Below are 115,343 nucleotides of genomic sequence, written 5' to 3' on the forward strand. Positions count from 1 at the left end.
ATAAAAGCTATCAATTAAGGATTGATAGCATAGTTTTTAATTAAAATAATTATAATTTAGTACCTGTTATTATCATAGCACATTATTAAATATAATCAAGTGAGAATTGATGGATATTTTAACCTTTTTTCAGACCGGAAACACAGATAGTTGCAAAGGGAAAGCCGCGTTGCTATATTGAGGAAGTGTGAATTTTAAATAGGAGGAAAATACTCATGAAAAATAAAGGACTCTTTTTTATACTTATGGTTGTTACCACTCTTGTGTTAGCTGCCTGTGGTACTGATAACACCGGACAGTCCGGTTCAACAGAATCCTCTGAAAAATCGGATCAGAAATGGACAGAGATAGAAAAGAAAGGAGAGCTTATAGTCGGAACTTCCGGAACACTTTATCCTGCCTCTTTTTACCCTGAAGATTCTAATAAACTGACTGGATATGATGTGGAAATCATGCGCGAAGTCGCCGATCGACTCGGAATGAAAGTCAAATTTGAAGAATATGGGGTTGATGGCCTTCTGTCTGCTATTAAGAGTGGCCGAATCGACATGGCAATCAACGATATGGAAGTGACGGAAGAACGTAAGAAACAATTTGCTTTCAGTGATCCTTATAAATATTCGTATTCTACAATGATTGTGCGGGAAGATGATTTATCAGGAATAGAAAAGCTGGAAGATTTAGAAGGAAAAGTAGCCGGAGGGGGAGCAACGACAGTTTTCGCTGAAATTTCCCGTCATTTTGGAGCAGAAGTGAAAACATACGGAAACGTCACTAATGACGTTTATTTACGTGATGTTGAAAATGGCCGGACTGATTTGATCATCAATGACTACTACTTGCAATCATTAGCATTGAAAGCCCTGCCTGAGATTGATGTAACCCTGCATCCGGATTTAAAGTTCCATCCAACGGAATCTGCAATCGTCATGCCGAAAGGGGCAGATACGTTGAAACAAAAAGTGAACGGAACTTTAAAAGAAATGCGCGAAGATGGCACATTGACCGAAATCTCTAAAGAATTCTTTGGTGGCAAAGACGCATCTAAGAAGCCGGATGAAGAAATTCGAGAAATTAAAGGCCTGGATTTGTAGGTGATTCGCCATGTTCGGCATTGAAATCAAAAGAGTGGATGTCGATGAATTGTTCAATGCCCAGCGTGCCTGGGATAACCTGCCGTTTGTTTTGCAGGGTGTCCCCTTAACACTATTAGTAGCGATTCTGGGTATGCTGCTAGGTATGTTTCTAGGTTTATTCATTGCATTGGCAAGAAGGTCGGATAAGCGGTTGTTACGCTGGCCGGCGAGGGTCTATATTTCGTTCATGCGAGGTACCCCCATCCTGGTTTTTTTATTCATCCTTTATTTTGGTCTGCCGGTTGTTGGTATCGAGTTGACTGCTACTATGGCTGCTGTGCTGGGTTTCGGGTTGAATTCAGCTGCCTATATCGCTGAAATCAACCGTTCCTCTTTAAGCAGTGTCGATAAGGGCCAATGGGAATCAGCACAGGCGCTAGGCTTTAGTTATTGGCAGACAATGCGCCGAATCATTTTGCCTCAGGCTACCAGAGTTGCTATTCCACCGCTGACGAACGTCTTTCTTGATTTACTTAAGGCTACGTCGCTTGCTGCAATGATATCTGTACCGGAATTATTCAATAAGGCCCAGATTGTAGCAGGAAGAAACTACGATACGATGACGATGTATATCCTGGCTGCCTTGATTTATTGGCCGCTGACTATGATATTCGCTACCCTGCAGGATTATCTGGAACAACGATATAATAAGTATCTGTAAAAAAAGAAGGAGCTCTGATGGATTTTTCCGGAGAGCTTCTTCTTTGTTGGTTTTAAAGTTAAGCTCCCAATTGCTGAAGGCTCAGTTTCGAGATAGTTGGGGCCGTAACCATGAGAAGAATGGGATGGTCCGGGAAACAACTCGCTTTCCAGCTTCATCGCCTAGACACTCGCGACATAAGCAGCCCATCAACGGGAAGAAAGACCACTTCCCTTTTTGCTGTTCTGCTTATGCGTGTCGTGTCTCCCAAGGCGATTACGCATTCATTTCTTTCCTGCGGGGGATCTGGCAAGCTTCCTCGGGCTAAAGCCCTGCGGGATCTCGCCTAGTCCCTTCTCCCGCGGGAGTCTCGCCGTTTCCCTTTCCATCCAGCCATTTTTATACTTAACGGCCCCTTCAAAAGAAGAAAGAATGTAGCTGAAATCTCTTTGTAAGGTATAGTGGTGCCAAAGTCTTGTTTCTTATTATCATTGCAGATTTTACATAAGGGTGATTTCGAAATCTTTCTATGACAAGGGGCGTAGGGAAACGGTGAGACTCCTCGAAAATGCTACGCATTTCCTTCGTGCGTGGGTTAAGTCAAGATGAAAATTCAAAGTCCTGTGGGAGCTGAGTGATAGATGAGGCCCCGCAAGGCGAAGCCTGAGGAGACTCAGCACACGCCCACGGAAAGCGAATCGTTTCCTGGAGCCCCTAAGCTCCACCAATATCTCGAAATCCAAATACAACAAAGTTTATAAATGCTTAGTCAAAAAATAATAGTAATGATTACGTATTAAATGCTTGTATGAGGAGAGGTTACCCGATATAATGTAATTCGTAATGATTATGATTTGAGGGATTAATATGGCTGAGAATAATATTTTAGAATTGAATAATGTTTCCTTTAAATATGAAAAAGAAACGGTAGTGAAAGACGTTTCGATGACAATTCAAGAGGGGCAGTTCTTCGGTCTTGTCGGACCAAATGGTTCAGGTAAATCGACCTTGATCAAGTTGATGCTTGGATTATTAAAGCCCACGAAAGGGAGTATCAGGCTGTTTGGCGTACCGGTCCGACATTTCAAGCATTGGGAAGATATAGGTTTTGTCTCACAAAAAGCTAACAGCTTCAATTCAGGGTTTCCGGCAACCGTCTTAGAAGTAGTTAAAACAGGGCTCGTTTCCAAAACAGGATTGTTTCGCTTTTATAATAAAAAGGACCGTGAAAAAGCAATGAAAGCACTGAAGACCGTCGAAATGGAAGCATACTCCGATTACAATATCGGCGAACTTTCCGGTGGTCAGCAGCAACGCGTATTCATTGCCCGGGCACTCGTGAGTGAGCCTGAATTTTTAATCCTTGATGAACCGACGGTCGGTGTTGATGCCAAACACGTCGCTGACTTTTATAAGCTTCTGCGAAGGTTGAATCGGGAAGAAGGCATCACCTTGCTGATGGTGTCGCATGATATTGGCACCATTACAGAACATGCTAGTCATGTCGTATGTATGAACAAAACGATCCATTTTCATGGCGCGTCTCATGAGTATAATGCTTTTTCCAATGATGACCTCAGTCAACTTTATGGTCATCCCGTTCAGCAGCTGACCCATAATCACGGGGAGGCAGAGTACAATGATTGAAAGTTTCCTGACCTACGAATTTCTTCAGAATGCTGCACTTGCGGGAATCATGATTGGATTTGTAGCCCCGCTGCTTGGTGTATTCATTGTGGTCCGAAGGTTATCGCTGATTGCAGATGCCCTGTCTCATATTACGTTGACTGGAATCGCAGCAAGCTTGCTATTAGAAAAACGGATCAATGCTATCAACGAATGGAATCCAGTATATATGGGGATGGCTTTTTCAGTTGCCGGGGCAGTGCTGATTGAAAAGCTGAGAAAAGTTTATAAACATTATGAAGAGCTGGCTATCCCTATTATTTTATCCGGAGGAATCGGGCTTGGGGTTATTCTTATATCTTTGGCAGATGGTTTCAATACGGATTTATTCAGTTATTTATTCGGAAGTGTTACAGCAGTCAGCCGCTCGAACATGCTGACAGTTTTTATAATCACAATCCTTGTAGCAGCTATTGTTCTTTTATTTTATAAAGAGCTGTTTGTGCTTTCCTTTGATGAAGAGCATGCATCCGTGTCCGGGGTGAATGGAAAATTGATCCATTTGATGTTTATCGTGATGGTCGCCCTGGTGATTGCTTCGGCGATGCAAATTGTAGGTATTCTGCTTGTATCAGCACTGATGACGCTACCAGTAGCAGCCGCATTACGTATCGCAAAAAGTTTCAAGCAGACGATCGGTTTATCGATCTTTTTTGGTGAGCTTTCGGTCATCATAGGGTTGATCACTTCTTATCAATTAAGTGTACCGCCGGGTGGTACGATTGTGGTGACCGCCATTCTTATTTTAATAATGGCGATTACGTATCGGAAGGTTTCGACTCAATTTTCATTAAAGGGTGAAGCGTTATGAATATCGAAAAAGCGATCAACAAACTGAAGGAAAAAGGGTATAAGCGCACAAAGCAGCGGGAACGTATTTTAGAAATTTTCGCCGAACAGGATCAAGGTTATATTCCAGCTAAGGTGATTCTAAAAGAAATACAGAAAGACTTTCCCGGTGTAAGCTATGATACGATTTATCGGAATTTATACCTGCTAGCGGATGAACATGTCCTTGAATCGACAGAGCTGGAAGGGGAGAAGCATTTTCGGTTTCATTGTGATACTCACGGGCATCATCATCATTTTATCTGCACAGCATGCGGGAAAACAAAAGCATTAGAATTCTGTCCGATGGATAAAATATCACAAAGCCTGGATGGATATGCAGTAGATGACCATAAATTTGAAATTTATGGTAAGTGTCCAGGGTGTTTATAAGATAAGCGTATCGGGTTAAGGTACGCTTATTTTTCTCTGTAATTAAGATGTGGGGAGAAGAGGGAGGATAAGAGGATGAAGAAGTATTTACTATTTATATTACTATTAACCGCTGTCTCGTTGACTGCTTGTGGAGATGACGATAGCAGCTCTGGAAAAAAAGAAAACCAAACACTAATGTTATATACGACGGTTTATCCTTTGATGGACTTTGCTGAAAAAATTGGAGGCGAATATGTAAAAGCAGAAACGATTCTTCCTCCTGGTGCAGATTCCCATACATTTGAGCCGGATACGAAACAGATGATTGAAGTAGCAGAGGCTGATGGATTCATCTACAGCAGCGAGGAATTTGAGTCTTATGCGAAGAAAATTTCTGAAGCAGTAGAAGCAGAAGATGTGAAGATTCTAGAAGCAGCTGAAGGAATCCATTTGGATTCCCATGTACATCAACAGGATGAAGGAGAGCATGACGACAAAGAGGAAGGGCAAGACAGTACTGACGGTCATGAGCATGGAGACCATGATCCACACGTCTGGCTCGATCCTGTCCTTTCAATTGAGCTTGCTGAAAACATCAAAGACTTTCTGATAGACCTTAAACCACAAGAGAAAAAAACTTTCGAAGCGAACTTTGAAAACCTCAAGAAGGAATTACAAGCCTTAGATACTGCATTCCATGACGAACTCGAAGTACAGCCCCATAACAAAATCGTCGTTTCACATGCAGGTTATGGCTACTGGGAACAAGCGTATGGACTTGAACAAATTGCGGTCAGTGGTGTAAGTCCTACTGAAGAGCCATCACAAAAACAGTTAGAACAAATTATTGAAACTGCAAAAGCGAATGACCTGAACTATGTGCTGTTTGAACAAAATGTTACACCAAAGATAGCAGAAGTGGTCCAAAAAGAAATCAACGGAGAAGCCCTCCGGCTTCATAACCTATCTGTTTTAACGGAAGAAGATATCGAAGAGGGAGAAGACTATTTTAGCTTAATGTACCAGAACCTTGAAGTATTGAAACAAGCTTTGCAATAATAAACAGACTCCCATCGCAATGATTATGCTTACTTGAAAAAAACACCGCATAAAGGAAATGCGTCGGCATCTCCTTTGTGCGGTGTTTTTTGTTCACCAGCAATTTATAAAATTAATGGTGTGGACTAGCAAGGCGCTTGCGCTTTTATTCTTTAGGTGTTTGATTTGATGCTTTTGAGGTTGGGTTCTGTCTTGAATATATTTGCTATAAGCACTATCGCAAGCAGGGCAACAATAACATAAAAGAATGAGATGTTCGGAAATAAATCAATGAATGCCCCACTTAAGAAAGGTCCACTGATACTGCCGACACTGAATGCAATACCACACATGATATTTCCCGCTGGAAGTAGTGATGGTGGAAGGATATCTGTCATATAAGACAGTCCCAGTGAATAAAGGGACCCGACGCACAATCCGGCAAAAGCGAATAGTACGAACAGCCATACAGCGGAAGATTCAAATAAAGCAGCAAGAATGAAAGCAGTTATTCCTCCGGAAACCACGATAGAAATTACTTTCTTACGGCCAATTTTGTCACTCCATACGCCTAAGGGGATTTGAGACAAAAGACTTGCTGCTGCAAAAAAAGGTATGATCAATGACAGAATATTGACATCATGACCGATCCGCATGCCATATACAGGAAAGATCCCATGCAAAGTTGCCTCAAGAAAGCCATAAGTAAGGGGTGGCAGAAAAGCGATCCATGCTAATCTGATCGCCTGTCCGAATCTGCTGATTGAACTGGACATATCTATGGTTTGATGATCTTTAGCAGGAAGCTCGTTTCTTACCCAGAACATCGCAGACCATACGATAACACTCAAAAGTGATGATAACAGGAATGGTAAATACATATGGACGGATAATAAGTTCGTCATCAATGGACCCAGGGTAAAGCCTGCGCTAAAGAAGAGACCATAGTAAGCGATGCTTTTTCCTCTCGTTTCTCGTGATGAGGTGGAGGTGATCCATGTCTGTGTGCCGAAGTGGAGCATATGATCTCCGATTCCGATTGTCATTCGCAGGATGAACCAAAACCATAACGCCTGCCAGAAAGGAAATAATGCCATAGAAACGAATACTAAGGAACCTCCAATCAGTATGATTGGCTTATAGCCGGCCTTTTGCATTGGTTTTTCCATGAAAGGAGAAGCGAGCAGGACGCCAATATATAATCCTGTGGCATGAAGGCCATTGATAGCAGAAGAGATTCCATTTTGTTCTAAAATGACCGCCAGTAAGGGAAGGAGCATTCCCTGGGAAAATCCTGAGATGGCTACAAGTGCTACAAGTATTTTAAAGCGTGTTTTTGCTGTGACCAACTTACCCCTCCTTTGCTTTAAGCTGGAAAAAATCTCTTCTATCCTATCGGACAACAAAAGGAAAGGCAAGAAAAACGTTAGGAATCGAGACAAAACATGTTAATACCTATTCCTGTTCTGTTAAAATAGGTAAAAGAGAAAATTCGAAGGAGTGGTTTGATGGAATTTTATATGAGAGAGAATGGAATCCGTACCCAGCTGGAATATGGGGAGTTGAACATCTCAAGCAATGAAGATTTCGGTTTTCGTCCATATCAATTGATGGTTTCTTCAATTGTGGGGTGCAGTGTCGGGGTTTATCGAAAAATTTTAGATAAACAGCGGGTACAATATGAAGATATCAAAGTTATGGTAGATGTCACCCGTAATCCGGATAAAGCAAATCGAATTGAAAAAGTATCCATTCACTACATGGTCAAAGGCTATCATTTGAATCAGGATAAGCTTCTAAAGAACCTGGAAGTTGCCCGTAATAATTGTTCCATGGTGCAGTCAGTCAAAGACAGTATTGAAGTGGAAGAGTCTGTGGAATATTTAGAACTCAGTATGTAAATTATTCCTGAAAAGCGTGTTCCTTGTTGATAGGACGCGCTTTTTTCATTTTCAGAAAATTCCCCTGATGCATAAAATCCCCTTCCCATCAAAAGCTAACAAAAAAAGAAAGGGGCTCCATCACATGCGAAAATGGATGCTGTCCATCATGGCATTATTATTGATGCTGACTGCAGTCGAGCCGATGATTCTTTCTGCAGAAGAAAAGAAAGAAGAGGGAAGACTGCCCAGCCATGTTTTGAATATATCAAAGGACAATACCTATCCAAATTCAACCGAGGATCAAGTTGTACTTGAACCGAGTGAATTGAGTAAGGAATTAATTGAAGAGTCTGAGGTGAAAATCACCAACCCCCGATTGATCGAATTATTGAATGAAACAAGTTTGAAACCCTCGCCTTTAGCCATCGGGTACCGCGGGGAAGTTTATTTAGGGAAATGGCCACTGAATTATACTTCTAAAGAAACAAGCATCAATTGGGAATATCAGCATATCAACACAAATGAATTGAACAATCAAGCGAGTCAAACGACAGAAAAACTAAAATATCTGCAAAAAGAAGAAAAGCATGTCAAGGGCGGTTTGACAGCAAAAATCGACGTACCTGACCAGGTGAAGCGGATGCTTCTTCTGGAAGCGCAAAACAATACCAACTTGCCGTTATCTTTTCATACTGTCGTAGGAAGCGGTACCAAGCAGCAAAACTCCTATGCCGTCCCGGTTAATAAAATAGGTGTCCTGCAAGCTTATGCACCAGCAGTCAATGAAAAAGGAACTGTTGCCTTCGGCGAAGTATATATCCAGCTGAAGGGATCGAAAAAAGAACTGGTAGTCAAAAATATTAAAAAACAGGGTATTGGAGCATGGATACCAATCCAGGACCATGTGTCTTATTCCTTCCAGCTTAAGTAATATTCATTCACGCCTGCTCCAGTTTATTGGGATAGGCGTATTTTAATATTTATTAACCATAACATAGACAAACAGAAGGATTTCTACTATGATAATGCATGGTACATCAGAATAACGTCACTTAATGAACACAACTGAAAAAGGAGTTTATTCATGGCTCAAGAGGAAAAACTGCAAGACCTTAAACTGCGATTGGCAGCATTCATGTCCCGGCTGGAAGAAATGGAGCCGGAGGAAACATCCGTACAAGATATCGACCAGCTTATACAGATGCTGGAAGAATTAGAAAAAAAGATGTAGCTTCAGAAGACAAACCGCACTGTTCTTAAATACGTGCGGTTTTTTATATAGGGAAATTACAAAATTTAAAGAATGTTGATAACCTTTTGCAGTGGGCTAAATCCAGCTCCAGCACCTATCCCCCCTTTAAGCCATCCCTCTCTGTGACCAAAAAGTCACGACGATTATTGACTTAAGCATTTCGGGGGTGAGCCAGGCGCATGCGCTTTTGTTATAGGAGATATTTTTAACACAACGATAGGAGGTGGAGTTACTACCCTGGAATCGAAGAGACGGTAATGGTGACAGCCTTAATTTTCCAATGTTGTATAGTTGGAAGTCATACAGGTTTTGAAAAAAATGGGGGTTGATTTTTCCCAGCCATTTCTTTATCATGGTAAATCGTTAACGAACTAAAATTAAGTTGAACGAGAGGAGAATATATATGGCATGGGCTGTTATTATTTCTGTGCTGATAATGACTGTGCTTAGTCTGTTGCGTGTCAACGTAATCATAGCCATCATCGCTGCAGCTTTATCAGCAGGGCTCATAGCTGGAGAATCGCTTCAATCTTCCCTTGATCTGATGATCGGCGGGATGGGGAATCAGGCAAGCGTTGCTTTAAGCTATATCTTATTAGGAGCTTTTGCAGTAGCAATTAGTTATTCAGGTATTACAAATCTTTTAGTGAATTATTTATTGAAGATGTTAAAAAATAAACGTGTCATCATGTTATTAGTAATTGCTGGAGTAGCTTCACTTTCCCAAAATGTCATACCTGTGCATATTGCATTCATACCGATTTTAATTCCACCTTTATTGAAATTGTTCGATCAAATGAAAATAGATCGACGGGGCGTTGCCACCGCTTTGACGTTCGGTTTGAAAGCTCCCTATATTATGATTCCAGCAGGATTTGGTTTGATTTTCCACCAGACCATCCAGGATGCAATGAAAAGTAGTGGTGTAGAAGTAGGTATAGGAAACATAGCATTGTCCCTTTTACTTCCGGGGTCTGGAATGATACTCGGTTTGCTTGTAGCCGTCTTTTTCACCTACCGGAAACCGAGAGATAAGTACCAGGTAAATGAACTGGAAGATGAAAACAAGGTGATTGCAGTACCGGAGGCTAAGTTCGAAGCAAAGCATGCCTGGACTCTGGTTGCTGTTGCTGGTGCGCTGGGTGTCCAGATTTGGACAGGTAACCTTGTATTAGGAGCATTGACGGGAATTGTTCTTATGTTTGTTTTACTTGTGGTACCGTTTAGCAGGGGTGACGAGGTCGTCACGAATGGAATCGGTATGATGGGCATGATCGCATTCGTCATGTTGATTGCCGCCGGTTACGCCAATGTACTACAAAAAACAGGTTCCATCGATGCGTTAGTGGAGTCGAGCTCCGGTATGATTGGTGACAACAAAGGTCTGATTGCCTTTATTTTATTGCTGGTGGGGCTATTGGTCACGATGGGGATCGGTTCTTCGTTTGGTACGGTTCCCATTTTAGCAGCATTATTCGTACCGATCGGGGTAGCTGCCGGATTTTCCCCAATGGCATTAGCAGCCCTGATTGGTACGGCAGGAGCACTTGGAGACGCAGGCTCACCTGCTTCAGACAGCACCCTGGGACCGACTTCAGGACTTGCGGCTGATGGTAAGCATCATCATATTTGGGATACTTGTGTACCAACATTTTTGCATTATAATATTCCGTTATTCATCTTTGGATGGATTGCGGCCATGATTTTATAAAACATCGGAAAAGCACCTGTGAGGCAGGTGCTTTTTCTATTCGAAGGATTGGAAAAGTAAGTCAGGTATATATGTTTTTTGCAGTTGTAAACTAAGGGAAAAGCAGGTGAAGACACTCATGAAAAAATTCCTGGTTTTCCTGATTTCCTTAACGGTTATATGTGGTTTCCCCATATCGGCTTTAGGCTATGGCTGGGGTTACCAGAAAAATAATGATGGTACTCCTCCGGACGTAGGCTTTTATGGGCAGTTATTAAGTGATTATGACGGTTTTTATATTGATGAGTCTGGCGATAAAGAAATTTACCTCACTTTTGATAATGGTTATGAAGAGGGGTATACAGGTAAAATCCTTGATGTATTAAAAGAAAAGAACGTTCCAGCAGCTTTTTTCATAACTGGGCATTATATCAATAGTGCCCCCGATCTGGTGAAGCGTATGAACAAGGAAGGCCATATCATCGGCAATCATTCCTGGCATCATCCAGATTTCACTACTTCCTCAAGATCCCGTATCGATGAAGAATTAGATAAAGTCGAGAGTGCAGTGGCTGAGCTTACAGATCAAGAAGAAATGCTCTATTTACGTCCCCCACGCGGTACTTTTAACGAAAAAACATTAGCATGGACAAGAGATATGGGATATATCAATGCATTTTGGTCGATTGCTTTTGTGGATTGGAACACTGGTCAGCAAAAGGGTTGGAAGTATGCTTATGACAGTTTGATGAAGCAAATACATCCGGGAGCTGTGTTGTTACTTCATAGTGTATCAGAAGACAATGCACTGGCATTAGAAAAATTGATCGATGATTTACGGAAACAGGGCTACACATTTCATAGCCTCGATCATTTAATGATGAAAAAATTGCTACCTGAGAACAGCTATTGGTATTGATTTCAGAGACACTGAAAAAAAGTGTCTCTATTTTATGTTTTTCGACAAAATATTCATTGTTCGTCTGCTATGATTACGGTAATGGGACTTGTTCAGGTGGACGTAATAGCGTGTTAGAATCCGCAGTTCAGAGGGAAGGCGCGTATGATCGATAAAGCAAGTCTGCCGGTTAAAAAAGGAAATGGACTTACCGGCATGGAGCCAACAGTATTGCTGTAAAAAAGGTTAGGCATAAATACCTTTGTGATAAGGGGTTGTACCTAATTTCCACAAAATTGTAAGAATATATTTAAAATTTAAATAGTTTTGTTATAATAGTATCTGCGGAGCATATCAACGTTACCTTAAGTATCAAAAGGAAAGAGGTAGTCCATTGATGTTAATTGAGAGGATGCATTGTGGTTTGGAGGAAAGTGACGTTTTAGCGCTTTTTGATTTAATCGATCAGAATGTTTGTCTAATTAATATGGAAACGAAGACGGTAACATGCAGTCATTCTTTGCAGAAAGAAAGTTATGCAAAGGAACAAATCCACCTGGACGACTGGTTAGATTTGTTTTACGTGTATGACCAATTCGGTATTCAGCATTCATTGAAGCATGTAACCAAACAAAAAACTCTTTACAGCAAAGCGCGCCTTCTCTTCAAAGACCATCATCAATGGGTGCGATGTGCATTTAAACAGTTATCACATCGACGAATTGTTGTAGCTATCGATCCTTTATATCAAGATGAAGTCAGTGTACCCCACCATTTGCCTTTCAACCAGGACATTCAACAAACCTCAGCGGTAAAGGAAAACTCCGAAGAAACTACATTAAAAACTAAGAATCAAACAAGCACATTGGACAATCCTCTAGATATGAATTTTGGTGAATTACACAAACAAATGAAAGCAATAACTGAAAACTTCCCTCATGGGTTAGCATTAATCAACAAGAAGTGGGAATTAACGTATGCAAATCCGCAAATGGAAAGAATGCTCGGTAAAGATTTGCAGTCTCATTACAAACATAAATTATGGCAATTATACCCGATTAGTGAGTACTACCTGTTTTATCGTCATTATTATATGGCACTAGAAATGGAACAACCGGTAACATTTGATGCTTATATGCAGGAACGAAAAATGTACGCCAGAATCACCATCTACCCTACGGATGATGGTTTCACCATTTTTATACAGGATGTTACGGTCAGAAAAAAATATTTGCACGCCCTGCAAGAAGCGGAAAAACGTTTTTCCCTGCTTGCTGATAATATTAAAGATGTGTTTTGGATATGTGATGAGTCTTTTACAAAGCTGATTTATGTCAGTCCGCGCTTCAGGGATTTGTTTGGCCTTCCGTTAGAGGAAAGGGAAAGCGACCCTTTAACATGGTGGGAGCAGATAGCAGATGCTGAGTGCTATTCATACATCAGAGAGGGTTACCGTAAAATGAGCAAAGAAAATTCTCAGATTGAATACCGGATTACCACCCCTCAAAATGAAGTCAAATGGATTCGTACAAGAGGTTTCCCGGTGCAGGATGGGAAAGAAAAATATATCGTCGGTATCAGTGAAGATATCACGGAGATGAAAGAAAAGGAATCTTTCATGCGGCAATCCGAACAGTTGTCTGCAATTACACAAATGTCTGCAGGAATAGCACATGAAATCAAAAATCCACTGACGGCATTAAAAGGGTTTATGCAGCTAGGAACGGCAAATCCTGATCTGCGGGAATCCTATAACGAACTGTTGTTAAGTGAAGTGAATCGAATTGAGTCAATCGTGAACGATTTTATGATGCTCGCTAAGCCTTCCTCATCTATCCAAATTGAAGAGGTGAATATTAAACAGACAATTGATTACGTTATTGAACTTTATCAATCATTGATCTCAGAGAAAAAAATCACTATTGATACCTCGATCGCCTGTGATGATTCGGCTATTCAATCCGATCCGAACCGGTTTAAACAAATCCTGATAAATATTATTAAGAATGCTATTGAAGCTGTAGAATGCCACGGAGTAATTCGGGTTGATGTTGTCTGTGAGAATGGAGAAGCATTAATCAAAATCTCAGACGATGGAAAAGGCTTATCGCAAGAAAAACTAAAACGACTAGGAGAACCTTTTTTCACAACTAAGAAAGACGGCACAGGATTAGGGATCATGGTTACAAGAAAAATGGTCGACGATTTAGGTGGTACAATCCAATACTCCAGTGAAGAAGGTGTAGGAACATCGGTGGCTATTTTATTTCCAATTAAATAATGGAAAAACAGATCCTTCAGGGTCTGTTTTTTTTTCGACATATTACCCGGGAAATGAGCTGGTTCAAATTGAAAGATTGGCACAATTATGAATGATGAAATTGCTTAAATCGCTTACATGAAACTTTTTAATAAGTTTATTGCATAGCTGTTTACAAACGTCGAAAGCCTCGTTATAATCCCGATTGTACTGAAAAAAGAAAAGTAAGGTGTAGAGAAAAATTTCAACAAGGGGGCTTTCTGATGCTTAAAAAATTATTATCTTTTTTACTAATAAATATCGGTGCATTTGCAGTTGCGGTTAACGTACATTTTTTCTTATCTCCCAATGATCTCGCAACTGGTGGGGTCAGTGGGCTCTCGATTGTATTGAATAAAGTATTTCCTGAAGTGTCACTCGGTATCATCATGGTGATATTAAATATTATTTTATTCATCGTTGGAATTATCTTTCTCGGCTTTCAATTTGGTGCCAAGACGATCTATGCCAGCTTTGCGCTATCTTTCATGGTATGGGGACTGGAAGTAGTTTATCCGATGGAAACAGCGTTAAGCAATGATATATTGATTCAATTGATCATAGGACAAATTATCGCTGCCTCAGGTATGGCGATTGTTTTTCATCAGGGAGCATCAACCGGAGGCACGGATATTCTCGCAATGATTATGAATAAGTACTTCTCTTTTGAAGTGGGTAAAGGCGTATTAATGTCTGATATCGCAATCGCTGCATCATCTGTTTTCTTATTTGGACCGACTGTTGGAATGTACGCTTTCTTCGGTGTCATTTTAAATGGTCTGGTCATCGATTACGCTCTACAGCAATTTGACCATAAAAATGAAGTTGTTATTATCAGCAGGGAAAGTGAACAAGTGCGTGAATTTATCGTCAGAACTCTTGGGAAAGGAGCGACGATTCATACAGCCCGAGGCGCTTTCAATTATGATGACAAAGAGGTAATAACGACGATTTTGGGAAGAAAAGATTTTACCCGACTTAAAAAATATATTTCAGCGATTGATGACCGTGCGTTTATTACGGTTCATTCAATGAACGAAATTCTCGGGGAAAACTTCAAACGTCTGGCTTAGTGGATTAACCCGGCTGAAACGAAATGATTTCAGCCGGGTTTTACTATTCCAATAGGAATGCCTCACTGGCTGGAAGATCATCTTTATGAGTAACTCACATAATGATGATCTTCCAGATAAGCTCCCTTTTATGGAATACTCAGTTTCGAGAGAAACTGTTTTCCGTTATGGTGATGGGCGTTTGGAGGTCCGGGAAATCACTCGCTTTCCATGGGTGGACGGTGAGCTTCCTCAGGCTCCGCCTTGCGGGATCTCACCATGTCCTATCCTCCCATTGGACTTTGACTAAGCTTCTTGAATAGACACCGCACGAAGAAAATGCGTAGCATTTTCGAGGACTCGCAATTTCCCGGCCCTCCTTACGTTTATGAGAAAAACGGAAACACCTGCAAGCAGAATCAACATTATAACAGTTACAAAGAGGGCTTATTTCCTGAATCACTAGGCCTTTTCATGCAGAAAATGTGGAAGATATTTTCTTACAACGTAGGCAAAATATGAATAAGGTGGCGGGGAAACGGTGAGACTCCCGTGGGAGAAGGGGCTAGGCGAGACCCCACAGGTCGTGAAACGACCGAGGAGGCTTGCCAGCCTCCCCCACAGGAAAGCGAATCGTTTCCCAGCCCCCTTTCCCCTGTCTCGGTAACGAACCCGAATTACTTTGAAACTGAGTCTTCCATAATCCGGTCCTATTGCTGAATAAGCTTTTTATGAAAAACAACCACGTTTAACGAATAAATGAATTAATCTTCTCAAAATTTCTTTGTGTAACACCAGTCCAACTTTCTTGAAAACCCCTTTTAGATTTAAATTTCAACAATTGTGAATTGTTTGATATAATACTGGTGAATGAGTTACTTTATTTTGGGGAAGGGGATGTACTATGGATAGAGAATCGTTGATAGCTCCAGAGTCTTATAATGTAGTAAGTGAAATTGAAAAGTATGCAAAAGAACCTGATCGCAAAGCGTTGCAGTGGGAAGACGAGCAGGGAAATCAAAAAGAGATTACATATTCAGAATTGATTCACAATGCCAACAAAATTGGTAACGCTTTCAAACGGGAAGGCTTGGAAAAAGGGGATAAAGTTCTAATTATGATTCCTCGCCTGATAGAAGCTTACCAGGTATATGTCGGAGCTTTAAAAGCAGGGCTGGTTGTCATACCAAGCTCGGAAATGCTCCGTACCAAAGATTTGCAATATCGGATTACTCATGGTGAGGTAAGCGGGGTTGTCAGCTTCCATCCATATACAGGACAATTTGATAATATTAAAGGAATAGATACCATTAAAAAGTTTACGATCGGTGCAGCTGTTGAAGGATGGACATACCTTGATGATTTGCTTAAAGAAGAAAAAGTCTCGTCTGAACTGGAGATGGCTGATACTAAAAGGAATGATATGGCCTTCTTATCCTATACCTCTGGAACTACGGGAAATCCTAAAGGTGTTGTCCATACGCATGGCTGGGGTTACGCTCATTTAAAAATAGCTGCTGAGAACTGGCTCAGTATCCAGGATGGAGATACGGTATGGGCTACTGCTGGTCCTGGCTGGCAAAAGTGGATTTGGAGTCCGTTTTTATCTGTCCTTGGGTCTGGAGCCACCGGACTGGTTTATCAAGGTAAATTTGACCCTAAAACCTATTTAGGTATACTAGAACGCTATACAGTCAATGTGCTCTGTTGTACGCCAACTGAATACCGTTTGATGGCTAAAGTGGATAACCTGGATGAATATCATCTACCTGCATTGCACAGTGCGGTTTCTGCCGGAGAACCATTGAACAGGGAAGTCATCGATACTTTCCAAAAACACTTCAATGTCACCGTACGAGATGGATATGGTCAAACAGAAAATACCTTACTTGTCGGTGTGATGAAGGATATGGATGTCAAGCCAGGCTCGATGGGGAAACCGACACCTGGAAATCGAGTGGAAATCATCGATGAGATGGGAGAGCCGGTAGGACCAGGAGAGGTAGGAGATATTGCGGTTCATTTAGAAACGCCCGCCTTATTCAAAGCATATTACAAGGATCCTGAACGTACAAAAATGTCTTATCGCGGCGACTATTATGTAACAGGTGATCAGGCTTCTAAAGATGATGAAGGATATTTCTGGTTTGAAGGCAGAAGTGATGATATTATTATCAGCTCTGGCTACACGATTGGTCCTTTCGAAGTAGAAGATGCACTAGTGAAGCATCCTGCTGTCCAGGAATGCGCTGTAGTAGCAAGTCCGGACGAAGTTCGTGGTAATATTGTAAAGGCTTATATCGTACTGAAGGAAGGAAAAAATGGGAATGAGTCCCTTATTAAGGAGCTCCAGGAGCATGTCAAGGAATTGACTGCCCCATATAAGTATCCTAGAAGTATCGAGTTTATTGCGGAATTGCCTAAAACTACATCAGGGAAAATCAGAAGGGTAGAATTAAGACAAAAAGAAAAGCAGCAATCATAATCAACCAGAGAAAGCAGGTGTCCGTCTAATGTCACCTGCTTTTTAAAAAATTCCATCTTCATCCTTATTTCCAGGGATTGGGTATGATAAGATTAGAGTAATATGCTGTATAGGGGGCAGAACGTGGACTGGATAAAGAAAATTGCATTTATAATGGTCATAGGTATTGCGCTGGCGGTCATTCCTTTTCAAGTCCAAAGCCCACAAATAGACAAACAAGAGAAGTGGGAGAGTTTGGAGGAAACATAATACTAATGATAGTCAAGTATAGCCTTTCTCTACCCAGGGAAAGGTTTTTATTTTAGAGGAGGAGATAAATGATTCGTGTGGCGGAATTAGAAGATGCAGAAGAATTAGCAAGGCTGGTAACTGTGTTAGGCTATCCCTCTACTAAACGGGAAATGGCCGTTAGATTTGCTAAAATAAAGATGAAGACTGATTATCAGACGTACGTATATGAAGAAGATGGGAACCTGTTGGGAATGATAGGGATGGTTCATGGCTTCCGATATGAGGGGAATGAAAGTTACATAAGAGTAGTAGCGGTGGTCGTGGATGAGCAGCATCGCGGAAGAGGAATTGGCAAACGGCTCTTTGAGCTAGCAGAACAGTGGGGAAAAGCGAAAGGTGCTGTCTCCATGATTCTGAATAGCGGCAATCGATCAGAAAGAGCTGAAACTCACAGTGTTTATGAACAATGGGGATTCATAAAAAAGTCAACCGGCTTCGTAAAACCGTTCAACTAAAACATATTTTTCTGCGCTAACGCCTATTCTGACTATTGTCAGAATAGGCGTTGTTATTTAAAGTTAAAATAAAAAGGGCATGTAGTGATGAAAATAGTTGAATATTAAGCCTTAAAATATGGTTCGTGAAAAAATCAGGTTCACAAGCGGTTATAACACTTTCCTCACTTAAACCTCTCCTTCTGTATAACGGCTAACTGATAGAATTTTCTGTCATATCCAATTTTAATCTTTCTTTCTTGTAAAAGAAAAGGTATTCCTATAATGTTTTAAGCGAATGATATAATAAAAATGATTTTAAGTTTACAAGGAGTGGACAAGCGTGAGTAGACGTTTCACCCATATATTCAATTCATTGGTCGGTATTTTGCTGATTATTGAAGGGGGTCTATATATATTTATGATGAACAAAGACGATACCCTCCACTTACAGAGCATCATTGTAACTTTTCTTCTGCTATTGGCATGGGGCATGTCTTACCGTAAACAATTAAAAGAAGAAAATTCGATACCATGGTTGACGGTCACTCTTATCCTCATGATTCCTATGATTTTGCCATGGTTGTTTTTCATCTGAACTCTGGAGGAGCGCTGTATTAATATAATATATATCCTAACGAACCAAATATCACAGCACTCCCCAGATAAAGGTGACCGAATATACGATGTTTTGTTTCCTCTGCACTCATCTCTACGATTCCCGAAAAGATGAGAAACAGGGCCGCTATGATAAAAGTAGTCAGTTCCACTGTAGTCCATCGGTTTCTCTCAATCAGAATTAACAGCCATATTTCAATGGGAATAGCTGTAATTAGCGGGAAATACAATGGATTGAACCACTCCTCCCACTTTCTCCACTTACGCAAAACTTTCACTTCCTTTCTTTAGAGCCGCAGTACTGCAGGCAAAGTGCCGACTGTACCAAACCCTAAGTTCTGTGTGGTAATCCGATAAGGATTTTACAACTCAATTTTCTCACGGTCTTTAATTCAATCTCATACATCCCTACCTTAATCAAATGATTAATAAAAGGACGGAAATAGAGCAAACTTAATAGCAGGGCTGTCGAGGTCGTATAACCCCCGGCACTTTGGTGAACGGTTTTTCCGAGTGGAAGAATCTCACTGCCCCGGTCCCGTAATATCAGGTAGGGACACCTCTGCTTTCGACAAAAACAATGTAAATTCGACATAATTTGACTTATTGCGAGCTATTTGTTCCATATTGTTTTATAAGTAACTTAAAGAGGTTTGTCGATAATTTTTATTTCTGGTAAAGTAACTCCTTGGCTGCGTAACCAGATAAACGATATCTAATTACCACGTCTTCCTCTCTAATTACTAATTTCAAAAAGATTTCCTGGAGTTGTTGTAATGATAACAAATTATGAAAGGAAAGGTTTAAAATGAATACAAAATTAATTGATTGGCCCACGTTCATAGGGGCATTTATCTTATTGCTTGGGGTAGTTGTGCCACTTATCATCTTTCCTGAGGCTGGCGTCGAAGTCGTCAATCAGGCTAATACATTCATGACCTCTAACTTTGGGGTATTATACTTAATCATGGGGTTATTGGTATTTGCCTTTTTGATATTTGTAGCCTTCAGTGAAAATGGTCACATCCTGTTGGGTGACGAAGGAGAAAAGCCCGAATTCAATTCTTTCTCCTGGGCAGCGATGTTATTTGCTGCAGGGATTGGTTCGAGTATTCTATATTGGGCTGTAATCGAGTGGGCTTACTACTATCAGGGTCCTCCTTTCGGCATTGAACCGGAATCGAAAGAAGCCATCCAATGGTCGACAGCTTATGGCATTTTCCACTGGGGACCGATTGCATGGGCGATTTATACACTGCCGGCATTGCCTATCGCCTACTTCTATTATGTCCGTAAGAAACCAGTATTGAAAATCAGTGAGGCATGCCGTCCCTTATTAGGACGGGTTGTAGACGGACCGGTCGGTCATATCATTGATATTCTCTTCATGTTCGGATTAATGGGTGGTGCAGGTACTACGCTTGCACTTGGTACTCCTATGATTGCTGAAGGTATCAGTGAATTGACTGGTCTGGAAGCAGATATGACGATGCAAACATTTATTTTGTTGTTATGTACGGCCATATTTGCCTTCAGTGCCTACTCCGGGTTGAAAAAAGGGATTAAGCTGCTTAGTGACATCAACTTATGGCTGGCGCTATTCTTGCTAGGATTCATTTTCTTGTTCGGTCCGACCCGCTTTCTAACAGAGACAACAACGAACAGTGTCGGAATACTTATGGATAATTTCTTTAAAATGGCAACATGGACCGAACCATTCGGTGATATGGGAGCCTTTGAAAAAACAGGTTTCCCTGAAGGCTGGACGATTTTCTACTGGGCCTGGTGGCTCGTTTATGCTCCGTTTGTGGGGCTGTTTGTCGCTCGTATTTCCAGAGGCCGCACTGTCCGTCAAATGGTGCTTGGCACGATGGTGTATGGGACGCTTGGCTGTGTTCTATTCTTTGGTATCATGGGGAACTTCGGGCTGTACTTACAGATGACAGGAAGTTTTGATGCTATTGGTTATATGAACGAGCACGGCGCTCCTGCTGCGATAATAGCGATTATCGGACAACTGCCGCTAGCCAAGTTCATGGTATTGATATTTACTGTACTGGCAATAATTTTTCTTGCTACGACATTTGACTCCAGTTCTTATATATTATCAGCAGTCGTTCAAAAAGAAGTAGAGAATGAACCATTACGTTGGAATCGATTGTTCTGGGCATTCGCTTTGTGTCTGCTCCCATTAGCGCTGATGTTCCTGGGAGGGCTGGGTACCCTGCAAACAGCGAGTATTGTTGGTGGCTTCCCACTTATTTTTATCATGTTCATGCTGGCGTTATCGTTTATGAAAGCTTCTAATGAAGATATCAGAGCCAGTGAAGGATATGAACCGAAAACCATCCACATTAATCGCAAGAGAATTCTCGAACGGTTAAGAAGAAAACGAAAACAGCAAAGGCCACCGGAACAGTAATTTCTGCAAAACCTCCACTTCGTCAATAAGTGGAGGTTTTGTTATTTTTCCTGCGCAAATAATCCAGTGCAGGAACGATGTCAAATGCTCCACTGGCTGCGAAAAAGTGGGAGAGAAGTGGAAGTTTAGGTCTAGTATCCACTTTGTTATCCTCCTCTAATTGTTACCATGAAAATGGGGAAGTACATACTTCCCAAGTTCTTCAACTACTTCTTTGGCTGGGCGCCTGCTTTGAGCCAGGTTGAAGAAAATGTGATTGACTCCTGCGTCCTGATATTCCGTTAAAATATTTATTAGATCGTTCCGCCCGGTTCGGTAGCCTGCTGGAATCTTTTCATAGGAATAATCGGGGTCTTCCGTTAAATCGAGCGGAAGCGGCATAAGAAATGCACGGAAACTATCCGGGGAATAGCTCTTCGCAAGCTTACGATACTTCGTGATGGTCTCACGTTGTTGTTCAGGCCGTTGCGGGTAGAACATCCATCCATCTCCATGCCGGGCGACCCAATCGAGAGTCTGCTGAGCGTACCCCGTAAGGAAAAGAGGAATTTCTTTCGTTGGTTTTGGGACAAGGTTAGCTTTATCTATTTTGCCAAATGGTGAATCGATTGTTGGAAATTCCTCGTAAAGTACCTGCTGGAAATAGTGGAAGGCATCCCGAAACCATTGTCCGCGCTCCATGATTGGGATATTCAACCCTGAAAAGTCTTTTCTTCTGTCTCCTGATGAGATACCGAGCATCAATCGCTCCGGGAATAACCGCTCGATGCTTGCTGCCTCTTTGGCGGTACGAAGCGGATGGCGTAATGAAAATACAGTTGCAGCAGTACCTACATTGATAGAGTGAGTATGACTGGCCAAGTAAGTGAGGTAAATAAAGCTATCGAATATTTGACCGGTCGCAGGGTCTTCAAAGGTAGGGTCCTCTAAAAGGACATCCTGCAGCCATAAGCTGGTAAAGCCTTGTTGTTCTGCAAGCTGTGCCATTTCAATTTGATCCTCCATATGCGGTGACTGATTGCCATAATTTTCAATTGGAATGGACAAACCAAAAGTAAGTTGGCCAGGTTCTACCATTTTTTTAAATCCTGTATGTTTTTTCATTTTTATCAGACTCCCGGGAATTAGTCATTTTAGTATGAATCATACTTTTTTTCGCTACAAAAAATTTGCCTCAAACATTATACTCTGAATCTATGTACCTATATTAGTAATAATATTCTGAAAACTGTGTAACATTATATAAGCCTTATCACCTGTTCTTTATTAAAAAGTATAAAAAGGAAGTCGGATAATGTTAAAATATACATAATGAATAAAAATTTAGAAATATAATTAAACATTCGTATTCACTACAGCGTTCAGACCTCCCGTTAAGAAACAAGTTCAGGAACAGTTTCACTATTTTAGATTGTGGAGGGGGAATACAAAAGTGAGCTATAAGGTAGTTGCATGGTTCAATAAAAAAACAGAGATCAACTTTTTATGTAGTGAAAACAAGGCGGAGTTAAGTTTCCAAACAAAAACAGAAGCAGAGCGATTTATTGCTTTTTTAAAAGGCTCCGGCTATATGCAAGGGAAATATCATTTTACAATCGAAGAGTCTAAAAAAGAGCTTCTTGTCGAAAATAATATAGCATCCATGTAAACCTATGTTTATGCAATTATAAAACATGGGTTTTTTATTTTGTTCAACAATTTCATAGTAGTAAATTTTCAGAAATTTCTATATAATGGAAGTTGTATCAGGTATAAAAGGAGGGTGCTTGCGATGAATACATATAACCAGAGCTGGGATCTTGACAGCATTTTTCCAAATGGAAGCGAGTCAAAAGAACTTAAATATTATGTGCAAAAAACAGAGCGTTTAATGGCACGGCTGGAAGAAATAGTAGTTGATTTGCAATTTCCCGGCTACCAATCAGGTAAAGGAAATTTGATGGAGGCAGTGGATGTTTTACAAAGTGTTACTAAACGTATCAGAGAAATTGGTGCATTTGTCAGTTGCTTGGCTGCGCAAGATGTAAAGGACGCTAAAGCAAAGGAGTGGATGGCGAAACGAAGTCAGCTTGGAGCTCAATATGGCAACATTCTCACCAAATTGGACCAGAAGCTGATCCAGGTGGAAGAAGACACGTGGCACAGTATATTACAGCAGGAGATGGTCGCTCCAATTGCATTTGTACTGAATGAGCGCCGCAGTCGGGCAAAAGAAAAGCTTCCTCTGGAGCAAGAATCATTGATTAATGATTTAAGTGTGGATGGCTATCATGCCTGGGGACAAATGTATAATAATATAGTAGGAAAAATGATGATTGACTTTCAAGGAAGGGAATTATCAGTAGGGCAGGCTTCCAACAAATTAGGTTCTTCCAGAAGGGAAGTGAGGAAGGAAGTGGCAGGAAAGCTGAAGGAAGCGTGGGCGGGGCAAAGTGATTTGTTTACCGAAACGCTCAATCATTTAGCTGGTTTCCGACTGCAGACATACAAATATCGTGGCTGGGATAATGTGCTGAAAGAACCACTCGACTTCAATCGAATGAGTGGAAAAACGCTTGATGCCATGTGGACAGCTATTACAAAACATAAAGTTTTTTATAAAACATACCTTCAGCGAAAAGCAGATTTATTGGGACTGGATAAGTTAAATATGTATGATACAGGAGCTCCAATTGGGGGAACTGAGCAAACGATGTCTTATGATGAAGGAGCGGAATTTATTATAGAACAGTTCCAAAAGTTCAGCCCTAAAATGGCTGATTTTGCTAAGATGGCTTTTGAAAACAGGTGGATTGAAGCGGAAGACCGTTCTGGTAAACGGCCAGGAGGTTTCTGTACCAGTTTTCCGGACAGCAAACAGACTAGAATTTTTATGACTTATTCTGGGACAGCTTCTAATGTAGCCACGCTGGCTCATGAACTTGGCCATGCCTATCACCAGCATGTCATGAATGATCTCCCGATATTGAATCAGGGCTATGCCATGAATGTAGCAGAAACCGCTTCTACGTTTGCTGAAATGATCGTTGCTGATGCTGCTGTGAGGAATGCTCAAACAGAAGCGGAAAAACTGTCATTACTCGAGGACAAGGTGCAGCGCAGTGTCGCATTCTTTATGAACATTCATGCAAGGTTTTTATTTGAGACCCGTTTTTATGAAGAAAGGAAGCAGGGAATGGTTCCGACGGACCGGTTGAATGAATTGATGACTGATGCTCAAAAAGAGGCTTACCAAGAAGCGCTCGGTGAGTATGACCCTTATTTTTGGGCCTCCAAGCTTCATTTTCATATTACTGGCGTTCCATTCTATAATTTTCCTTATACGTTCGGGTATTTATTCAGCCTTGGTATCTATGCAAAAGCGGTGAAAGAGGGCAAGAATTTTGAAGATAAGTATACTTCATTGCTTCAGGATACTGGTAAAATGCGGGTGGAAGAGCTCGCTTTGAAGCACTTAGGAGTGGATCTGGAGAAAGAAGAATTTTGGGAAGATGCTTTGAAGTTGTGCATTGCTGATGTAGAGGAGTTTCTCAACTTAACAGGAGCTGCTGCATCAAATTAAACCATTTGTAAAAGGAGGATGCATAGTGGAAAGACTTTCGGATCAGCAGAAGGATCTAGAAGTAAGTAAGCTTGATGACTGGAAGCTGGAAGACGATAAATGGATTGTGAAACGTTACCGTTTCAGACGTTACTTGTCAGGCATTCATTTCGTCGAACAAGTAGCAGAGTATGCCGAGGAAATACAACATCACCCTTTGATTCATATTGACTATAAAGTGGTTACCATGAAACTGACTTCCTGGAATGCGAAGGGGCTCACAGATCTGGATATCAGAAGTGCAGAAGAATATGATCGGATATTTGGGAAAATAAGAGAATGAATGCATAAAAGCAGACCAGAATCCGGTCTGCTTTTTGATCTTTTATATTGTCGTCATTTTCTATCTCTTTTGGTTAAGTCAGCGGGTAATGGTTTAATGGCTATCGTCATTGCCTTCCATATCATCATCTTCTTTCTTGTCTTCAGTAATTTGCACATCCCCGACAGGAAACTTCTTCTTAGGCATGACATGCATGTCACGTGCTTGTGTGTGGGCGAAAAGGTAGTACGCCCCTTCTTCTTCAAAGGTATAGGAGACTTCATAGACGCCCTTGCCTTTATGTTCTGCTTCTACTTTTTCGTGTTCTTCATCGGACGCCCCTTCGGCCCAGAATTCAAATTTTACATAGTCTGCATCTTCTACTGCTTCTTCACCTTGAGTAACTTTAGCCTGGAAAGTGACTTCTTCATTTGGCTGGATATCTTCAGGTATGGTAACTTTGGTATCAAGCATCGGCTCCATGCCCTTTTCTTCTTCCGCATTTCCCGATTGATCTCCACCACAGGCACTAAGCACAATAGCAGTGATGAACAGACCTAAATAAATAAGCGTTTTTTTCATGGTGATGGCTCCCTTATTTGAAAATAATTACATTCTCATATAGCTTAACACGTCATTTTCAGAAAAACTATGACCCTGTCGGGCTATCCTTGTGGCAACTTTGTGACAAACTGTTCACTTTATCCATCCATTCGCATAAGCCATCCGGGTCAGTTACACCCGGTTTTTGATGCCGAGCTTCTTCAACATGCTTTTTAAATGGTTTTTTACAGTGTTTTCTGATATATGCAATTGCTGGGACCTATAAAATCAGCCATTTGATTTGTGTGTAAGATAACATATGAAACACCTGCTTTGTGTTAGTTGTTTTAATTGTACTGCGAATGGAGATAATAGCAAAATATAAGATAGGTGTATTATCATAGTGGTTAGTGTGTTATAATAGAAAAGTTGAATAATTTTTGTACTTTAAGTAGATTCAAATAAAAGGATTCATGTACAGAAAGACTATGGCTTTTCGCTATAAGGACTTTGTGACAAGCTAAGTTTTTCTAACTGTTAAAGAGGAGTGTGTGCACCATGCAACACAGAAATGATATTCGTAACGTCGCGATCATTGCCCACGTCGATCACGGTAAAACTACTTTAGTGGATCAGCTGCTACGCTATTCCGGTACGTTCCGTGACAATGAGCAAGTGGACGAACGTGCGATGGATTCCAACGATTTAGAGAGAGAACGCGGCATTACTATTTTAGCTAAAAATACCGCGATTAATTATAACGATACACGTATTAATATTATGGATACACCAGGTCACGCTGACTTTGGCGGTGAAGTAGAACGGATCATGAAAATGGTCGATGGTGTTTTACTTGTCGTGGATGCTTATGAAGGCTGTATGCCTCAGACTCGCTTTGTATTGAAAAAAGCATTGGAACAAAAATTGACTCCTGTAGTCGTATTGAATAAAATCGACCGCCCTAGTGCCCGACCTGATGAAGTCGTAGATGAAGTCCTCGACCTTTTCATTGAGCTAGGCGCCGATGAGGATCAATTGGAATTCCCGGTTGTTTACGCATCGGCATTGAACGGTACTTCCAGTGAAGAGCCTGAGCTGGAGACCCAGAAAGAAACAATGGACCCTGTTTTCACAACCATCATGGATAATATCCCGGCACCGGTCGAGAATTCAGACGAGCCTTTGCAATTCCAGGTGACTTTGCTTGATTATAATGACTACGTCGGGCGTATTGGAATCGGTCGTATTTTCCGCGGCAGCATCAAAGTCGGCCAGTCAGTCGTATTGATGAAAAAAGACGGCTCTGTCAAAAACTTCCGTGTGACGAAATTGTTCGGCTTCATCGGCTTGAAGCGAATTGAAATCCAGGAAGCACAAGCTGGAGACATCGTCGCGATATCTGGTATGGAAGACATCAACGTAGGGGAAACCATCTGTCCTCCTGATCATCAAGAGGCAATGGAAATTCCTCGAATTGATGAGCCGACACTTGAAATGACATTTCTTGTCAACAACAGCCCATTTGCCGGCCGGGAAGGTAAATATGTAACTTCCCGTCAAATCGAAGAGCGTTTGATGACGCAGTTAGAAACAGATGTCAGTTTACGTGTAACACCTACCGAATCTCCTGATGTCTGGACAGTCTCCGGCCGTGGCGAGCTTCACCTTTCTATTTTAGTGGAAAATATGCGCCGTGAAGGGTTTGAATTGCAGCTCTCCAAACCAAAAGTCATCCTGAAGGAAGTCGATGGTGTTACCTGTGAGCCGGTTGAACGTGTTCAAATTGACGTGCCAGAAGACTACCAGGGTGCTGTCATGGAATCCATTGGTTATCGTAAAGGCGAAATGCAGGACATGGTGAATGATGGAAACGGGCAAGTACGCTTGGAGTTCCTGGTGCCTTCCCGCGGATTGATCGGTTACACGACTGAGTTCTTATCCCAGACTCGTGGCTATGGAATTCTGAACCATACATTTGATGGCTATGCTCCACTTGTCCAGGGGCAAGTTGGCGGCCGTCGTCAAGGTGTACTTGTTTCCCTCGATAAAGGGAAAGCATCTACGTATGGTATCATGAACCTCGAAGATCGTGGTACGATTTTTGTCGAGCCTGGTACAGAGGTCTATGAAGGAATGGTAGTCGGAGAGCATAATCGTGATAATGACTTGACGGTCAACATTACGAAAGAAAAGCATTTGACCAATATTCGTTCCGCCAACAAAGATACGACGAATACCATCAAAAAGACACGTAAGCTAACGCTTGAAGAAGCGATCGAATACCTGGATGATGACGAGTACTGTGAAGTAACTCCAGAATCTATCCGTATCCGTAAAAAGATCTTGAACAAAAACGAGCGTGAAAAAGAAGCGAAGAAGAAAAAACTTCAAAATGTTGAGAAGTAATCAAAAGCCTCCCCACCGGTTTAAGACCGTCGGGGAGGCTTTTTCAGTGTGTGGGAAATTGTCCGTGAAGGGTACAACATATCTGGTGTACACCTACCATGAGCTACTGGAGTGGTGAATAAATACTCAGGTTTATTTATTGATTGAATTTACCTTTCATCTTGCCGGTCTTTTTCTGGAATTCTCCTTTGTCTTTCTCATTTTTACCTTCAGCCTGCATTTTTGGATCATTTTTTGCATTACCTACTTGATCTTTAAATTCACCTTTCGTTTTTGAAACGCCTGCTTTCATTTTTTCACTTAGGCCTTTTTTATCTGCCATTCGACACACACGCTCCTTTCGAATAATTGTATTAGACGTTTACCCTGCTGATTCTGAGATGAAACAAAAAAAGAAAATGCTGCCCTTGTGGACAGCATTCATTTTACCTGATCGATTTCCCATTTGTAGCTATAGAAGCTTTCCTTTGTTACCCACTTCAATGCTTCTGGATCATTTACTTTCATACCTTCTTCGATCATTTCAAGAATACGTGCGGTTTGAGAAATGTGGGCGCGCATGGCGTCCAGTTTCTGTTCTTTGACCGATTCAATATTATTGATCACATCCGGTGCGCCTAATTCCTCAAAGGTATTATTGGCAAAAGCAAGACAATGGAGTTTCGGTCGTTCAGCAGGGCCGATTTCGCGGACCGCCCGGATGACCGCCCTTGCGGTAGCTTCGTGATCTGGATGAACGGCGTAGCCTGGATAAAATGTAATGATCAAAGAAGGGTGAAGTTCATCGATCAAATCCCGAACCAGCTGGGTCATTTTTTCATCATCTTCAAATTCTAAAGTTTTATCACGGAATCCCATCATTCGCAAGTCTTCAATCCCCATTGCTTTCGCGGCCAGCTTCAATTCTTCTTTCCTGATGAGCGGCAGGGTTTCCCGGTTGGCGAATTGGGGTTTCCCGAGATTCCTTCCCATTTCCCCTAATGTCAAGCAAGCATAAGTCAATGGGGTCCCCTGGTTGATATAAGAAGCGATGGTACCGGATACACCGAAAGCTTCATCATCCGGATGGGGAAATATGACAAGCACTTGCTTTTCTTTTTCTATCATAATCAGCACTCCTTTAAAAAACGACTGCAAATAATAAAGCATCTGTCTGCTATTATCCCGCAGGATGAAGAGTTTTTAAAGTCATTTGTTCTATAGGAGTTGAATCTTACGTAATCACTTTCTCCTTGAAAGATGTTATATTATCCGAATCTCCAAATAATATGAGAATATCATCAGTTTGTATCGAAGCATCTTTATCCGCTAATCCGATGAATTTCTGATCACGTTGAAGGCCGAGTATGGATATACCGTGTTCCTCATGCAAAGGGAGTTCGGTGATCTTTTGATTTTCAAGGGAGGAATCCTGACTTATCTTAATTTCTTCCACTTGATAATGGTCCGATTCTGCGTGAATGATAGAATCAATGTAATGCATGCTGGCAGGCTTGATCATGGAGAGCGCCATTCTTCTGCCACCTAAATCACTGGTATTTACAACGTGGTCTGCTCCTGCGCGTTTTATTTTATCTTCTGTTTCAAATACTTCTGCTCTTACAATTGCTTCGATATCTTTGTTCAAGCCTTTGGCTGTCAACGTTATAAATACATTAGTGGCGTCATCCGATGTAGTAATGATGATCCCTTTCGCTTTATTTATCTCTGCATGCTCCAATACTTCATTCTTTTTAGCATCTGCTACGATATAGGGAATGTCTTCTGGTATTCGTTTTACAGATTCCTCGTCATAATCGACGATGACTGCCTGGTAATTGTGCTGGGAGAATTCTTTCAGCACTTGCTCCCCGACCCTTCCAAAACCACAAATGATATAGTGATCGTTCATTCGACTGATTTGCTTATCCATCTTTTTTCTCTCCCACTTTTTCGATAGTCTGCCTTCAATCATGGATGCTGCGATAAAAGTTAATAAGTAAGTTGAAACCCCCATTGTAACCGGGATTAGAAACATAGCAAAGATTTTTCCGGCATTACTGACTGGAACCATATCGCCATATCCGATTGCCAGCACAGATACGATTGTCATCCAGAAACTTTCGAAAAAAGTATAATTCTCCACCTGCATGAACACAATGGTCATGATTAATATCAAAGTAGCTAATGTAATGCTGAATTGAATAGCGCGTTTATACCGATTCGGCATACTCTCTCCCCTAACATGACAAATCCTTTATACGATACGAATATTGCCCTTATAGCTAATAGGTAAACATAGATGTTTAAAATACTGGCCTTTAAGGAATTTGTGGTTATAGAAATAACTGAAGCTATAAACCCGAATAAGGAGAGATTCTATTATGGAAATGGAAAAACGAGTAGACCACTTAGTGTCATGGATAAGACAACAAGTGAACGATGCCGGGTTGAATGGTGCGTTAGTAGGTGTGAGCGGGGGTATCGATTCTGCGGTTGTTGCTTACTTGATCAAACGGGCTTTTCCAGATGATTCCATCGGAGTAATTCTTCCGATCAACCAGCGTGTGGAGGATCAAAAAGACGCAATCGCAGTAGTGGAAGGAGCGAACCTCAAAAAGGTCGGTATCGAATTGACGGAAAGTTATCAAACAACTTACAACGAAATACAGGAGCAGCTACAAGCAAACCAGGATTGGAATGAAGAAAATGCCCAATTGAATGGTGCTAACCTGCAAGCGAGACTGCGGATGAGTACGCTCTATTCTGTTGCAGCTAATTACGGTTATCTGGTAGTAGGTACGGATAACGCTCCTGAGCATTACACCGGATATTTCACTAAATATGGGGATGGCGGTGTCGATCTTGTGCCCCTCATTCATATGACAAAAGGGGAAGTACGTGAGATGGCACGCTATCTGGGAGTTCCTTCTCAAGTTGTGGAGAAAAAGCCAAGTGCTGAGCTCTGGGAAGGTCAGACGGATGAGGAAGAAATGGGTGTTTCCTATGACACCATTGACGCTTATATGAAAGGGGAACAGGTGGCCGAAAAAGATAAGGAAATCATTGAAGCGCTCCATAAGAAATCAGCACATAAGCGGATCATGCCGGCGGAACCGCCAAAATTCGAGTAGTAGAGGGTGTAATAGATGCAACAATCAAATACAGCATTACTTATTATCGATGTGATCAACAAAATGGATTTCGATGGCGGAGAAGACCTGCTTGAACATTCATTGGAAATAGCGGACAATCTGTACACTTTCAAACAGGAGGCAAAAGAAAAAGGGATACCGGTCATTTATGTTAATGACAATTTTGGTCTTTGGCAGGACAATGCCCGCGAAATCGTGGAAGAGTGCAAAAAGGGAAGAGGGAAGCCGCTTGTAGAGAAAATGGAGCCGGATGAGGACGACTTTTTTGTCATCAAACCGAAGCATTCGGGTTTCTATGGAACTCAGTTAGATATTCTTCTTGCGCAAATAGGAGTAGATCGTCTAATTTTAACAGGTACTACTGGAGATATGTGTGTATTGTTTACAGCAAACGGAGCATATATGCGCGAATATGACCTTTATATTCCGAAGGACCTGGTTGTATCAGAGGATAAAACCGATAATGAAAATGCATTGAAAATTATGGAGCGATCCTTATTCGCCGATATTTCTCCCACAGTGCAGTTCGATTTTGAAAAAGTCCTTAACAATTAAGCAGAAAAAAACCGTCTGTCATTTGGGACAGACGGTTTTTCACTTTAGTAGCCTACTTGATATGGTTTGGATCACTAAGTGTTCGGTACGATTATCTTCCTGTAATTTAATTTCGCCTTCTTCTCCTGTATCGGTATAACCAATGACACCGAAGCTGATCATGAAAATAATCAATAAGGCTAATAATAACGTGCGCAACTGTTGTTCCTCCTTCATAATGTCTAAGTTCATTTTATAATAAAATAGGAAATAAGACGAGGGTTTTATTACGATTTCTTTACAAAAGAAGACACGAATATACAAAAGTTTCGACAAATTTCCATTAAAAACCTGTTTTTAATTTTCTGACAGGGGTAGTGAGTAATAAGAGACATAATTATTCTGGCTGATATCTCCAATTAATAGCGAAGAGAGGGAGTTCATCTTAATGATTAATCAATACACCTTGGATCGTTTTGAGGGATACTACGCGGTACTAGTGGAAAAAGGAAACGAGCAAAATGAATTGATGGTGCTGAAAGAGAGACTGATTGCTTTTGCTAAAGCAGGAGATACATTGGCCATAGACTTTGACAGCATCGGAAATTTACGCCATGTGGAAATCATTGCAAAAGAAAAAATAAGCCCGGAAGAACCGGAAAAAGAATTAGAAGGTTTGTAAAATAATACTGCCATTATATTTCATTGGATAATCACAAGCACACCGATTTAGGGGTGCTTGTTTTTTGTACGTTCACAAAAACTTGACAACAAGCCAAGTTTTTCTAATGGCAAATGTCACTAAGGATAACAAGTAAATATTCATCAATAATAATAATGAAAGGAGTGAGGTTCATTTGGAAGTTACTGTTAATAAAGTGGTTGATGCCAAAGGACTTGCATGTCCGATGCCGATTGTAAAGACAAAAAAAGAAATAGATAATCTGGAGCCAGGGATGGTTATGGAAATCCAGGCTACTGATAAAGGTTCCACTACAGATATTAAAGCATGGGCTGAAAATACCGGTCACCAGTATTTAGGTTCGACTGCCGAAGGCGATGTTTTTAAGCATTACCTCAGAAAAGCAAGGGATGAGGAAGAAAAGGCGGAAACGAAACATCAGGATATCACATCCTTGGATGACCTTTTGAAGAAAGTGGAAGGCGAAGAGAAGGTTACGGTCATTGATGTTCGGGAGCCCGCAGAATATGCTTTCGGGCATATTCCTGGATCCGTCAATATTCCTCTGGATCAATTAGAGAACCGATTTGATGAACTCGATAAAAATGATGAGATCCATGTCGTTTGCCGAACAGGAAACCGTAGTGATTTAGCGGCCCAGAAAATGGCCGGAAAGGGATTCAATAACGTGAAAAATGTGGTGCCTGGCATGAAAGAATGGTCAGGACCGACAGAACAAACCAATTAGGAGGATACAATAAATGAAAGTAGCTATCATAGCAGCAAATGGAGGCATGTTTGATGCTTATAAAGTATTCAACATTGCCACAGCAGCGGCAGCAACAGATGCCGAAGTAGGGATATTCTTTACATTCGAGGGTTTAAACTTAATTCATAAGGAAGGTCACAAGCAACTGCCGATGCCTGAAGGGACCGAGCATTTCCAGGAAGGTTTCCAGCGTGCAAATGTCCCCCCGGTAGAGGATTTAGTCAGCATGGCGAGTGAAATGAATGTCAAAATGATCGCTTGTCAGATGACGATGGATGTCATGAGTCTGGAAAAGGAACATTTTGTAGAAGGCATAGATGTTGGTGGCGCTGCCAGTTTTCTGAATTTCGCCAGTGATGCCAATATCACACTGACTTTTTAAAAGAAAGGAGATACGTAATGAGTACCGAACAACAAGTCAAGGAAGTTACCGTAAAGGAACTTACCAAAGACATCTTATCCGGAGAAGATGTCTTCATATTAGATGTCAGAAATACAGATGAGTTTGATGATTGGAAAATTGAAGGTGAAAATGTAGAGGTTATCAATAAACCTTATTTTGAGTTATTAGAAGGTATTGACCCGATCATTGATCATTTGCCGAAGGATAAACCGATCTATACGATTTGTGCAAAAGGCGGTTCATCGCAGTTTGTAGCTGAACAAATTGCCGAAGCTGGTTACGGTAACGTATACTCGATTTCTGGAGGGATGAAAGCTTATAGCGAGCATTTGGAACCAGTGGAGGTTGGAACTGTCACCGGGGGGAGCCTGATCCAGTTTGTCCGCATCGGAAAAGGGTGTTTGTCCTATTTAGTAGTGTCGGATGGCAAGGGGGCAATGATTGATACAAATCGTATGCAGGAACCATATGAAGAGATGATAAAGGAAAAAGGTGTTCAACTTACTCATGTATTTGATACGCATCTGCATGCCGATCATATTTCTGGTGGAAAGAAGCTCGCCGATCAACACCAGGCAGTTTATTATTTACCTCCGAAGGATGCGGATGAAGTTACTTATGATTACAATCCATTGCATGACGGAGATGAATTCCAGATTGGACAAACGTCCATCAAAGCCATTTATTCCCCGGGACACACCATCGGGAGCACCTCGTTCATTGTTGATGATCAGTATTTGCTGACAGGAGATATCCTGTTCATCGATTCAATCGGACGACCTGACCTTGCTGGTAAAGCAGAAGACTGGGTAGCGGATTTACGAAACACGCTGTATAAAAGGTATAAGTCGTTGCCGGAAAGTCTGACAGTGCTGCCTGCCCATTATATGAGCATTAAAGAAATGAACGAGGATGGAAGCGTGTCGGAGAATCTTGGGAAATTATATAGTGAGAACCATGGTTTGAACATCCACGATGAGAATGAATTCCGAAGCGCGGTGACAGACAATTTGCCTCCGCAGCCGAACAGCTATCAGGATATCCGGGAAACGAATATGGGAAAACAAAAGCCCGAGGTAGAAGCTCAGCGGGAAATGGAAATCGGTCCGAACCGTTGTGCCATCAGGGAATAGCATGGAAAATCAGCCTTCCTGAAAAGCAGGCTGGTTTTTCTATTTAAACGGTTTTTAGGAGACAAAAGTACAGGAAGAAAGTTCTTTTTGTGATAACCAGAAGAAGAAAGAGATGTGATAATGAATAATAGAGACATTAGCGATCTGACAATTGTCTGTCCTGCAATTATGATATAATACAAACAAACGTTCTAGACAAAGGCGGGGAGATGATGGAAGAATTATTGACAGGGTTGAACGAAGCGCAGCAACAGGCGGTCACTTCCACAGAAGGTTACATACGAATCATTGCTGGTGCAGGGTCAGGAAAAACAAAAGCACTGACACATCGTTATGCATTCATCGCGAATGCATTAGGGATTGAACCTTCTAATATGTTGTGTGTCACCTTCACAAATAAAGCAGCCCATGAAATGAGAAGACGGGTTAAACAGTTGATCGGCGGGGAACAGGACACCGGCTTCATCACCACGTACCACGGTTTTTGCGTCCGTGTCCTTCGCGAAGATATCCACCGCTTATTCTATCCGAAGAATTTCGTCATCATGGATGTCGAGGATCAAAAAGCAGTGTTAAGAGAAATTTTCGAAGACCTTGGGTTGAAGTTGAATGATAAAACGTTCAAACGACTGCTCGATAAAATTGGCATTCTGAAAGGAAACACTCATTATGTCCAGCAAATGGTCCAACGCGGAGAAATGATTACAGAAGAAGCGTTTGACGATCTCGACGGGCGCATCATTCAATTATATTTAAAAAAGCAAAAGCGGGTGTTCGGCCTGGATTTTGACGACCTTATCAATTTCACCTTTGTTTTATTCAGTCAGTATCCAGAGGTTCTGGAAAAGTGGCAGGATCGGCTGTTTTATATCCAGGTCGATGAATTCCAGGACAGCAATGCCAAGCAGTTCGAGTTGATACGTATGCTGGCGGAAAAGCACGGAAACTTGTTTGTTGTCGGCGACCCCGATCAGACGATCTATGAGTGGCGTGGCGCCGATCCCAAATATATTGTGGATTTTAAGGAATACTTCCCTTCTGCAGAAACGATCTTTTTGAATCGGAACTACCGGTCTACACCGGAAATTTTGGCTGTGGGAAATAAGCTCATCAAACACAACTATTTCCGTGTAGATAAAGACATGGTAACTGATAATGAGACAGGCTTGAAGGTTATCCATTATCATGGAAAAGATGAGCGGGAAGAAGCTGGATGGATAGTGGAAAAAATTAAGGATCTAGTTGAAAAAAAGGGTGCCAGTTATAACGATATTGCAATTTTATATCGGGCGAATTATCTTTCACGTTTCATTGAACAAATGCTCATCAAAGAGAATGTCGAATATACCATCTTTGGGGGCTTCAAGTTTTTCGACAGGATGGAAATAAAAGACGCTCTGGCTCATTTAAGGTTGATTGCGTTTGGAGATGATTTATCATTTTCCAGAATTGTTAATGTGCCCAAACGGCAAATCGGTAAGAAACGGATGCAATTTATAAGAGAAAGAGCAGAAGCAGAAGGGGCGCCCCTGTATGATACTATGAAAAAATACGCAGATCACCCACACCTGCATCGAACGGGTGCCAGGTCATTCATGGATACCATCGAGTCTTTAAAGGTTAAACGAAAAGATCTGACTATCTCTGAACTGCTCCAGGAATCTTTGCAGCAGACAGGGTATGAGGCTTATATCAGGGAAGATGGGGACCAGGACCGACTCGATAATCTTACTGAACTACTGCATTCCATTGTCCAATATGAACAGACATTGGGGGAGGATATCGACCTGGAAGAATATCTTCAGATGCTTACCTTGTATACGGAGCATGACAGAGAAGTTCAGGCGGAAACGGTGAAAATGATGACGATTCATACTGCAAAAGGACTTGAGTTTCCTTACGTCTTTTTTGCAGGAATGACAGAAGGCATCATACCTAACGTGCGGACACTCAGGGAAAGGAAGGAACGGGGACTTGAAGAAGAACGGCGGCTTGCTTATGTTGCAGTAACCAGGGCCGAAAAAGAGTTATACTTGACGGAATCGGAAGGGTTTCAAAGCGGGGGGCTGCAGAAATATCCTTCCCGGTTCATTTTTGAAATCGATGAAACGGATTACAATCGAATCGGACTGCTTGACGAAGAATTGATCAAGGAAGCGAAACAGTATATCCAGGCATACGCCCATCCGGAAAATGAGACTGGAAGCGGTTATAAGAAGGGCACACGTGTCAGGCATCCCGTGTTTGGAGAAGGGAATATTAAAAGTGTGGATGAGAAGAAAAACACCTATTTGATTTATTTTGATACTTTGAAGGCTCCCCGGCCAATCAGCAGGAATTTTAAAAATCTGGAGAAGATGGATGAACCTCAAAGCAGGCAGCAGTAATAAGGAAGGTTGATTCAAGGTGTGACGGGTATATACCCGCATATGAAAAGATACTGTTACCAATGTATGTAGCAGACACCTGCCAATGAACAGATAATACTCAACAAAAGCTTGTATGGAACAGATAAGTTTTTTCATGTTTTATAATGGGTAAGAATGTAATAAGACTCTGTAATAGCTATGTTTATCCTTTAAAAGTTTAACCTGATTAAAGGGTTAAAGTATAAAAAACACGAAGGCGACTAGCCAAATTTATTCTAATTAAAAGATGGAGGGTGTTAAATATGGCAGAATGTAATATTGATCACGGACAAGAAGATGTGAAAAAGAAATTAATCAGTCAGGAAGAGTTCCTGCCTGACGATTTGGTTGTGAAGATGCATATTTATCTGAAGGATATCCGTCCACAAGAAGAATTGAATGAAGTATTTCATCTCTTGAAAAAATATGACTTGGCATCTGAACAAGAACAAGAAGAAAGAAATGAAAAACTTCGCAATTATGTAGCAGAAATTGAATAATAAGTATTAAGCAGCATTACAAATCTCCTGTAATGCTGCTTTTAATTGGCAGTATTGTTAATAAAAACGAAAACTGTTGCAAAAATGTTTCAACGTCCTTAATATTGTAATAGAATCTTTAAATACAGACATAAGTTTGAAAAAATCTTGAGGATGGTTTGAATGACTTTTGAAGAGCGCTTTGACTGGCGCCTATTTTTTATTATGATAGCTTTGTTTACCATCAGTTGTGTTGCCATATATAGCGCCATACAGACCAATCAATATTCCGATAATTTTGTGGTGCGCCAAATCATGTGGTATATACTTGGAAGCATCATCATTGCAGGAATGATGATGTTCGAACCGATACAATATAAAGGATTGAGCTGGTATCTATATGGAGCAGGAATCCTTGTTCTTGCAGTCCTGGTAGTAGCTCCGGCAAGCATTGCTCCAGTGATAAATGGTCAGAAGAGTTGGTTTTTGCTTCCAGGTATCGGTTCTATCCAACCCTCAGAATTCATGAAAATATTTACGATACTTGTGCTAAGCAGGGTGATCGTCAATCATAACAAAAGCAACCAGTTCAAAACTACGAAAACGGATCTTTATCTGCTGTTGAAAATTATGGGAATTACAGGGCTTCCGATTTTACTGATCATGCAGCAGCCGGATTTCGGTACAGCACTAGTGTTTTTAGGTATCATGTCCGGAATGATTATCGTTGCAGGAATCACCTGGAAATTGATTTTGCCCATTTATGGTGTAATTGGAGCTGTAGGGGGCTCAGTCCTTTATTTAGTAATTCAGGCACCACAAATATTGCAGGAGTACCTGGGAATCAAGGAATATCAACTGGGCAGGATTTACGCCTGGCTCGAACCTTACAAATATCAATCAGGAGATGGCTATCATCTGATCAAATCCCTACAGGCCATCGGCTCTGGAATGTTAACCGGAAAAGGCTTTGGCGATGGGGAAGTGTACATTCCTGAAAGCCATACCGACTTTATTTTCGCTGTTATCGGCGAGGAATTCGGTTTTGTCGGCAGCTGTCTTGTCATTTTGGTGTTCTTTTTATTGATTTATCATCTGATTCAGCTGGCCATCCGGGCAAACTATTCATTTAGTGCGTATGTGTGCGTCGGTGTCGTCAGCATGATCACTTTTCACGTATTCCAAAATATTGGCATGACCGTCCAGCTTTTGCCGATCACAGGAATTCCTTTGCCATTCATCAGTTATGGGGGAAGTTCGCTGCTTGCGAATCTGATAGCGATCGGACTTGCGTTTGCCGTTCATTTCCATCAGCGCGAGTTTATGTTCGGAGATAACAATTTACAGGATTAATTAAACAAAAAGGAAGGATTCCGATACAGGCATCCTTCCTTTTTATGTATGGCTGAGTTTTACATTTAAGCGAAGACTCAGTTTCGAGAGAAATTGTTTCCGTTACGGGTTATGAGCTTATGGAGGTCCGGGAAATCACTCGCTTTCCATGGGCGGACAGTGAGCTTCCTCAGGCACCGCCTTGCGGGATCTCACCGTCATGTTCATCCCACAGAAACTCGAAAAAAAATCATGCCATTTCTTTGGTGCGGAAAGTATAAATAGCAGCTATTAGCAAGAGGGCACTGATTCCTATCGTGACCAGTGCAGTTCCCCACAGGTCACCTGGAATGCTTCCGTCACTGAGCATCGTCCGTATATAGCCACTTATCTTAGCGGGACTCCATTCGAGGACATGGCTGAAAATGTTCGTAATGATGCTGGTGAGGATTACGAACAGGATCGTTAAGAATCCAACCAGTCCTGGCACTTTGAACAACGTGTTCATAAACACCGATATACTAATGACATACAACAGCCATAGCCCATAGAAGAACCAGGTCCATATCAGATCTAATAACGAAATATCACCAAACAGGATATTGACGTAATACCAGCTGGCTATCAATCCAGCAAAAAAAGATACTAACACTAAAACACTGACAGCGCTCCATTTTGCTGATACATAGGTGCTGTACTTAACAGGCTTTACCAGCACAAGTTCGGCTACGCCGCTTTTTCTTTCCCCTGAAATCAGCCCCATTGACATTAAGGCGATGACAAGCACACCAAGCTGGCTGTATTGTGCGAGACTCATCATCAACACCTCGTGAGCAGGAGGTGTCGGTATTTCAAATGATGCCCCTTCCGGAAGTCCGCCGACAGATTCGATAATTTGCGGCAGGTAATAAGTAGATAGCGGGTCAGATATGCCGAGCAGGATGAATACAAGTGGAACCCAGATCCATTTAAAGTTACGTCCTGCTTCCAGCATTTCACGTTTGAAAACTGTCATGAATTGCATCATTGATTCACCACCTTCATGAAGAGATCCTCTAATGATGCACGACCGACTTCAAAGCGTTCCAGCGGCCAGCCTTCTGTATAAATCAATTGTAAAATTTCATCTCTCGCCTGGTTGGTGTCGTTGACAAAAATATGATAATTCCCTTTATTATGTTCCGCTCGTATGACGGCAGGCAAGGCAGTTATTTTTTCTTCCTCAGGGGTAAAGCCTTCCTGGAATGACACGTCGATCTTATCGACACGATGCTTCTGCCGAACCCCTTCAAGCGATCCAGCCTCCACTATTTTACCGTTATGCATCAGCAGCAGTTCATCACTGACTTCTTCGGCATCATTTAAAATATGAGTGGAGAACAGCAGGGTTGTTTCTGCTTTCAGCTCTTCCATTAATGACAACACTTCGCGTCTGCCGATAGGATCAAGAGCGGAAACCGGCTCATCCAGCATCAATAATTTTGGCTTATGAATCATTGCCTGGGCAATACCCAGACGCTGCTTCATCCCTCCGGAATATTTATTGATTCGTTTATTTTTTGCATCCGCGATACCGACACGGGCTAATAACTCATCAGCGCGTTTAGCTGCGGTTTGTCTGTCCATATTAGCAAGCCTGGCGACATAGACGAGGAACTCCTTGCCTGACATCCATGTATGGAAAACCGGGTGCTGGGGGAGGTACCCGATGTGATAACGGATATCTGATTGAACGCTCATCCCCTCAAAAGAGATTTTTCCTCCATTGGAACGGATCAGACCGGAGAGCATGCGTAATGTTGTGGTTTTGCCGGCACCATTCGGGCCAAGCAACGCTACACAGGAACCTTTATTGATGGAAAAATCAATCCCCTGGATGACAGGCTTGCCATCATAATTTTTTTTAAGGTTTTGTACTGTGAGCAGTGACATTACTCCTGTCTCCTTCCAACCACGAAATACAATATCGGCCCAATCATATTTAATAACAGAATGATGAACAGCCACATGATTTTCGGGCCATTTGTATGCTCGATGCGGAACCAGTCGATCAATGCGACCACTTGTAAAATCAGCTGAATGACAAGAAGCGGTGCGACAAGTGCCCAGTTGATTGTTTCGAAAACTTCTGCCATATTAAATCCCCCTTTATTACCGAATAACTAATTATACGAATAACGATAGGAAAAAGCTTCATTTTTGTAAATAATTTCTTCTTAATCTTTCTTAGAGCCTAAGTTTTGCTTTTGTACAAATAGTCAGAACTTTTGGTTGACAGGAAGAATAGTATTCTATAAACTAACAAACAAGTTAGAGTTAAGAGATGAGAATGAGTGAGCTGAGTTGAGGTAGTGGGATGAGTTGAGCCGAGCGAGTAGAGGGACGTCAGGGAGAGCCTGAGTCGTTGCCTGTACCAACCTTCATTTTATCATCCACTTTTTACCCTCAAACTCTCATTCTCCATAACTATTATGGAGAGGTGAGGACATGACCACACGTGAAGCTTTTCTGAATGATGCATGCACGCATCAAACCATTCCTGTTACAGCATCCTTTTATACGGATACCCTGACACCGATTCATATGTTTCAGGCATTGAAGGACGAAGCAGTTTATATGCTGGAAAGTCAGGACCCGGAGTCTCCATGGTCCAATTTTTCGTTTATTGGCATTGAACCTATGTTGGAGGTCGAACAAAGCGGGGAAACCTTTCAAATCAAAGATTTACAGCGGAAATTTGTGATGGACGCTCCGAATTTACAGAAGGCCTTCGATCGCTCACTGGAGTACTTGAAGGTGAAAGAACCGGACGTCGCTGTGCCGTTCCGTGGAGGGGCTGTCGGTTATATCGCTTATGACGCTATATCGGATGCAGAACCAGTGCCTCCTGCCATTGAGGATGATATTCCAATATCAAACTACCACTTGTTGTTCTGCCAGACATTGATCGCTTATAACCATAAAACGAAAGAGACGACGATCATGCAGTTCGCACGGTTGGAAGACGGGGTGGAACCGGGAGATAAATTCAACCAGGCGAAGACACGAATTAAAGAGCTCAGCGAACAGTTGATGAGCAACGGACTTGTTCATGATCTTATGCTGACGAACGATACGGAAGCTGAAGAAGAGATTCCCTTAAAAAGCAACTATACTCATGAAGCATTTCTGCAGGATGTAGAAAAAGTGAAGCGATACATCCATGCCGGTGATATATTTCAGGCGGTATTATCCCAGCGATTCGAGGCTGAAACTACGCTTGGTGGCTTTCAATTGTATCGTGTGCTTAGGAAAGTGAACCCGTCGCCATATATGTTTTATTTAAAGTTTGGTGAGCTGGAAGTGATCGGAAGTTCCCCGGAACGTCTGCTGGAAGTCCGGAACAGGAGGTTAGAGATTCACCCGATAGCGGGGACAAGAAAACGAGGCATAACCGAAGCAGAAGATGATGCACTTGCCAAGGAGCTGCTGGCTGATGAAAAAGAACGGGCCGAGCACCGGATGCTTGTCGATCTTGCCCGTAATGATATCGGACGTGTAGCTGAATTTGGGTCTGTAGCGGTACCGGAATTCATGACCATCGGACGCTTTTCCAAGGTAATGCACATCATTAGTAAAGTGACCGGCGAATTACGCAAAGATGTCCATCCGATTGAAGCCTTGTACTCCGCTTTTCCGGCAGGAACGTTATCCGGAGCACCGAAAGTTAGGGCCATGCAGATTTTGCGGGAATTAGAACCTACTCCAAGACATTTATATGGAGGAGGTATCCTTTATCTTGGATTTGATGGCAACATCGATTCCTGCATTACGATTAGGACCATGACCCTGTATCAAGGAAAAGCATATATCCAGGCAGGAGCAGGGGTAGTTGCCGATTCTGATCCCCAAGGCGAATATGAAGAGACGTTGAATAAAGCAAGTGCTTTGAAAAAAACGATCGAGTTAGCTGAGAAAATGTTTGAGAAGAGCAGAGAAGGAGTGGAGTTGAGATGAAAGAATTATTGAAACGTGTCGTAGAAGGAGAAAAGCTGGGAGAACAGGAATCTTTTGAATTGATGAATCAAATCATGAAGGGGAAAGTCTCTACCGGTCAATTGATGAGTTTATTGAGTGTGTTGCGCTATCGGGGTGAAACGGTCGAAGAAATGACCGGGTTTGCAAGAGCCATGCGAAGTAACATGCTGAAAATGGATATCGAAGACGACGCGGTTATTGATACTTGCGGTACCGGAGGAGATGGAAGTTCAACTTTCAATATTTCTACCGCAGTTGCGATTGTCCTGGCCGCCGTGGGTGTGAAAGTAGCAAAGCATGGGAACCGGAAAGTATCGTCCAAAAGCGGCAGCGCCGATGTGCTTGAAATGCTTGGGATGCCTTTAGAGGTCACGCCTGAAGAAGGGAAGCGCGCCCTGGAAGAAAAAAGGATGACCTTCCTATTTGCTCCGAACTATCACCAGGCGATGAAGCACGCGGTGCCGGCCAGGCAGGAACTTGGGTTCCGGACTGTCTTCAACCTGCTCGGACCGATTTCCAATCCTGCCCAGACGAAACGCCAGCTGATAGGAATCTATGATACGAGCTATGGAGAAAAGCTAGCAGGAACCATGAAGGCTCTTGGTTCCAAACATGTTTTGCTTGTGACTGGCCGTGACGGCCTTGACGAAATAACCATTACAGGAGAAACAGATATCGTGGAATTGAACGATGGAGAGATTACCAGATATACATTGAGCCCGGAAGAGGTCGGTCTGAAACGCGGAAAATTAGAAGATATTCAAATCGTCCATCCAGCAGAAAGTGCAGCCATCATCCAGGATATCGTCTATAACAAAGCGAATGACAGCGCGAGGGACATCGTATTGATGAACGCCGCGGCGGGATTATATATCGCAGGGGAAGCCAAGAGCATCCAGGCAGGAGTAAAGCAAGTAAGAAAAGCGCTTGACGAAGGTGTTGTAAGGGAATACTTTGAAGCAATCACACATACAAAGGAGCAGAAATATGCTTGATACGATTCTCGCCATCAAACAACAAGAAATAGATAGGATTTTCCTCCCAGAGGAGCAGAGAACTACTCACTATTCCTTACATGAGGCCTTAAAGCATTCCCCTTACCTTGCCGGTTTGATTGCGGAAGTGAAGAAAGCATCTCCTTCCAAAGGGATCATCCGTGATGATTTCAACCCTGTCGTCATTGCCCGGGAGTATGAAAAAGCAGGTGCCCAGGCAATTTCTGTGCTGACGGACCAGCATTTTTTCCAAGGCCATCGGGACTTTTTAAGCGACATAAAAAAGGTAGTAAATCTGCCGGTGTTGCGGAAAGACTTTATTATCGATTCCATCCAAATCGAAGAAAGTGCCCGGATCGGAGCAGATGCGATTCTATTGATCGGGGAAGCGTTAGAGCCGAAACAGCTGCACGAATTTTACCAGCATGCGGAGACGCTTGGTTTGGAAGCACTCGTAGAAGTTCATTCGGAAGAAACGCTGGAAGGGATCTTGAAGGAGTTCACCCCCAAGATTATCGGTATCAACAATCGGAATCTCAAAACCTTTGAAACTACACTGGAACAGACGAAGAAAATCGCTCCGATGGTACCAAAGGAAAGTCTGATAGTCTCTGAGAGTGGCATTTTCAGCTATGAGGATATCGAACAGGTTGCAGCTGCAGGGGCAGAAGGGATTCTTGTCGGTGAAGCATTGATGCGGCAGGATGACCTCAATCAAGCAGTGACTCATTTGATGGGGGGCGTACGTTCATGAGATCGCCTTTAGTCAAGCTGTGCGGAAACCGGTCGAAGCAGGATTTAGCTTACAGTGCATATTCGCAGGCTACTCATCTCGGTTTCATTTTCGTACCAGGAACGAAACGGTATGTTCGTCCTGAAAGAGTCGGGCGCTGGGTTAATGAAGTGAATCCGGACCAAAAACTTGTGGGTGTTTTCGTGGAACCAACTATAGAAGAACTTGAAATCGTCCTGCATTATGTGCCACTCGATATCATCCAGTTACACGGCAATGAAACGGTTTCGGAAGTACTTCAAATTAAAGAGCATTTTTCCTTACCAGTGTGGAAAGTGATTCATCACGCCGACTTCGGTGTCGATTATATGCATCTATTCAAGGGAGCCGTAGATGGCTTTGTAGTAGATTCTAAAGTAAAGGGTGCTTATGGCGGCACTGGCGTACGATTCGACTGGGAAGCGATCCCTGCTTATCGGAAAGAAGCAGAACACCAGGGAGTTCCCTGTCTGATTGCCGGCGGCATCACTGCTGAAAATGCAGGAGAGGTATTAAGCTATTACCCCGGAGGAATCGATCTTTCCAGTGGCACTGAAACGGAAAATAAAAAAGACCAAAATAAAATTCAAGCGCTGATGAGAGAGGTGGAAAATTATGGTGCAAGTATATCCGGATCAAAAAGGGCGGTACGGTGATTTTGGCGGTAAATATGTACCGGAAACATTAATGGCTCCATTGCAGGAACTGGAAGAAGCGCTTGATGAAGCCATGGGTGATAAAGGTTTTATCGCGGAATATCATCATGTGTTAGAAAAGTATGCAGGGAGACCAACGGCGCTTACGTATGCTGATAAAATCACAGACATGTTAGGCGGTGCCAGGATTTATTTGAAGCGGGAAGATCTACTTCATACCGGCGCCCATAAGTTAAATAATGCCATCGGGCAGGCGTTGCTTGCGAAACGGATGGGCAAAAAGAAAATTATCGCAGAAACTGGAGCAGGCCAGCATGGTGTCGCTTCCGCCACGGTAGCGGCCAAGTTCGGGCTGGAATGCAAAGTGTTCATGGGGGAAGAAGATATCCGGCGACAGGAACCGAATGTGTTCCGGATGAAAATGCTCGGAGCAGAAGTCATTCCGGTATCCAGTGGCCGTGGAACTCTGAAAGATGCGACCAATGAAGCGATCCGTTACTGGGTAGCGAACTGTGAAGATCATTTTTACTTGATTGGTTCCGTGGTCGGTCCACATCCTTATCCTCGCATGGTCCGCGATTTCCAGCGCATTATCGGCGATGAATCGAAGCGGCAGTTCCTGGAAGGTGAGCCTACCTTGCCCGATTACATCTATGCCTGTGTCGGAGGTGGCAGCAACGCAATCGGGATGTTCCACCCATTTTTAGAAGACGATGTCGAACTGATCGGTGTGGAAGCCGCTGGTAAAGGCGTCGATACGGAAGAGCACGCTGCGACACTGACAAAAGGAGATCGTGGGGTAATTCATGGGTCTCTAACTTTCTTATTGCAGGACGAACATGGTCAAATCACAGAACCTTACTCGATTTCTGCAGGTCTCGACTATCCGGGCATCGGTCCGGAGCATGCTTATTTGTTTGATTCCAAACAAGTCCGTTATGAGGCGGTGACTGATGAGGAAGCGATGAATGCATTAAAGCTGCTGACAGAGACGGAAGGCATTATTCCAGCCGTGGAAAGTGCCCACGCATTAGCCCAGGCGTTTAAAGAAGCGAAGGATTTGCCGCAGGATAAGACTATCCTTATCAATCTTTCCGGGCGCGGTGATAAAGACCTCGCTACGATTATGAATCACTTCAAGGGGGAGGAGTAATATGCTTACACAAACTTCATTCCAGGGTAAGCTCAGTAAGACAGAAGACCTGTTCATCCCATTCATTGAAGCAGGTGATCCAGCCCCTGAGGTGACAATTGAGCTGGCCTTGAAGCTTCAGGATGCTGGTGCAGATATTCTGGAATTAGGAATTCCTTATTCAGATCCACTCGCTGATGGTCCGACGATCCAACGGGCGGCGAAGCGAGCGCTGGAAAATGGAATGTCTTTGAAACAGGCGATTGAACTGATTCCGACTATGCGTGAAAAAGGCCTGGACATCCCTGTGGTTATTTTCACTTATTATAATCCTGTCCTCCGCATCGGCGAGGAAAAGTTTTTTGAGCTGCTTGAGCAGTATGGTGCAGAAGGCGTGCTTATTCCAGACCTTCCTTATGAAGAAAGCGAGAGTGTCAGGGAACTGGCACTGAATCACGATATAGAATATATATCCCTTGTCGCACCTAACTCGGAGGAACGGATTCAGAAAATTGCTTCCGATGCACGCGGTTTTCTTTATTGCGTTTCTACGTTGGGAGTGACAGGCGGTGAAAATCAGTTATCTTCGGAAGTCACTGATTTCATTGAGAGAGTGAAAAAGCACAGCCCGGTCCCTGTAGCAGTAGGGTTCGGCATCTCAACCAATGACGATGTTCGAATGATCCGCGAGCATGCCGACGGGGTGATTATCGGGAGCAAGATCATCCGACTGGTGGAGGCAGAAGTAGAAAATTTGAAAGATGAACAAAAACGAGAGGAAGCCCTGGATCGTTTTTATCATAATGTACGTGAATTAGTCGAGTAGCAGAGGGGGAAGAGCAGAGAGGAGCTGAGTAATGTGATTTATATGATCGACCATTATGATTCATTCACCTATAATCTCGTCCAGTATTTAGGGGAATTGGGAGAAGAAATAATCGTTCGACGAAATGATAAGGTGAGCGTAGAGGAAATTGAGCAGATTGATCCTGATTTGATATTCCTTTCTCCTGGGCCGTGTTCACCCAAAGATGCGCCATTGACTATAGAAGTCATTGATAAGTTCAAAGGGAAAATCCCGATCTTCGGTGTCTGCCTCGGTCATCAGGCGATCGCCCAGGCGTTCGGGGCTCAAGTAGTACAGACAGCAAAACTGATGCACGGCAAGTCTTCCTTCATCCATCACGATGAAAAAGGAATTTACAAAGGTCTGCCTTCTCCGATGGAAGCAATGCGCTATCATTCCTTAATTGTCGATATGGAGAGTCTTCCGAAGACTTTTGATTTGACTGCTGTAACAGTAGAGGGTGAGATTATGGGAATCCGTCATAAGGAATACTCGATCGAAGGGGTTCAATTTCATCCGGAATCAATCGGGACATTAGAAGGAAAACAGCTGATGAAGAACGTGCTGCATCAATATATAAAAGAACCGGTGAAATAAATAGATGCGGAGTGGTTATTGAGTCATACCACTCCGCTTTTGGCTTCCGCATATTAAAATTTAACGTCTTCTTCATTAGTAACAACTAATAAACTTTTTCCTTTTTCTAATTCTTTATGGAGCTCCTTTGCTGTGGATTGATCGAAACCAATCTCTTTCATTTTGGAGATCAGTTTATCATCTTTACCACGGAAGACATTCTTCGTTGCTGTACCAAGACCAGTTTCACTGACGCCGATCTTATTAGCATCTGTTTGTCTTTTCGCTCGTCTGACATGATCATTGTCGTGAGAAAGAATGTAGATATTATCTTCATCTACCCCGTGTTTTTTAATTTTGTCGATAGATTCTCCCATTTGTTCGTCATCACCAAAGATTTGATAGTTCGGTTGCATCGGTATCGCCTCCTTAGAAACAGGGATACCCGAAGGAAGAGGCGCATAAACGATGAAGAAAGTCCTGCTGTTATAAAAAAATGGCAACGTTTTGCATTTTCCTCTTGATATTAGGAGGAATGTCGTTATATAATACTGATTGTCGAGTTAATAATTGAATCACGGGGCATTAGCTCAGCTGGGAGAGCGCTTCGCTGGCAGCGAAGAGGTCAGCGGTTCGAGCCCGCTATGCTCCACTCATACAAATCAGAAAAAGTCCTTGATATCAAGGGCTTTTTTTTTATTGCTAAGCATTTCTTTTTCCTTAAAGCAGGTGCGCGCAAGTGCCTGCTGCCTGAATCTTTGAGCTATAAGGCACTATCTAGGTATATGGTAGTTGGTGTGAAAAGTCCTGTGTTATCAGTGGGAAGGGCCTATTTACAAATTAACCATCCTAAAACTAAACTGTAAGTGTGAATTGTTAGTATTAATTAGATTTAGTGGACATGCTCTGTGGTTTTGGGTACTAAATACAATGGAGGTTATCATTTGAGAAAATCCCCTTGGTTTCCCGTTGTCTTGGTTTTGGTGTTAGTTTTCATCGGTTTTTATACTCCTGAGTCAGTCATCGGTAAACAAAATGAAGGGCTGGAATACAAAAAAACTGCTATGAATTCATCCAAAGACAAACCACAGATATACATTATACCGACAAATGATCCTGAAAAAGCTGATCAAGTGATAAAACAGTTAGAAGAAGGTAAAATGCCTGAAGAACTGGGTTTGATTTCTGGACAGAAACATGTACCAAAGACAAAAACATTAAAACAGATGGCATCTGAAGCTGAAAAAAGCAAAAAGACTTTCCCGGTAGAGATGGATTTAGATGAAACTGCTGAAGAAGGCACTGCTTGGGCACCACCCCCTTTCGAGTATGACAATATTCAATTTGATGAGTGTATGGATAGAGAGAACATGGATGGCTGGTGGTTCAAAAATAGGTATGCGTCCTGCTGGTCTAATTATATTGTATACTCCGACCCCGCGGGATGCGGGCCAAGTTGGTTCCCCTTTGGTTGTGATTGGGTATCTTTCCGATTGACCGTGCTTGCTCATGGATACAATGGATTACGTACGGTAGATTACAGCTACAAAGTAGACGACATTGACATGGATTTGGACAGCAAGGGTTGGATTGGATCAAAAGTATCCATCAGTATGCAGTGTGATGGCATCTCTGAGTACCGGGATTGTCTAGGGGATGAATCGCCGGACAAACGGACGTTGGCTCAGTGGCGCTCGAATGGCGAGGGATATACCATATTTGAGTCAGATCCTCCTCCAGTTACCGCTGGAAATAAAGATCAGGTCAGCTATATGGATTTTTGGCCCAGAGTGACGATTGACCCACCGGGAAAGAAACTTCCTCCACTGACATCAGACGGCCGAAAACAGAAAGTTAGAATGGACTCAGCTGATTATATGTTTGTGTTCCAACCTTTTTTCTGGCCAAAAGAAGGGGCAATCTTTGCTGAAGCCACTCCTGTCTTCTATTATAAAATGATTGATCCTTACTTTAGTATCATGAAAGAGGCTTTTCAACACCATAAGGATGCTTTGAAATCACCAGGGAGTTTGTTTCCTGGAATTGAAGGCAGGGCCCCTTTGACTCGCTTGTATTCCAAGTACGATCCAGCACGGTATGACGCCAATAGAAGAGCAAAAGATAAAGCTTGTGCCAAGATAGAAAAACCTGGTGAAGGATATGAATGTGATGAATTCCCGTTTCGCAGTACGTATGAAGGAGGAGCAACAGGAGAAGCCGGAAAATTCTCAGTACGATACATTCCAACGGCTGCAAATAACTCACATGGACGCTTGCTTGCTGCATGGTATGCTTATAACCGAATTTTGCATAAAGATGAATTTTACATCGGGTTTAAAGAGTAACCTGCTGTGTCCTTTTTGAAAAGTATACCATATAAAAAAGACGGGGAATTCCCCGTCTTTTTGTTCTGTTTTCTATGAAAAAAGGCAGCAAGCCTACCGAGCGCCAGGGGGAGGCGCTGGTGTGCTTGCTGCCCATCTTTATATATATCTTACTAGAATTCGCCACCAGTTATCAGCAATGTCATTGAATTGATATCCATTTTACACATTCTTTCCACATTTATGATTATTTTCGCTGTCCCCCGTTGATAACCTGCTTTCGCTCAAAGTCTCTTACTGTAGCATCTTTTCTAAAAGGAATAAACTCTTTATTTTTTTGAATTTCAGCAGGGTTAGATGTCTCGGGAGATACTTGGTCTTCCTCTTTAACATCCGGGATTTCTTCTTCTGATGCGGGCTGCTGCATCCCCGCTATCCATGTTTCAAATGGGTAAGTGCCGCGATCAATAATTTTACATAGGTCTTCGAGCGTCTGGGTCAGTGCCGCTAAACATTCTACTCCGTTTTTTAACAGGATGCCTTTCCGCTTTGCTTTTTCAACAGAGTGTTCCAATCGGTAAGACTGTTCTTTATATTCAAACTCTATATAGCAGCTGTTTCGATCCCAATTGAACTGGAAGTCGTTGATTTTCAGTCGCTTCATGACCTCCACGAGTTTTCTTTCACTTGTATCCTGGTCTTTATAGGGCATCCATTTAAATAAACTGTTTTTCAACATACTTACACCCTTTCTTCTTATGTTAAGTGATTATGCGTATTCCTTATATCATTGAAATTCGACAAAGCGACAAAAATCCCTGTAAAAATCGTTTTACATATATCGATATATTTTTACAAAAATCGGGAAATGTATTTGTTTTGTAGTCACAGCTTGTGATTTTTATTAGCAGGGTCTTCTTATGATTTTTGATAATTTAAGGTGAATTGGCGAAAAATAAGGTAGTGATTGTATGTTAAGGGGGAGTATGTATGGAGTTCTTCAGCTCTCAAGAGTCTCTTACTGCGGTTCAATGGATGTTAAGAGCAATCGTCGGTTTCATTTTCTTCCTTATACTCGCCAAACTAATGGGCCAGCGCTCCATCTCACAGGTCGGACTGCTCGATTTTGTGATTGTACTATTGATCGGAAACATCATCGCCCACCCATTATCGGATGAAGGATTAGGATTGAAGGGATCTATGGTTACGATGGGGGTCATATTGATCCTCTATTTGATGGGGATTTTATTAAGTTTACGATCACCCAAGGTGAGAAAGTTATTCATTCCCGCACCCATACCACTGATCGAAAATGGTGAAATAAAGTATAAAAATTTAAAGAAAGCACGTATCTCGGTTGATGTACTTTTGTCGGAACTTCGCAAAGAAAAGACGGAGGATGTCCAGAAAGTAGCGCTTGCTTTATGGGAACCTGGAGGAACGGTTTCTTTCTTTTTACGATCCCAGTATCAGCCGTTAACACCTTCCACATTTGGTGCGCCAGTAAAGCCATTTAAACTTCCTAAAACGGTGATCAAAGAAAAAAGGATTGATTATAAGGAATTAGAACAGCTGGGAAAAGACGAGGGATGGCTGTTAAACAAACTTTCGCTTACATACCATCACATCAAGCTGACTGATATCTTGCTGGGCACCATCGATAAAAATGAAAACCTGAATATCTTTCTTTATCATTCCAGTAGAGATTGAGTATTAGAGAAGCGGGCTGTTTTCTGTTAGCCAGTTTAAAATGATGCCATAAAAAAGCAGCTGTGAAAAGCTGCTTTTTGTGTGACTTATTGTTTTAAATCAGGATTTTCTCTTTTTGCTTCTTTCACTTTCTGTTTTCGATATCCACCAGCTTTATCTGCCTGTTTGAATTCTTTCGCATAGTGGACTTCCTGTGCATCTGTTGGATCGATCCCATTTCCGCCAACAGGCTGATACTGTGCCTTTCTTGCCATAGTTGTACTCATCCTTTCTGTTGGAATTGGGTTATATAAATTATTTCCCGCTGTAACCTGCCAATAAACATGGGGTTGGTTATCGCTTAAATCACAAGATAATAAGTAGTCAACGTGAGTATCGCTTGTTTTTATTAACGAAGAAAGAGCGATTTTCTTTTTCGGTCTTAGATATATTAAAATATATGTTGGAATTTTCGGAAAACTGGAAGATAGGGGAGGAAACATAATAATTTTAATCGAATAATAGAAATAGTACGCTCTTTTTCTGACTAAAAATTAAAACCATTCAAAGAGGTGAAGGATCCCGTGGTGGAACAAATCACAAAAGGTGATTGGAGACGATTTGTCCAGGAAGGTGTATTGGATGATTCACGTATTAATGAGCGGATTCAAACATCGTGGAACCATTGTAGAAGTCTTGGGGTCGACCCTTACAATGGGAAAGGAACCCAGTTGTTGTCTTATGATGCGTTACAGAAACGAAGAAGAGAAAATAGCCACTTGATACAATTGGCAGAACCGTTTATCACAAAGCTTGCAGCAATGTACCATGATTCTGATGTGATTTTGCTTCTTGTCGATCATGAGGGCTATGTCCTTCGGATGGTAGGAGAGAAACAAGTGAAAGCTACAGCGGGGCAGATAAACTTTACAGAGGGCGTGAAATGGACGGAAGAACAAGTAGGAACGAATGCAATAGGAACCGCATTGGCAATTGGGGAACCGATCGCCATCAACGGCATGGAACATTTTTCAATAGCTTCGCAAACCTGGGGGTGTTCCGCTGCTCCGATTAAAGATGAAAATAACAAAGTGATTGGTGCACTGGATATTTCAAGTCCTTACATTCCCGACCATTATCAACATGTGCTTGCGGCAGTTGTTGCTGCTGCCTATGCGATTGAAAGCAAGTGGCAGCATATGGTGAAGGAAGAAGAGCTTGAATTGATCAATTTAGGGTTAAAAGAAGAAAGAGGCAGTGACCACTCCTTCATTCTTTATAATCGTAACCACCAGCTGGTTTATGCATCCTCTGCTATTACGAATGTTCCCGCTACTATTTCTGAATTACCGGCAAATCACAAAAAGTCTCCAGTATACGCAAAAGATTCAAGTGAAATCATCGGGCATCATATCACTTTAACAAACCATAAAAAATCACCTGCAGTCCAAGGGTGGAACTCCTCGTTTCAATTTCATGGAGTAGCTGGGAAAAGCAGTGCTTTTCAAAAAGTTTTAGAGCGCGCGAAAAAGGCTGCTGAAAAGGATGTCACCATCCATATTACTGGGGATACAGGGACAGGAAAAGAAGTAATGGCTAAATCACTTCATGATTGCAGTAAACCCGATAGTCCGTTTGTGGCAGTAAATTGTGGAGCCATACCAGAAAACTTGTTGGAAAGCGAACTGTTTGGTTATATAGGAGGAGCATTCACAGGTGCTCGAAGGGATGGTTATGAAGGAAAAATAGTCCAGGCCAATGGCGGAACTTTATTTTTAGATGAAATTGGTGACATCTCGGTAAAGACCCAGGTTGCTCTATTACGTACGCTGCAAGAAAAAAAGGTAGTGCCTATTGGCGGGAAAAAGCCGATACGTGTCTCATTTCGACTTATTACAGCAACCAATAAGTCTATTGGAGAGCTCGTAAAGAAGGGGCAATTCAGGGAAGATCTTTATTATCGAATTTATGTCTATCCTCTTCATATGCCACCGCTTAAAAACAGGCTGTCGGACATCCCTGAGTTAGTTGAATATTATCTTCAGAAACGAAATTGGCAATTTACCTGGAGAACAGAAGCTGTTCGTGCCTTGCAAAGCTACCATTGGCCAGGAAATATTCGTGAGCTTTTTAATGTATTGGAAGGGATTTATATAGAATATGGTGAGCAATCTCCTGATCCTGCAGATGTTGAAGCCTATATTCGGCAAATAACTCCACATGAAAGAAAAAAAAGTTTTTCTTTTGAATTATCCACACGGGAGCAGATGGAAAAGGAATACATTGAAAAAGCACTGAGACAGCATGGAGGAAGAGCGTCGGCGGCTGCCCGGCAGCTGGGTATTCCCCGCAGTACTTTTTATCGGAAATTGAAGAAATACGAATTGGGGTAATGGAACATTTTGAGACAAAATGAGACAGTTTCCCACTTTGTCTCATTTTCCCGTCGAAATTTAATAGAGAAACGCTTAAAAACGCTTATTATGTAAGCGTTTTCTTTTTTGGCATGGAACTTGCAATAGTTAAAAGTAGAACGCTCCATAAGCAGTTCCGTTAGAGCGTACAAAAATTAAGGAGGGCGACGTGTATGAGAGTGTCAGAAGTCCAGCAAGAGTCACTGACAGCTGCAAAAGCCAAATGGATGTATCAGAAAATGGTAGAGATTCGTAGATTTGAAGATCAGGTCCATGAAACGTTCAGTACCGGAACCATACCAGGATTCGTGCATCTATATGCAGGGGAAGAGGCGGTTGCGGTCGGAGTTTGTTCCCATTTAGATGACAAGGATTACATTACGAGCACGCACCGCGGGCACGGGCATTGTATAGCTAAAGGATGTGACCTGAAAGGTATGATGGCAGAGATCTATGGAAAAGCCACCGGCCTTTGTAAAGGAAAGGGCGGCTCCATGCACATTGCCGATGTCAGTAAAGGGATGCTTGGAGCAAATGGTATTGTCGGTGGCGGTTTCCCGTTGGCGACTGGAGCAGGCTTGTCCGCTAAATTAAGAAAAACTGGCGGTGTAGCGGTTTGCTTCTTTGGTGATGGTGCCAATAATCACGGAACCTTCCATGAAGGAATCAACCAGGCAGCTATCTGGGATCTTCCTGTCATTTTTGTAGCGGAAAATAATGGTTATGGAGAATCGACGCCATTTGAATATGCTTCCAGCTGTAAATCAATTGCTGATCGGGCAACCGGATATAATATCCCGGGAGAAACGGTGGACGGAAAAGATACGATGGCTGTATATGAAGCGGCACAGCGAGCAGTAGAACGTGCCCGTAATGGGGAAGGTCCTAGTCTGATCGAGTGTGTTACTTATCGAAACTATGGACATTTTGAAGGAGATGCCCAGACATATAAGACACAGGGGGAGAGGGAGCAGCACCTGAATGAATTAGATGCCATTATTCGATTCCGTGAACAGCTATTATCGAATAATCTTGCCACAGAGGACGAGCTCCACTCTATTGATGAAAATGTGCGGCAAGCAGTAGCAGATGCAGTCGAGTTTGCGGAAAAAAGTCCAATGCCGGAGGCAGATCAACTGACCACTGATGTGTATGTGAACTATAAACCAGGCGGGGAGGAATAAACCATGGCAAGACAAATTTCATTTGCTGATGCGATTAATGAAGCGATTAAAGAAACGATGAGAAACGATGAAAATGTTATTTTGCTGGGGGAAGATGTAGCCGGTGGAGCGGACCTCGATCATCTCGGAGATGAAGATGCCTGGGGTGGAGTAATGGGTGTCACCAAAGGCTTGGTTCAAGAGTTTGGGCGTGACCGGATTCTTGATACTCCGATAGCTGAAGCAGGCTATGTTGGAGCAGCTGTAAGTGCAGCTGCCACCGGAATGCGGCCGATTGCAGAATTGATGTTTAATGACTTTATCGGCAGCTGTCTTGATGAAGTAATGAACCAGGGCGCTAAATTAAGGTACATGTTTGGTGGTCACGCGAAAATTCCACTTGTGATCCGCACCATGCACGGAGCAGGATTCCGTGCAGCAGCTCAGCACTCCCAGACACTTTATGGCATGTTTACAGCAATTCCAGGTGTAAAGGTTGTTGTTCCTTCCAGCCCTGCTGATGCCAAAGGACTGCTGATATCTGCTATTGAAGATGACGATATGGTTGTCTTTTTTGAAGATAAAACACTTTACAATGTTAAAGGAGAAGTACCAGAAGGACATTATACGATCCCGATCGGAAAGGCGGACATCAAACGCTCAGGGGATGACTTAACGATTGTAGCGATTGGAAAGCAAGTCAACACAGCGCTTACGGCTGCTGATCAGCTTGCACAAAAGGGGATCGAAGCCGAAGTTGTTGATCCTAGAAGTTTATCCCCACTAGATGAGAATACAATTTTGAAATCCGTTCAGAAAACAAGCAGGCTGGTCATAGTCGATGAAGCCAACCCTCGCTGCAATGCAGCAACCGATATTTCAGCACTGGTAGCAGACAAAGGGTTTGATTACCTGGATGCACCAATCAAGATGGTTACAGCACCTCATAGCCCGGTACCGTTCTCGCCGGCTTTAGAAGATTTGTATTTACCATCGCCTGAAAAAATATTGGCAGTAGTTTCTGAATTGATCGATGATGAATCGATTGTAACTATTTAAATAGCTATTAATCTGATGAATGAAGGAGTGGGAATGCCATGGCAGAGAAAGTGGTGATGCCGAAATTTGGAATGAGCATGCAGGAGGGCACCATTGCTGAGTGGTTGAAAAAAGAAAACGAACCAGTAAAGAAAGGGGAGCCTCTGGTTACGATCAGCTCAGAGAAAATAACCAACGAATTAGAGGCTCCGGCGAATGGAGTAATCTTGAAGATTATGGCGAAGGAAGACGAAACGTTAAAAGTGGGCAATACATTAGCCTATATTGGGGAAGCAGGTGAAAATATCGAAACTTCTTCTGATGAAGGAGAAAAGCCTTCTAAATCCTCTACAGAAACTTCAGCTTCAAGTGAGGTAGCTGCAACTGCGGTTATGACCGAAGAAAAACAGGCACCAGATATAGGTAAAAGAATTAAAATATCACCAGCTGCCAAGAAAATGGCGAAATCCAATGGGGTCCCAATGGAAGAATTAATTGGTACAGGCCCACAAGGCCGGATTACTAAGCAGGATGTACAGAATTATTTAGACCAAAATTCAGCCGTTAAGGAAGAAAAAGAAAGTCCGGCAACTGCATCTGGTATACCTGAACAACCTGCCAAGAAGCATACAAATTCCAAAGTAACTCCAGCTAAAGGAATGAGGAAAGTAATTGCAGATCGCATGCATCAAAGCCTGCAGGAGAGCGCTCAGCTCACCCTAATGAAAAAGGCAGATATCACTGAGTTACAGGAAATTCAAAAACAAGCGAAACAGGAATTGCAAAAAACAGATGCCGACATTTCTCTAACATTAACACCGTTTATTGCCAGGGCAACAGTAATGGCCTTAGAAAAACACAAATCAGCTAACAGTGCTTTTATCAATGATGAAATCTATACGTACGAAACGATTAATCTGGGAATGGCAACATCTTTGGATGATGGGCTGGTTGTTCCAGTCGTATTCCAGGCCGAAAATAAAACCATCCTGGAGTTGGCAGAAAGTATTTATTCTCTCAGCAAAAAAGCGAGAGAAAACAGGCTTTCCAGTGATGAGATGAAGGGATCCACATTTACCATCACCAATTTAGGGGCTTCCGGAATTGAGTACTTCACACCGATATTGAATCCACCGGAAGCCGGTATTTTAGGAGTAGGAACTTATCAAAAATCGGTCGTATTCCAGGGCGGAGAATTAGCAGAACAAACCCTTTTACCACTTAGCTTGACGTTTGATCACAGGGCTCTTGATGGAGATCCTGCCAGTTCCTTTTTAAATGAAATCGTCTATTACCTTGAGCACCCTTACCAAATGCTATTGTAAGAAAGGGAGAAATCAAATGCTTAACACGGATGTTCTTATTATTGGAGCTGGTCCAGGCGGTTACGTGGCGGCATTACGGGCAGCGCAGCTTGGAAGGAAGGTAACAATAGTAGAAAAAGAAAAGCTGGGAGGCACTTGCTTAAATGTCGGCTGTATTCCCTCAAAAGCATTGATCGAGGCCAGTCATTACGCTGCAATACCGTACAAAGCTGCAGCTGCAGGTGTGCATTTTTCAGATGCGAAGGTGGATTTTGTCGAATTACAAGCCTGGAAAAATAATATTATCAGGCAGCTGACCGACGGGGTTGCTGGATTGCTTCAGTATAGAAATGTAAAAGTCATACAAGGAGTCGCCGCTTTTCTCGATCCTCATACAGTAACCGTTTCCGGAGATGAAGATATGGTAGTGACATTCGAATCATGCATAATCGCCACAGGTTCTCAGCCTGTCAACGTTCCTGCATTTTCTTTTGGTGAGCGTATTCTTTCCTCTGAAGGAGCCTTATCATTAAATAAAAGGCCATCTTCCCTCGCTGTTATTGGAGGTGGGTACATTGGAATAGAACTGGGAACCATGTTTGCAAACTTCGGAACAGAGGTGACTATCCTTGAGGGACTTCCTTCGATACTTTCAGGGTTTTCTTCAGAAATGAGCACACTTGTTCAGGAGGAGCTTAATGGAAGAGGGAATGTTGCCATTCATACCGATGCAAACGTCTCTAAAGTTGAAAGTTCGAACGAAGGTGCTGTCGTTAACTTTAAAGTCCGTGGAGAATCCAGGCAAATATCAGCCGATTATGCGCTGGTTACTGTTGGAAGAAAGCCAAACACAGAGGCCTTACGTATTGATAAAGCGGGAATTGAAGCTACCGAAAAAGGATTCATTCCAATAGACTCCGCTTGTCGTACTAATCAGCCCCATATTTTTGCCATTGGTGATGTGACCATTGGACAGGCTCTGGCTCATCGGGCGTCGTTACAAGGCAAGCTGGCTGCAGAAGCCATCAGCGGAGATATTGTCGATATTTCTGATCATGTCATACCATCCGTTGTATTTTCTGATCCGCCACTTGCCATTGTTGGTCCTTCGCAAGAGGAACTGACAACAGCCGGGGTTCGAATGGATATACACCATTTCCCTTTCAGCCATAATGGCAGGTCGTTAACCATAAATAATAGTAAAGGATTTGTGAAGCTGATGGTTGACTCGCATGATCAGACAATACTTTCTGCAGAAGTGGCAGGAGAAGGGGCGCCGGAGTTAATCAATGAACTTACAGTTGCTATTCAGTCCGGTCTGACTGCGGAAGATATTTCCCTTGTGGTCCATGCTCACCCGACGCTTGGAGAAAGCATCATGGAAGCGGCCGACAAAGCTATTGGTTTTCCTGTCCATAGTTTATAAATAGTAAGAAAAAGTTTTCATGTAAAAGAGGCGCTGCAATCGCAGCGCCTTATAAATGTTGGTTACTAGTTTCTCAGTTCCCCTATAACCATCTATTCTATTTTATACATTGGTTTTTCTGCGGAAAATTAGGAGAAAGGCCCCAAGTGCCATGATAGCTCCGCCAGAAACCATCATCGTTGGTAGAGAAGTAGCTGTATCAGGTAACTCTCCACCGTCTTCGGAAGTAGAAACATGATTCATTCGGTCACCGAAAACCCATTTACCAGCTTCATAGCTGTAGGTGATGTTCAATGTGTATTCGCCTCGAAGTTGATTTTCTCCTTGCTGGGTCAGTTTGTACTTATCGTCGCTGACCTTTTCCAGTGTATAATCCTGATTGGTATTCAATTGAACAGGACCGTCCATTTCTTTCAAATATAATTTTCCCTCACGCTCTTCAAAATAGGTATCTAAATAATGGTCTGCCAGCGGCCAAACCATGATACTCTTCATTTCTTCTTCCAATCTGTCCATGGAATCATATTTTTTCACTTCGCCATTCTCTGTAGTCTCTAAATAAATCAAATCCTTGAACTGCTGCTCCAGTTCTTTGACAGGTGGCTCCCCGTGATTGTCCGCAAAAACAGGATTATGGAAACTTGTAAGCGCTACCAAAAACATGACTACTACTGCAGAAAATCTTTTAAACAACCTAAAACCTCCTTTAAGTAGTTACGTTCATTGTAGTATCCATAAAATGGAGAGTAAACATGTTATTGTAAATTTCCTGTAACTTTTTAATATATTTGATATGTTTTTGCAATAAATAAATAAGCCCTTCATTGGCAAGGGCTTATTACAAAGAGTATTCAGTTATCGATTGTTACTGGGGAGGTTGTTTCTTCCTTTGATAGAGATTGCTTTGCCAATTCGATAAATTGACGGACAGCAAAAGGAAGGTATTTGTTCTTCTTCCATATCATACCCAGCTCCAGACTTGCCTTAGAGTTAATCAGTGGAATAGTAACCAGGTCTCTGCCGGTGATTTTATTAGCGATTTTACCAGGAAGCAAGGCAATACCAAGTTTAGCTTCTACCATTTCAATCATAAAATCGCGCTGGGAACTGTGACAGACGACTTTGGGAGTAAAACCTCTTTTCGAGCATTCCTCGATGATCCGGTCATGGAGGGTAAAATCCTGACGATATAAAATGAACGGTTCATTTTCAAGTTCAGCAAGATCAATCTGTTCTTTTTTGGCTAAATGATGGTTTTTGTGTACAAGCAGGCTCAGAGGGTCATTAATGACTTCGATCATTTCAAATAGCCCTTGTTTTTTCGCAGGTAAATTACAGACCAGCCCAATATCAAGGGATCCATCTTCTACCCCTTGCTTAATCATTTTAGAGCCCACCTCATTCAGCAGGATTTCGACCTGCGGATACTCCTCTTTATAGCGGGTGATGATGCTGGAAAAGAAAGCAGCTCCGATGATTGGGGGAATACCGATTTTAACTTCTCCCTTTTTCAAATCAATGACGTCATTCAGTTCTGAATTCAGATTATGGAAGGCATCCAGCACATTTTTTGCATTGACAAGGACAGCACTGCCTGCATCGGTCAAGGTTAATTGCTTGGCACGGTAAAATAATGGGACGCCCAGTTCATCCTCCAGCTGTTTGATGGCTTTACTGAGAGAGGGCTGTGATACATGCAGGGTGGAAGCGGCTTTGGTGAAACTCAACTGTTTTGCTACCTCTGAAAAGTATTCCAGATGGCGAATATCCACATCAATCACTCCTGTTTACTGTTTTGGCTTCTGTAATAAAACAGTTTTTATTATGTCTTAATTGTACTATAACTAAAAGGAATAATGTAAATTCCAAATATGTATTTTTGATATGTTCGGTTTTATTATAAGATAAATGATAACGAATGGATAGAAAATTCGGAATTTTGAACCGTTACTCCTATCGATGTGTCAATTTACCCTGCTATCTATTCTAATCATTGATCTTAAGGAGGAATTTACAATGAGAGACTACGTACAAATCGGTAATCTTCAAGTAGCTCCTGAACTTTATTCATTCATTAATGACGAGGCTATCCCGGAGAGCGGGGTTACTAGTGAGGACTTCTGGACCGGATTGGATGCGATCATCCAGAATCTAGCCCCTGAAAACAGGGCATTATTGAAAAAGCGTGAAGACATACAAAAGAAAATCGATGCCTGGCATAAAGAAAATCAGAGCTTCAACTATGAAAAATATAAATCTTTTTTAAGCGATATGAATTACTTAGAGAAAGAGGTAGAAGATTTTAAAGTAACGACAAAAAATGTCGATGATGAAATTACGGTTCAAGCCGGACCTCAGCTGGTCGTACCTGTCAATAACGCCCGTTATGCTATTAATGCCGCCAATGCGCGCTGGGGCAGCCTGTATGATGCTCTGTATGGAACGGATGCTATCAGTGAGGAAGAGGGGGCAGAAATAAAAGGGGATTACAACCCGGTCCGCGGCGAGAAAGTCATTGCCTATTCCAAAGGATTCCTTGATGAAGCAGCTGCTTTAAAAGAAGGCTCCCATAAAAATGTAACTGCTTATAAAGTCAGCGATGGCAAGCTATCTGTCGAATTGACGAATGGAAGCAGCGCAGGACTTGAAGATCCATCTCAATTTGCCGGTTATATTGGAGAACAGGAGGAGCCTGAGTCGATACTGCTGAAAAACAACGGTATCCATCTTGAGATCCAAATCGACCACAGCCACCCGATCGGGAGAACAGATCAGGCTGGAGTGAAAGATGTCCTGATAGAATCCGCTTTGACTACAATCATGGACTTTGAAGATTCGGTCACAGCTGTAGATGCAGAAGATAAAGTGCTCGTATACCGGAATTACCTTGGCCTTTTGAAGGGGGATCTGAGCGTTACCTTCCAAAAAGGTAAAAAAGAAATGACACGTAAGCTGAATCCCGATCGTTCTTATACCACACCTGATGGTGGTGAATTGACGCTTTCCGGCCGTTCCCTGATGTTCGCCAGGAATGTTGGCCACTTGATGACCAATAATGCGGTTCTGGATGAAAACGGGGAAGAGGTTCCAGAAGGGATTCTTGATACGGTAATCACCGGACTGCTTGCTAAGCATGATGTATTAGGAAATGGACAATATCAGAATTCTCGCAAAGGCTCCGTTTATATCGTCAAGCCGAAAATGCATGGTTCTGAAGAAGTTGCGTTTGCTGAGGAACTATTCAGACGTACAGAAGAATTGCTAGGATATGAAAGGAATACCTTGAAAATCGGCGTAATGGATGAAGAACGTCGCACAACCCTTAATTTAAAGAACTGTATCAGTAAAGTAAAAGATCGTATCGCATTCATCAATACAGGCTTCTTAGATCGTACCGGAGATGAAATCCATACATCGATGGAAGCAGGACCGATGATCAGAAAAGGTGATATGAAAGGTTCTACATGGCTGAATGCCTATGAGAAGTCTAATGTCAGTGTCGGCCTTTACAGCGGTTTCCGCGGTAAGGCACAAATCGGTAAAGGGATGTGGGCGATGCCCGATTTGATGGCTGCTATGCTGGAACAAAAAGGCGGCCAGCTGAAAGCAGGTGCCAACACTGCCTGGGTGCCATCACCTACTGCCGCAACACTGCATGCCCTTCATTATCATCAGATTGATGTCGCTGAAGTACAAAATGAGCTTGCTTCTTCAACGGGAAGCTATGAGGATGATATTTTACAGATTCCAGTTGCCGAAAACCCGAATTGGAGCCAGGAGGAAATCCAGGAGGAATTGGATAATAACGCACAAGGCATCCTTGGCTATGTCGTCCGCTGGGTCGAACATGGGGTAGGCTGCTCCAAGGTTCCGGATATCAATAATATTGATCTTATGGAAGACCGCGCAACCCTTCGTATCTCCAGCCAGCATATCGCGAACTGGCTTCATCATGATATCTGCACTGAAGAGCAAGTGATGGAGACATTGCAGCGGATGGCTAAAGTCGTTGACGAGCAAAATGCCGGAGATGCGAATTACCGTCCGATGGCTGCTGATTATGGCGAGTCTGTAGCCTTTCAGGCAGCGTGTGACCTTGTCTTCAAAGGCTGCGAACAGCCTAGCGGGTATACCGAGCCAATCCTGCATCGCCGCCGTATCGAGGCCAAGTCCAAAGAATTGGCGAAAAGGTAAAGGAACTGAACAAGAGCCATTAACGATAAGTTAGTGGCTCCTTTTATAGAATATATGCTTTGGAGAGTGTATCGATTCTAAACATAAGAGGTGAATGAAATGGAAATTCAGGATATGCCTCAAACTTCAATAACAGCTTCATCCATGTTGAAGGATGACAAATTCGGAAACAACGGTGTTGAAATGGCAGTCCCGGGAAGTGAGGAAGAAATCGCGGATATTCTTCACAAAGCAAATGAAAACGGCAAAAAGATAGCCATTATTTCCGGAGGTACAAAGCGGGGATATGGCGGTTTAAAAAATGACTATGATATCCTCCTTTCGTTAGCTCAGTACAAAGGGGTCGTGGAGCATACTGCCGGCGACATGACTGTAACTGTTCGTCCGGGGACTACCATCAAGGAATTACAGGATTTTCTTCGTGAGTTTGATCAGATGGCTTCCATTGACCCGGCCTGGCCGGAACAGGCGACCATTGGCGGTGTTATTGCCGCGAATGAAAGCGGTCCCAAACGGATGAAGTATGGCTCGGCAAGGGATCTCGTCATTGGGCTGAGAGTAGCCTATCCTGATGGAACGGTCATCCGCACTGGTGGTAAAGTGGTTAAAAATGTCGCGGGTTATGACATGAATAAACTATTCATCGGCTCGATGGGAACCTTAGGAGTCATTACAGAAGTCACGATGAAGCTGAGGCCTGTCCCAAAATGTGAAAGCCTGGTAAAACTTTTTGTATCAAAAGAACAGCTGGAAGATTTGAAGACATTTGTGGTACAAATACAAGATTCTATGATAGAGCCGGCTTCTCTGGAACTGGTGAATCCTGCCCTTTCTAAGAAACTGTTTAATCGTGATGTTTATACATTGCTGGTTGCGTTTGAGGATGTGGAAAACTCAGTCCGTTATCAGGAAAAGTGGATAGAAGACAACAAGCTGTCAGGAATGGATATGGATGTCTCAAGTCAAACCGAAGCACAAGCATTTTGGAATGCTTTCTCCAAAGTCTCACCGAATAGTCTTACAGATGACGAAGTAAATAGTACCAGGGCTGTAATTAAAATAGGCAGCAAAAATTTGGATGTGTTCGAATGGCTTGCAGAAGCAGAAACGTTACAGACAAAAAATATGACGATCAAAATGCATGGCGGATTAGGCCACGGGATCACTAATGCTATATGTACTGGTAATGAAAGTGAAGTCAAACAGGCTATTGAACGGATCCGTAGTCGAGCGGAAGACAGGAAAGGCTACGCGATAGTAAAACATTTGCCATACGCACTCCGGCATGAAATCGATGTGTGGGGTAAGAAACCCGCTTACTTTTTCTTGTTCGAAGGCATAAAGAAGAAGAATGACCCAAACAACACGTTGAACCATAAACGTTTTGCAGGAGGGATATAAATGGCTAAAAGTTTAGCAGCTCAACTGAAAGAATCAGCCCCCCCATGTGCTGACGCCAGTCCCAGTAATTATTTATTCAAGGATCACCCCGATGAAAACAAATGGGCAGACTGCGTCCATTGCGGTATGTGCCTGGAATCATGTCCTACATATTTGGAAACAGGAAAGGAGCAGCACTCTCCCCGAGGACGTGTCCATTTGATCAAGTCGGTAGCGGAAGGTCAAATCAGTGTCAACGAACACTTCGCTGACCCTGTCTTTCAGTGCCTCGACTGCCGTGCCTGTACCACTGCATGTCCTGCTGATGTCGATGTAGGCGGACTGATAGAAGAAGCTCGCGGTCAGGTGCGTAAGGCGATACCGCTGAAGGGGTGGAAGGGAGCAGTAAGCGGCTTTTTCCTGAAAGGGCTTTTTCCTCATCCAGATCGGATGCGGACCGTCAGTGGCTTGCTTAAATTCTATCAAAAAAGCGGTCTCCAGTCGGCGGTACGTAAAACAGGAGCGCTAAAAATCATGCCTTCCCATCTGGCGGATATGGAAGCAATTATGCCCAAGGTGAAGCAGCCTGTCCAAAAGAAATATAAAGATTATAAGTTCATTCCAGCAAAAGGAAATCCTAAAGCACGTGTTGCGATGCTGACAGGATGCATCATGGATGTCATGTTCAGTGATATCAATGAATCTACTATCAATGTATTGACCCATAACGATAATGACGTTGTACTTCCAAAAAATCAGACGTGCTGCGGAGCGCTTCATGTCCATGCCGGGGACCGTGACATGGGAAGGAAACTCGCCAAACAAAATATTGAAGCTTTTCAGGAAGAAGGAAAAGTGGTCGTAAATGCGGCAGGCTGTGGTTGTGCCTTGAAGGAGTATCCCGAATTGTTCAAGGATGATCCAGAATGGAAAGCAAAAGCGGAGGTATTTTCCGATAAAGTAGAAGATATTTCCAAGTATCTTTATGACACTGGCTATGAAAAACCAAAAAGTACGGTGAATAAGAAGATTACCTATCATGATGCCTGTCACTTAGCTCATGGGCAGGGTGTCCGGCATGAACCACGCCAGCTTCTACAGGATATTCCGGGAGTGGAATATACGGAAATGGCCAATGCCGATACCTGCTGTGGGAGCGCCGGGATCTACAATATCACGAATCCCGACATGGCAGGGGCTGTGTTAGAAAGAAAAATGGAGAATGTTCCGGAAGAAGTAGAAATGATTTCTATGGGCAACCCGGGCTGTATGCTGCAGATGGCGCTGGGGGTACAAAAGTACGGTCGAAGAAGTGAAATCGTCCATACAGTCCAGCTTCTTGATTGGGCTTATCAAAAAGACAAGGAAAACATAGCTGCGAACCAAAAAGCAATTACGATGAAAGGGTGAGTTCGATTGTTCAGATCGAAGAGGAAGAGGCAGACCCGAAAAGACGTACATGTGGCTCAACTGGAAGCCATCGTTGGGCCGACAGAAATCCTTTATGAAAGAGAGGATCTGCTTTCCTATGACTGTGATGGATTTACCGTGCATAAGGCGATGCCAAAGGCAGTGGTTTTTCCTAAGAACACGGAAGAAGTAGCAGCAATCGTACGGTATTGTTCTGTGCATAATCTTCCGTTTCTGGCACGTGGAGCCGGGACTGGCTTGAGTGGCGGTGCGATTCCCTTGAATGGAGAAGTGATCATCAGCCTGGGTAAGATGAGGAATCTCCTCAGTGTCGACTATGAGAATCGGCAGGCGGTCGTCCAGCCTGGTTTCGTTAATCTGAAATTGACGAACTCTATTTCAAATAAGGGTTATTATTATGCTCCCGACCCGTCCAGTCAATATGTATGTACCATTGGAGGGAACGTAGCAGAAAATGCCGGGGGTGCACATTGCTTGAAGTATGGGGTGACGACTAATCATATTTTAGGACTGGAAGTCGTGCTGCCGAATGGAGAAATCATCGAAATTAGCGAAGACGGAATTCCGGACAGTCCTGGCTATGATCTGATGGGGCTTTTGACAGGATCGGAAGGGACCCTGGGAATTGTCACAAAGATCACCGTGCGTATTTTGAAAAATCCACAAGGTAAGCAAACCGTGCTTGCCTACTTTGATAATGTCGAGGACGGAAGCCGTGCAGTTTCGGGTATTATCTCGGCTGGTATTGTCCCCGCTGCGCTCGAGATGATGGACAAAACAGCCATCGAAGGTGTGGAAGCAGGCGCTTATCCAGTCGGCCATCCCGATGATATCGAAGCACTGCTCTTAATTGAAGTGGATGGGATCATTGCCGGTATTGATGAACAGATTGACGAGATACTTACAGTTTGCAAGTCGAGGAACGTCAGAGAAGTAAAAGTTGCTGAGAGCGAAGAGGAAAGAGGAAAGTGGTGGGCGAACAGAAAGACCGGATTCGGTGCAATGGGAGCGATATCTCCTGACTATCTGGTACAGGATGGAGTGATTCCGAGGAGTAAGCTTCCCGAGGTTCTCAGGCGAATCAAAGAAATTAGTGAGGAATCCGGATTAAGAATTGCCAATATCTTTCATGCTGGTGACGGGAACCTTCACCCGCTCATCCTCTTTGATTCCCGTGTCCCTGGTGAAACTGAAAAAGCGCTTGAAGCAGGGACTGCCTGTTTGAAGGCCTGCGCAGATGTCGGTGGGTCGATTACCGGTGAACATGGTGTCGGTATTGAAAAGAAAGAAGAAATGCGGTTCATTTTCACCGATGAAGAACTTGAAGCACAAACCCGTATCAGGGAAGTTTTCAACCCGGATGACTTGCTTAATAAAGGGAAACTATTCCCTACTCCAAGTCGTTGTATGGACGTGAAGAAAGTTATCAAAGACACAGTAGCAGTAAAATAATTATTTGGACTGGAGGAAATCATATGAAATTTGCACGATTCATTCATAATGGTAATACCCGCACGGGGGTAAAAACGGAAAATGGTATTCATCTCATTACAGGGGATATGCTTACCAATTGGGAGTATACGGATGAAGTAGTCCAGGAAGAGGAAGTCGAATGGCTTGCTCCTGTGACACCGGGAAAAGTTATCGGTATCGGCGCCAACTATGTCAAAAGTAAAGAAGAACTGCCTGAAGAGATTCCAGAACTGCCAGTGTTCTTTTTTAAACCATCTTCATCTGTCATCGGTCCCGAAGCGGATATTCAAATACCTGACGTGATTGATGAAGTGAAATTCGAATCTGAGCTTGCTGTAATTATCGGCAAAGAAATGAAGGATGTAGCGAAGGAAAACGTTCTGGATTATGTGTTTGGCTATACGATAGGAAATGATGTCACTGCTCCACAATTTTTTCACGATGATGGGCACTGGACGGTCGGTAAATCCTTCGATACCTTTACCCCGCTTGGCCCATTTGTCGAAACAGAACTGGACCCCGCTCAGATCCGTGTGAAAGCGGAGATCAACGGTGAAGAGAAACAGAATAGTCCAACCAGCCTGATGATCGTTCCTTTGGCAGAGATGGTTTCCTATCTATCAAAGGTAATGACATTACAGCCAGGTGACTGTATTTTGACAGGCAGCCCGTTAGGTGCGTATATGATCAAAGCCAATGATATTGTCGAATGTAAAATAGACGAAATTGGGACATTGAAAAATAAGACAGTGAAAACTCCAGTTTCCCTCAGCACCTGAAGGTTATAGCGGATGCGTTATGCCAGGACCAAATTGATTGGTTACCAGTGGTTGAAAAAGTCAACCAACAGCATTATATCAATGGAAGTCCTGGCTTTTTAATATGAAGGAAGGAACAAAGGGAGGAGTATGGCGTTTCTTAGTGAAACTGACAATTTAAAAATGGAGGGTGATTCATGAATACTGGAACGTTAGCAATTTTGTCGCTGTTACCGATTGTTGCGGTCGGGGTATTTCTTGTAGGACTCAGGTGGCCGGCGAGCAAAGCTATGCCTATATCCTACATAGTCGCGGTTCTTTTGGCCTTATTTGTCTGGAAAGTCCCTGGTGCAATTGTTGCTGCCGCTTCTGTTAATGGGTTGGTTGTCGCAGGTACGCTGCTTTATATCATATTTGGCGCAATACTTCTATTAAATACTTTACAAGAGAGCGGCGGAATCAAAACGATTCGCCAGGGCTTTGTCGATATATCTCCGGATAGACGGATCCAGGTCATCATTATCGCTTGGCTGTTCGGTTCATTCATTGAAGGTTCAGCTGGATTCGGAACGCCTGCAGCAGTCGCTGTTCCGTTGCTGGTCGGTTTAGGCTTTCCTGCCATGGCGGCTGTTGTAGCTGGGATGGTGATCCAAAGTACACCAGTTTCGTTCGGGGCAGTAGGAACACCAATTCTTGTCGGTGTTCAGACAGGGTTGGCTGCTGATACCTCTATCACTGATAACTTCCTATCCCTTGTGACAATGGTTGGGGGCAGAGTGGCTATTATTCATGCTATTGTAGGTACGCTGATTCCGCTTTTTGTAGTAGCTCTGATGACGAGGTTTTTTGGTAAGAACAAATCATTCAGTGAAGGGCTTCAAGTATGGAAGTTCGCTCTGTTTGCAGCCTTTGCAATGACGATTCCATATGTGGCGGTCGCCAATTTGCTAGGGCCCGAGTTTCCTTCCATGATAGGCGGACTGGTAGGACTGGCCATTGTAGTTCCGGCTGCTAAGAAAGGTTTCCTGATGCCTTCAAAAGAAGAATATTGGGATTTTGAAGACAAAGCCAATTGGGATCCTTCCTGGACTGGGAGAATCGAGATAAAGGACGTCGCTCATAAAAGCGGCAGTATGAGCATGGTACGCGCCTGGACGCCATATTTGTTAATAGGTTTGTTCCTTGTTTTGACAAGATTGAAAGCGTTACCATTTTTAGAATGGATCAAAGCCTGGAATGTTGAAATTCCTAATATATTCGGTACTGAAATCACCGCCAGTTTTCAGCCGTTATATTTACCAGGCACAATATTTGTTTTAGTATCTCTGATCACGTTCTTCATCCATCAAATGAGCGGCGGCTCTTATAAAAAGGCTTGGGTCCATTCGGGTAAAACAATGATACCGGCATCAGCAGCACTGGTTTTCACCGTTCCGATGGTCCAGGTGTTTTTGAACTCCGGTGGCGGAGCTTCCGGCTATGAAAGTATGCCGATGGAATTAGCTACTGGTGTGGCGGCATTGACTGGAGATTTTTGGCCGCTGTTCTCGACATTTGTAGGGGGATTAGGCGCCTTTATTGCAGGAAGCAACACAGTAAGCAACATGATGTTCTCGTTGTTCCAATTTAATGTCGGCTCACAAATCGGGGTCGATGCAACTTGGATTGTAGCGCTTCAGGCGGTTGGAGGGGCCGCAGGGAATATGATTTGTGTTCACAATGTCGTCGCAGCAAGCGCTGTTGTTGGATTAGTAGGGAAAGAAGGGGATGTCATTCGAAAAACCATCATTCCATTTATTTATTATGCTACTTTTGCAGGCGGCTTAGGATATACGATTGTCTGGACTGCTGAAAAGGGCATCTTCAATATTGGTACGATCATCGTCGCCGTTATCAGCACAATTGCTGTTTATATCCTGGCTACTAACCGGAATAGACTGGCAGCTATGTCACTTGAAAATCAAAAACGTCTGAGCTCAGCAAAATAACCATAAAAAGCTTGTAGCTAAGCCATTCGGCTTTCTACAAGCTTTTTTCAATCATTTATCTTGTAAAACGAGTTGACTCGTTTCATGGCCGTTTTTATTGAAATCATCGTCCTTTTCATTATATTGAAGGTCTGCAATGATCAGATAGGTTAATATCAGCCCGATTACAACCAATAGAACAGTAACAGCAGCAGCCAAATAGTTAAGTATCCTTTTCATAGTCATCCTTCCCCCTTATTTCTATCATAAGGCTACCAAACCAATTATTACCTGTAAATAATTTGTAAGGAGAGAGAATTCATGAACGTGGAACCAGACTGAGCACCCTGTCTTCTGGGTCTGCTTCCAAATTATTTTCGATTGTAAAAAATTGTACTTCTCCATCTTTTTTCTGAATCAATATCATCACAGCTTCCTCCGGGAGATTTGCCTTGTAATCCTCGAGCGTATGCGATTCTGTTAATTGCTCTGTTTTGAAATAGAACCCACCTTCGATCCGTTTGATTAATGCATCCCAGCTCATACCTTCCTCAAATAAGATAGTGCCATGATTGGTATGCGCGATGTCATTGAGGTGGCCCTCTTCGTTTGATTTCAGGCTCAACTGAAATACATTGCTGCGCCCGAATTCTGCCATGAAGTTCGTGCAGACGAGGGCGTTATAAGAATCCAGTTCTGTTCCGGCCAGCAGCTTGTCATAAGGAGTCATATCTAACCGATACTCGGTCTTCTCCGCTAATATTTCTCCATAATATACTTTTTTGAAGTCGTTTTGTTTCGCAAGCTGAACACGATTCCAGGAGGATTCGGTAATCAGGACGGGAATGTCAAGATCACGGAGTGTAGAAGCGAGCTTGACAGTGAAATGGTTGCTGCCGACAATCAAAATACCTGGGTTCTCTTTCGCGGCAATCCCTAACTTTTTTGCCAGCCATGTGATAGAAAAACCATGGGCAACAACGGTCGCAAAAACCAAACCAAAAGTTAATGGCACTAAAATGGAGGCATCCGTAAAACCTTCATCAACAAGTACACTGGCAAAATATCCCGAGACCGTAAGCGCCACAATTCCACGTGGTGCTATCCAGCCCACCAGAATCCTTTCGCGTACGGACAGTTCCGTTTGGATGGTAGATATCCATATGGAAAGGGGGCGCACAATAAAAAGCATCAATACGACATAGAATAGGATATTTATTTCGAACATTGAAATTAATGTATCTAATGATAATGAAGCTGTCAGCATGATGAAAATTGTTGAAATTAGCAAGACAGAAATATTTTCTTTAAAGTGACGCATATCGTTGATGGAAGAAATCTGTAAATTTGCCATCGTAATCCCCATGGCTGTTACAGAAAGAAGGCCGGTTTCATGCATGATTTCATTCGGGATAGTAAAACAAAAAATGACCACTACAAAGACAATCGGTGACTTAAGAAACTCGGGAATATGTCCATGTTTGAACATCCAGGCAATACTCCACCCCAACAGCCAGCCGAGCAGGATGGCGAATCCTGATACTAAAATAAATAACAGCAGTTCAGCCATGCCCACTTCTTCCAGTACAAGAAAACGGATGATTTCATAGGACAATACGGCAAGCAAGGCACCTAACGGGTCTACAATGATACCTTCCCATTTTAAAATCGAGGCAGGGCGCGGCTTTAGTTTAGCCTGTCTCAGCATCGGCAAGACCACAGTAGGCCCAGTGACGATCAACAAGCCGCCAATGACAAATGAGACAGCCCAGGACAGCCCCGCTACATAATGGGCGGCGAAGGAACCGAGTATCCATCCTAAGAACGCACCGAGGGTGACAATTCTTAACACAGAGCGTTCCAGCCCTTTTATTTCCCGGAAAGAAAGCTTGAGGCTTCCTTCAAATAAAATGATGGCAACAGCCACAGAAATAATTGGCTCATACAGTCCGGCAAAATTATTTTCAGGATTCATGAAACCCAAAATTGGCCCCGCTAATAAGCCGACTACCGACATGACGACTATCGATGGCCATTGAAAACGCCAGGCTACCCACTGGGATCCGATACCAAGTAAGCCGATCATCATAAATAAAAACAGGGTAGAATCAAGCATTACTCTATCTCCTTTTATCCATTCTTCTCTATAGCTTTTGTTATTCCTGCCTGTAACATGCGTGTAAGTGGAAAGAACAGAAAAAAACAGCAGCCCTTTAGGAAGGGCTACTGTCTGTGAGGAAGAAAAAGGTTTATGGTTTTAAGACTACTTTAATATTTCCATCTTCTTTTTTATCGAAAATGTCATATGCTTTGGCCGCATCATCAATCGGCATGCGATGGGTGATGATATCGGTTGGGTCGAATTCATTGTTCTTTACCATATCATATAGCTTTGGCATCAAGTGGATGACCGGAGCCTGCCCCATTTTCAGGGATACGTTCCGGCTGAAGAAGTCCCCAATAGGGAAGCCGTTCGCTTCGGTACCATAGACACCAGTCAATTGGACAGTCCCGAATTTACGGACTGCCTGAGAAGCCGTCACAATCGGACTGATTGTTCCGAATTGGTTGTCATGCTCGGAACCGAACTCTTCATTCGGTGGCACGGTGCCATCCATCCCGACACAATCGATGACAACATCGGCACCGCCTTTTGTTTCTTCAAGTAATAGAGACCCGATGTCTGGATTTTCCTTAAAATCGAATGTCTCTACCTGGTTAGTCTTTTTAGCATGCTCGAGGCGGTGGTCGACCTGATCGACAGCGATAACACGCTCAGCACCCTTCAAGCGAGCAAACTTCTGAGCCATCAATCCGATTGGCCCACTTCCTAATACAATGACAGTGTCACCTTCTTTCACACCACTGTGCTCGACACTCCAGTAAGCAGTCGGGATGACGTCAGATAAGAATAGGACACTTTCATCATCGAGATTGCTGTTTTCGGGAACCTTGAACGAAGTGAAATCTGCATAAGGTACCCTTAAGTACTCTGCCTGGCCTCCTGGGAAGTTACCAAACATTTCTGTAAAACCGAATAAGCCGCCTATTTCACCGTGTGGATTTGAGTTATCGCATTGGCTTTCCATCTGGTTTTTACAGAAAAAGCATTCGCCGCACCCAATGTTGAATGGGATGACGACACGGTCGCCTTTTTTCAAGTTCTTAACCTCAGGTCCGACCTCTTCGACAATCCCCATCGGTTCATGGCCGACGATGTAATCCTGTTCCGGCTCGATTCCTCCTTTGTATAAATGGAGGTCAGAGCCGCATATGCCACTTGCTGTAATTTTAACAATCATATCATCCGGCTTTTGGATGGATGGAGCTTCAACGTCTTTCACTTGCATGTTTTCTTTTCCTTGAAACGTTACTGCTTTCATTCCTTCACATCCTTTCCGTGTTTTAATGGGCTATAACCATTTTATAGAATTTCTAAACTCTGCGACTTTAGGGTGATAGGAGTGCGAATGATTTGTTATTTTTACAATTATAGCTCCCAATTGCTGAAGACTCAGTTTCGAGATAGTTGGGTCCGTTACCATGAGAAGAAAGGGATGGGCTGTGAAACAACTCGCTTTCCTGCGGGGGACCTGGCAAGCTTCCTCGGGCTACGCCCTGTGGGATCTTGCCTAGCCCCTTCTCCCGCGGGAGTCTCGTCGTTTCCCTTCCCATCCAGCCAGTTTTGTACTAAACGGACCCTTCAAAAAGAGAAAAAATGTAGCTGAAACCTTCATCTTGCGCCATTTATAAAGGATATAAACGGCGCAACGTTTTTTTTCAAAATTATCATAGTGAGGTTTAGTCAAGTATGATTTCGAGTGCTTTTTATAGCAAAGGGCGTAGGGAAACGGTGAGACTCCTGTGGGAGCTGAGTGATAGGTGAGGCCCCGCAAGGCGTAGCCTGAGGAGACTCAGCACACGCCCACGGAAAGCGAATCGTTTCCCGGAGCCCTTAAACTCCAATAATGTCTTGAAATCAAGTCTTCGACTTTCCGGCCCTATAGTTGAATATGCTTTTTATGGTAAATCAACGACCATGTTTAACAGAGAGTCTTTCCATAAGAAAAACGACCAGAGTATTTCCGGTCGTTTCAATGTTTTGGTGTAACACTTTGTTATTTGTTTTCCTTTAAGAAAGTTTAATTTTGTTAAAGAATTTATGCCAAGTGTTTCTAATATTTATTCAGGTAATCCACGATGCCCATGGCGCACACTTCGAAATCAACATCTAACACTTGGTAGACAGGATGGTCGTCAGGAATGTTATGTGTTTGTAAATAATCAGAAACCAGCTCGTGTAGTCGTTTTTTAACTCCGGCTTGACCTTCATCAGCAGCCAATGCTTCTTCACCCGCTGCTACAAACTTTGGCAGCCATGATTCCACTTGCTGGAACACTTCGTCAGGTTCGGCAGATTCACCAAAATGGCCAAAATAGATCCGCTCTACATCCATTTTACGAAAACGGTCGATGGAAGCGCGCATGGCATCGGGATCAAACTGATTCGGAGACGTTGAAGGTAAGTAGAAAATCAGTCCTTTATCCTGGGTTTGATGATATCTTACACCGACTGTGTCGCCTGTGAATATCCCATTGCTTTTGGAGTCATGGATACTGAAATGGTGTTTGGCATGACCAGGTGAATCATAGAAGGTCAGGGTGCAGTCCGGGCCGATTTCCAAGGTTTCTCCATCTTCTTTCACAAGCAGACGGTCTCCCGGAATCGGCACGATAGGGTCAAACAATTCATCGAACTTGTCACCATAGACATCACGGGCACCGGCAATCAATCGGGATGGATCAGCAAGGTGACGTTTCCCGCGAGGATGGACGACGACTTCGGCGTTGGGACATTCTTTCAATAAAAGTCCTGCTCCGCCTGCATGGTCCAGGTGGATATGGGTCACAATGATATAGCGGATATCTTCAGGGTCTATATGTAATTCCTTTAGCCCTTCCAGAACATAAGGGATGGAAGGACTTGGGCCAGTTTCAACCAGTGTTAATTGTTCTTCATCAATTACATAGCTTCCCGTTCTGCCGGGCAGGCCTAAATCATATCCATCAATTAATTGAATTCGATTTCCCAAATCGATTGGGGATTTAGTATTCATAAAGTTCACCTCACATAAAATTTCACTCACTGCTTTACTACATTCATTTTCAGTAACAAAAAATCCTTCTTTATGACATTTTTTTCAGAAGGCATAGATTGACTCAGTCGAAAGTCATAAGAAAAATAATACGATATAGCTGTTTTTAGCATAATTGTTAAAATTTTCTGTATTCTTCGCTAATGTAAAGATACTAAAGTATACAGGAGGAGGAAAATACATATTTATGTGGCCGGTAAAAAGTAAACAAATGGTTGTTTTGTTTCTGACTTCGTTGTTATTTTTCGTTCCTTTTCAAGACTATGACACATCTCAAGTTACTGCTTCTTATGAAAATTCAGCTCTGACGGATGAACTGAACATGATACTGACCGATGAAAAATTAGAAGGAGCACTGGCAGGTATCAGTATCCGATCAGCTGAAACAGGAGAAGTGATTTATGAACATCAGGCTGATAAACGGCTGAAGCCGGCTTCTAACATGAAGCTGTTGACTGCCGCTGCAGCGTTGGAAATTCTTGGGCCCGACTATACCTTTCCAACTGAAGTTCTCGCAGATGGAGAATTAAAGGGGAATAAGTTGCATGGGGATCTATACTTAAAAGGGAAAGGCGATCCGACATTGATGGAGGAGGACTTTGAAGATTTAGCCCGCTCGTTAAAGGAAGCCGGCGTTAAAGAAGTGAAGGGGAATGTGATAGCGGATGACAGCTGGTATGATGATGTCCGCTTGTCTGAAGATATTTCCTGGAACGATGAAACGAATTATTATGCAGCTCAGGTTTCAGCACTGACTGCATCTCCTAATAAAGATTACGATGCGGGTACCGTCATTGTGGAAGCACATCCTGCTGATACACCCGGTGAACCTGCTGAGGTGAAAGTGGTGCCGGAAAATGATTATGTAGAGGTGATAAACAAAACCAAAACTGTCCCAATGGAACAGGAAAAAGATATTTCAATTGAACGGGAACATGGCACCAACAAGATTGTTGTAGAAGGTGAGATTCCGGTAGAAGGATATCGTTCCCGCTCCTGGGTCGCTGTTGATGAACCATCTGGGCTGGCTTTAAATCTGTTTGGCAAAGCGTTAGATAAAGAAGGTATAAAAGTGAAAGGGGAGTTGACGGTGAATGGAACGGCTCCCGGGGCTGCTGAATTGCTTGCATCTAAACAGTCGATGCCATTGGAAGAGCTGTTAATCCCATTCATGAAACTAAGCAATAATGGACACGCGGAAGTTTTAATAAAAGAGATGGGAAAAGTCGTTCATGGAGAAGGTAGTTGGGAAAAAGGGCTGGAAGTAGTGGAAGATGTCCTCACGGATATCGGTGTGGACGCAAGTACGTTACGGTTGCGGGATGGTTCCGGTATGTCTCATGTAAATATGGTACCTGCCCATGAAATCTCAGAACTATTGTACCAGGTAAGAGATAAAGAATGGTTTCCTGCTTATTTAGCCTCACTTCCTGTGGCCGGGAACAGTGAGCGGTTTGTCGGAGGAACACTCCGTTACCGGATGAACGACACACCAGCAGAAGACAACGTCAAGGCGAAGACCGGTTCCTTGACTGGAGTAACCTCATTGTCCGGATATGTGACGAGCAAGGATGGGAAAGAGTTGATTTTCGCTGTCGTATTGAATAATTACCTTGGTTCCGTCCAGAATCTTGAAGATGAGATTGCTATTACACTGGCTGAACATGAATTCAGCACAGAAGAATAAATGAACGGACTCCTGTCTTTACGGAGTCCGTTTGTTATGTTTTTTCGGAGGATACTCCTGACAAACATGATACCATTTAATCCATATCTAAACGTCGATGCTGGAATGTGGTGTCCAGTATCGACGCTTTTTGTCTAGTATTCGTTAGAAGTGTCTAGTAAAAAATTGAAAATGTCTAGTATTTTCCTCACTATGTCCAGTAAACTTTAGAAAAAGTATAGTAACCGAGCTGCCTTGTCTAGTACTTGGCCATGCTATCTAGTAAAGAACAGAAAAAGCATAAATGAGCCTCATGAAATAGGATTACGCAGCTGGATCGGAATCTGCTTCCTCATTGCGGTCGATGACAGCGGAGCCGACAATATCTCCTAAAACGTTCGAGGCAGTGCCGGCCATGCCGATCAGAACATCCACCCCGGCAATCAATGCGACAATTTCAAGCGGCAAATTGAACAGGCTGAGTACGGCTGCCAGCGTAACCAGTCCAGCGGCTGGAATTCCAGCTGTCCCGATTGACAGCAGTGTTCCGACTAATACAATGGTAAGAAAGTCCATGACAGACAAGTCAAGGCCAGTGATATTGGCGGCAAATACGATGGATACTCCCATCCGCAATGCCCCGCCGTCTGAATTGAATACAGCTCCGATGGGCAGGGAAAAATTGGCTGTCCGCTCGGATATACCTGCTTTTTTAGCTGATTCAATTGCAACAGGAAGAGAAGCGATACTGCTGGATGTAAAAAATGCAGTAAAATAAGCTTCTTTCGTTTGTATGAAAAAGTCCTTGATACTGACTTTTGCAAACTTGAGAAAACCTGTGTAGATGAACAGCCACAACAGGATCACTCCAAGATAAAATACCCCGGTAAACGCCAGCAGCGATTGGAAAGTCTGCCAGCCCTGGCTCCCGAAAGAAGAAGCACTAATCGCGAATATTCCAATTGGAGCATAGAGAAGAATTCCTTTTAACAGTAAAAAGAATAACTCATTGGCAGCAGAAAAGACCCGGTGCAATGTTTCCCCTGCATCACGCAGGTCGACTTTATCGGCGAATCTCATCCTGGCCATTCCTAAGCCGATGATGACGGCCAAGAAAAGAATCCCCATCAGCTCTCCCGATGCGAAGACCTGGAAGATATTGTCCGGGACAATATTCAGTAATACATCCGAAAAACCTGGGGTTTCGGGCTTTTCTACCTGGGCGTCAGGTAACGAAAGCTGAGAACCTGGATTGATCCATAATGCTAGAGCTACTCCTATGACAACCGCGGCTCCTGTTGTCAGTCCGTAGTAGACGAGCAATTTGCCGCCCAGGCGACCTAAATGTTTTGGATTCATCTGGTTGATAGCCAGGACGACGGTCAGGAAAATCACCGGAATTGCAATCAAGTTTAATAGGTTGATAAGTATCGTACCGAGCGGTTTCAATACTTCCGCCTGCTGTCCGAATACGACCCCCACAGCAATACCAAGCAGGAAACCGATTGTCATTTTTAGAATGAATGAAGAATGTTTGTATGTATGCCATATTTTTTGCATGATTTGACCTCACTTTCATGTAGATAGTTAAAGTATAACAGGAAGTGAGGGGCACGATTAGGCAATTAGCATTATTTTTAATAATGTAAGTGTTTTCATTGTAAGAATAAAATAAAAAGTCAGAAAATACATTGACATTCTTCCAAGCATCTTGTAAGGTAGAATTTAACTTAATTACGGAAAACATCCTTATCGCGAGCAGGGGAGGAATTTGGTCCCGTGAACCTGCAGCAACCTGTTATTTTCTTTGGGAAAATAATAAGGTGCTACGTCCAACAGACGCTGTTGTCTGAAAGATGAGGAAGAGAAAAGCCTCTTCCTCCGGGAGAGGCTTTTTCTATATTAAAAGGAAGGTTTTCTTAACATCAAAAGGATATTTATTGGCTTTAAACTTACTAAACTGATAAATATAATCAGGTTTATGGTTGCCATGAAGGTAACATTATTTTAAAGGAGGATGAAGAATGACAACAGTAGGATATTGGTTCATCGGTTTTGCTTTGGCTTATACGTTCTTTTTGATTTTTATGAGCCAGCTTGGGATGAGGCGGGCGAAAGACGGGAATGGCTTTTTTGTAGGAGGACGCGGGTTCAATACCCTGTTTGTTACCGTGTGTATTACCGGTTTGTTTTCTGGATCGTCGTACATAGCGATTCTGGAGCTCAGCTATCTGACTGGGGTATCGGCCATCTGGTATGGCGTTGCTGAAACACTGCATGTCCTGATTATCGCTCTGGTTTTGATTGCGCCATTCCGAAAACGGGCGTTGGTGACAATTTCCGGACTGCTTGGTGACCGTTACGGTGAAAAAGTCCGCGGACTTGCCGGAGCGATTACCGCTTTTACTTTTCCTATGTGGTCGGTGGCTACCGCACTGGCGTTTGCGTCCGCATTGTCCGTATTTACAGGAATTTCACTGGTATTATCTGTAGCTTTAACTGCTTTATTACTATTTATATACCTGCAATTCGGCGGGATGTGGTCTGTCGGTTTTACACAATTGAGCAACGTCGTGGTATTTTTCATGATGCTGGCGATCGGGACATACGCATTTTTTATCAACCCGGGAATCGATGGCATCCAGACATTATTCCAGGAGAGACCGAAGTATGCATCGTGGAATGCAGCTGGATTGCAGACAATCCTGGCCTGGTTCGGTACGTTCCTTTTCAATGTCATTCTTGCCCAGGCAGCCTTTCAGATGGCCTTATCCTGTAAAACGCCGGAACAGGGTCGCCGCGGCTTGATCTACGCATCCCTGCTCGGTATTCCATTGATTGTTGGTGCTGCGTTATTCGGGATGGCTGCAGCACAGGTTGTACCAGGCGAAACACGCGGACTGGTCGCAGTACCGCTATACTTGATGGAAACCCTGCCGGCCCCGTTAGTCGGTCTGTTCTTCTTAGGATTTTGGGCAGCCGCACTCAGTTGGGGGGCCCCTTGCCAATTCTCCGGTGCAACAAGCCTTGGCCGTGATGTCGGAAAAGCTTTGAATCCAAAAGCGAGTGAGCAGCAGCTGATCAAATATACCAAATGGTCTTTACTGTTACTGACGGGGTTAATGATTGTATTTGCCCTGCTTCGCTCTGAGCAATCGGCGTGGTGGAACGTCTTCGCCTGGGTAACACGGAACTCGGCGACATTCGCACCGGTTGTTGCGGCAATTTTCTGGCCGGTGGTCACGAAGCGGGCTGCTTTGGTCTCGTTGTTCACCGGTTCAGCATCAGGCCTGCTTTGGTATCACCTCAGCGGCTGGGCGATCAACGACTTTTTCATGAATACGCACCCGGTTTGGATCGGGATGGGGATTAACATCATTACCATTGTGGCAGTCAGTCTGATCGACAATGCAGGCAACTGGGTATGGAAAGCCTCTTTCAAAAGCGTAGGGTTCTATTCTCTGATTTCTGCGGTCGGACTTGCTATCGTCTTCATCAGCTCATTTAACTTCCTGTATGCCAATGGGCTGGCCGGCATGGTCGGCTTGCTGATCATATCTGGCTTATTCATCACCTGTATGAATTTTATAAAAGAGAAGAAGGAAACGGTTCCCGTGACCAAACAGTGGAAGACGGGATGATTAGAAAAACTTGGCTTATCGCCAAGTCCTTATGGCGAAAGCCTTAGTATTTTCTTATACTTTAACCCTTTAACAAAGATAAACTTTCCTAAAGTATAAAAAAGAGAACGCGGATTTTTGATCCGCGTTCTCTCTTTAGGTTTTTTTTGATTTTTTGTTCGGGAACAGCAAACTGAATACGATACCGAAAAATGCGGCGATAAAGAATGTTGTGAATCGGGAGGTGATGATGGAGTCCAGCGGTGTGCTGATCCAAAGTACGGTGAAAACGAAGCCGGAAACAATAGTGGCGATTACGCCGACGCCGGAATAACGTTTCCATACAAACGTGAGGATAATGGCAGGAGAGAGGGTGCCTCCTACACCAGCCCAGGCCCATCCGACAATCAAATAAAGCAACGTTTCTGAAACAAGTGCAATCGTCATACCGATTAGTCCACAAACGATGATAATAATACGGGAAGCGGTCAGTAATTGTTTTTCAGAAAGATCCAGCTTTAATGCTTTATGCAAAATGTCTTCACTGATGGAGCTTGTAACAACCATCAACTGGGAATCCGCTGTCGTAATGATTGCAGCTAAGATTCCTGATAACAGAATGCCGGCAATCCAGGCAGGCATGAGATCCATTATCATATGAGGGAGGACCGTTTCGGTATCGGAAAAGGAGCCCTGGCTGTAGATGGTGATAGCGGTAACACCAATCATGAAAGCTCCACCATACGCAAGGAATGTCCAAAGAATGGCGACATTTCGGCCGGTCTTAACGTCTTTTTTGCTTCTTAAGGCCATGAATCTGGCACTTAACTGTGGCTGGCCGCCTAGGAATCCGAAGAACCATGAAAAATTATTGAAGAATAACAGACCGATGGCAAAGCCGGCAGCTCCTCCGAACCAGGCGTCGTGATTGGGACCGGCTTCTACTAACGCCGAAGAAATCGATAGGTCATTCGTGCTGATATAAACGAGTGCGACAATTGGCAAGGCGACAAGGGTAATCAGCATCATGACGCTTTGAATCATATCTGTCCAAACGACTGAAATAAAACCTCCGGTAAAAGCCAAACCTATGACTACGATCGTAGCCAATACCACACCTGTCGTTTCATTCAATCCGAAAGTAGTGAAAAGCATTTTTCCTGCGCCTGCAACTTGAGCGCTTAAATAAAACATAAGGAAGCTGCTGATCAATATTGTTGCGAACCAGCGAATCAAATTCGCCTGGGCGCCGAAGCGGGCTGCCAAATAATCTGGAAGTGTCAATACATTGTATTTATCGCGTTCTTCCATGAACTTTTTCGCAAGGAATAACCACGAAAAAATAATACCAAGCGCAATTCCTGCTGCTACCCAGATACCAGATAACCCTGTGGCAAACACGAATCCCGTGTAACCAAGGAGCAGCCAGGCTGATTCGCCTGTCGCACGTTCGGAAAATGCGAGTGCCCATCCAGGAAGTTTTTTCCACCTAATAGAAAAGCAGAGTGGTCAAGTTTCGTCCTGCTGAAATAATAACCGATTCCCAGGATAACGAGACAATACAGGATGAATTCGACAATAATGATATTATTCATCTAATCTCCCCTTTATAAGTATCGCCCTTCATAATGTCAGCGAGGTGCCGATTTTTTTCTGTTGGGCCTTTTGATAGATGTAGTGTGCTGAGACCGCATCAAACAGGCCCATTCCAGTTGATTTGAACAGGACAGTTCTATCGCGTTCGATTGATTGGACGCCAGTGACTACTTTTGAAAAAGGAATGACTTGAGAGGGGTGGAGCCACTTCTGTTCCAGAGGTTGCGCAATATCACCAGATTCCTGGATGGCATCAGTGCTATCTATATATACATTATCGATCAGCCGGTAGACGGCTTGCGGGAATTCGCGCATATCGGGACGGAAAGAGCCGATACCAATTAACAGTTTTCCTTTTAATAGCTCTTCCTCATCCGGCAAAACCGGAAGACTGGATGAAGTGGCCGTAATAACCACTTCACTTTTTTCCACGGCATCTGCGGCCGAGTGGTGGATGCTGATTCTGATATGCTCCCCCAGTTCCTTTTGTAGTTGATCAACAAAATCTATCATGCGAGCTTTGGAGCGGTTGAACAGATGGATATGATTGATATTCCGTTCGGCACATGCTGCCAGGGCCTGGTAAAAACCTTGCGTGCCAGTCCCGATGATGGCCAGGCTGGTGACATCTGGTCTGCTCAAATGCCTGATGGCTGAACCCCCAATTGCCCCTGTTCGAAGGGCAGTCAAAATGGTGCCATTTAATATGGCAATAGGGGCCCCGGTCCTGGCATCATTCAAGGTGACCAGCCCCTGGATGGCGGGCTGGATGATATTCTTCGGATGTACAGCAACCAGTTTGGTGCCAATCACTTCCCTTGTTATACACGGCATCAATAAAAAGTCATTTGCACGATGAGAAACACGCATCCTTTCCGGCATGTGAAACTGCTTTGCTTCATATGCCTGGTAGGCGAGGTCGACACTGTCTGTCACTTCCTTCATCGATACCGCTTGTTTTATCGCTTGTTCATTGAGATAGAGCATATAACTAGAACCTCCCAACTTTACTAAACAACTGCATTTTCAATAACAAGATCATTTTCTTCAAACCGTTCGAATCGAAGCGGACTTAGATCCAGGGTTTGGTAACTGCCTTTCATTAATAGCTCTGCCATGCATTTTCCGACTGCGGGTGCCTGCTGCATGCCGTGCCCGCTGAACCCGCATGCCAGATAATAGCCTTCCAGCCGAGGGTGAGGACCGATAATAGCGTTCTGGTCTCTGGTATTGTGACTGTATAAACCAGCCCATCCACCTGTGATTTTTGCCCGTTCGAAGTTTTTGACACGATTGGCCAGAACCGGCCACAATTGTTCCTCAAAAAACGCTCGTGTCCAGCGGAAATCATAGCCAGGCTTCACTTGTTCCGAAAAGCCGGAGATGACTTCTTTTCCTTCATGCCGGAAATAGACCCTGGTCGGATCGATCGTAAGTGGAAGTTCTTCTGTGAGCGGCTCTGCTGTATCGAATTGGATAATTTGCCGCTTTAATGGCACGATCGGCAGTGGCAGGTTCAATCTTTCACTGAGCATAGGAGCCCAGGGGCCAGCACAATTGATGACACGAGGCGCATAATATATCTCCCCGCTTTCTAATTGGACACCAGTGACCCCATCCCGGTCCGATAAAATGTGGTCTACTCCTTCATATACATAGTGGGCGCCAAGCTGTTTTGCTTTTTTGATGTACCCCTGCATGACCGAATAGGGATCAAGGTAGCCATCTTCTGCACAATACAGCCCGCCTGCAAGATCATCCGTCGTCAGTTCCGGAATAATAGCTTTCAGTTCTTCCGGTGAGAGGAATTGGGAAGGCACGCCGTATTGCTGCTGCTTTTTCATTTGAGACTCCATTTGTTGGCGGGAATCCTTATGGCCGAGGAAAAGATAGCCTCTTTGTTTGAAGTCGATTTCCGCACGTTCACCATCAACTGCCATATCCTCGGGAAAGCTTACATATTTTTTTAGACTGTAGCGGCTGATCTGGATATTGATGTCGGTGGTGAACAACTGCCGGATCCCGCCCGCACTTCGTGGCGTGGAGGAAAATTCATAAAGTCTATCTTTCTCAAAAACAGTCACTTCACCAGTGAAGCCATCCTGAAGCAAGTGGCAGGCGATGCTCGACCCCATCACGCTGCCTCCAATAATGATGATGTCGCTACGTTTTACCATAGATTCACCTCTTTTCAGCTTGTACTATGAAAATATTCGAGAAGAGGGGATTTCATGAATGAAGGAGGGTGGGAGGGTCTGAGGTTTGTCCTATAAATCAAAAAAGAAAGGCTGGAAATACCGTTTTGCCTGTAAACGATCAAGCGTATTTTTTACCAGGTAATGAGTAATAGCTTTTATAATTGCGGCTGACCTTCCATTTAGAATTAAACACTTTTGTCCATTCCTGCGCCATTTTCCTATCACGCATAATGACTATTACTTCATCGTTCCTGTGCTCAGCAGAATAGGAGAAGTTATAGGAACCGGTCGTAATGATCTGTTGATCAGCAATCATCATTTTCAGGTGCATAATGCCTGCATGGTTATTGACTTTAATTGGAATGCCGCAGCGTAATAGCCTATGGACATTGTCAGTCTGCTTGCTGAGGGTCTTCACCTGGTTGTCATCAGTCAGCACCCGCACATGTACCCCTCGTTTAGATGCTTTGCAAATATGCGTAACAAAGTCTTCTTCTGTCAAAATGAACACAGCAAGATCCAGCGTATGATTTGCACTATCAATGATTCGAAGCAATTCTTCTTTCGGCGATCGAGTGCTTTTTGAAAAAATATAATCCGTGCTTTTATTTGTTAGTGCCTGATATTTTTGATAAGCCACAAAAGAAACTGCTCCAGTAATCAGTGTAAAACCAGCCACAGTTAACAATTCCATACACCCCATCCTCTCCCGCTAAATATATGAAGAAAATGGTTTGTCCTATACGAAATCTTAAGACTTCCGCAACCGCCCACCCCCATTTAGGTATCTGTCATAGTCTGTAGCGTAGGCATTCGACTTGCTTTTATAATACAAGGAGGCGAATTGAGAGTATGGAACACGAACTTTATCCGTATCCGATGCCAGAACACATGGCTTCATACCCACCGATGGAAATGGACTATGATATGCGTGCGTATGGTGATGAAAGGAATTATCCTTTTATTGGGACATTTGCGACAGGACTTGCGGGTGGTTTACTCGGCGGCTTGCTGGTTCCAGGGTTGTATGGCGGTTACGGAGGATATGGTTATCCTTATGGCGGCTATTACCCCTATGGAGGTTATTACCCATACGGCGGGTATTACGGCCGTCCGTGGTGGTAATCAAGAACAATAGCAATACCAGTTACCGGAGTCAAACCGGTAACTGGTATTTTTTTGATAAAAGGAAATATTTCGACTTTTTTTCAACTCGCAAATTTGCTCCTGAACTGCTATTTGACGACTTCTGTTCGGTCTGAAATGAGATAAATAGAAATGGAAGCGCTTACGCTGACTATCTCGCGTATATACATATAAATTACGAAAAACCCCTTGAATAATAAAAACAGCGTGTTACTATGAAAAACATTGAATTCACACACACGAGAACTGCAAATAAAAGGAGAGATGTCATTGTTTAAACAGACAGTAGCTTTTTTAGGAGCCGGTTCGATGGCAGAGGCTATGATCAGTGGAGTAGTAGAAGCCGAAACGATTCCGGTCAACCAGGTGATCGTAACTAACCGGAGTAACCAGGACCGGTTGAATCATATACAATCCAAATATGGAGTGCGTACAACTCCACTCCATCAATTGAATTATGACGAAGTAGATATTTTCATCCTGGCGATGAAGCCCAAAGATATAGATAGTGTTCTGGAATCATTAAAAGATAAAATTAACCCAGATCAGGTACTTCTTTCTGTATTAGCTGGTATTTCCACATCGTACATGGAAGAAAACATGAACGAAAGCCAGCAAGTCATCCGTGCAATGCCGAATACGTCAAGTATGGTCGGTGAATCAGCAACAGCTATTTCACCGGGAAAATATACAGGGATCGATAATGTGATCGCTGCTAAGAAGCTATTAGAATGTATCGGAAATGTATATGTTATCGACGAAGCACAGATGGATATTTTCACTGGAATCGCTGGAAGCGGACCTGCATATTTCTACTATTTAATGGAGCATATCGAAAAAGCAGGCCAGGAAGGCGGGCTTGATCGTGAAACGGCAAGGGAAATTGGTGCCCAAACTATTTTAGGTGCAGCCAGGATGCTTCAGGAACAGGACGACACATCAGCTGAACTACGTGAGAAAGTTACTTCACCGAATGGAACGACTGCTGCCGGGCTGGATGCCTTAAACGAACATGGCGGAGGAAACGCCATTGCCCAGGCAGTCAAAGGAGCTGCAGCCAAGTCCAATGAAATGAGTAAAGCAAGCAGCGAAAAAGAAAAAGAACTAGTCATAAAATAAAGGTAGAATAAAAATGCATCATAATGTATAATTATTTAAAAATTAATAATTTTACAGTCGAACGAGAGGATAGGAGTGATAAATTGACACAAACACAGAAAAAACGTGTAGTCATCAAAATCGGAAGCAGTTCACTAACAAGCTTACATGGAGAAATCAGCCGCAGAAAACTAGAAAAGATAGTAGATGAAGTCGTTCGTTTGAAAGATGACGGACATGAAGTATTGCTCGTATCCTCAGGAGCAGTAGCTGCAGGCTACCGCAAGCTTGGATGTCTCTCAAGACCAAGCACTTTGCCGGAGAAGCAGGCAGCAGCATCCATCGGGCAAGGATTACTAATCGAATCTTATTCAGACCTCTTTTTATCCCACGGGTATGTTGCTTCACAAATCCTGATTACACGCAGCGATTTTTCAGATGAAAATCGCTATGAGAATGCCAGAAACACTATCAACGTTCTACTGGAAAGAGGAATCATTCCGATTATTAACGAGAATGATACCATCACGATTGACCGATTGAAGTTCGGTGATAATGATACTCTTTCTGCTAAAGTAAGTGCACTTGTCGATGCAGATAAACTGATTATTCTTTCTGATATCGATGGGTTGTATGATGCAGATCCTCGCAAAAATAAAGATGCTAAATTACTGGAAAAAGTTCATGAAATTACACCGGAAATCGAGGCAGCCGCAGGCGATCCGGGAAGTGCGGTAGGTACCGGCGGTATGAAATCAAAGATTGATGCCTTCAAAATCACGATGGCTTCTGGAATTGCCGCATTTTTAGGGAAAGCAAATGCGCCAAATATTATCTATGATTCTGTTTATCAAAACGCCCGTGGCACTTATTTTGAATCGAAACCAGAAACGCTGAATCTCGACAGCAAAAAGCAATGGATCGCCTTTAACTCAGGACCAGAAGGAGAGGTCGTCATCGACGAGGAAGGAAAGGATTCAATTGTCGTGAGCAAAGAAGGATTGCTTCCGGGTAATATCCATCACGTCAAAGGACGCTTCAAAGAAGGAGCGGTTGTCCGGATCAAAGATGTATATGGAGAAGATATCGGTCTTGGCGTTGTCAATTATTCTTCTAAGAAGATCAGCCAGATTGTGAGTATGACAGAAGAAGAGATTGCTGAATACAAGCAGGCTGCAGTTGAAAAGAAACATCTTGTTTGCCATCTGGAAGTTTCTGTTCCAGTAGGTGTTTAAATAATAAGGAGGGAAATGATGACAACCATCAAACCAACAGTGAATGTGGAAGCACAGGCGATTGAAGCCAAAAAAGCAGCTAAACAACTAGCGATGCTGACGACAGAGGAAAAGAATCAGGCACTCCATCTTTTAGCAGATAAGTTGGAATCGGAATACCAATCTATTTTAGATGCGAATGAACAAGACTTGGAAAACGGACGTGAAAAAGGCTTTGAAGATGCTTTCATGGATCGCCTGGCACTTTCCAAAGAACGTATCTTTGATTTTGCCAATGGCCTGCGTGAAGTTGCAGAATTGGAAGACCCCACCGGACACGTTTTGTCTGACTGGATATTGGAGAACGGTCTTGGTGTAGAAAAAGTAACGGTACCACTTGGTGTTATCGGTATGATTTATGAAGCACGCCCGAATGTAACCGTTGATTCTACCGGCCTTGCTTTGAAGTCTGGAAACGCGATTGTGCTGAAGGGTGGATCTTCCGCAATCAATTCAAACCGCGCAATTGTAGAAGTACTACATCGCGGACTGGTAGAGACCAAGGTGCCAAAAGAGGCGGTTCAGTTCATCGACAGTACAGAACGTGAAGCCACGCAGCAGCTGTTCACCATGAAAGAACATGTGGATGTGCTGATCCCACGTGGAGGCGGATCGCTGATCAGTGCAGTCGTGAACAATGCGACGGTACCTGTTCTAGAGACTGGAGTCGGCAACTGCCACGTGTATATTGATAAGGAAGCGGAAGTTGAAAAAGCGTTGAATATTCTTGTAAACGCAAAAACAGACCGCCCTGCGGTTTGTAACGCAGCGGAAACACTGATTGTCCACAAAGACTGGTTGAATGAAAACCTTGATGCTTTGACGAAAGCATTGAATGATAATGGCATCAACGTCCATGGCGATGAAGAAATTGTCAAGGTCATGCCTGGCGCAGTTGAAGCAGGAGAATCAGACTGGGCGAATGAATATTTGAGTAAAGATATCGCCATTAAAACGGTCAACGACGCAGCTGAAGCTATTAACCATATTGAAACTTACGGCACGAAGCACTCAGAAGCGATTGTTACAGAGAATCAAGATACAGCAAACATGTTCAAGAGTCTGGTAGATGCAGCTGCCATCTATCATAACGCATCCACTCGTTTTACCGATGGTGGAGCACTAGGTTTCGGAGCAGAAATCGGGATTTCTACTCAGAAATTGCATGCCCGCGGCCCGATGGGCTTGCCAGCACTCACCACTGTTAAATATATCATGTCTGGTAACGGCCAAATCCGTTAACTGTACGCTTGATGAGCTAAGATCAAATATTTGACCCCGGGTCCTCCAGAAAATGGAGGACCCGGGGTGTTTTCTATGTAAAAAAATTCTATGAATTTTTCTGTCTTTTATGTTAATCTATTGTTAACAATTAAACATAAATGGTTAACGATAACAAAAAGACAGGAGGATGGTACATATGAAAAGAAAAAAGTTTACAGCCCTTGATCTCACGATGGGGAGTTTATTTGTTGCTTTGACAGCTGTCGGGGCAAATATTACATCTATCGCCCCGTTCATGGTCGTGGGAGGAGTACCTATTACATTGCAGACGTTCTTTGCAGTCCTTGCCGGCATCGTCCTTGGCAGCAGACTTGGTGCATTTTCGATGTTCGTTTATATGATTCTTGGATTAGCAGGAGCGCCGATATTTGCTCAATTCAAAGGTGGGGCAGGGGTTATGCTCTCGCCGACATTCGGATTTATTGTATCTTTTATTCTATTGGCCTTTGTGGCAGGGAAAATGGTAGAAATGAAGCGTAGTTTTCCAATGTACGTAAGTGCAGCACTTGTAGGTATGGTGATTAATTATATTGTAGGAACAAACTGGATGTATGCGGCATACCTTTTCTGGTTTGAAGCCCCAGAAGGTCTGACATATCCAATGGTATGGGGGTGGATGATGGTTCCACTTCCGAAGGATATCATTTTATCTGTGCTTGCGGGTTACCTGGCATTCCGATTAGAAAAAGGGGCATTATCAAATACCAAATTCCGCAGACAAAAAGAAGCTGTTTAATATGGAAAAGGGGGAGAAGGTATGAATTGGAACGTGATGGCTGAGCGAGTTTTAGCTGGACATGAGCTGACAGAGGAAGAAGGACTTTCGATTCTAGACAGCTCTGATGATGATATTCTGAACCTGCTTCATAGTGCCTATCAAATCAGGAGGCATCATTTTGGCAATAAAGTAAAATTAAATATGATTATTAATACGAAATCAGGCTTTTGTCCTGAGAATTGCGGCTACTGCGCCCAATCGATTGATTCTGAAGCCCCGATCCAAAAGTATCGCATGATGGACAAGGATACGATTGTGAAGGGAGCAGAACAAGCTCACCAGCTTCATTCCGGCACCTACTGTATCGTAGCCAGTGGCCGCGGACCTACCAATCGGGAGCTGAATGAAGTTACGTCGGCAGTAGAAGAAATCAAGCAAAAATATGATTTGAAAATTTGTGCCTGCCTTGGTTTACTGAAGCCGGAGCAAGCCCGGCAGCTAAAAGAATCTGGAGTAGACCGCTATAATCACAATATTAATACATCAGAAAGCCACCATGATGCTATCACAACCACCCACACCTACCATGACCGAGTCGATACAGTCAATCATGCCAAGCAGGCGGGTATCTCTCCTTGTTCCGGAGTGATTGTAGGAATGAAGGAAACGAAGCTTGATGTCTTACATATGGCAAAAGCCTTAAAGGAATTGGATGCAGACTCCATTCCTGTGAACTTTCTTCATGCTATTGATGGAACGGCATTAGCAGGAACCGATGAACTTAACCCGCTTTATTGTTTGAAAGTGCTCGCATTATTCCGGTTCATAAATCCATCAAAAGAAATAAGGATCTCCGGTGGCAGGGAGGTCAACTTACGCAGCCTGCAGCCATTAGGGTTGTATGCAGCTAACTCTATTTTCGTCGGAGACTATTTGACCACCGCTGGTCAGGAAGGCACGAAAGACCATCAAATGTTGAGAGATGCAGGATTTGAGATAGAATATCCAGCTCCTCAGCATACTCTGAAGTGAAAAATGGGCATCGGTATCGTTGTCCCCGCTATCAATAAAAAGGAGAACATTATAGCTGGTGGTAAAGCGTTAAGGAAACTATCCCAAGATCTCAATTTAAATCTTTTTAATCTATGATGTCCCTAAGCCCTCAACCGAGGGCTTTTTTTAGTGTTATTATTTTTTGTTAAAAATTTGTAATCAAAAAGTAAGATTATTCTGATAGGAATAAGGGAATTTTGAAAAGAATCTTTAATTAGACAGGCTATTACTTTTTCATATTGAGGAGGGCGGTTCTATGAAGGGAATTATTTTGGCAGGAGGCAGTGGCACCAGATTGTCGCCAAGCACCGACAGTATTAATAAACATCTGCTCGCTGTCTATGATAAGCCAATGATTTATTATCCTTTATCGATACTGATGCTTGCAGGTATAAAAGAAATCCTGATTATCAGTACGGTAGAAGATGTGCCTCGTTTCCGAAAATTATTGGGCGATGGTTCATCGTTAGGAATCTCTATCTCCTATGAAACCCAACAGGATCCTAATGGCATTCCGGAAGCTTTCATGGTTGGAGAAAACTTTATCGGCAATGATGATGTCACTCTGATCCTGGGAGATAACATTTTTTATGGGCAAGGACTTACCGATATGCTCCGGAAAGCGATCCGGAACCACCAGGGTGCAACGGTTTTTGGTTACCGTGTCGGAAACCCGCAGCGATTCGGGGTAGTGGAGTTCGATAATAATAAGAAAGTAATTTCTTTAGAAGAAAAGCCGGAAGAACCAAAGTCTGATTTTGCTGTCACGGGTTTATATATCTATGATAATCGCGTTATAGAAATGGCAAAGCAGCTCGATTTCTCTGATCGGGGAGAACTTGAAATCACTGATATCAATAAGCTCTATCTTGAAAGTGGAGAACTGGATGTCCAATTGTTAGGAAGAGGGTTCGCCTGGCTCGACGCAGGTACACATGATTCCCTATTTGAGTCTTCCCAATTCATTAAAAACATCGAGCAGCGGCAAGGGTTCAAGGTTGCCTGCATTGAAGAGATCGCTTATTATATGGGCTACATTTCACGGGAAGAGCTTTATGAAAAAGGGGAAGCCATGCAGAAGAATGACTACGGAAAATATTTGATGGATATTGCTAATCGGAAACACGTCCAGCAATACTGGGAAGACGTCGTCGATCAAAATCCAATGATAGGAACGGTGGATCATGACTAGAGATAAAAAAACACTATTGATAACAGGGGGAGCTGGTTTCATCGGCTCCAATTTCATCACTTATTTCTTAAAGGCCTATGAATACTATGAGATTATCAATCTCGATAAACTGACTTACGCAGGATCATTAGCGAACTTGCGGGAGGCAGAAGGCTATCCTAACTACCATTTTATCGAAGGTGACATTGCAGATGAATCAGTAGTAGAGAAAATATTCACTGACTTTGATATAGATGGCATCATCCATTTTGCTGCGGAATCTCATGTCGATAAATCAATTGCTGATACGAAGCCTTTCATTACGACAAATGTTGCCGGTACTGTGAATTTGTTACAAACTGCACAACGGGATTGGAAACAAAAAGGGGTACTTGCTGAACGACGGTTCCATCATATCTCCACCGACGAAGTATATGGTTCGCTGGATGAAGAGGGAGCTTTTACAGAAGAAACACCGTACGATCCAAGAAATCCATATAGTGCGTCGAAAGCGAGCGCAAATATGCTGGTTATGAGTTATCACAACACATATGGGATGAATGTTGTGATATCAAGCAGTTCCAATAATTACGGACCAAGACAGCACGATGAGAAACTGATTCCGACAATCCTGAGAAAAGCCCTCGCAGGTGAACCCATCCCTATTTATGGAGATGGACAACATATTCGTGACTGGTTGTATGTTACCGATCATTGCCAGGCCCTTGATGCTGTTTTCCACTATGGAGAAACAGGGGAAAGCTATAACATTGGTGGCAGAAATGAACGGACGAATTTGGAGATGACCAATCGCATTTGTGAATTGTTGGATGCATATCAGTCTGAACGGAAAAAGCAACTGGAGCTTACAAGTTTCAAGGATTTGATTACCTTTGTTGATGATAGACCAGGACACGATCGCAGATATGCCGTAGATGATAGTAAAATCAGACAGACACTGGGATGGAAGCCGGAAGTCGAGCTGGAGCAGGGGCTGGCAGAAACAGTCTCCTGGTATATCCATAAATGGGAGCAGCGAGTCCAGTGATTTCCGTTGTCGCGCCAATCTACGGCTGTGAGAAATGTCTGAATGAGTTATATGAACGTGTGAATAAAACGATGAGCTCCATCCCTGTGAATTATGAGCTTATACTGGTCAATGATGCCAGTCCGGACGATGCCTGGCCGACGATCCAACGGCTTCACCAGAAGGATTCAAGGGTGAAAGGGATCAACTTATCAAGGAACTTCGGGCAGCATCATGCAATAACGGCGGGGTTGGATCACACGCAAGGTGACTGGGTCGTTGTAATGGATTGTGACTTGCAGGATCAGCCGGAAGATATCAAAAAGTTATATGAAAAAGCCCTGGAAGGCTACGACGTCGTATTTGGTTCAAGGGTAGAGCGTCAGGACCACTTGCTGAAGCAAGTGACTTCAAAACTTTTTTACAAAGTTTATGATTATCTGACGGAGCGATCTTCAGACCATACCATTGCTAATTTCAGTATCAGCCGCAAGAAGGTCATCGAAAGCTTCCGTCAGATGAGGGAGCAAAATCGGCTCTTCCCGCTATTCATCCAGTGGATGGGATATAAATCCACCAGAATACCAGTCAACCACCATCAGCGTGAGCATGGTAAATCTTCCTATAATTTAAAAAAGTTAATCAGTCTGGCTACCGATGTCATCATTTCTCAGTCGAATAAACCTCTCCGGTTGTCGATTCAGTTCGGGTTTACCATTTCACTTGTATCCTTTTTGTATGGCCTGTATTTGATTTTTAAGCGCCTTATGCTGGAGCATCATGTTCCAGGATGGACGAGTGTCATGGTGTCGATCTATTTTATCGGTGGACTGGTATTTTTCAATTTTGGAGTGCTGGGTTTATATATCGGTAAAGTATTCAATGAAACAAAAGGCAGACCACTATACATTATCAGCGAAACAACAGAAGATGAAGAATGAGATGAGGTGATAGGATGACGAAGCATTTACGGGAAGCCCCCTGGGATAGACGGAATTTTGGAATGGATACCTACGAAGTCCTGTCTCCCGAGGAGGAAGCCTTGCAAGAAACGGATGAGACACCGGGACATTTTACTTTAAAGGTCGATCCCATGGTCAATAAAAAACCGATTTTGGAGCATGGATTTTATTATGCCGATACATTGATCACACCGGTATGTAAAGCATATCAATTGCGGACATTTTCTAATGAACAAGTTGGAATTACCCGGGAAGGAAGCTTTGCTATCATTGCTTCAATTTCTGCCGGTGCCTTTAAAGTAGGGCGCTATCATCGGGATTTTAATGTAAAGGAAGAAACAGCTGAACAGCGCTACATCAACTGGCTCCGAGATTTATATGAAGCGGGGAAGGTAATGTTCCTTACTTATGAAGGAGAAATAGTTGCCTACTATGCCTATCAGGACAACCAGATTCTATTGATCGGGATGGATGAAAAGGTGCGCGGGAAAGGACTAGCCAAGCCACTGGTAAGTAAAGCGTGTGAAGTGTTGTTTTCTTATGGCCATGAGGAACTGGAGACTTCCGTATCAGCAATTAACTTTCCTTCGATGCAAATGTTTTATTCGCTCGGGTTCAAAATGAAGCGAGCGGTAGATGTTTATCATAAATGGAATATAAAAATGCCTGACGGGGTCTGAGATGGGTTACTTTTATATCTTTGCAACCATTTTATTTACTGTCTATGGCCAATTGATATTGAAATGGCGGATTGAGAAATATGGCAGTCTGCCACTGGAACTGAAAGATAAAGTCGTATTCCTGTTCCAGCTTTTGCTCGACCCGTTGATTCTGTCGGGTTTTCTTTCTGCTTTCGTCGCTTCGATTTTCTGGATGGCGGCGATGACAAAATTCAATATCAGCTATGCCTATCCGTTCATGAGCCTTTCATTTGTACTGGTGTTTCTGCTATCGGTCTTTTTATTCGGAGAGCCGGTCACACCTCAAAAAGTGATCGGATTATCTTTGATTGTGCTAGGCATTATAGTAACGAGTCAATCTATTTGAGGTGTTAAGATGATTCCATTCAATAAACCATGTGTAACAGGAAACGAAAATGAATATATCCAGGAAGCAATCCATAATCTGAAACTTTCCGGCAACGGGCCATACGGCAAAAAATGTTCCAGCTGGTTAGAGTCTCATTTGGGAACGGAGAAGGTGCTTTTGACACCTTCTTGTACGCATGCCCTGGAAATGGCGGCATTACTGATCGATATCCAGGAAGGTGATGAAGTGATCATGCCTTCTTTTACATTCGTTTCTACGGCAAATGCGTTTGCTTTACGTGGGGCCCATATCAAATTCGTCGATGTTGACCCGGCTACAATGAATATGGATGCTGCCCTTGTCGAGGGAGCTGTTTCTAGTCGTACGAAGGCGATTGTTGTCGTTCACTATGCCGGGGTCGGTTGTGATATGGATGCCATCATGTCTCTCGCTGATCAGTATGAACTTTATGTGATTGAGGATGCCGCTCAAGGTCTGCTTAGTGCATATAAAGGCAAAGCATTAGGTACGATTGGTCATCTTGGTACATTCAGCTTCCATGAAACAAAAAACTATACATGCGGAGAAGGAGGGGCGTTGATTATCAATGACTCCCGTTTCATCGACCGTGCGGAAATCATCCAGGAAAAAGGGACGAATCGCTCGCAGTTCATCCAGGGCAGGGTGGACAAATATTCATGGCGGGATATTGGTTCTTCTTACCTCTTGAGTGATTTGAATGCTGCTTATTTATTAGCCCAGCTGGAAGCGGCTGACAGAATTAATAAAAACCGTCTGGAAACGTGGCAGCTCTACTGGGAAGGGCTGAAACCGCTAAAAGGGCAAAAAAAGATCGAGCTGCCATTCATCCCAAAAGACAGGGAACATAATGCCCATATGTTTTATATCAAAACCAGGGATGAAGAGGAACGTAAACGTCTGATACAATATTTGAAAGAGAATGATGTGATGGCCGTCCCTCATTATGTCCCGCTTCACTCTTCCCACGCCGGGGAGAAGTACGGAGAAATGTGCGGTCCGGACACGTATACGAGCAAAGATAGTGAACGATTATTGCGATTACCGCTTTATTATCAAATGGCAAAAGAGGATGTCAGTCATGTGGTACACCATATTCGAGCGTTTTACCAGGCATAAACTATTAATTGTCGCCTGTTTGATACTGGCAGCTTATTTGCTGCCTTATTATATTTTAGGCGAAGATACGCATATCAGAGTACACGATAATCTGGATTCGAATATAGTCTGGTATAAGCTGGTGGTTGAAAACAACCTGATTTTCGCCTCACCAAACGAAATGCTGCCGAGTATAATCAATGGGCTGCCAAGAAGCGCATTGCCTTCAGGCCTGGATGCGATGGTCTGGCTGTACGCTATATTCGAACCTTTTACCGCTTACACCATCAATCAGACCATCATGAGGGTAGTCGCTTTATTTGGCATGTATTTTCTACTGGCTTATGTTTTTGAAAAACAGACAGGTACATGGACGAATTATCAGTTGCCGATTGCTGGAGCCGCCTTGACGTTTGCGCTGCTTCCATATTGGCCATCCGGTGCCCTTTCCATGGCAGGAATGCCGCTGGCATCACTTGCGTTTTTGAAAATCCGTGAGTTCGGCAGACAAGCAAAAAAGAGATACTGGATCATGATCGGACTCATCCCGTTTCATTCCAATTTCATTCTGGCCTTTTCCTTTTTTATCTCGGTCATTGGTGTCATCTGGCTGGTGGATTGGATTCGCTATAAAAAATCCAACTGGCCATTCTTCAGTTCGATTGTAATGATGACTGGTATCTTTCTGATCAAAAATTATATGATCATTTACTCGATGTTTTTGGATGGTGAATTCGTACCACATCGAGAAGAATTCACTTTGGGAGATAAGGCTGCAGTCGGGGCGTTCCAGCTGGGAATTGAAAATTTTCTCTTTGCCCATACGCATGATGAAACATTTCATTACCGCTTCATTCTCCCGGCAGCTATGGCCGCGATTCTCATAGTTGTATGGAAAAGGAGCGCAGTGCCGAAGCTGCTCCTGACTCTGCTGGCGGCCAATTTAATCCTGTCGATCTGGTATGGCTACTGGTACTGGGAAGGATGGCGTGTACCTAAAGATACGATTTCCTTGTTGAACAATTTCAATTTCAGCCGTTATCACTTCCTTCATCCATTACTGTGGTATATTTTGTTTGGCCTTGCTATGGGGGTTATTCAAAAAAGAGTATTTTTAGGTAAATTCATTGTACTTATGCTCATTCTTGGACAGATCGCTATATTGTTTCCGCTTGCTGAAGAATTTAAGTACAAAGAGTTTGATTCTTTCACTTATAAGGAGTTTTATTCAGAAGCGCTATTTGACGATATTAAAGCATATATCGGAGAGGACCCTTCTGATTACCGGGTCGTGTCGATTGGGATGCACCCGACGATCGCTCAATACAATGGGATGTGGACATTGGATACCTATAATACCACCATCCCGCTTTCTTATAAACATGAGTGGAGGGAGGTAATAGCACCCGAGTTGGAGAAGAACGATACGCTAAGGCATTATTTTGATACATGGGGGAGCAGGCTCTATTTATTTGTCGATGAACTAGGGAAGAACTACGATTTCACCAAGGATAGTGACAAAAATATTGAAAATCTTGATATCAATACCGCTCAGCTGGAAAGCATGGGGGGAGACTATCTCTTATCAACGGTTCCTATAGAGAATCATGCAGCGAACAACCTTGTTTATGAACGATCGTTTGAAACTGAGGCTTCCCCATGGAAAATCTACTTGTATAAAATAGGCTGATCAAAAAAGCTGTATTTCTCCAACTAAAATTGGAGAAATACAGCTTTTAAGTAATTGATTATTCATAAGTTTGGGAACGTTTTTCCAATGCGTTATAAATCGTAGGCAAGAGGTTATAATAGCGGGGTTTCATGAGGAAATCATCGACATTATAATCCATCGATATCTTAATGGTATCTTCGTTCTGATGATGTAATAAAATGATGACACTTGTATCTTTGGCAATGCTGTTCAATTCTGACAGCAGAGAAAAGCAAGACTCATCAAGTAAAATGACATTGATATTATTTTCCTCTAAAAGGGATTTGACATCCGTAATTTCCATGTCATCACATTGACTATATATCCCTTCGTCATAAAACACGTGTTGGAGATGCTCCAGGTCAGACGCATCCTTGGACAGCAACAATATTCTTGGCTGCATTGTAATCCTCCTTTCATAAACCCGTTGACAACGGAATGGGTAGGGAAACTGGAAAAAACGGAGGATAGAGTTTTATCGTAACACTAGCTGTTGGTCAGCAATTCCTATGACCCTTCCTCCATGCTAACAGACATATGTCGACATTTAAACATCCCTTTGTATGATGTTATCTCCTGGCGGGGTGACTGATGCTGCTGATAATCTTTAAAATATTCACGTGGGAGCCTGCTACAAGTTTCCGTACTGGCTTGAGGTGAAGCGATTTTGTCACCATGTCGATCTGATTATTAGTCAATCCCTCTAATTTCCTTCTGAGGGTTAAAGAGTCATGATAATTTTTATACAGAATTTGGACTTTGTCCTCATAATTACTTTCTCCGCAGATATCTTCGGCAGCATAGATGCCCGACAGAATAGAAGTGAATTGCCCAAACCCCAGGAAGGGATTGATGACACCCAGGCAATTTCCCACAAAAAATGTATTTCCGATTCGTGGGTATTTATTTTTACCCACTACATAATTATCAAGGGAAAACTCTTTTCTAATGGATAATTCCTGTCCTAAAGTATGAGAAGATTTTTGGAGAATCTTTTTCCAAAGATTATTTTTGTCGATGGTCCGGTTTTCCTTGTACTGCGGATAGACCACTACCAGATTCCCTTCCGCATTAGAAAAAGGGAGGAAATAGGCCATCCCTTTCGGCACAAGTTCGTTATCGTACCAAGTATGGGCTTCATTATGAATAAAATCACCTTTTATGGTCGCCCCTTTGAAAGATGCTTTGAATGCTGTATCAAAAGACTGGATGTTCTGCGTGTCGATCGGATCCCCGGTTGCTAACACGACATGCGTATATTTTTTGGAAATATCCTCATAACGAACTTGTTTTTTTAAATGGATGGGACTTTTCACTTGTTCAGCTAACTGCTTTTCGTAAGCTTCAGGATCCTTACCCCGTTTGTTAATATAACCTAAGTGCCCCTCTAAGTAGGAGGACTCATTTAGTGAGTGGATGTAAATTTTTTGAATGTTTGTCGTCGGTTTCAAATGAATATTGTGATTTTCGGATAAGTATTTGATGGCGTCATCTATAGGGGTATGCAGAATTGGTGACATGGCTTCTCCCACAACAGGACGGTCGCCGACCTTTTTTCTTTTCTCAAAAATATCCGCCTGATAGCCATACTTTTCTAATGTGATCGCGCATGACAGCCCTGCTAAACCTGCACCGATAATGGCGATTTTCATACATACGTCCTCCTTACCATCATTTTCTGCCCCATCGTATGGTTTTATACGCCAAACATAATTGCAGTTAATGTGCAGAAACTAAAAACGAAGGAGGTTTGAATATGAAAAGACATAGTAAGCATGAAAACCAGTCAGCAGGATATAAAAAAGAGGACCAATTTTCTCAAGGCCTGGCAATTACACATGAGCAGGCAACCGATACCTTGACAGAAGGCACAATTGATGGACAGATCGACCAGGTAGATGAAGAGGGAAAGCTACTCAGTCATGAAGGTGAAGACTTAACAAGGGTGGCACAGCGATATGGGAAGAAAAAATAAAATCCTCGTTCCGGAAGCACGTGAAGGTCTTGATCAATTGAAAGAAAAGTTATTGAATGAGCGCTATGGAACGAATGATAAATATGAAATAGCAAAAGAACAAGGAGTACAGGTATCAGAGGGGTACAACGGAGACATCAAAGCTAAAGATGCTGGAAGGATGGGCGGATCTATCGGTGGAAGTATGGTAAGAGAGCTGGTCAGAATGGCTGAACAACAGATGGGGGATTAGAAAAACTTGGCTTGTCGCCGATTTCTTATGGCGAAAGCCTTAGTTTTCCTTATACTTTAATCCTTTAACAAAGTCAAAATCTCTTATAGTAAAATAAAGAACAGCACAAATGAATCTGTGCTGTTCCTTTACATAGTCGATTATGGCTGCATTGATTGGATTTTCGCTTCATTACGTGCGATTTTTTCTTCCCAGTCATTCGTATAGATGCTTAGTATATCGTTGATTTTATCAATTAACCCGAGCCTCACTAGGCCGTTTCCTTCAGCCTGTTTCGTATAACCGAGCGGCATGGTCCGTTTGATTAACTGGGCATAAAGCTCAGCTTCTGTTAATTTACGTTTGAACTGTGATTCGGCTAAATTGATCAACAAGGCCAGTGCACCGGAAACGTGGGGAGTGGCCATGGATGTGCCGCTCAATCGAGCATATTCCCCATTTAAATAAGTGGAAAGAATATTAACTCCAGGAGCTACCAAATCAACTTCATTGTTGGTATTGGTGAAATCCGCTAACTTTCTCTCAAAGTTGATTGCGCCGACCTGAATGACTTCATTATAAGCACCTGGGTAGCCGAATTCATCGGTATCTTCCCGGCCATCACCTGAATTGCCGGCAGCGCAAACGACGGCAATATCCTGATTGACTGCCTGCTTGATCACCTCGTGCAATTCCGGTATGTCACTTGGTCCCCCTAAGGACATGGACATGACCCGGACACGCTCGCCATTCGGTCCTTCCCAGTTAGTGGCGTATTCAATTGCATCGATAATCCAATCCATCCGTCCCCTTCCGCTGCCGGTCAATACTTTCAATATCAGAAGGTCCGACTGGGGGGCGACACCAACGACACCTGACCCGTTTTCCGTTGCGGCGATTGTTCCGGCAACATGCGTGCCATGGCCGTTGTTATCCGAAAAGTTATCCTTATCACCATCAAAATCAGTAGTGAAGTTTCTGCCAGCAATAATTCTATCTTTCAACTCAGGATGATCCGGCTGGCAACCGGTGTCAATGACTGCAATAACATTTCCTTTTCCCTGCTCAGTTTGCTCCCAAAGAAGAGGTGCCTCAATCATTTCCACCCCTTCCGGTACATTTGATGACATCGGGAGAATCTCTTCTACTTGAAAGGGAATCAGTTTAAGCTCGTCCATTTCTCATCCTCCTTCGACTTACATGTTTAGAATATTCTTACAATTAAATTTTATCAAAGCTGACTTATATTTTGAATGGGTCAAATATCCCTCGTTTTAGGTATTTACACATGGAAAGTGAATTCTTACAGTAAAATAATAGGTTTGACTTTCGTTAATTGGAGGAAGGATTTATACTAGAGAATGAGACCGGAATAAAACGTCCTGTCTTTAAAAAGGGAATGAATGATATGGATAAACAATCACTGCAAGCAGAAATCGCCAGTTATACAGGCAGACTATTGCGGGATAATTTTGGCAAGGGACCATCCTCAGTATATGTGTCGATTGAAGAGCCATATATCACCATCTATTTGCGCGAATTTTTAGCACCGATGGAACGGGTATTGGTCAGCCAGAAAAACGATATGAAAGTCGAAGAAACAAGGGACTTGCTGATGGAAGAACTACTTCCCGATATACGGGCCACTCTAAGAGTAATGACCGGACTGGACGTGGAAGACATTTTTTATGACTGGTCGCTTAATAATCGTTCTGGTGTTTTCTTAGGGGTAATAGCCAAAGAGAAACAAGAAGAAGAGATTCATCTGGCTGATTATCCAGATAAGAAAAAAATCCATGAAGAGATAATCCGTGTGAGTGAGCAGGCAGAAAAAGCTCCAACTAAAGTCGATTCGTTCATGTTGAATGAGCGGACTTTAATGGTTGTCCGTGATGGTATATTAGTACGGATTGAAAAAGAACTGATACGTTCTGGCTTTGGTGAAACATTGAAGCTCACGAAGCGAAAGCTGGAAAAAGGACTGTTAAGCCAATCTTATTGTGAAAACATTCTCGATACACAAGTCATCGATGTATTTGTGGATTGGGATTTTAATGAAGATAAAAGTTACATCATTTTTATTTTAAAACCGAAGAAGCCAGGTGGAAATGAGTTGGATAATTAGAGCCAGACATAAGCCGGAAAAGGGTCGTACCTTTTTCGGCTTTTTTTATTATTTCAAATCGGAATGAAAGAAAGGGGTATCTATGAAATATATTGTAGTAGCAGAAGATTCTAATCAATTAAGAGTAGAATTTGCGCAACAAAAAGAGGCGGTTATTTTTTCGAGTTATGAAGAGGCACAAGCGTTCATTAAGAGTGTCCATGAAGAAAATGTCCTTCCAGATAAATATAAGTTGAGAATTGAATCCTTCGATAAAACAGCAGAACAGTTGAATCAGCAAGATCAAGAATAGCCAAATTGGTAAAACAGCTTTTTCCAATTAATCCCGCAGTATGTCTGCGGGGTCCACGGGCGTCTCCCTCGCTCCTTTCCTGCATAATTACCCCCTTTTTGTCCTGTTCCCCGTCTTTCGACTATCGTTTAATAAGTTGACATATGTGCTATATAAATGACAGGAGGTTTTTTTATGAAACACATCGTCTTTTATGATGCACAATGTCCACTTTGCTTTAACCTTAAGCGTGTCCTGCGGAAGCTCGATTGGTTTAATAAAATTAAATGGATATCCGTTCAGGAAGCTGAAAGAAGCGAAGGTTTCCGATATTTAGATGGGAAAGACGTCTATGATGAAATCTATATGAAGACTTCGGATGGCAGGCTGTTGGCAGGTTTTTATACGATCAGACGGCTGCTTGTTTCACTGCCGCTGACTTTTTATGCGGGCCTGCTAATGTATCTGCCATTTGTAAGCCGCTTCGGTTCACCACTGTATAAATGGGTATCAAAGAATCGTTATGACTGGTTTGGGAGATATGATCAGCCAAGAGAGTGATGATTATTGTGTATTTGCTTCTTTTCTCTCCCCGTTAAATTCAAGCTGTGTTCCAAGAGTAATTTGAAAGTTTTTGATGGTCCCCAGTGGAAGCTCCAATGTTGAAACAGCTTCTTTCACTGGTTTGATAATTTCTCTGGGCTTCACATTGGGAAACGCTCTAACTACTTCCTGCTGTTCGTTTAAGAAAACGACATCAATGGCAAAATTCATAAAATACATATGGATGCTGTTACAGGGATTAATCCATAACCCTTCATTGTGGAGTGGGGTGCGGCGAAACATCAACCCTCTCAATCGCTTATAAAAAGTATTTGCCCGCTTAATGTCATGAGGAATATGAACAGTTTTTCCGTTCACTATATTCATCCTTTCTTTCTTTAATTGCGATCTTTTGTTCATTATATAAAACTAATTGTTCTTTTTAAAGAATGAAATTGTGCGAAAAATCAAGCAAAAGAGAGGAATAAAAAGCATTATCTTTGTTCTATATAAAGAACAACAGAAAATGAGGGTTTCCAGCGATGTGTTGTTCGTTATATGATGTATTCAAGTTCTACATATAGAACGAAAGAACAACAAAATTTAGAGGAGGAATCATTAATGAACACATTGACAAGATTATGGAAAGAAGAAGAAGGACAAGCACTTTCGGAATATGGTTTGATTATTGGGTTGATTGCTATAGTTTGTATAGCGGCTATGGGATGGGTAGCTGGCGGTATTCAAAATCTATTTGGCCGAGTAGCTAATGAACTAACTCCTTAATCTACTAAAGTTTTATTTTCGCCCTGCTTTTCACTTTGAAAAGCAGGGTGTTTTATAAGAAAGGAGAACTAAACATGGAAAATATGATTCTTATCTTGATACTAATAATATCTATATACACTGATATTCGTTCACGTAGAATATTTAACATTGTTACAGTACCTGCTGTATTAGCGGGACTATTTTATCACATAGGGGTAGATGGGGGAAGTGGATTCTTCTTTAGCAGTCTGGGGTTTTTCGTTGGGTTAGCTCTATTATTTATTCCTTTTGCTATGGGCGGAATAGGGGCTGGAGATGTAAAACTGTTGGCAGCTATAGGAGCATTAAAAGGTACTTCTTTTGTTTTCTATACTTTTTTATATGGAGCCATTATAGGGGGGCTTATGGCATTATTTATTTTAGTTAAAAGAAAACATTTCAAGGGTTTTGTTTACCGAATGGCATCGTCACTAATCCTTTTGAAAAGTGAAGCGGGCAGTCTGGATATCAGAAAAGATGATCTTGCTCCTTCGTTACCGTATGGGGTGGCTATCGCGTTAGGAGCAGTTTGTACATATTTCTTGGAGGGCGTTTAGAATGAAGTCTAATAAAGGCCAGGCATTAGTAGAAATGGCACTGGTACTTCCTATTTTGTTAATGTTGTTGTTTGGGATAGTTGATTTCGGCAGGATATTTCATGCTTATTTAACCATTGATCATGTAGGTCGTGAAGCTGCAAGGCTCGCTACTGTTCAACAATATGAGGATGGGGAAATTAAGTCTCGAACGTTATCCTCTGCAGTTGGTCTTAATCTTACTGAAGATGATATAAATATTAATCCTAACGGGAAAGCGAATCGTTCCAGTGGTGATGATGTAATTGTTACTGTTACATATAAAATTGGATTTATCACTCCATTAGTCAATACATTCATTTCCTCATTGACATTAACTGATAAGACAGTGATGAGGGTGGAATGAGATGAAGAAAATAGTGAACCTTTTTGTTCGTTATAAAGAAGAGGAAAGTGGTAATGCTTTGATATTGGTTGCATTATCAATGGTAATGATTTGCGGGTTTGTCGCTTTAGTGATTGATGGAGGGAGTCTGTTTTTTGAAAAAAGCAAACTGCAGAAAAGCCTCGATGCTGCAGTACTGGCTGGGGCACAAAAGCTTCAGACAAGTCAATTCCAAGCAGAAGCAGTGGCAATAGAGGTAGCTCAGAAAAATGGCATTACTCTGAATGGTAGTGATATTGAAACTGGTAATGATTATATCCAGGTTACAAAATCGGTAACAAAAAATCTTAGCTTTGCCACTGTTTTAGGAATACCTAGTGCTGATGTAGCAGCTTTGGCTAAAGCGAAGGTTGGCGGGAAACTCCAGAGAAGAGAAGGTATTGTACCAGTTGGGATAGAAAGTGAAGAATTTTCTACGGAAGCACCTTACACGATGCATTTTCAGCCAAGTAACAAAGAGAATGAACCGGTAAGTGGTAACTTTGGCTTTTTGGATATTGATACCAATAATCAGTCTACCTTAAGAGATGGCATACAGGATGGGGTGGAAATGAAAATATCAGAAGAAATGCACGAATGGACGAATACAGGTCTGAAGTGGGGGCAGGTAGACCAAGGCTTCCAACATAGAATTAATGAAGATGCCGATGAAGGAAGGAACTATTGTTCTAGTTATGAATCAGCCGATGATTCTTGTGAACGTGTTGTAATTGTTCCTATTGTAGAAAGTTATGAAGGTTCTAATGGTAAAACCCTTGTAAAAATAATTGGTTTTGCATCCTTTTGGATTCAATCGGTCGAACAACATGAAGTCGTAGGTCGTTTCATTAATACCGTCACCTTTGGTGAGTTCAGCGATGTAGATGATGAATCTACTTATGGAATTTCCGGTGTCAAGCTTGTCCAATAGTTTAATTGAAGAGAAGGGGATATCATGAAAACAAAAAAATTATGGATTTGGTCGCTGCTGTTCGGCATTATAGCCACCGCTGTCTTTTATGGACTGCTTAATGCCGAGGAAGAAACCTCTGCAAGCACCGGAACGGAAGAGATTGCGGATGGTAAAGAAGACGAGCAGGAAGACAAAAAGCAAGAGCTGGAAGAATCAGTGGCAGAAGGTGAAACTGTTAATAAAATGCTCTCTGTGGAAAAAGGAAAGCGGGCGATGACCGTGCAAATTGAAGAGCCGCAGGGAGTGGCCGGTTTCATTGAAGCAGGAGATCATGTCGATGTTGTAGCGATCCTTACCGCTCCTGAAGAAGCGAAAGATGACCAGCATGATGCTGGGACATTGATTTTACAAAACGTGCAAGTTCTGGCGGTTGGTCACTCCGCTGATACAGATGAAGAGAAAGCCCGTTACCAGATGGTTACACTTTCTGTTACTCCAAAAGAAGGGCTGACGCTAGGGTTCGCAACCAAGTATCAACTCTATCTCATGTTAAGAAGTGAGGGCGACGATAAAGTGGAACCGAAAAACACCCATATCCATGAGGATAATCTGCACAAGGGAGTGTTCAAATGATGAAATGGATTGCTGTTTCGGAAGGTGTTGGGGATACGCAAAAAATCAAGGATCTTTTTCAAGAGGCAGGTATCCAGGTGACGTGGCTTTCAAGACTGGATCAGGTTTCCGTTGACTTAGGAGATACGGATATTTTAATAGTGTCTGCTGAAGCAAATTCGGACATTTATAGCTATTGCCGTCAGGTCACATGGTCCAATCCTGATGTATCTATCATTCTACTTTCCGAGGAAACGGAAGTAGATTTGCAAAGTGCCATCCGTGCCGGTGTCTTTGATGTAATGCATATGACGGAAGAGAAAGAGCAGCTGCTTGGTGTGCTGGATGAAATTGAAGACCGTCTCAATGTGATGCAGAGAAAGCTGGCTCCCAAAGCTGCAGATGAGGATAAGCGTGCAAGAGTGATGACGACATGCAGTACCAAAGGAGGTGTAGGGAAAACGACGTTTACGGTAAACATGACCGCCTCACTTGCTAAACAAGGAAGAAAAGTACTAGTCATTGACCTGGATTTACAGTTCGGAGATGTTGCCATGTTCTTTGACACGAAACCGAAGAAAACCATTTATGAATGGGTGAAAGAAGAACGTTCCCAAATGAAACTGGCTTCCTGTGTTGAATCGTTCAACGAGCAGATTGACATTTTATCGGCGCCTATCCGTCCGGAATTTGCAGAAGTGATTACAGACGAGCATATCAAGCAGCTGATTAAACTGGCGAAACCTTTATATGACGTTATTTTAATTGACACAGCTCCATATATGGATGAAGTAGTACTGACTGCCCTGGAAGAATCGGATGATATTTTCCTGGTTACATTGCTGGACCTCCCGACGTTACGAAATAATAAAACTTTCCTGGAAACACTACAGACACTGAATCTGCAGGGAAAAGTGAAGGTGGTCCTGAACAGGAATTCGAAAAAACGTGGCCTCACGGAAAAGACTGCTGAGGAAGTATTAGGGATGCCGATTGAAATTAAAGTTCCTGATACCGAAAAAATCGTCGTCTCATCGGTAAATGTCGGGGCACCATTTGTCCTCTCCCATCCACGAGCGAAGGTATCGAAAGTGCTGCTCAAGCTGGGACATTCGATGTTTGACCAGGGAGATACAAAAGCTAAAAAGAAATTGCAGCTGAATAAAAAAGCTTCCGTAGCGGGGAGGCCGGTATAATGTCACTGTTAAAAAGGCTGGGAAAAGAAGAACTGCTGGCGGAGAGTAAAACGGAACCGAAACACACCTTCCATCTTAATAGGAAAGTAGAGGGAACAGGCGTGGAGGATAAGCTCCACAACTATTTGATAGAGGAAATGAAAAAGTATGAAAAACAAGAGGAAGTGGATTACGACAAAATTATTGAAAGTAAAGCCGAAGAGTTTTTTCAGCGTGACGGCTCGCGTCTGACTTTCGAAACCAAACAACAGATCCTGACAAACACGAAGCATGAACTAACCGGGTATGGACCGATTACACCACTGCTGGCTGATCCTGATATTACAGAAGTAATGGTAAACGGCCTGCAGGGGGTCTATTATGAGTCAAAAGGAAAAATTATAAAAACGGATATTACCTTCAAAGACGACAACCATATTCTGCGCGTCATTGAAAAAATCGTTCATCCTTTAGGAAGAAGGATCGATGAAAGCTCGCCGATGGTCGATGCCCGGCTTCCTGATGGCTCTCGTGTCAATGCTATCATTCCGCCGCTGGCTATCAACGGGCCGACATTGACAATCCGTAAGTTTTCCGACACACCTTTCACGATTAAAGACCTGATATATTTTCAGACGATCAGTAAAGATATGGCTGCTTTTATTGAAGCGTGTGTCGTTTCCAAACTGAACGTATTCATCAGCGGGGGAACGGGCTCAGGAAAGACTTCTACCTTAAACGTATTGTCTTCGTTCATACCGCAGGGGGAGCGGATTGTTACGATCGAGGATGCCGCGGAACTCAAACTATCGCAATCCCATGTGGTGTCCTTAGAGGCACGTCCGCCTAATATCGAAGGAGAAGGAGCCATTACCATCAGGGATCTGGTGCGGAACTCACTGCGGATGCGGCCGGACCGGATCATTATCGGGGAGGTGCGCAGTGCCGAAGCCTTGGATATGCTTCAGGCAATGAATACGGGCCATGAGGGGAGTCTTGGCACTGGTCACGCTAACTCGCCTCGGGATCTCCTCGCACGTCTGGAAACGATGGTATTAATGGCAGGCTTTGACTTACCGATCCGGGCAATCCGGGAACAGATTGCGAATGCGCTCGATATCATCATCCATCAGACGCGAATGAAAGATGGAAGCAGGAAAATCACTCACATCTCTGAAGTGCTGGGGTTGGAAGGGGACACCATCGTCCTCCAGGATTTGTTTGTCTTTAAGGAGACAGGGATGACCAATGATGGAAGAATGCAAGGGAAATATCAATCGACCGGCATCCGTCCGCATTGTGCCGATCGTTTGGAAATGAACGGATTCACGATTCCCTCTTCCTGGTATATGGAGGAGTGGGAAGTATGAACACGCCTGCTATCTATTTATTGGGAAGTTTTTTTCTGGCAGCGGTGTTCGTGTTTTACTGGGCAGCCGTATTCATTGTTAAGAAAAATAAGTATGATAAGCGGTTGGAAAAATATTCGCTGAAAGAGAGGCCGGCAGAGAAAACGAAAAAGAAAGCAAAGCAACCGGAAAAGAAAGCACAATCATCCTTTATAAAAACGATGGGAAGTAAATTGGATGGGCTTGCTGCTTCGAAAAAGTGGGGAAGGAAGCTTACACAGGCGAACTCCCGAATGTCACCAGGGGACTTTTTGTTATACCGAATAGTCGGGTTGACAGTTGTTGGTATTCTTCCTTATCTGTATGGTTGGCACTACCTTTTGATTATCCCTGGTGCGTTCCTCGGTTACTGGCTGCCGGTTGTCCACCTCAACATGAAAATCGAAAAGCGTCTGACACGTGGCACCCATCAGCTGGCAGAAGCGTTAGGCACAATGGGAAACTCGATGCGAGCGGGTTTCAGTTTTATGCAGTCGATGAAATTAGTCTCTGAAGAGTATCCTGACCCGATCGGTCCCGAATTTAAAAAGACATTGCAGGACATCAAATATGGTATTCCTGTCGAGGATGCATTCATGCGGATGCTGAAGCGGCTGCCTGACAAAGAACTGGAAATGACGGTGAAAGCAATGCTGATTCAGCGTTCCAGTGGCGGAAACCTTGCCACCCTTCTGGAAACTATCCAGGAAACGGTTAGTGGGCGAATAAGGATCAAAGATGAAATCAAGACGCTGACTGCACAAGGGAAGATGTCCTCCTGGATTATTACCGGCCTTCCGATTGGGCTTGCGCTTTATCTCCATTTTGCAAATCCGGAATATTTCAGCTTATTGATTGAGCATCCGTTAGGAAAAGTAATGATGGCAATGGGCGGACTCGGTATTATAATGGGCTGGATATTCCTCCGAAAAATTGTCAGGATCGAGGTGTAGTGATGGATCAGCTGTTTTTTTACTTTTTCCTTCTCCTGTCGATTACTATGCTGATGCAAGCTTTATTGCAATTAGCATTTAGACACCAGCTCATTATGGAAAAACGAGTTGCGGATTACGTAGGTACTACAGAGGTAAAAATGAAAAAGAAGGCAAAGCGTTCAAGCGACAAACTTTTCCTTATCAAGAGGCTTGATTCTGTTATTCATAAAATGAAAGCTGCCATCGAAAGAAGATTGAGTCTGGAAAGCACCAATGAATTAGAACGGAAGCTGAGGGATGCCGGGGTTTCCTACAGTTGGACTCCGATCGATTTTCGACTGCTGCAGCTCTTGATTGGGGCCATTCTTTTCATGGCAGCATTCCTCCTGTTTAGCAAGACAGCGGAAAATAATCTGTCTTTGTTTCTATTATCAGGGGCATTAGGGGGGCTTGGCTACTATTACCCTTTGTTTTATTTGGGTTCGCGAAAGAAACGAAGGGCAGCTTTGATTGAAAAAAAGATGGCTGACTTTTTCGACATGGTGAACCTGTCGGTAGAGGCTGGCCTTGGTCTCGATGCAGCGATTGTCCGTGTATGTAAAAATACGAATGGACCATTGTCTGAAGAGTTCACACGAGCCATTGAGGAAATGAAATTAGGAAAGTCCAGGCGAGAGGCTTTCATCAACCTGAGGAATCGCATACCATTGGATGCTTTTCAGAGCATGATGACTTCTTTGATCCAGGCTGATCAGCTGGGGATAGGAATGGCTAAAGTTCTCCGTGCTTTGACGGTGCGGGTGCGTGAACATCAACGCCAGTCGGCAAGAGAAAAGGCGATGAAAGCTCCCGTCAAAATGATATTCCCTATGCTATTTTTCATCTTCCCCTCTATTTTTATCGTATTATTAGGGCCCCTCGTCATCTATCTCATTCAATTTGGTTTATAATGGCAGACCCATTAAAGGAGAAGGAGTCATGGAAGGAAATCGGATCAGAAAGATAAGGAAGGAACGAAAATTATCCATAAATGAATTAAGCACCCGAACGGGCATCTCAAAATCTTATTTAAGTCTTCTGGAACGAGGGATTCACAATAACCCAAGCCTGGAAGTACTGAATAAAATAGCGAATGTACTACAAGTAAATATCGACATTCTGATTGGGGAAGAAGAGGCTGCTGAAGAAAAACATGTTGTCAGCATTGAGATCAAATTATTAGAAAAAGATATAAATTCGCAAAGCCTTAACCAGTTGAAAGATATGTTGGATCACTTCGGGAAGGACTAAGTATATTTGGCTTGGCGAATCGTTAAGTACTCCTATACTTTACTCCTATTACAAAGTTAACAAGTACAAGTAAAGGCTGACCCTGGGAGAAATTCTTAGGGTCAGCCTTGTTTTGCATGCAAGCTGGCAATGTTTTTTAGGGGAAGGTTCTTTTTGTCGTACCGATCAGCTGGTACTGAACTTCGGTGCGCCTTCACGGACAGCGATGAATTCCGGACGTTCTTTACCGCCGGAGAATGGTTCTACTAATTGGTTTTCGACACTGTTGTAAACCATGAACAGATTGTTTCGGCTGTACGGAGTGATATTCCCGTTAGAGCCGTGCATCGTGTTACTTTCGAAAAGGGTGATAGAGCCGGCTTTTCCGGTCGGTACGGAAATACCGCCGCCCTGCTCAGCAAGCCATCTCAAACTATCATGATCCGGCACACCAAGTTTCTGCTTTTTCAAAGACTCTTTGTAGTTGTCATCTGGTGTTTCACCTACACAACTGACATAGTAGTTTTGGGACCCTGGTATAAGCATCAAAGGCCCGTTGAACGTATAGTTATCGGACAATGCGATAGACAAACTGACAGCGCGCATGCGTGGCATGCCGTCTTCCACGTGCCATGTTTCAAAGTCAGAGTGCCAGTCGAATTCCTTACCTGTAAAGCCAGGCTTATAGTTGATACGGGACTGATGGATATAGACGTCGCTTCCGAGCAGATGGTTGACTATGTCTAGAATGCGTTGGTCGTAAGCTACTTTTTTGAAATACTCGTCATCCTGATGGACGTGGAATATGGATCTGATTTCATCACTTTCTGGTTCGCGAATTACTTTGTCTGAAGTGACGTCCTTACTGTCATCCTGCAGTTCGAATATCCCCTTTTGAAGCTCAGATACTTCATCATCCGAGAAGAAATTCTCAATCTGTAAAAAACCGTTTCTCTCATAAGAATCAAGTTGTTCCTTTGAAAGCGGGGCTTGATCATCTTTAGAACGATCGGTGTGGATGACTGGATCTTTCCGTTTCAAAATTTCAGGCTGATTATTTTTTCTTGAAGGATAAAGATCTTCCATTCTTAACACTCCTTGTTTCAAAAATTCCATCAATCATAGTTGTGAATGTGTCTGATATTGACTGACTGCCAGCTTGCATTTATTTAAGAAGGAACCTTCCATCGTACGGGGAATTTACCCATCAAAATTATCAATTAAACACCTAAAATTCAAATTTTTTGTAATAAAAAGAAAACGGAAGCTTAGAAGCAATAAAGGTAGCAACAAAGGGGTAGCTTTAATAGAAAAGCTGTCAAAACCATACAGGATTCGTCATCGAAGTTAGAAATTTTAACAAACAAGCCTATTAATAGGATATGACAAATTCTTTACAAAGGCGTTTTTAACAAGAACAATGCGGGTAAACGAATACTAAGAAAATAGAGCTTTGTATGGAGGAAATAGTATGAGTCTTAAAGAACAGCTATTGGAAAAAGGTTATAACAACATAGATATAATGGTCATCGATGAAAAGAATAACCAATCGACAATCCCGGATCTTACTCTTCATAAGATCAATAATCTCGAGTATAAGCTGTATCTCGATCCTGGATCTGTAGAGTTGAATTTGGATGAAGAGCATCCTTATTTTACGGCACGCCAGAAGAGTGAAGATGGAGGGGATGTTGGGATTAAAGGATTTATCCTGGAATGGTAATCGCAGAAGTATAATGATAAAAAATGCGCAGGTTCCTTACTTAAAGAGACCTGCGCATTTTTTGTGTGAGAATAAAAAGGTTGACACATTTTCCATCTACACCGTATACTCTATATTAAACATTAATTCCGACTATTTTCATTGGAATAATCATATAAGGGTGTGCAACGGATGTTTTTACAAATGAACGAGGTCGCAAAAAGGTTTGATGCCCATGAAGTCTTTTCTGGTATCAATCTATCTATCGAAAAAAATCAATTTGTCTCTATCCTCGGGCCATCAGGGTGTGGGAAGTCAACTTTACTTTCCATGGTCGCGGGACTGGAGGATGTGACAGAAGGTACGCTCAGTCTTGGGGGAGAGAAAATCCTTCAGCCTGGAACTGACAGAGGCATGGTTTTCCAACAGCCGGCTCTGTTTCCCTGGCTTACGGTGAAAGATAATGTAACTTTTCCGCTTAAAGCTGATCACTCCAAACGGGAGAAGGAGCAACTCGCTGCTAAGTACTTAAAAATGGTACATCTGACCCGCTTCAAGGATGCTTATCCTCACGAGTTATCCGGAGGAATGCAGCAGCGTGTCGCTATTGCAAGGGCGCTTGCAATGGATCCGAAAGTGTTATTGATGGATGAACCATTCGGAGCACTGGACGAACAGACGAGACATATCCTGCATGATGAACTGATGAAAATTTTTGATGAAACGAAAAAGACGATTTTGTTTGTTACTCACAGCATTCAAGAAGCCATCAAGCTTTCGGATCGTGTCATCGTCATGGGAACCCGTCCAGGCAGGATCATAGCTGATTTTCCAATTGATATGGATCGTCCGAGAGAACGTGACGATAAAAAAGTGATTGAAATGGAAAAAAATATTATGGCTCTGTTAGAAGATGAAATCAAAAAAGTGATGAAGGAAGAATTGGATTATGAAGCCAAGCATTTGGGTTAAACGAATTGTATTCATTATCGTTTTATTAGCTATTTGGCAAGGGGTTTACATGTCAGGCTATTTTCCGGCTATTCAGTTCCCCCCACCGACGAAGGTTTTTCAAGCATTAATTGATGGATTTGCTGATGGCACGTTAGTAGGAGCCTTACTGGCAAGTTTCAAACATTTGTTGATTGGACTTGCGCTTGCTATCACCCTTGGAACGTTGATCGGAGTCCTGCTTGGAAAATCACGTCAGGCGGATGAAACCGCCGGGATGTATTTAATCGCAATGCAAAGTATTCCAAGTATCGTATGGGTGCCACTTGCAATCATGCTGATTGGTTTGAATGAAACAGCAGTCATATTTGTCGTCGTATTAGGTGGAACATTTGTAATGGCATTGAATGTCAGGACCGCCATTCACAGTGTGCCCCCTGAATTCATCAAAGCAGCAAGAACTATGGGATCCAAAGGTCTCCCTTTATTTTTTAAGGTGGAAGTGCCTGCAAGTCTTCCCTATTACATGAGTGGTATCCGCTTAGCGTGGGCATTCAGCTGGAGGGCGTTGATGGCAGGTGAATTACTCAGTAATGGACCTGGTCTTGGATATTCACTAAGGTTCGCGATGGATTTCGCCCAGATGGAATTAGTCATTGGAATCATCATTATCGTTGGTGTCATCGGATCGGTAGTCGATCAGCTGGTTTTCTCTAAATTAGAGAAAAAAGTGATGAGACGATGGGGATTATTAAAATAATTGAAGAGGTGAAGGAATATGAAAAAGTGGTTGTCTTTGTTTTCAGTCGTCGTATTAGGATTGCTTTTGGCCGCTTGCGGCTCGAGTGAATCAGCATCAGGTAGCAGTAACGGGGATAAAATAGTTATCGGTTATTTTCCGAACATCAACCATGTAGCAGGAATGGTAGCTGAAGAAAAGGAATTGTATGAAAAAAAATTACCTGATGGTACAAAAGTCGAATATAAGTACTTCCCGGATGGATCTGCTTTCATGACCGCTTTGGAAACCGGTGAAATACAGGGAGGACTCGTAGGGCCTGGTCCTGCGATGAACCATTATATGAGCGGGGCGAAAATCAACATCGTTGCTGCTGGCTCTACAGGAGGTACCGTCATCATGGCACGTAATGGTTCTGGCATTGATTCACCAGAGCAGTTGAAAAACACAACATTTGCTTCTCCGCGTGTCGGTTGTACCCATGATGTCCAATTTGAAGCGCTGATGATGCGTGAATATGGGCTTAAATCCGACCGGCTTAAAGGTGAAATGAAACATGTTACCGGCAAACCAGCCACGTATTCCCAATTGTTTGCAAGTAAACGCATTGACGCAGCGACCGTTCCAGAACCATGGGCATCAAAGATAGAGG

Annotated in this window: 115 protein-coding genes, 1 tRNA gene, 1 pseudogene and 1 riboswitch (1 of these 118 cut by a window edge); of the genes and pseudogenes, 86 read left to right on the forward strand and 31 right to left on the reverse strand. The window is 42.9% G+C overall.

Features of this window, described 5'->3' with window-relative positions:
• The first annotated feature begins 215 nt into the window (after positions 1-215).
• The 6 genes from P855_RS0118150 to P855_RS0118175 all read left to right on the forward strand — a co-directional run bounded on the left by P855_RS0118150 (position 216) and on the right by P855_RS0118175 (position 5,724).
• A complete protein-coding gene (locus P855_RS0118150; protein WP_028784892.1) occupies positions 216-1,094 on the forward strand; it encodes a transporter substrate-binding domain-containing protein in 879 nt (292 codons plus the stop codon).
• Between the two features lie 10 nt (positions 1,095-1,104).
• Positions 1,105-1,797, forward strand: a complete 693-nt coding sequence (locus P855_RS0118155) for an amino acid ABC transporter permease (RefSeq protein ID WP_028784893.1) — start codon at positions 1,105-1,107, stop codon at positions 1,795-1,797.
• Between the two features lie 846 nt (positions 1,798-2,643).
• A complete protein-coding gene (locus P855_RS0118160) occupies positions 2,644-3,423 on the forward strand; it encodes a metal ABC transporter ATP-binding protein (protein ID WP_084315757.1) in 780 nt (259 codons plus the stop codon).
• Positions 3,416-4,273 (forward strand): metal ABC transporter permease, encoded by an 858-nt coding sequence (locus tag P855_RS0118165; protein ID WP_028784895.1) that lies wholly within the window; start codon positions 3,416-3,418, stop codon positions 4,271-4,273. Before P855_RS0118160 ends, P855_RS0118165 begins: the two co-directional genes overlap by 8 nt.
• A complete protein-coding gene (locus P855_RS0118170; RefSeq protein WP_028784896.1) occupies positions 4,270-4,683 on the forward strand; it encodes a Fur family transcriptional regulator in 414 nt (137 codons plus the stop codon). Before P855_RS0118165 ends, P855_RS0118170 begins: the two co-directional genes overlap by 4 nt.
• A gap of 75 nt (positions 4,684-4,758) precedes the next feature.
• A complete protein-coding gene (locus tag P855_RS0118175) occupies positions 4,759-5,724 on the forward strand; it encodes a metal ABC transporter solute-binding protein, Zn/Mn family (protein WP_028784897.1) in 966 nt (321 codons plus the stop codon).
• A 152-nt stretch (positions 5,725-5,876) separates the two neighbouring features.
• Here P855_RS0118175 and P855_RS0118180 read toward each other — a convergent pair whose 3' ends face one another.
• A complete protein-coding gene (locus P855_RS0118180; protein WP_028784898.1) occupies positions 5,877-7,052 on the reverse strand; it encodes an MFS transporter in 1,176 nt (391 codons plus the stop codon).
• Between the two features lie 159 nt (positions 7,053-7,211).
• Between P855_RS0118180 and P855_RS0118185 the strand changes: the two genes are divergently transcribed.
• From P855_RS0118185 to P855_RS0118240, 11 genes are all read left to right on the forward strand, one after another.
• Positions 7,212-7,604 (forward strand): OsmC family protein, encoded by a 393-nt coding sequence (locus P855_RS0118185; RefSeq protein ID WP_028784899.1) that lies wholly within the window; start codon positions 7,212-7,214, stop codon positions 7,602-7,604.
• Positions 7,605-7,728: 124 nt separating this feature from the next.
• Positions 7,729-8,517 carry a YfkD famly protein gene (locus P855_RS0118190; RefSeq protein WP_028784900.1) on the forward strand — a complete coding sequence of 263 codons (789 nt, stop codon included), beginning with the start codon at positions 7,729-7,731 and terminating at the stop codon, positions 8,515-8,517.
• Positions 8,518-8,670: 153 nt separating this feature from the next.
• Entirely contained in the window at positions 8,671-8,817 is a 147-nt protein-coding gene (locus P855_RS22435; RefSeq protein WP_200865973.1) for an SE1561 family protein, read from the forward strand.
• A 424-nt stretch (positions 8,818-9,241) separates the two neighbouring features.
• Positions 9,242-10,549 carry a Na+/H+ antiporter family protein gene (locus P855_RS0118200; protein ID WP_028784901.1) on the forward strand — a complete coding sequence of 436 codons (1,308 nt, stop codon included), beginning with the start codon at positions 9,242-9,244 and terminating at the stop codon, positions 10,547-10,549.
• A 118-nt stretch (positions 10,550-10,667) separates the two neighbouring features.
• Complete coding sequence (gene pdaA / locus P855_RS0118205; RefSeq protein ID WP_028784902.1) at positions 10,668-11,447, forward strand: delta-lactam-biosynthetic de-N-acetylase; 780 nt, start codon at positions 10,668-10,670, stop codon at positions 11,445-11,447.
• Between the two features lie 376 nt (positions 11,448-11,823).
• Positions 11,824-13,707, forward strand: coding sequence for a PAS domain-containing sensor histidine kinase (locus P855_RS21315; RefSeq protein WP_051353312.1), 1,884 nt, complete (start codon positions 11,824-11,826; stop codon positions 13,705-13,707).
• Between the two features lie 242 nt (positions 13,708-13,949).
• Entirely contained in the window at positions 13,950-14,798 is an 849-nt protein-coding gene (locus P855_RS0118215; RefSeq protein WP_028784903.1) for a YitT family protein, read from the forward strand.
• Between the two features lie 883 nt (positions 14,799-15,681).
• Positions 15,682-17,262 (forward strand): acyl-CoA synthetase MbcS, encoded by a 1,581-nt coding sequence (gene mbcS / locus P855_RS0118225; protein ID WP_028784905.1) that lies wholly within the window; start codon positions 15,682-15,684, stop codon positions 17,260-17,262.
• Positions 17,263-17,385: 123 nt separating this feature from the next.
• Positions 17,386-17,511, forward strand: coding sequence for a hypothetical protein (locus P855_RS22680; RefSeq protein ID WP_268744499.1), 126 nt, complete (start codon positions 17,386-17,388; stop codon positions 17,509-17,511).
• Between the two features lie 68 nt (positions 17,512-17,579).
• Positions 17,580-18,008: a GNAT family N-acetyltransferase gene (locus P855_RS0118235; RefSeq protein WP_028784906.1), complete on the forward strand. Its 429-nt coding sequence runs from the start codon at positions 17,580-17,582 to the stop codon at positions 18,006-18,008.
• 322 nt (positions 18,009-18,330) lie between these two features.
• On the forward strand, positions 18,331-18,585 hold the full coding sequence (locus tag P855_RS0118240; protein WP_028784907.1) for a hypothetical protein: 255 nt from the start codon (positions 18,331-18,333) through the stop codon (positions 18,583-18,585).
• 19 nt (positions 18,586-18,604) lie between these two features.
• Here the strand turns inward: P855_RS0118240 and P855_RS0118245 are convergent, their stop codons facing one another.
• Entirely contained in the window at positions 18,605-18,883 is a 279-nt protein-coding gene (locus P855_RS0118245) for a hypothetical protein (protein ID WP_028784908.1), read from the reverse strand.
• A 530-nt stretch (positions 18,884-19,413) separates the two neighbouring features.
• Here P855_RS0118245 and P855_RS0118250 point away from each other — a divergent pair.
• Entirely contained in the window at positions 19,414-21,027 is a 1,614-nt protein-coding gene (locus P855_RS0118250; protein WP_028784909.1) for a BCCT family transporter, read from the forward strand.
• Positions 21,028-21,183: 156 nt separating this feature from the next.
• Here P855_RS0118250 and P855_RS0118260 read toward each other — a convergent pair whose 3' ends face one another.
• Positions 21,184-22,131, reverse strand: a complete 948-nt coding sequence (locus P855_RS0118260; RefSeq protein ID WP_028784910.1) for an LLM class oxidoreductase — start codon at positions 22,129-22,131, stop codon at positions 21,184-21,186.
• Positions 22,132-22,459: 328 nt separating this feature from the next.
• On the opposite strand from P855_RS0118260, the gene P855_RS0118265 reads away from it, so the two are divergent.
• The 3 genes from P855_RS0118265 to P855_RS0118275 all read left to right on the forward strand — a co-directional run bounded on the left by P855_RS0118265 (position 22,460) and on the right by P855_RS0118275 (position 24,911).
• A complete protein-coding gene (locus tag P855_RS0118265; protein WP_028784911.1) occupies positions 22,460-22,675 on the forward strand; it encodes a hypothetical protein in 216 nt (71 codons plus the stop codon).
• A gap of 123 nt (positions 22,676-22,798) precedes the next feature.
• Complete coding sequence (locus tag P855_RS0118270; RefSeq protein ID WP_028784912.1) at positions 22,799-24,589, forward strand: M3 family oligoendopeptidase; 1,791 nt, start codon at positions 22,799-22,801, stop codon at positions 24,587-24,589.
• Positions 24,590-24,614: 25 nt separating this feature from the next.
• On the forward strand, positions 24,615-24,911 hold the full coding sequence (locus tag P855_RS0118275; protein ID WP_028784913.1) for a 4a-hydroxytetrahydrobiopterin dehydratase: 297 nt from the start codon (positions 24,615-24,617) through the stop codon (positions 24,909-24,911).
• 93 nt (positions 24,912-25,004) lie between these two features.
• Here the strand turns inward: P855_RS0118275 and P855_RS21320 are convergent, their stop codons facing one another.
• Both P855_RS21320 and P855_RS21915 read right to left on the reverse strand, forming a co-directional pair.
• Positions 25,005-25,472 (reverse strand): FixH family protein, encoded by a 468-nt coding sequence (locus P855_RS21320; RefSeq protein WP_051353313.1) that lies wholly within the window; start codon positions 25,470-25,472, stop codon positions 25,005-25,007.
• Positions 25,473-25,625: 153 nt separating this feature from the next.
• Entirely contained in the window at positions 25,626-25,703 is a 78-nt protein-coding gene (locus tag P855_RS21915; protein ID WP_084315771.1) for a LuxR C-terminal-related transcriptional regulator, read from the reverse strand.
• Positions 25,704-25,991: 288 nt separating this feature from the next.
• Between P855_RS21915 and typA the strand changes: the two genes are divergently transcribed.
• A complete protein-coding gene (typA, locus tag P855_RS0118285) occupies positions 25,992-27,839 on the forward strand; it encodes a translational GTPase TypA (RefSeq protein ID WP_028784914.1) in 1,848 nt (615 codons plus the stop codon).
• Between the two features lie 136 nt (positions 27,840-27,975).
• Here the strand turns inward: typA and P855_RS0118290 are convergent, their stop codons facing one another.
• The 3 genes from P855_RS0118290 to P855_RS0118300 all read right to left on the reverse strand — a co-directional run bounded on the left by P855_RS0118290 (position 27,976) and on the right by P855_RS0118300 (position 30,048).
• Complete coding sequence (locus tag P855_RS0118290; RefSeq protein ID WP_028784915.1) at positions 27,976-28,161, reverse strand: CsbD family protein; 186 nt, start codon at positions 28,159-28,161, stop codon at positions 27,976-27,978.
• A gap of 98 nt (positions 28,162-28,259) precedes the next feature.
• The gene (bshB2, locus tag P855_RS0118295) at positions 28,260-28,946 is read right to left on the reverse strand and encodes a bacillithiol biosynthesis deacetylase BshB2 (RefSeq protein ID WP_037986477.1); all 687 of its coding nucleotides are present in this window, start codon (positions 28,944-28,946) and stop codon (positions 28,260-28,262) included.
• Between the two features lie 106 nt (positions 28,947-29,052).
• The gene (locus P855_RS0118300; protein ID WP_037986479.1) at positions 29,053-30,048 is read right to left on the reverse strand and encodes a potassium channel family protein; all 996 of its coding nucleotides are present in this window, start codon (positions 30,046-30,048) and stop codon (positions 29,053-29,055) included.
• Between the two features lie 160 nt (positions 30,049-30,208).
• Between P855_RS0118300 and nadE the strand changes: the two genes are divergently transcribed.
• Both nadE and P855_RS0118310 read left to right on the forward strand, forming a co-directional pair.
• Positions 30,209-30,952, forward strand: a complete 744-nt coding sequence (gene nadE / locus P855_RS0118305; RefSeq protein WP_028784918.1) for an NAD(+) synthase — start codon at positions 30,209-30,211, stop codon at positions 30,950-30,952.
• Positions 30,953-30,967: 15 nt separating this feature from the next.
• Positions 30,968-31,528, forward strand: a complete 561-nt coding sequence (locus P855_RS0118310) for a cysteine hydrolase family protein (protein WP_028784919.1) — start codon at positions 30,968-30,970, stop codon at positions 31,526-31,528.
• Between the two features lie 39 nt (positions 31,529-31,567).
• Here the strand turns inward: P855_RS0118310 and P855_RS22160 are convergent, their stop codons facing one another.
• Positions 31,568-31,726, reverse strand: coding sequence for a hypothetical protein (locus P855_RS22160; protein ID WP_161628835.1), 159 nt, complete (start codon positions 31,724-31,726; stop codon positions 31,568-31,570).
• Positions 31,727-31,955: 229 nt separating this feature from the next.
• Here P855_RS22160 and P855_RS0118320 point away from each other — a divergent pair, with 229 nt between their 5' ends.
• The 7 genes from P855_RS0118320 to P855_RS0118350 all read left to right on the forward strand — a co-directional run bounded on the left by P855_RS0118320 (position 31,956) and on the right by P855_RS0118350 (position 38,734).
• Positions 31,956-32,189: a DUF3006 domain-containing protein gene (locus P855_RS0118320; protein ID WP_235062680.1), complete on the forward strand. Its 234-nt coding sequence runs from the start codon at positions 31,956-31,958 to the stop codon at positions 32,187-32,189.
• 175 nt (positions 32,190-32,364) lie between these two features.
• Complete coding sequence (locus P855_RS0118325; RefSeq protein WP_028784921.1) at positions 32,365-32,937, forward strand: sulfurtransferase TusA family protein; 573 nt, start codon at positions 32,365-32,367, stop codon at positions 32,935-32,937.
• Positions 32,938-32,950: 13 nt separating this feature from the next.
• A complete protein-coding gene (locus P855_RS0118330) occupies positions 32,951-33,340 on the forward strand; it encodes a DsrE/DsrF/DrsH-like family protein (RefSeq protein ID WP_028784922.1) in 390 nt (129 codons plus the stop codon).
• Between the two features lie 17 nt (positions 33,341-33,357).
• Complete coding sequence (locus tag P855_RS0118335; RefSeq protein ID WP_028784923.1) at positions 33,358-34,494, forward strand: MBL fold metallo-hydrolase; 1,137 nt, start codon at positions 33,358-33,360, stop codon at positions 34,492-34,494.
• Between the two features lie 212 nt (positions 34,495-34,706).
• On the forward strand, positions 34,707-36,881 hold the full coding sequence (locus P855_RS0118340) for an ATP-dependent helicase (RefSeq protein ID WP_037986480.1): 2,175 nt from the start codon (positions 34,707-34,709) through the stop codon (positions 36,879-36,881).
• 284 nt (positions 36,882-37,165) lie between these two features.
• Entirely contained in the window at positions 37,166-37,402 is a 237-nt protein-coding gene (locus P855_RS0118345) for a hypothetical protein (RefSeq protein ID WP_028784925.1), read from the forward strand.
• 162 nt (positions 37,403-37,564) lie between these two features.
• Positions 37,565-38,734 carry an FtsW/RodA/SpoVE family cell cycle protein gene (locus P855_RS0118350; protein ID WP_028784926.1) on the forward strand — a complete coding sequence of 390 codons (1,170 nt, stop codon included), beginning with the start codon at positions 37,565-37,567 and terminating at the stop codon, positions 38,732-38,734.
• 229 nt (positions 38,735-38,963) lie between these two features.
• Here P855_RS0118350 and P855_RS0118355 read toward each other — a convergent pair whose 3' ends face one another.
• The 3 genes from P855_RS0118355 to P855_RS0118365 are packed head-to-tail and all read right to left on the reverse strand — an operon-like array spanning position 38,964 to position 40,848.
• Entirely contained in the window at positions 38,964-39,740 is a 777-nt protein-coding gene (locus tag P855_RS0118355) for an ABC transporter permease (RefSeq protein WP_028784927.1), read from the reverse strand.
• Entirely contained in the window at positions 39,737-40,645 is a 909-nt protein-coding gene (locus P855_RS0118360; RefSeq protein WP_028784928.1) for an ABC transporter ATP-binding protein, read from the reverse strand. The genes P855_RS0118355 and P855_RS0118360 overlap by 4 nt, the downstream gene beginning before the upstream one ends.
• The gene (locus P855_RS0118365) at positions 40,645-40,848 is read right to left on the reverse strand and encodes a PLD nuclease N-terminal domain-containing protein (RefSeq protein ID WP_028784929.1); all 204 of its coding nucleotides are present in this window, start codon (positions 40,846-40,848) and stop codon (positions 40,645-40,647) included. Before P855_RS0118365 ends, P855_RS0118360 begins: the two co-directional genes overlap by 1 nt.
• A 352-nt stretch (positions 40,849-41,200) precedes the next feature.
• On the opposite strand from P855_RS0118365, the gene trpE reads away from it, so the two are divergent.
• From trpE to P855_RS0118400, 7 genes are read left to right on the forward strand one after another with little or no spacing between them, the layout of a single operon-like run.
• Complete coding sequence (trpE, locus tag P855_RS0118370; protein WP_028784930.1) at positions 41,201-42,709, forward strand: anthranilate synthase component I; 1,509 nt, start codon at positions 41,201-41,203, stop codon at positions 42,707-42,709.
• Positions 42,706-43,725, forward strand: coding sequence for an anthranilate phosphoribosyltransferase (gene trpD, locus P855_RS0118375; RefSeq protein WP_028784931.1), 1,020 nt, complete (start codon positions 42,706-42,708; stop codon positions 43,723-43,725). The genes trpE and trpD overlap by 4 nt, the downstream gene beginning before the upstream one ends.
• Positions 43,718-44,479 carry an indole-3-glycerol phosphate synthase TrpC gene (gene trpC / locus P855_RS0118380; RefSeq protein WP_028784932.1) on the forward strand — a complete coding sequence of 254 codons (762 nt, stop codon included), beginning with the start codon at positions 43,718-43,720 and terminating at the stop codon, positions 44,477-44,479. The genes trpD and trpC overlap by 8 nt, the downstream gene beginning before the upstream one ends.
• The gene (locus P855_RS0118385) at positions 44,476-45,153 is read left to right on the forward strand and encodes a phosphoribosylanthranilate isomerase (protein WP_028784933.1); all 678 of its coding nucleotides are present in this window, start codon (positions 44,476-44,478) and stop codon (positions 45,151-45,153) included. The genes trpC and P855_RS0118385 overlap by 4 nt, the downstream gene beginning before the upstream one ends.
• Positions 45,113-46,306, forward strand: a complete 1,194-nt coding sequence (gene trpB, locus P855_RS0118390) for a tryptophan synthase subunit beta (protein WP_028784934.1) — start codon at positions 45,113-45,115, stop codon at positions 46,304-46,306. The genes P855_RS0118385 and trpB overlap by 41 nt, the downstream gene beginning before the upstream one ends.
• A 1-nt stretch (position 46,307) precedes the next feature.
• A complete protein-coding gene (gene trpA, locus P855_RS0118395) occupies positions 46,308-47,111 on the forward strand; it encodes a tryptophan synthase subunit alpha (protein WP_028784935.1) in 804 nt (267 codons plus the stop codon).
• 33 nt (positions 47,112-47,144) lie between these two features.
• On the forward strand, positions 47,145-47,729 hold the full coding sequence (locus P855_RS0118400) for an anthranilate synthase component II (RefSeq protein ID WP_028784936.1): 585 nt from the start codon (positions 47,145-47,147) through the stop codon (positions 47,727-47,729).
• Positions 47,730-47,782: 53 nt separating this feature from the next.
• Here the strand turns inward: P855_RS0118400 and P855_RS0118405 are convergent, their stop codons facing one another.
• The gene (locus P855_RS0118405) at positions 47,783-48,124 is read right to left on the reverse strand and encodes a general stress protein (RefSeq protein WP_028784937.1); all 342 of its coding nucleotides are present in this window, start codon (positions 48,122-48,124) and stop codon (positions 47,783-47,785) included.
• A gap of 163 nt (positions 48,125-48,287) precedes the next feature.
• On the opposite strand from P855_RS0118405, the gene P855_RS0118410 reads away from it, so the two are divergent.
• A tRNA-Ala gene (locus P855_RS0118410) sits at positions 48,288-48,360 on the forward strand.
• A gap of 292 nt (positions 48,361-48,652) precedes the next feature.
• Positions 48,653-50,053 (forward strand): NucA/NucB deoxyribonuclease domain-containing protein, encoded by a 1,401-nt coding sequence (locus P855_RS0118415; protein WP_028784938.1) that lies wholly within the window; start codon positions 48,653-48,655, stop codon positions 50,051-50,053.
• A gap of 226 nt (positions 50,054-50,279) precedes the next feature.
• Here the strand turns inward: P855_RS0118415 and P855_RS0118420 are convergent, their stop codons facing one another.
• A complete protein-coding gene (locus tag P855_RS0118420; RefSeq protein WP_028784939.1) occupies positions 50,280-50,771 on the reverse strand; it encodes a hypothetical protein in 492 nt (163 codons plus the stop codon).
• 251 nt (positions 50,772-51,022) lie between these two features.
• On the opposite strand from P855_RS0118420, the gene P855_RS0118425 reads away from it, so the two are divergent.
• Positions 51,023-51,742: a DUF421 domain-containing protein gene (locus P855_RS0118425; protein WP_028784940.1), complete on the forward strand. Its 720-nt coding sequence runs from the start codon at positions 51,023-51,025 to the stop codon at positions 51,740-51,742.
• A gap of 86 nt (positions 51,743-51,828) precedes the next feature.
• On the opposite strand, the gene P855_RS22165 is transcribed toward P855_RS0118425, so the two are convergent.
• Positions 51,829-51,996 (reverse strand): YfhE family protein, encoded by a 168-nt coding sequence (locus P855_RS22165; protein WP_152526274.1) that lies wholly within the window; start codon positions 51,994-51,996, stop codon positions 51,829-51,831.
• A 309-nt stretch (positions 51,997-52,305) separates the two neighbouring features.
• On the opposite strand from P855_RS22165, the gene P855_RS0118435 reads away from it, so the two are divergent.
• From P855_RS0118435 to lpdA, 5 genes are all read left to right on the forward strand, one after another.
• Positions 52,306-54,114 carry a sigma-54-dependent Fis family transcriptional regulator gene (locus P855_RS0118435; protein WP_028784941.1) on the forward strand — a complete coding sequence of 603 codons (1,809 nt, stop codon included), beginning with the start codon at positions 52,306-52,308 and terminating at the stop codon, positions 54,112-54,114.
• A gap of 194 nt (positions 54,115-54,308) precedes the next feature.
• Complete coding sequence (locus P855_RS0118440; RefSeq protein ID WP_028784942.1) at positions 54,309-55,319, forward strand: thiamine pyrophosphate-dependent dehydrogenase E1 component subunit alpha; 1,011 nt, start codon at positions 54,309-54,311, stop codon at positions 55,317-55,319.
• 3 nt (positions 55,320-55,322) lie between these two features.
• The gene (locus tag P855_RS0118445; protein WP_028784943.1) at positions 55,323-56,357 is read left to right on the forward strand and encodes an alpha-ketoacid dehydrogenase subunit beta; all 1,035 of its coding nucleotides are present in this window, start codon (positions 55,323-55,325) and stop codon (positions 56,355-56,357) included.
• Between the two features lie 38 nt (positions 56,358-56,395).
• Positions 56,396-57,661, forward strand: coding sequence for a dihydrolipoamide acetyltransferase family protein (locus P855_RS0118450; protein ID WP_028784944.1), 1,266 nt, complete (start codon positions 56,396-56,398; stop codon positions 57,659-57,661).
• Positions 57,662-57,677: 16 nt separating this feature from the next.
• Positions 57,678-59,066 carry a dihydrolipoyl dehydrogenase gene (gene lpdA, locus P855_RS0118455; protein WP_028784945.1) on the forward strand — a complete coding sequence of 463 codons (1,389 nt, stop codon included), beginning with the start codon at positions 57,678-57,680 and terminating at the stop codon, positions 59,064-59,066.
• 102 nt (positions 59,067-59,168) lie between these two features.
• Here the strand turns inward: lpdA and P855_RS0118460 are convergent, their stop codons facing one another.
• Together P855_RS0118460 and P855_RS21325 are read right to left on the reverse strand one after the other, a co-directional pair.
• Positions 59,169-59,759 (reverse strand): LPXTG cell wall anchor domain-containing protein, encoded by a 591-nt coding sequence (locus P855_RS0118460; protein WP_028784946.1) that lies wholly within the window; start codon positions 59,757-59,759, stop codon positions 59,169-59,171.
• A 158-nt stretch (positions 59,760-59,917) separates the two neighbouring features.
• On the reverse strand, positions 59,918-60,838 hold the full coding sequence (locus P855_RS21325) for a LysR family transcriptional regulator (protein ID WP_051353314.1): 921 nt from the start codon (positions 60,836-60,838) through the stop codon (positions 59,918-59,920).
• Between the two features lie 244 nt (positions 60,839-61,082).
• Here P855_RS21325 and P855_RS0118470 point away from each other — a divergent pair, with 244 nt between their 5' ends.
• The 6 genes from P855_RS0118470 (at position 61,083) to P855_RS0118495 (ending at position 70,290) form a co-directional block, all read left to right on the forward strand.
• A complete protein-coding gene (locus tag P855_RS0118470) occupies positions 61,083-63,260 on the forward strand; it encodes a malate synthase G (protein ID WP_028784947.1) in 2,178 nt (725 codons plus the stop codon).
• Between the two features lie 99 nt (positions 63,261-63,359).
• The gene (locus P855_RS0118475) at positions 63,360-64,661 is read left to right on the forward strand and encodes an FAD-binding oxidoreductase (RefSeq protein WP_051353315.1); all 1,302 of its coding nucleotides are present in this window, start codon (positions 63,360-63,362) and stop codon (positions 64,659-64,661) included.
• Positions 64,662-66,050, forward strand: a complete 1,389-nt coding sequence (locus P855_RS0118480; protein WP_051353316.1) for a (Fe-S)-binding protein — start codon at positions 64,662-64,664, stop codon at positions 66,048-66,050.
• Between the two features lie 6 nt (positions 66,051-66,056).
• Positions 66,057-67,523 carry an FAD-linked oxidase C-terminal domain-containing protein gene (locus P855_RS0118485; protein WP_028784950.1) on the forward strand — a complete coding sequence of 489 codons (1,467 nt, stop codon included), beginning with the start codon at positions 66,057-66,059 and terminating at the stop codon, positions 67,521-67,523.
• Between the two features lie 23 nt (positions 67,524-67,546).
• Positions 67,547-68,323 (forward strand): fumarylacetoacetate hydrolase family protein, encoded by a 777-nt coding sequence (locus tag P855_RS0118490; protein ID WP_028784951.1) that lies wholly within the window; start codon positions 67,547-67,549, stop codon positions 68,321-68,323.
• Positions 68,324-68,499: 176 nt separating this feature from the next.
• Positions 68,500-70,290, forward strand: coding sequence for an L-lactate permease (locus tag P855_RS0118495; protein ID WP_028784952.1), 1,791 nt, complete (start codon positions 68,500-68,502; stop codon positions 70,288-70,290).
• Between the two features lie 51 nt (positions 70,291-70,341).
• On the opposite strand, the gene P855_RS22315 is transcribed toward P855_RS0118495, so the two are convergent.
• The 4 genes from P855_RS22315 to P855_RS0118515 form a co-directional block, all read right to left on the reverse strand.
• Positions 70,342-70,509 (reverse strand): hypothetical protein, encoded by a 168-nt coding sequence (locus P855_RS22315; protein ID WP_161628836.1) that lies wholly within the window; start codon positions 70,507-70,509, stop codon positions 70,342-70,344.
• A gap of 79 nt (positions 70,510-70,588) precedes the next feature.
• Positions 70,589-72,385, reverse strand: a complete 1,797-nt coding sequence (locus P855_RS0118505; RefSeq protein ID WP_028784953.1) for a cation:proton antiporter — start codon at positions 72,383-72,385, stop codon at positions 70,589-70,591.
• A gap of 133 nt (positions 72,386-72,518) precedes the next feature.
• A complete protein-coding gene (locus P855_RS0118510) occupies positions 72,519-73,652 on the reverse strand; it encodes a zinc-dependent alcohol dehydrogenase (protein WP_028784954.1) in 1,134 nt (377 codons plus the stop codon).
• Between the two features lie 792 nt (positions 73,653-74,444).
• Positions 74,445-75,386, reverse strand: a complete 942-nt coding sequence (locus P855_RS0118515) for an MBL fold metallo-hydrolase (RefSeq protein ID WP_028784955.1) — start codon at positions 75,384-75,386, stop codon at positions 74,445-74,447.
• Between the two features lie 226 nt (positions 75,387-75,612).
• On the opposite strand from P855_RS0118515, the gene dacB reads away from it, so the two are divergent.
• Complete coding sequence (gene dacB, locus P855_RS0118520) at positions 75,613-77,112, forward strand: D-alanyl-D-alanine carboxypeptidase/D-alanyl-D-alanine-endopeptidase (RefSeq protein WP_152526275.1); 1,500 nt, start codon at positions 75,613-75,615, stop codon at positions 77,110-77,112.
• Between the two features lie 303 nt (positions 77,113-77,415).
• Here dacB and P855_RS0118525 read toward each other — a convergent pair whose 3' ends face one another.
• A complete protein-coding gene (locus P855_RS0118525; protein WP_028784957.1) occupies positions 77,416-78,651 on the reverse strand; it encodes a dicarboxylate/amino acid:cation symporter in 1,236 nt (411 codons plus the stop codon).
• 186 nt (positions 78,652-78,837) lie between these two features.
• A riboswitch (SAM riboswitch) is annotated at positions 78,838-78,954 on the forward strand.
• Positions 78,955-79,115: 161 nt separating this feature from the next.
• On the opposite strand from P855_RS0118525, the gene P855_RS0118530 reads away from it, so the two are divergent.
• Complete coding sequence (locus P855_RS0118530; RefSeq protein WP_028784958.1) at positions 79,116-80,732, forward strand: sodium:solute symporter family protein; 1,617 nt, start codon at positions 79,116-79,118, stop codon at positions 80,730-80,732.
• A 135-nt stretch (positions 80,733-80,867) separates the two neighbouring features.
• Here P855_RS0118530 and P855_RS21330 read toward each other — a convergent pair.
• The 4 genes and pseudogenes from P855_RS21330 to P855_RS21335 all read right to left on the reverse strand — a co-directional run bounded on the left by P855_RS21330 (position 80,868) and on the right by P855_RS21335 (position 85,199).
• Positions 80,868-82,306: pseudogene (locus P855_RS21330) on the reverse strand (sodium/proline symporter).
• 28 nt (positions 82,307-82,334) lie between these two features.
• Positions 82,335-83,294, reverse strand: coding sequence for an ornithine cyclodeaminase family protein (locus P855_RS0118540; RefSeq protein WP_028784959.1), 960 nt, complete (start codon positions 83,292-83,294; stop codon positions 82,335-82,337).
• 23 nt (positions 83,295-83,317) lie between these two features.
• Complete coding sequence (locus P855_RS0118545) at positions 83,318-84,484, reverse strand: NAD(P)/FAD-dependent oxidoreductase (protein WP_028784960.1); 1,167 nt, start codon at positions 84,482-84,484, stop codon at positions 83,318-83,320.
• A 139-nt stretch (positions 84,485-84,623) separates the two neighbouring features.
• Entirely contained in the window at positions 84,624-85,199 is a 576-nt protein-coding gene (locus P855_RS21335) for a phospholipase D-like domain-containing protein (protein ID WP_051353317.1), read from the reverse strand.
• A 158-nt stretch (positions 85,200-85,357) separates the two neighbouring features.
• Between P855_RS21335 and P855_RS0118555 the strand changes: the two genes are divergently transcribed.
• The 13 genes from P855_RS0118555 (at position 85,358) to P855_RS0118615 (ending at position 98,094) form a co-directional block, all read left to right on the forward strand.
• The gene (locus P855_RS0118555) at positions 85,358-85,630 is read left to right on the forward strand and encodes a hypothetical protein (protein ID WP_200865974.1); all 273 of its coding nucleotides are present in this window, start codon (positions 85,358-85,360) and stop codon (positions 85,628-85,630) included.
• A 330-nt stretch (positions 85,631-85,960) separates the two neighbouring features.
• On the forward strand, positions 85,961-86,770 hold the full coding sequence (gene proC, locus P855_RS0118560; protein WP_419177288.1) for a pyrroline-5-carboxylate reductase: 810 nt from the start codon (positions 85,961-85,963) through the stop codon (positions 86,768-86,770).
• An 83-nt stretch (positions 86,771-86,853) separates the two neighbouring features.
• Complete coding sequence (proB, locus tag P855_RS0118565; RefSeq protein WP_028784963.1) at positions 86,854-87,984, forward strand: glutamate 5-kinase; 1,131 nt, start codon at positions 86,854-86,856, stop codon at positions 87,982-87,984.
• 18 nt (positions 87,985-88,002) lie between these two features.
• A complete protein-coding gene (locus tag P855_RS0118570) occupies positions 88,003-89,265 on the forward strand; it encodes a glutamate-5-semialdehyde dehydrogenase (RefSeq protein WP_028784964.1) in 1,263 nt (420 codons plus the stop codon).
• 178 nt (positions 89,266-89,443) lie between these two features.
• Entirely contained in the window at positions 89,444-90,043 is a 600-nt protein-coding gene (locus P855_RS0118575; protein ID WP_028784965.1) for a biotin transporter BioY, read from the forward strand.
• Between the two features lie 21 nt (positions 90,044-90,064).
• Positions 90,065-91,057: a biotin synthase BioB gene (gene bioB / locus P855_RS0118580; protein WP_028784966.1), complete on the forward strand. Its 993-nt coding sequence runs from the start codon at positions 90,065-90,067 to the stop codon at positions 91,055-91,057.
• A 277-nt stretch (positions 91,058-91,334) separates the two neighbouring features.
• On the forward strand, positions 91,335-92,270 hold the full coding sequence (gene rfbA, locus P855_RS0118585) for a glucose-1-phosphate thymidylyltransferase RfbA (protein ID WP_028784967.1): 936 nt from the start codon (positions 91,335-91,337) through the stop codon (positions 92,268-92,270).
• Positions 92,263-93,297: a dTDP-glucose 4,6-dehydratase gene (rfbB, locus tag P855_RS0118590; RefSeq protein WP_028784968.1), complete on the forward strand. Its 1,035-nt coding sequence runs from the start codon at positions 92,263-92,265 to the stop codon at positions 93,295-93,297. The genes rfbA and rfbB overlap by 8 nt, the downstream gene beginning before the upstream one ends.
• Complete coding sequence (locus P855_RS0118595) at positions 93,294-94,217, forward strand: glycosyltransferase family 2 protein (RefSeq protein ID WP_235062681.1); 924 nt, start codon at positions 93,294-93,296, stop codon at positions 94,215-94,217. The genes rfbB and P855_RS0118595 overlap by 4 nt, the downstream gene beginning before the upstream one ends.
• 14 nt (positions 94,218-94,231) lie before the next feature.
• On the forward strand, positions 94,232-94,918 hold the full coding sequence (locus P855_RS0118600; protein WP_028784970.1) for a GNAT family N-acetyltransferase: 687 nt from the start codon (positions 94,232-94,234) through the stop codon (positions 94,916-94,918).
• Position 94,919: 1 nt separating this feature from the next.
• Complete coding sequence (locus P855_RS0118605) at positions 94,920-95,285, forward strand: EamA family transporter (protein WP_028784971.1); 366 nt, start codon at positions 94,920-94,922, stop codon at positions 95,283-95,285.
• Between the two features lie 9 nt (positions 95,286-95,294).
• Positions 95,295-96,425, forward strand: a complete 1,131-nt coding sequence (gene rffA / locus P855_RS0118610; RefSeq protein ID WP_028784972.1) for a dTDP-4-amino-4,6-dideoxygalactose transaminase — start codon at positions 95,295-95,297, stop codon at positions 96,423-96,425.
• A complete protein-coding gene (locus P855_RS0118615; RefSeq protein ID WP_051353318.1) occupies positions 96,388-98,094 on the forward strand; it encodes a DUF6044 family protein in 1,707 nt (568 codons plus the stop codon). The genes rffA and P855_RS0118615 overlap by 38 nt, the downstream gene beginning before the upstream one ends.
• Positions 98,095-98,152: 58 nt before the next feature.
• On the opposite strand, the gene P855_RS0118620 is transcribed toward P855_RS0118615, so the two are convergent.
• Both P855_RS0118620 and P855_RS0118625 read right to left on the reverse strand, forming a co-directional pair.
• Positions 98,153-98,518: a response regulator transcription factor gene (locus P855_RS0118620; protein ID WP_028784974.1), complete on the reverse strand. Its 366-nt coding sequence runs from the start codon at positions 98,516-98,518 to the stop codon at positions 98,153-98,155.
• Between the two features lie 166 nt (positions 98,519-98,684).
• Positions 98,685-99,767 (reverse strand): NAD(P)/FAD-dependent oxidoreductase, encoded by a 1,083-nt coding sequence (locus P855_RS0118625; RefSeq protein WP_028784975.1) that lies wholly within the window; start codon positions 99,765-99,767, stop codon positions 98,685-98,687.
• A 104-nt stretch (positions 99,768-99,871) separates the two neighbouring features.
• On the opposite strand from P855_RS0118625, the gene P855_RS21340 reads away from it, so the two are divergent.
• A complete protein-coding gene (locus P855_RS21340; RefSeq protein WP_037986487.1) occupies positions 99,872-100,090 on the forward strand; it encodes a YozQ family protein in 219 nt (72 codons plus the stop codon).
• A complete protein-coding gene (locus P855_RS0118635; protein WP_028784976.1) occupies positions 100,074-100,322 on the forward strand; it encodes an alpha/beta-type small acid-soluble spore protein in 249 nt (82 codons plus the stop codon). Before P855_RS21340 ends, P855_RS0118635 begins: the two co-directional genes overlap by 17 nt.
• Before the next feature lie 140 nt (positions 100,323-100,462).
• On the opposite strand, the gene P855_RS21345 is transcribed toward P855_RS0118635, so the two are convergent.
• Positions 100,463-101,479 carry a S8 family peptidase gene (locus tag P855_RS21345; protein WP_051353319.1) on the reverse strand — a complete coding sequence of 339 codons (1,017 nt, stop codon included), beginning with the start codon at positions 101,477-101,479 and terminating at the stop codon, positions 100,463-100,465.
• 230 nt (positions 101,480-101,709) lie between these two features.
• Between P855_RS21345 and P855_RS0118645 the strand changes: the two genes are divergently transcribed.
• The 3 genes from P855_RS0118645 to P855_RS0118655 all read left to right on the forward strand — a co-directional run bounded on the left by P855_RS0118645 (position 101,710) and on the right by P855_RS0118655 (position 103,258).
• Entirely contained in the window at positions 101,710-102,426 is a 717-nt protein-coding gene (locus tag P855_RS0118645; protein WP_028784977.1) for a Na-translocating system protein MpsC family protein, read from the forward strand.
• A gap of 82 nt (positions 102,427-102,508) precedes the next feature.
• Positions 102,509-102,718: a hypothetical protein gene (locus P855_RS0118650; RefSeq protein ID WP_028784978.1), complete on the forward strand. Its 210-nt coding sequence runs from the start codon at positions 102,509-102,511 to the stop codon at positions 102,716-102,718.
• 174 nt (positions 102,719-102,892) lie between these two features.
• Positions 102,893-103,258: a thiol-disulfide oxidoreductase DCC family protein gene (locus tag P855_RS0118655; RefSeq protein WP_028784979.1), complete on the forward strand. Its 366-nt coding sequence runs from the start codon at positions 102,893-102,895 to the stop codon at positions 103,256-103,258.
• A gap of 3 nt (positions 103,259-103,261) precedes the next feature.
• Here the strand turns inward: P855_RS0118655 and P855_RS21350 are convergent, their stop codons facing one another.
• On the reverse strand, positions 103,262-103,618 hold the full coding sequence (locus tag P855_RS21350) for a DUF192 domain-containing protein (protein WP_051353320.1): 357 nt from the start codon (positions 103,616-103,618) through the stop codon (positions 103,262-103,264).
• A gap of 243 nt (positions 103,619-103,861) precedes the next feature.
• Between P855_RS21350 and P855_RS0118665 the strand changes: the two genes are divergently transcribed.
• The 10 genes from P855_RS0118665 (at position 103,862) to P855_RS0118710 (ending at position 111,320) form a co-directional block, all read left to right on the forward strand.
• Positions 103,862-104,026: a Flp family type IVb pilin gene (locus P855_RS0118665; RefSeq protein WP_028784981.1), complete on the forward strand. Its 165-nt coding sequence runs from the start codon at positions 103,862-103,864 to the stop codon at positions 104,024-104,026.
• Positions 104,027-104,100: 74 nt separating this feature from the next.
• Positions 104,101-104,604, forward strand: a complete 504-nt coding sequence (locus P855_RS0118670; protein WP_028784982.1) for an A24 family peptidase — start codon at positions 104,101-104,103, stop codon at positions 104,602-104,604.
• 1 nt (position 104,605) lies between these two features.
• Positions 104,606-104,989: a TadE/TadG family type IV pilus assembly protein gene (locus tag P855_RS21355; RefSeq protein WP_037986493.1), complete on the forward strand. Its 384-nt coding sequence runs from the start codon at positions 104,606-104,608 to the stop codon at positions 104,987-104,989.
• 1 nt (position 104,990) lies between these two features.
• On the forward strand, positions 104,991-105,938 hold the full coding sequence (locus tag P855_RS0118680) for a TadE/TadG family type IV pilus assembly protein (protein WP_028784983.1): 948 nt from the start codon (positions 104,991-104,993) through the stop codon (positions 105,936-105,938).
• Between the two features lie 24 nt (positions 105,939-105,962).
• Positions 105,963-106,553 carry a Flp pilus assembly protein CpaB gene (cpaB, locus tag P855_RS21615; RefSeq protein WP_051353321.1) on the forward strand — a complete coding sequence of 197 codons (591 nt, stop codon included), beginning with the start codon at positions 105,963-105,965 and terminating at the stop codon, positions 106,551-106,553.
• Positions 106,550-107,728 (forward strand): AAA family ATPase, encoded by a 1,179-nt coding sequence (locus P855_RS0118690; protein ID WP_028784984.1) that lies wholly within the window; start codon positions 106,550-106,552, stop codon positions 107,726-107,728. Before cpaB ends, P855_RS0118690 begins: the two co-directional genes overlap by 4 nt.
• Positions 107,728-109,077 (forward strand): CpaF family protein, encoded by a 1,350-nt coding sequence (locus tag P855_RS0118695; RefSeq protein ID WP_028784985.1) that lies wholly within the window; start codon positions 107,728-107,730, stop codon positions 109,075-109,077. Before P855_RS0118690 ends, P855_RS0118695 begins: the two co-directional genes overlap by 1 nt.
• Entirely contained in the window at positions 109,074-110,048 is a 975-nt protein-coding gene (locus P855_RS21365) for a type II secretion system F family protein (protein WP_051353322.1), read from the forward strand. The genes P855_RS0118695 and P855_RS21365 overlap by 4 nt, the downstream gene beginning before the upstream one ends.
• Positions 110,049-110,050: 2 nt before the next feature.
• Positions 110,051-110,980 carry a type II secretion system F family protein gene (locus P855_RS21370; RefSeq protein WP_051353323.1) on the forward strand — a complete coding sequence of 310 codons (930 nt, stop codon included), beginning with the start codon at positions 110,051-110,053 and terminating at the stop codon, positions 110,978-110,980.
• Between the two features lie 28 nt (positions 110,981-111,008).
• Positions 111,009-111,320: a helix-turn-helix domain-containing protein gene (locus P855_RS0118710; protein ID WP_028784986.1), complete on the forward strand. Its 312-nt coding sequence runs from the start codon at positions 111,009-111,011 to the stop codon at positions 111,318-111,320.
• A 165-nt stretch (positions 111,321-111,485) separates the two neighbouring features.
• Here P855_RS0118710 and thpD read toward each other — a convergent pair whose 3' ends face one another.
• Positions 111,486-112,385, reverse strand: coding sequence for an ectoine hydroxylase (gene thpD, locus P855_RS0118715; RefSeq protein ID WP_028784987.1), 900 nt, complete (start codon positions 112,383-112,385; stop codon positions 111,486-111,488).
• Between the two features lie 385 nt (positions 112,386-112,770).
• Between thpD and P855_RS0118720 the strand changes: the two genes are divergently transcribed.
• From P855_RS0118720 to P855_RS0118735, 4 genes are all read left to right on the forward strand, one after another.
• Entirely contained in the window at positions 112,771-113,022 is a 252-nt protein-coding gene (locus P855_RS0118720) for a hypothetical protein (protein WP_028784988.1), read from the forward strand.
• Positions 113,023-113,193: 171 nt separating this feature from the next.
• Positions 113,194-113,973: an ABC transporter ATP-binding protein gene (locus P855_RS0118725; RefSeq protein WP_028784989.1), complete on the forward strand. Its 780-nt coding sequence runs from the start codon at positions 113,194-113,196 to the stop codon at positions 113,971-113,973.
• Positions 113,951-114,712: an ABC transporter permease gene (locus tag P855_RS0118730; protein ID WP_028784990.1), complete on the forward strand. Its 762-nt coding sequence runs from the start codon at positions 113,951-113,953 to the stop codon at positions 114,710-114,712. The genes P855_RS0118725 and P855_RS0118730 overlap by 23 nt, the downstream gene beginning before the upstream one ends.
• Before the next feature lie 18 nt (positions 114,713-114,730).
• Positions 114,731-115,343, forward strand: the 5' portion of a protein-coding gene (locus tag P855_RS0118735; RefSeq protein WP_028784991.1) for an aliphatic sulfonate ABC transporter substrate-binding protein. It continues 389 nt past the right edge of the window; only the first 613 of its 1,002 coding nucleotides appear in the window; it begins with the start codon at positions 114,731-114,733; the stop codon falls past the right edge of the window.

The sequence above is a fragment of the Thalassobacillus devorans MSP14 genome, assembly GCF_000496835.1.
In the GTDB taxonomy this organism is placed as follows: Bacteria; Bacillota; Bacilli; order Bacillales; family Halobacillaceae; genus Thalassobacillus; species Thalassobacillus devorans_B.

Excerpts from the sequence above, each read along its gene's own strand:
- P855_RS0118150 (WP_028784892.1), top strand. The coding sequence starts at position 216 with ATGAAAAATAAAGGACTCTTTTTTATACTTATGGTTGTTACCACTCTT.
- P855_RS0118155 (WP_028784893.1), top strand. The coding sequence starts at position 1,105 with ATGTTCGGCATTGAAATCAAAAGAGTGGATGTCGATGAATTGTTCAAT.
- P855_RS0118160 (WP_084315757.1), top strand. The coding sequence starts at position 2,644 with ATGGCTGAGAATAATATTTTAGAATTGAATAATGTTTCCTTTAAATAT.
- P855_RS0118165 (WP_028784895.1), top strand. The coding sequence starts at position 3,416 with ATGATTGAAAGTTTCCTGACCTACGAATTTCTTCAGAATGCTGCACTT.
- P855_RS0118170 (WP_028784896.1), top strand. The coding sequence starts at position 4,270 with ATGAATATCGAAAAAGCGATCAACAAACTGAAGGAAAAAGGGTATAAG.
- P855_RS0118175 (WP_028784897.1), top strand. The coding sequence starts at position 4,759 with ATGAAGAAGTATTTACTATTTATATTACTATTAACCGCTGTCTCGTTG.
- P855_RS0118185 (WP_028784899.1), top strand. The coding sequence starts at position 7,212 with ATGGAATTTTATATGAGAGAGAATGGAATCCGTACCCAGCTGGAATAT.
- P855_RS0118190 (WP_028784900.1), top strand. The coding sequence starts at position 7,729 with ATGCGAAAATGGATGCTGTCCATCATGGCATTATTATTGATGCTGACT.
- P855_RS22435 (WP_200865973.1), top strand. The coding sequence starts at position 8,671 with ATGGCTCAAGAGGAAAAACTGCAAGACCTTAAACTGCGATTGGCAGCA.
- P855_RS0118200 (WP_028784901.1), top strand. The coding sequence starts at position 9,242 with ATGGCATGGGCTGTTATTATTTCTGTGCTGATAATGACTGTGCTTAGT.
- pdaA (WP_028784902.1), top strand. The coding sequence starts at position 10,668 with ATGAAAAAATTCCTGGTTTTCCTGATTTCCTTAACGGTTATATGTGGT.
- P855_RS21315 (WP_051353312.1), top strand. The coding sequence starts at position 11,824 with ATGTTAATTGAGAGGATGCATTGTGGTTTGGAGGAAAGTGACGTTTTA.
- P855_RS0118215 (WP_028784903.1), top strand. The coding sequence starts at position 13,950 with ATGCTTAAAAAATTATTATCTTTTTTACTAATAAATATCGGTGCATTT.
- mbcS (WP_028784905.1), top strand. The coding sequence starts at position 15,682 with ATGGATAGAGAATCGTTGATAGCTCCAGAGTCTTATAATGTAGTAAGT.
- P855_RS0118235 (WP_028784906.1), top strand. The coding sequence starts at position 17,580 with ATGATTCGTGTGGCGGAATTAGAAGATGCAGAAGAATTAGCAAGGCTG.
- P855_RS0118250 (WP_028784909.1), top strand. The coding sequence starts at position 19,414 with ATGAATACAAAATTAATTGATTGGCCCACGTTCATAGGGGCATTTATC.
- P855_RS0118260 (WP_028784910.1), bottom strand. The coding sequence starts at position 22,131 with ATGAAAAAACATACAGGATTTAAAAAAATGGTAGAACCTGGCCAACTT.
- P855_RS0118270 (WP_028784912.1), top strand. The coding sequence starts at position 22,799 with ATGAATACATATAACCAGAGCTGGGATCTTGACAGCATTTTTCCAAAT.
- P855_RS21320 (WP_051353313.1), bottom strand. The coding sequence starts at position 25,472 with ATGAAAAAAACGCTTATTTATTTAGGTCTGTTCATCACTGCTATTGTG.
- typA (WP_028784914.1), top strand. The coding sequence starts at position 25,992 with ATGCAACACAGAAATGATATTCGTAACGTCGCGATCATTGCCCACGTC.
- P855_RS0118290 (WP_028784915.1), bottom strand. The coding sequence starts at position 28,161 with ATGGCAGATAAAAAAGGCCTAAGTGAAAAAATGAAAGCAGGCGTTTCA.
- bshB2 (WP_037986477.1), bottom strand. The coding sequence starts at position 28,946 with ATGATAGAAAAAGAAAAGCAAGTGCTTGTCATATTTCCCCATCCGGAT.
- P855_RS0118300 (WP_037986479.1), bottom strand. The coding sequence starts at position 30,048 with ATGCCGAATCGGTATAAACGCGCTATTCAATTCAGCATTACATTAGCT.
- nadE (WP_028784918.1), top strand. The coding sequence starts at position 30,209 with ATGGAAAAACGAGTAGACCACTTAGTGTCATGGATAAGACAACAAGTG.
- P855_RS0118310 (WP_028784919.1), top strand. The coding sequence starts at position 30,968 with ATGCAACAATCAAATACAGCATTACTTATTATCGATGTGATCAACAAA.
- P855_RS0118320 (WP_235062680.1), top strand. The coding sequence starts at position 31,956 with ATGATTAATCAATACACCTTGGATCGTTTTGAGGGATACTACGCGGTA.
- P855_RS0118330 (WP_028784922.1), top strand. The coding sequence starts at position 32,951 with ATGAAAGTAGCTATCATAGCAGCAAATGGAGGCATGTTTGATGCTTAT.
- P855_RS0118335 (WP_028784923.1), top strand. The coding sequence starts at position 33,358 with ATGAGTACCGAACAACAAGTCAAGGAAGTTACCGTAAAGGAACTTACC.
- P855_RS0118340 (WP_037986480.1), top strand. The coding sequence starts at position 34,707 with ATGGAAGAATTATTGACAGGGTTGAACGAAGCGCAGCAACAGGCGGTC.
- P855_RS0118345 (WP_028784925.1), top strand. The coding sequence starts at position 37,166 with ATGGCAGAATGTAATATTGATCACGGACAAGAAGATGTGAAAAAGAAA.
- P855_RS0118350 (WP_028784926.1), top strand. The coding sequence starts at position 37,565 with ATGACTTTTGAAGAGCGCTTTGACTGGCGCCTATTTTTTATTATGATA.
- P855_RS0118355 (WP_028784927.1), bottom strand. The coding sequence starts at position 39,740 with ATGATGCAATTCATGACAGTTTTCAAACGTGAAATGCTGGAAGCAGGA.
- P855_RS0118360 (WP_028784928.1), bottom strand. The coding sequence starts at position 40,645 with ATGTCACTGCTCACAGTACAAAACCTTAAAAAAAATTATGATGGCAAG.
- P855_RS0118365 (WP_028784929.1), bottom strand. The coding sequence starts at position 40,848 with ATGGCAGAAGTTTTCGAAACAATCAACTGGGCACTTGTCGCACCGCTT.
- trpE (WP_028784930.1), top strand. The coding sequence starts at position 41,201 with ATGACCACACGTGAAGCTTTTCTGAATGATGCATGCACGCATCAAACC.
- trpD (WP_028784931.1), top strand. The coding sequence starts at position 42,706 with ATGAAAGAATTATTGAAACGTGTCGTAGAAGGAGAAAAGCTGGGAGAA.
- trpC (WP_028784932.1), top strand. The coding sequence starts at position 43,718 with ATGCTTGATACGATTCTCGCCATCAAACAACAAGAAATAGATAGGATT.
- P855_RS0118385 (WP_028784933.1), top strand. The coding sequence starts at position 44,476 with ATGAGATCGCCTTTAGTCAAGCTGTGCGGAAACCGGTCGAAGCAGGAT.
- trpB (WP_028784934.1), top strand. The coding sequence starts at position 45,113 with ATGGTGCAAGTATATCCGGATCAAAAAGGGCGGTACGGTGATTTTGGC.
- trpA (WP_028784935.1), top strand. The coding sequence starts at position 46,308 with ATGCTTACACAAACTTCATTCCAGGGTAAGCTCAGTAAGACAGAAGAC.
- P855_RS0118405 (WP_028784937.1), bottom strand. The coding sequence starts at position 48,124 with ATGCAACCGAACTATCAAATCTTTGGTGATGACGAACAAATGGGAGAA.
- P855_RS0118420 (WP_028784939.1), bottom strand. The coding sequence starts at position 50,771 with ATGTTGAAAAACAGTTTATTTAAATGGATGCCCTATAAAGACCAGGAT.
- P855_RS0118425 (WP_028784940.1), top strand. The coding sequence starts at position 51,023 with ATGGAGTTCTTCAGCTCTCAAGAGTCTCTTACTGCGGTTCAATGGATG.
- P855_RS22165 (WP_152526274.1), bottom strand. The coding sequence starts at position 51,996 with ATGGCAAGAAAGGCACAGTATCAGCCTGTTGGCGGAAATGGGATCGAT.
- P855_RS0118440 (WP_028784942.1), top strand. The coding sequence starts at position 54,309 with ATGAGAGTGTCAGAAGTCCAGCAAGAGTCACTGACAGCTGCAAAAGCC.
- P855_RS0118445 (WP_028784943.1), top strand. The coding sequence starts at position 55,323 with ATGGCAAGACAAATTTCATTTGCTGATGCGATTAATGAAGCGATTAAA.
- P855_RS0118450 (WP_028784944.1), top strand. The coding sequence starts at position 56,396 with ATGGCAGAGAAAGTGGTGATGCCGAAATTTGGAATGAGCATGCAGGAG.
- lpdA (WP_028784945.1), top strand. The coding sequence starts at position 57,678 with ATGCTTAACACGGATGTTCTTATTATTGGAGCTGGTCCAGGCGGTTAC.
- P855_RS0118470 (WP_028784947.1), top strand. The coding sequence starts at position 61,083 with ATGAGAGACTACGTACAAATCGGTAATCTTCAAGTAGCTCCTGAACTT.
- P855_RS0118475 (WP_051353315.1), top strand. The coding sequence starts at position 63,360 with ATGGAAATTCAGGATATGCCTCAAACTTCAATAACAGCTTCATCCATG.
- P855_RS0118480 (WP_051353316.1), top strand. The coding sequence starts at position 64,662 with ATGGCTAAAAGTTTAGCAGCTCAACTGAAAGAATCAGCCCCCCCATGT.
- P855_RS0118490 (WP_028784951.1), top strand. The coding sequence starts at position 67,547 with ATGAAATTTGCACGATTCATTCATAATGGTAATACCCGCACGGGGGTA.
- P855_RS0118495 (WP_028784952.1), top strand. The coding sequence starts at position 68,500 with ATGAATACTGGAACGTTAGCAATTTTGTCGCTGTTACCGATTGTTGCG.
- P855_RS22315 (WP_161628836.1), bottom strand. The coding sequence starts at position 70,509 with ATGAAAAGGATACTTAACTATTTGGCTGCTGCTGTTACTGTTCTATTG.
- P855_RS0118505 (WP_028784953.1), bottom strand. The coding sequence starts at position 72,385 with ATGCTTGATTCTACCCTGTTTTTATTTATGATGATCGGCTTACTTGGT.
- P855_RS0118510 (WP_028784954.1), bottom strand. The coding sequence starts at position 73,652 with ATGAAAGCAGTAACGTTTCAAGGAAAAGAAAACATGCAAGTGAAAGAC.
- P855_RS0118515 (WP_028784955.1), bottom strand. The coding sequence starts at position 75,386 with ATGAATACTAAATCCCCAATCGATTTGGGAAATCGAATTCAATTAATT.
- dacB (WP_152526275.1), top strand. The coding sequence starts at position 75,613 with ATGTGGCCGGTAAAAAGTAAACAAATGGTTGTTTTGTTTCTGACTTCG.
- P855_RS0118525 (WP_028784957.1), bottom strand. The coding sequence starts at position 78,651 with ATGCAAAAAATATGGCATACATACAAACATTCTTCATTCATTCTAAAA.
- P855_RS0118530 (WP_028784958.1), top strand. The coding sequence starts at position 79,116 with ATGACAACAGTAGGATATTGGTTCATCGGTTTTGCTTTGGCTTATACG.
- P855_RS0118540 (WP_028784959.1), bottom strand. The coding sequence starts at position 83,294 with ATGCTCTATCTCAATGAACAAGCGATAAAACAAGCGGTATCGATGAAG.
- P855_RS0118545 (WP_028784960.1), bottom strand. The coding sequence starts at position 84,484 with ATGGTAAAACGTAGCGACATCATCATTATTGGAGGCAGCGTGATGGGG.
- P855_RS21335 (WP_051353317.1), bottom strand. The coding sequence starts at position 85,199 with ATGGAATTGTTAACTGTGGCTGGTTTTACACTGATTACTGGAGCAGTT.
- P855_RS0118555 (WP_200865974.1), top strand. The coding sequence starts at position 85,358 with ATGGAACACGAACTTTATCCGTATCCGATGCCAGAACACATGGCTTCA.
- proC (WP_419177288.1), top strand. The coding sequence starts at position 85,961 with ATGGCAGAGGCTATGATCAGTGGAGTAGTAGAAGCCGAAACGATTCCG.
- P855_RS0118570 (WP_028784964.1), top strand. The coding sequence starts at position 88,003 with ATGACAACCATCAAACCAACAGTGAATGTGGAAGCACAGGCGATTGAA.
- P855_RS0118575 (WP_028784965.1), top strand. The coding sequence starts at position 89,444 with ATGAAAAGAAAAAAGTTTACAGCCCTTGATCTCACGATGGGGAGTTTA.
- bioB (WP_028784966.1), top strand. The coding sequence starts at position 90,065 with ATGAATTGGAACGTGATGGCTGAGCGAGTTTTAGCTGGACATGAGCTG.
- rfbA (WP_028784967.1), top strand. The coding sequence starts at position 91,335 with ATGAAGGGAATTATTTTGGCAGGAGGCAGTGGCACCAGATTGTCGCCA.
- rfbB (WP_028784968.1), top strand. The coding sequence starts at position 92,263 with ATGACTAGAGATAAAAAAACACTATTGATAACAGGGGGAGCTGGTTTC.
- P855_RS0118600 (WP_028784970.1), top strand. The coding sequence starts at position 94,232 with ATGACGAAGCATTTACGGGAAGCCCCCTGGGATAGACGGAATTTTGGA.
- P855_RS0118605 (WP_028784971.1), top strand. The coding sequence starts at position 94,920 with ATGGGTTACTTTTATATCTTTGCAACCATTTTATTTACTGTCTATGGC.
- rffA (WP_028784972.1), top strand. The coding sequence starts at position 95,295 with ATGATTCCATTCAATAAACCATGTGTAACAGGAAACGAAAATGAATAT.
- P855_RS0118615 (WP_051353318.1), top strand. The coding sequence starts at position 96,388 with ATGTGGTACACCATATTCGAGCGTTTTACCAGGCATAAACTATTAATT.
- P855_RS0118620 (WP_028784974.1), bottom strand. The coding sequence starts at position 98,518 with ATGCAGCCAAGAATATTGTTGCTGTCCAAGGATGCGTCTGACCTGGAG.
- P855_RS0118625 (WP_028784975.1), bottom strand. The coding sequence starts at position 99,767 with ATGAAAATCGCCATTATCGGTGCAGGTTTAGCAGGGCTGTCATGCGCG.
- P855_RS21340 (WP_037986487.1), top strand. The coding sequence starts at position 99,872 with ATGAAAAGACATAGTAAGCATGAAAACCAGTCAGCAGGATATAAAAAA.
- P855_RS0118635 (WP_028784976.1), top strand. The coding sequence starts at position 100,074 with ATGGGAAGAAAAAATAAAATCCTCGTTCCGGAAGCACGTGAAGGTCTT.
- P855_RS21345 (WP_051353319.1), bottom strand. The coding sequence starts at position 101,479 with ATGGACGAGCTTAAACTGATTCCCTTTCAAGTAGAAGAGATTCTCCCG.
- P855_RS0118645 (WP_028784977.1), top strand. The coding sequence starts at position 101,710 with ATGGATAAACAATCACTGCAAGCAGAAATCGCCAGTTATACAGGCAGA.
- P855_RS0118650 (WP_028784978.1), top strand. The coding sequence starts at position 102,509 with ATGAAATATATTGTAGTAGCAGAAGATTCTAATCAATTAAGAGTAGAA.
- P855_RS0118655 (WP_028784979.1), top strand. The coding sequence starts at position 102,893 with ATGAAACACATCGTCTTTTATGATGCACAATGTCCACTTTGCTTTAAC.
- P855_RS0118665 (WP_028784981.1), top strand. The coding sequence starts at position 103,862 with ATGAACACATTGACAAGATTATGGAAAGAAGAAGAAGGACAAGCACTT.
- P855_RS0118670 (WP_028784982.1), top strand. The coding sequence starts at position 104,101 with ATGGAAAATATGATTCTTATCTTGATACTAATAATATCTATATACACT.
- P855_RS21355 (WP_037986493.1), top strand. The coding sequence starts at position 104,606 with ATGAAGTCTAATAAAGGCCAGGCATTAGTAGAAATGGCACTGGTACTT.
- P855_RS0118680 (WP_028784983.1), top strand. The coding sequence starts at position 104,991 with ATGAAGAAAATAGTGAACCTTTTTGTTCGTTATAAAGAAGAGGAAAGT.
- cpaB (WP_051353321.1), top strand. The coding sequence starts at position 105,963 with ATGAAAACAAAAAAATTATGGATTTGGTCGCTGCTGTTCGGCATTATA.
- P855_RS0118690 (WP_028784984.1), top strand. The coding sequence starts at position 106,550 with ATGATGAAATGGATTGCTGTTTCGGAAGGTGTTGGGGATACGCAAAAA.
- P855_RS0118695 (WP_028784985.1), top strand. The coding sequence starts at position 107,728 with ATGTCACTGTTAAAAAGGCTGGGAAAAGAAGAACTGCTGGCGGAGAGT.
- P855_RS21365 (WP_051353322.1), top strand. The coding sequence starts at position 109,074 with ATGAACACGCCTGCTATCTATTTATTGGGAAGTTTTTTTCTGGCAGCG.
- P855_RS21370 (WP_051353323.1), top strand. The coding sequence starts at position 110,051 with ATGGATCAGCTGTTTTTTTACTTTTTCCTTCTCCTGTCGATTACTATG.
- P855_RS0118710 (WP_028784986.1), top strand. The coding sequence starts at position 111,009 with ATGGAAGGAAATCGGATCAGAAAGATAAGGAAGGAACGAAAATTATCC.
- thpD (WP_028784987.1), bottom strand. The coding sequence starts at position 112,385 with ATGGAAGATCTTTATCCTTCAAGAAAAAATAATCAGCCTGAAATTTTG.
- P855_RS0118720 (WP_028784988.1), top strand. The coding sequence starts at position 112,771 with ATGAGTCTTAAAGAACAGCTATTGGAAAAAGGTTATAACAACATAGAT.
- P855_RS0118725 (WP_028784989.1), top strand. The coding sequence starts at position 113,194 with ATGTTTTTACAAATGAACGAGGTCGCAAAAAGGTTTGATGCCCATGAA.
- P855_RS0118730 (WP_028784990.1), top strand. The coding sequence starts at position 113,951 with ATGAAGCCAAGCATTTGGGTTAAACGAATTGTATTCATTATCGTTTTA.